The following is a 112,655-nucleotide window of genomic DNA, read 5'->3' as shown; positions in this document are numbered from 1 at the left end:
GGGGATGTTCCCGTGCTTCTTGGGCGGCAGCGTCTCCCGCTTGGTCCGCAGCAGTCGCAGGGCCCGGGTGATCTCGGCCCGGGTCTGCGACGGCTCGATGACGGCGTCGATGTAGCCACGCTCCGCCGCGATGTAGGGGTTGCACAGCTCGGCCTCGTAGGCGGCCATCAGCTCGGCCCGCTTCGCCTCGGGGTCGTCGGCGGCCGCGACGTCCTTGCGGTGCAGGATGTTGACGGCACCGGACGCACCCACGACGGCGATCTGCCCGGTGGGCCACGACAGGTTGATGTCGGCGCCCAGGTGCTTGGAGCCCATCACGTCGTAGGCCCCGCCGTAGGCCTTGCGGGTGATGACCGTGACCAGCGGGACGGTGGCCTCCGCGTAGGCGTAGATGAGCTTCGCGCCGCGACGGATGATGCCGTTCCACTCCTGCTCCGTGCCCGGCAGGAACCCGGGCACGTCGACGAAGGTCAGGACCGGGATGTTGAACGCGTCGCAGGTGCGGACGAACCGGGCCGCCTTCTCGGAGGCGTCGATGTCCAGGCAGCCGGCGAACTGCATCGGCTGGTTGCCGACGATGCCGACGCTGCGACCCTCGACCCGGCCGTAGCCGATGACGATGTTCGGCGCGAACATCGACTGCACCTCGAGGAAGTCGCCGTCGTCGAGCACGGTCTCCATGACGGTGCGGATGTCGTACGGCACGTTGTCGGAGTCGGGGATCAGCGTGTCGAGCGCGAGGTCGGCGTCGGTCGGGTCGAGGTCGGCGACCTCGTCGTACGGCTCCGGCTCCTCGAGGTTGTTCTGCGGCAGGAAGCTCAGCAGCGCCTTGGTGTACTCCAGCGCGTCGTCCTCGTCGGAGGCCATGTAGTGGGAGTTGCCGCTCTTGGTGTTGTGCGTGCGCGCACCGCCGAGCTCCTCCATCGTGACGTCCTCGCCGGTGACGGTCTTGATGACGTCGGGCCCGGTGATGAACATGCCCGACGTCTGGTCGACCATGATCGTGAAGTCGGTGACGGCCGGGGAGTAGACGTGGCCGCCGGCGCAGTTGCCGAGGATCAGGCTGATCTGCGGGATCACGCCCGAGGCGTGCACGTTGCGGGTGAAGATCTCGCCGTACAGGCCCAGCGACACGACACCCTCCTGGATGCGTGCGCCGGCCCCCTCGTTGATGCCGACGATGGGGCAGCCGGCCTTGATGGCCAGGTCCATGACCTTGACGATCTTCTCGCCGTACACCTCGCCGAGGCTGCCGCCGAAGACGCTGAAGTCCTGGCTGAACACGCACACCTGGCGTCCGTCGACGGTGCCGTACCCGGTGATGACGCCGTCGCCCAGCGGGCGCCGGTCCACCAGGGCGGGGGAGTGGCTGCGGTGGCGGGCGAGGGCGTCGAGCTCGACGAAGGACCCCTCGTCGAAGAGCAGCTCGATGCGTTCGCGGGCGCTCTTGCGGCCCTTCGCGTGCTGCTTCTCGGCAGCCTTCTCGGCGATCTCGACCGTGGCCTCGTGGTGGCGCTGCCGGAACTCGTCGAGCTTGCCGGCCGTGGTCGTGGCCGCCGTGGCGGCTTCGGTCGTCTCAATCTGCGGTTCGGTCACGCGGGCCAGCGTATCGACACCCCGGCGCGTCCGTGTGTGAGGCTTTGCCCATGACCTCCGAGCCGCCTCCGCCGCTGGACGTCGAGGCGCTCCGGACGGCGTTGACGCCGGAGCAGGGGTGGTACCGCCGCATCGACGTCCAGCCCGTCACCGGCAGCACCAACGCCGATGCCGCCGACGCGGCCCGGGCCGGCGCGCCGGAGGGCACGGTGGTCACCGCCGAGCACCAGACGCACGGCCGCGGACGCCTCGACCGGACGTTCTCGATCCCGGCCCGCAGCGGCATCGCGGTCTCGGTCGTGCTGCGCCCCGACGCGGTGCCGGCCGGACGCTGGGTCTGGCTGCCGTTGCTGGCCGGCCTCGCTCTCGACGACACCCTGAGGGACCTCGGGGTCGACGGGCGGTTGAAGTGGCCCAACGACGTGCTCGTCGACGGCCGCAAGATCTCGGGGATCCTGCTGGAGAGGGTCGAGACGCCGCAGGGTCCGGCCGCCGTGGTGGGCATCGGCCTCAACGTCCTGCTCACTCCGGACCAGCTGCCCGTGCCGACCGCGACCTCGCTCGCGATCGCCGGAGCCACCGACCTGGACCGCACCGCGATCACGATCTCGCTCCTGCGCCACCTGGCACGGCACTACCGCGCCTGGGTCGCGGCCGCCGGCGTCGCCGATCCGGGCCTGCGGGGCGACTACGTGGCGCGGTGCGACACGGTCGGCCGCCAGGTCGACGTGGCGATGCCCGACGGGTCGGTGCTCTCCGGGACCGTGGGCACGGTCGACGGCTCGGGCCGGCTGGTCGTCGACGGCACCGCCGTGAGCGCCGGGGATGTCACGCATGTGCGGCCGCGGCGCACCGAACCGTGACAAGATCGGCCCATGGCGCTGTCCCCGAAGATGCTCATGACGGGTGAGGAGAACCTCACCACGACCCGCACGCACGTCAAGGTCCTGTTCCTGCCGTTCGTCCTGCTGCTCGCGGTCGCCTTCCTGGGTGCCTTCGGCGCCGCGCAGGTGGGTGACTCCGGCGACGGGTACGTCCGCTGGGCGATCATCGGCGTGGCCGTGCTGGTGTTCCTGTGGTTCGTGTTCGTCCCGTTCCTGCGGTGGTACCTGTGGACCTACACGCTCACGACCCAGCGGATCGTGGAGCAGAAGGGCATCCTGACCCGCACCGGACGGGTCATCCCGCTGAGCCGGATCAACGACGTCTCGTTCGAGAAGAACCTCAACGACCGGATCCTGCGGTGCGGCACGCTGGTCATCCGCAGCGCCAGCGAGGAGCAGGGCCTGCTGCTGCGTGACATCCCTCGGGTGGAGGAGTTCCACCGGTCGGTGAGCGACCTGGTCGCCCGGGCCCACCGCACCTCCGATGAACCGATCTGAGCTGCGCGAGGAGCTGGTCGCCCTCCTGCTGCAGGACGAGCTGAGGTACACCACCGCCCAGGTGGCGGAGCGTGGAGGCGTCGGGCCCGAGCAGGCCCAGCGGTTGTGGCGCGCCCTCGGCTTCCCCGACCCGGGCGAGACGGTGGCCTTCGGTGACGCCGACGTCCGGGCGATCCGGTCGGTGCAGGCCGGGATCGAGCAGGGCGTGCTGGAGGACGACACGACCGTCCGGCTGACCCGGGCGCTGGGGCAGACCATGGCCAAGCTGGCCGACTGGGAGGTCTCGACCCTCATCGACCAGCTCGAGCGCGACGTCGGCGCGGGCCGGGCCGGCAGCCGGCTGGAGCGGGCGACCTGGCTCGCCCAGCACGCCGCACCGGTCTTCGAGGAGCTCATGCTGCACGTGTGGCGCCGTCACCTCGCCGCCGCCGCGGCGCGGTTGGAGGCGCTCGGGGCGGCCGACGAGGAGCTGCTGTCGATGCAGATGACCGTCGGCTTCGCCGACCTCAGCCGCTTCACCAGCCTCTCGAACTCCCTGGACGACAACGACCTGGCCGCGCTCGTCGAACGGTTCGAGGAGCGGTGCGCCGACCTGATCACGGCGCAGGGCGGCCGCGTCATCAAGACGCTGGGTGACGCGATCCTCTACGTCAGTCCCGACCCGTGCGGCGCGACCCGCACGGCGCTCGACCTGGTCGCCCAGGTGGGGTCGAGGGACGACCTGCCCGCCATCCGGGTCGGTCTGGCCACCGGCTCGGTCATCAGCCGCCTCGGCGACGTGTTCGGTCCGCCCGTGAACCTCGCGGCCCGGCTGTCGCACGTCGCCCGCAGCAACCGCGTCCTCGTCGACGACGACACCGCTGCCACCTTGGGCCAGGAGTTCGAGCAGCGGGCGCTCCCGCCGCGTCCCCTGCGCGGGTTCGGCAACGTCTCGCCGATCACCGTCAGCCAGCGTCGCGGCTTCCGGACCCGCTGAGGTGGTCGGCCCGCCGAGGCGGGTCGGCGGCTCACTAGGATGGCCGCATGCCCGACCCGACGTTCTACGTCACGACGCCGATCTACTACGTCAACGACGCTCCCCACATCGGCCACGGGTACACCACCACCATCGGTGACGTCCTGGCGCGCTGGCACCGTCAGCGCGGCGAGCAGGTCCACTACCTGACCGGGGTGGACGAGCACGGTCAGAAGGTGCTGCGCAAGGCGGCCGCGGCCGGGGTCTCGCCGCAGGACTGGGTCGACCGCCTCGTGGAGACCGAGTGGAAGCCGATGCTCGCCACGATCGACGCCTCCAACGACGACTTCATCCGCACCACCGAACCGCGGCACGCCCGAGGTGTGCAGGCGTTCTGGGAACGGCTGAACGAGGCCGGCGCGGTCTACCGCGGGGAGTTCTCGGGCTGGTACAGCGTGGGCAGCGAGGAGTTCGTCGGCGACGACGACGTGCGCGACGGCGAGGGCGACGACGCGGGACACCGGGTCTCGGTGCTCGACGGCAGCCGGGTGGAGCACGTCACCGAGGCGAACTACTTCTTCCGGCTCAGCGACTTCCAGCAGCGGCTGCTGGACTTCTACGACGCCCATCCCGACTTCGTGCAGCCGGCCTCGGCCCGCAACGAGGTCGTGTCGTTCGTGTCGCGGGGGCTGACCGACCTGTCCATCTCGCGGTCGACGTTCGACTGGGGCATCCCCGTGCCGTGGGACGACGACCACATCTTCTACGTGTGGATCGAGGCGCTGCTCAACTACGTCACGGCCGTCGGCTACGGCCAGGACGAGGCCCGGTTCGACCGGCTCTGGCCGGCCGACCTGCACATCGTGGGCAAGGACATCGTGCGGTTCCACGCGATCATCTGGCCCGCCATGCTGATGGCCGCGGGTCTGCCCGTGCCGCACCGGGTCTTCGCGCACGGCTGGATCCTGGTGGGCGGCCAGAAGATGTCCAAGAGCAAGGCCAACGGCATCCACCCCGACCAGATCGTCCAGACCTTCGGCTCCGACGCGTACCGGTACTACTTCACCCGGGCGCTGACGTTCGGCAACGACGGCTCGATCTCGTGGGAGGACATCGGGGCGCGGTACCACGCGGAGCTGGCGAACGGCTTCGGCAACCTGGCCTCGCGGGTGGCGGCGATGATCGGCAAGTACCACGGGGGCGTCCTGCCGCCGGCCGGTGCGGGCGGCGCGGCGGAGGCCACGATCGTCGACGGGGTGGTAGGCGCGGTGGCCGACGCCGAGGCGGCGATCGACGCGGTGGCACCGCACGACGCGGTCGCGGCGGTCTGGCGGGTCGTCGACGACCTGAACGGCTACGTCACCGACCAGGCACCGTGGACCGTGGCCAAGGCTGCCGCCGACGGCGACGAGGCGGCCGCCGAGCGCCTCGCGACGATCCTCGTGACGCTTGCCGAGGGTCTGCGGGCCCTCGCGGTGCTGCTGCACCCGGTCATGCCGAAGGCGACCGCGGTGCTGTGGGACTCGTTGGGAGCGGGGGACGCGATCGGTCCGCTGGCCGACCAGCGGGTCGCCGACGTCGCCCGCTGGGGCCAGCTGCCGGCCGGCACCCGGGTCGTCAAGAGTGACGCCCTGTTCCCCCGCATCGACCTCGACTGACCCCCTCCGGGGCGGTGGATTCGCGACCGAATGGCCCTGGCGGGTGCCCAGCGGACCGAAACGGCCCGGATACGGTCGCCTCGGCACCGACGAGAACATTCGGTCGCGAATCCACCGCCCCGCGTGGGTAGGCTCCTCGGGTGAGCGTGCACCTTCCGGATGCCTCGTGGCCGCCGGTCCCCGAGCCGTTGCCGCACCCCGTCGTCGACAACCACTGCCACCTGGACCACCGCATCCGCGGCGGACACCGGATCGACGTCGCCGACGCCCTCGACCTGGCCGCCTCGGTCGGCGTCGCCCGGATCGTGCAGGTCGGCTGCGACCTGCCCAGCTCGGCGTGGGCCGTGGCGACCGCCGAGGCGCACCCGGCGGTGGTCGCCGCCGTGGCCCTGCACCCCAACGAGACCCCTGCGCTGTCCGCCGCCGGTCAGCTGGACGACGCGCTGGCCGAGATCGACCGGCTCGCGGCGCACCCGCAGGTCCGCGCCGTGGGGGAGACCGGCCTGGACTACTTCCGCACCGGGGTCGAGGGTCGTGACGCCCAGCACCGCTCGTTCCGCGAGCACATCGCGATCGCCAAACGTCACGACCGCGCCTTGGTGATCCACGACCGCGACGCCCACGACGACGTGCTCGCCGTCCTCGACGACGAGGGCCTGCCCGAGCGGACCGTGCTGCACTGCTTCTCCGGTGACGCGGACTTCGCCCGCGCCTGTGTCGAGCGGGGCGCCTACCTGTCCTTCGCCGGCACCGTGACCTTCAAGAACGCCCCGGATCTGAGGGATGCGCTGAAGGGCACACCACTGGACCGGATCCTGGTCGAGACCGACGCGCCGTTCCTCACCCCGATGCCGCACCGCGGCCGCCCCAACGCGTCCTACCTCGTCCCGATAACCCTGCGATACATGGCCGAAACACGATCGGTCGACCTGGGGGACCTGTGCCGGGCCGTGGAGGAGAACACCGATCGTGCCTTCGGGGGTCCCTGGCCCCGCCACGGGGCGGATGCGGTGTGATTCCGGGCTTTACGGTTGGACGTGACCACGTCCCTCGCTAGGCTGCTGGGGCCGCACGGCGGCCGTCCGAGCGCTTCGCTGCGCGCACCAACAGACGAGGAACACAGTTTGAGTCAGCACCACCACGCCCACCAGGGCACCCCGAAGTCCCTGACCGCGACGATGCGCGCCCGGCTGCGCCGCGCGGTCCGTACCCCCGAGGGCGGGTTCGCCAAGACCCCGTGGGTCATCGCCCTCAACGTCTTCATCCTGACCGTCGTGGCCGGCGGAGCCGCCGCCTACGCGACCTTCTCGCACTCCGTCGAGCTCACGGTCGACGGCGAGACCGAGCAGATCCGCACCTTCGCGACCACGGTCGACGAGGTGCTGGAGTCCCGCGACATCGCCATCCGTGAGGACGACCGGATCAACGTGGCCGTCTCGGCGCCGCTCGACCAGACCGACGAGATCGTCGTCGAGTACGCCAAGCCCGTGACCATCACCGTCGACGGCTCGGCCACCGAGGAGATCGCCTACGAGCCCACGGTGGGCGACCTGCTCGACCGCCACGGCATCGAGCCGGCCGAGGACGACTACGTGTCGGAGGACCACGCCGACGAGATCCCCCGCGAGGGCCTTGACGTCGTCGTCAGCACCACCAAGAACCTGCAGGTCGTCGCCGACGGCGAGACCCGGTCCGTGCAGACGGCCGCCCCGTCGGTCGCGGAGGTCCTGGCCGAGGCGGGGGTGACCCTCGGCGAGTCCGACGAGGTCGATCCCGGCCTCGACACCCTCGTGGCACCGGACGCCGTCCTGACGGTCGTCCGCGTCCAGACCGAGACGCGCACCGAGGAGGTCGACGTCCCCTTCGAGGTGCAGACGATCGAGGACCCCGAGCTGCTGCGCGGCGACACCACCGTCGAGACCCCCGGCACCGTCGGCCGCGCCGTCGAGACCGTCGACGTCGTGATCGCCGACGGCGAGGTGCGGGAGCGCGTCGTGCTCGAGCGCGAGGTGCTCGTGGAGCCCACGCCGCAGGTGGAGCGGGTCGGTACCCGTGCCCCGGCCGCGGCCAACTTCGCGACCGGCGACTCCGTGTGGGACCGCCTCGCGCAGTGCGAGTCCGGCGGCAACTGGGCCACCAACACCGGCAACGGCTACTACGGCGGCGTCCAGTTCAGCCTGCCGACGTGGCGTTCGATGGGTGGCTCCGGCCTGCCCAGCGAGGCCAGCCGTGAGGAGCAGATCCAGCGCGCCAGCGCCCTGCAGGCGCGCTCGGGCTGGGGCCAGTGGCCCTCCTGCGCCCGGAAGCTGGGCCTGCTCTGACCGACGCACCCGTGCGCCTGCTCGGCGCCACCGACATCCGTCGCCTCGCCGAGCAGGTCGGGGTGCGGCCCACCAAGCAACGGGGCCAGAACTTCGTCATCGACGCCAACACGGTGCGCCGCATCGTGCGGGTGTCGGGGGTCGGACCGACCGACGTGGTCGTCGAGATCGGCCCCGGGCTGGGCTCGCTGACGCTGGCGCTCCTGGAGGTCGCGCGGCGGGTGGTCGCGGTCGAGATCGACCCGGCCCTCGCCGGCGGCCTGCCCGCCACCCTGGCCGACCGGGCCCCCGGTCGCGACGTCGAGGTCGTGCTCGCTGACGCGATGCGCGTCACCGAGCTGCCGGGACCCGCGCCGACGGCCCTCGTGGCGAACCTGCCGTACAACGTCTCCGTGCCGGTCCTGCTGACCTGGTTCGAGGCGTTCCCGTCGATCACCTCCGGGCTGGTGATGGTGCAGGCCGAGGTGGCGCACCGCCTGGCGGCCGCCCCGGGGTCGAAGATCTACGGCGTCCCCAGCGTCAAGGCCGCCTGGTACGCCCAGGTCGAGCTGGCCGGCACCGTGGGTCGCCAGGTGTTCTGGCCGGCGCCCAACGTCGACTCCGCCCTCGTCGCGTGGCGTCGGCGGCCACCCGGCACCGAGCTGGGGGACGAGCGGCTGCGACGCACGACCTTCGCGGTGGTCGACGCGGCCTTCGCCCAGCGCCGCAAGACGCTGCGCGCCGCGCTCGCCGGCCTGGCGGGATCGCCCGACGTCGCCGAGGCGGCCCTCCTGGCGGCCGGCATCGACCCGCGCACCCGAGGCGAGCAGCTCGACGTCCACGACTACGTGCGGCTCGCCGCGCATCTGCCCGGATCCGCCCGGGGTGGGGACGTCGGCCCTCCGTCCCACTAGGGTGGCTGACGATGTCGATCCCCACCGGTGCGCGACCTCTTCGCGGCGGCCGTCACGCCCGTGACCAGAGCGCCGTCGACGACGAGGCGACGGCCGGCGGCTTCGACCGACGGGTGTGGCGCGTCGTCGGCGACCCGCTCGTGCCTCCGACCGCCCGGGGACCGTTGGACGGCATGGCACTGGCCGTGAGCGACATGGTCGCCGTGGCGGGACAGCGTCGCGGACTCGGGCATCCGGTGCGGGTGGCCACCTCGGCTCCCGAGACCGACCACGCGCCCGTGGTGGCGTCGCTGCTGGCGGCCGGCGCCTCGGTGCGAGGCATCGCGCAGATCGACGAGCTCGGCAACGCGTTGACCGGGACCAACCCGCACGTGGGGGCCACGACCAACCCCCGGGCCCCCGACCGGCTCGCCGGTGGTGCCAACTGCGGCGCCGCGGCCGCTGTCGCCCTGGGTCACGCCCAGGTCGGGCTGGGCACCGACACGGTCGGGTGCCTCCGGGTCCCGGCCGCCTACCAGGGGTTGTGGTCCATGCGACCGACCCAGGGAGTGGTGGACGCGTCCGGTGCCACGAACCTCTCGCCCAGCTTCGACACCGTCGGGTGGGTGACGGCCGGGGTGGAGTCGCTGGCGCGCGTCGGGGCGACCCTCCTGCCGGCGGACGTCGCGACGGTGTCGGGTCTGGTGGTCGACCCGGCGATCCTCGCGGCCGCCGACGACCAGGTGCGAGAGGTGCTCGACCCCGCGATGGTCGGACTCGAGCACTGGGACTCCGGGTTGCTGGCGACCGACGCGGCGCTCCACGCCTTCCAGACCGTGGTGGCCGCCGAGGCGTGGCAGGTGCACGGCCGGTGGGTCGAGGAGCACGCCGACGCGATCGGTGCCGACGTCGGTGCCCGGTTCCGTCACGCGGCCTCGGTCGACCCCGTGTGGACGAGACGCTCGACCGAGCAGGTCGCGGAGTGGCGTCACCTCATCCGCACGGCCCTGGCCGAGCAGGTGCTGGTCGTCCCCACGGCTCCGACGGTCGCGCCCCTCGTGCGGGACGCCGACCACCTCCCGGCGCTGCGTCGCGCCACGATCCGCCTGACGTGCCTGGCCGGGCTCGGCGGACTGCCGACGGTCTCGGTCCCGTTGTCCACGACCGCCGGGGTCCCGGTCGGGCTGAGCCTGGTCGGCCCGGCGGGCAGCGACCTGGCCCTGCTCGACCTCGCCGCGGCCCTCGCCTGAGCAGGTCCTGGTTCGTGGCGTCCCCTAGGTTGGTCGAGTGACGTCGACCGTGCGGGTACCCGCCAAGATCAACCTGTCCCTGGCCGTCGGCCCGGCGCGGGACGACGGCTACCACTCGTTGGCCACGGTGTACCAGGCCGTCGACCTGCACGACGAGGTCCGGGCGACCTCGCGTGACGACGGTCGGATCACGGTCACCGTGCACAGCGAGGCGCCGTCGACCGGCGAGAGCGACGAGGTCCCGGTCGACGACCGCAACCTCGCGGTCCGCGCGGCCGACCTCCTGCGCGAGACGATGGGGGTCGAGGAGGGCGTCGACCTCGCCATCCGCAAGGCGATCCCGGTCGCCGGCGGCATGGCCGGAGGATCGGCTGACGCAGCGGCCGCCCTGGTGGCCTGCAACGCCGAGTGGGGCCTCGGGATGTCCCGCGACGAGCTGCAGGAGCTGGCGACCCGGCTCGGCAGCGACGTGCCGTTCCTGCTGCACGGGGGCAACGCGGTGGGCGGGGGCCGTGGTGAGCTGGTCAGTCCGGTGCTCGCCCGCTCCCGCGGCTCGTACCACTGGGTCGTCGCGATCGCCGCCGTCGGACTCTCCACGCCCGCCGTCTTCGGCGAGTTCGACCGGCTCCAGGACGGGGCGGACGTCGAGGAGCCGCGCGTTCCAGACGACCTCCTGAGCGCCCTGCGGGCCGGCGATCCGGCCGAGCTGGGCGCCGCCCTGTCCAACGACCTCCAGGCGGCAGCCCTGTCCCTGAGGCCCGAGCTGCAGGCGACGCTCGACCTCGGCAGGGACGCCGGGGCCCTCGGGGCGATCGTGTCCGGCTCGGGACCGACGACGGTCTTCCTCGCCGGCAGCGAGGCCGAGGGTCTCGACATCGCCTTCGCCCTCGCGGCCGCCCAGGTGTGCGCCGACGTCGTGCAGGCACGCGGACCGGTCGCCGGCGCCCGCCTGATCACGTGACGCCGCTCCTGGGCGGCGAGGCGCTGAGCCTGGCCTACCCGATGCGCACGATTCTCGACGGCGTCAGCATCGGGGTGGGCGAGGGCGACCGGATCGGCGTGGTCGGCCGCAACGGTGACGGCAAGACGACCCTGATGCGGGTACTGGCCCGCCGCACCACGCCCGACGACGGTCGGGTGACGTGGCGCCGGGACCTGCGGATCGGTTTCCTCGACCAGGGTGACCTGCTGGCGCCCGAGGCCGTGGTCCAGGACCTGGTCGTGGGGGACCGGGTCGAGCACGAGTGGGCCGGCGACCCGCGCATCCGCGACGTCATGGCGGGGCTGCTGGGCGACGTCGACACGTCGGCGACGGTCAGCACCCTCAGTGGTGGGCAGCGGCGGCGGGTCGCGCTGGCCGCGCAGCTGGTCGAGGACGTCGACGTCCTGTTCCTCGACGAACCGACCAACCACCTGGACCTGGAGGGGGTCGTGTGGCTGGCTGACCACCTCAAGCGTCGCTGGCCCCGCGGCACCGGTGCCCTGGTGGTCGTCACCCACGACCGGTGGTTCCTCGACGAGGTCTGCGGCACGACCTGGGAGGTGCACGACGGGATCGTGGAGCCGTTCGACGGCGGGTACGCGGCCTACGTGCTCCAGCGGGTCGAGCGCGACCGGCAGTCGGCGGCATCGGAGGCCCGACGTCAGAACGTGCTGCGCAAGGAGCTGGCGTGGCTGCGGCGCGGCGCGCCGGCCCGGACCACCAAACCCAAGTTCCGCATCGACGCCGCCAACGAGCTGATCGCCCGTGAACCGCCCGTGCGCGACGCGGTGCAGCTGATGCAGCTCGCGACGGCCCGCCTGGGCAAGGACGTCGTCGACCTGCTCGACGTGTCGGTCCGGTACGGCGACCGCACCGTGCTCGACCGCGTCGAGTGGCGGATCGCCCCGGGGGAGCGGGCCGGCATCCTCGGCGTCAACGGTGCGGGCAAGAGCACGCTGCTCGGCCTGGTCACCGGCGACGTCGAGGCGTCGTCGGGGCGGGTCAAGCGGGGCAAGACCGTCCGGGTCGCGGCGCTGAGCCAGTCCTTGGCCGAGCTGGACCCCTTCGCCGACGAGCGGGTCCGCGACGTCGTGGCGCGTCAGCGGGCGTCGTACGTCTCCGCGGGCAAGGAGCTCACCCCCAGCCAGCTCCTCGAACGACTGGGCTTCGGCACCGGAGAGCTCTCGACGCCGGTGCGCGACCTGTCGGGCGGACAACGTCGGCGGCTGCAGCTCCTGATGATCCTGCTGGACGAACCGAACGTGCTGATCCTGGACGAACCGACCAACGACATGGACACCGACATGCTGGTCGCCATCGAGGACCTGCTCGACTCGTGGCCGGGCACCCTGCTCGTCGTCTCGCACGACCGGTACCTGCTGGAACGCGTGACCGACCAGCAGTACGCCGTGCTCGACGGCCGGTTGCGGCACCTGCCCGGCGGAGTCGACGAGTACCTCCGGCTCCGCGAGACCCCTCCCGCTCCCGCTGGGCGTGACGTTCCGGCCCCGAAACCGGCTGATCCGGGGCCGAAACGTCACGCCCAGCGGGGAGGTGGGCCTGCGGGCAGCGGTCAGGAGCGGCAGGCGCGCAAGGACGCGGTGCGCCTGGAACGGCAGATCGGCAAGCTCACGGCTCGCGAGGCCGAGCTGGAGCGGCTGATGGTCGAGCACGCCACCGACGCCGCCCGGCTCGCCGACCTGGCGGCCGAGCACGAGCGGGTGGCTGCCGAGCGCGAACGAACCGAGCACGAGTGGCTCGAGGTGCTGGAGGTCCTGGGCTAGACGCCGCTCAGGACTCGAAGGGCACGGTGAGCGAGCGGAGCGCCGTGGCGAGGTGCTCGACGTCCCCTGCGCCGAGCGCCGACAACAGCTCGCGTTCGTGCCGCATCAGCTCGGCCAGGGCGGCATCGACCGCACCCCGCCCGTCGGCGGTGAGGCGGACCATCACGCCGCGCCGGTCGTCGGGGTCGGGCCGTCGCTCCACGAGTCCCCGCTGCACCAGCCGGTCGACCCGGTTGGTCATCGTGCCGCTGGTCACCAGGGTCTCGGCGAGCAGCTGGCCCGGCGACAGCTGGTACGGCTCGCCGGAGCGACGCAGGGCCGACAGGACGTCGAACTCCCACCCGACCAGGCCATGGGCGGAGAACGCCTGCTGCCGGGCCCGGTCGAGGTGGACGGCGAGGCGCGAGATGCGGCTGAGCACCGCCATCGGCGACACGTCGACGTCCGGGCGTTCGCGCTGCCAGGCCGCGATGAGGCGGTCGACCTCGTCGTGTCCCACCGGCGTCGCAGCGTTCATGGGTGCCATCGTAGGCGGGGGGCCGAGAATGCCTGCTCGTCGCGGGACGCGGCCGTAGCCTTCCCCCATGGACCTGCACGAGCTGGTGGCCGCCGGCCCCACCACCCAGACCGCCCGTCTCCGCGCCGGGGACGTGTCGGCCACCGAGCTGGCACGAGCCACCGTCGAACGCATCGACGCCGAGTCGTCGCGACTCAACGCCGTCGTCGAGCTGCTGGGCGAGGAGGCCACCGCGATGGCGGCCGCGGCGGATCGGCGCCGGTCGGCCGGCGAGGACGGCCCGCTGCTGGGCGTGCCGATCGCGGTGAAGAACGACCTCGACGTGGCGGGGCACGTGACCGGGCTCGGCAGCCGAGCCATGAACCGCAAGGCGACGACGGACGCGGACCTGGTGGCACGACTGCGCGAGCTCGGAGCCGTCGTGGTGGCGTCCACCGCGCTGCCCGAGCTGGCGGTCTACGGGTTCACCGAGTCGGCCGCGACCGGGGTGACGCGCAACCCGCACGACACCGGCCACACGCCGGGTGGTTCCTCGGGCGGGTCCGCCGCGCTCGTGGCCGCGGGCGCGGTGGGACTCGCCACGGCTTCGGACGGCGCCGGGTCCATCCGCATCCCGGCCGCCTGCTGCGGTCTGGTGGGGTTCAAGCCGACCCACGGCACGGTCCCGAGCTCCGGGGGGTGGATCGGCCTGTCGACGCAGGGCGGCCTGACCCGCACGGTCGCCGACAGTGCCCTGTACCTCGACGCCGTCGGCACGTTCGCGACCTCGTTGACGTCGGCCGCTGCAGGAGGCGGGCCCGAGCCGCTGCGGATCGGTCTCAGCACCAGTGCCTCCGCGGCGACCCGTGCCGAACCCCTCGACCCCGAGGTGACCGGGGCGATGCGGCGGGCGGCCGACGCGCTCGCCGCGGCCGGTCACGACGTCCGCGAGGTCGAGATCCCGTACGGGCTGGACGCCAAGGCCCTGACGGTCCGGTACCTCGCCGGCATCCGGGAGGTGGCCGGGACGGTCGACGACCCGGCGCTGCTCGAACGTCGCACCAGGTCGATCGCCCGGCTGGGTCGTCCGTTCGGGCGCGGCGCGATCGACGCGGCATGCCGGGCCGGCCACCGCTGGGGTGCCACGGTGCACGACACGGCCGGCGTGGACGTCTTCCTCACGCCCGTGATGAGCGGTCCGGCCCTGCCGGTCGGTCACTTCGACGGCAGAGGCGCCCTCCGCACCGTGCTGTCGATGAACGCCTTCTACCCGTACACCGCGCAGTGGAACCACGCGGGCACGCCCGCGGTCTCGCTGCCGGCCGGGACGAGTCGGTCGGGCCTGCCGCTGGCCGTGCAGCTGATCGCCCGGCGTGGCGACGACGCCGACCTGATGGCGCTGGCGGCCCAGCTGGAGGCGGGGCTCGGCACCGACGGCTGAGCGTCGGTCCGTCCGTGCCCGCCGGCCGAGCCGCGGGCGGTAGCCTGATCCCGATCCCCGGTTGGTCTGCCGGCAGGGCCCGCCTGACTTTGAATCAGGACAAGCGACGCAGGTTCGACTCCTGCCCGGGGAGCTACGGGGCCCCGTCCGTCGACCAAGGAGAACCGTGAGCGACCAGGTCACCGCCATCGTCCTCGCTGCCGGCGCGGGCACCCGGATGCGTTCGCGCACCGCGAAGGTGCTGCACCCCATCGGCGGACGCAGCATGATCGCGCACGCCCTGCTGGCGGTGCAGCAGACCGGTGCCGGCACGGTCGTCGCCGTCGTCGGGCACCAGCGCGACCAGGTGTCGGCCGAGATCAGCGCGATCGACCCGTCGGTGGTCCACGCCGTGCAGGAGGAGCAGCGGGGCACCGGCCACGCCGTCCAGGTCGCGCTCGACGCCCTCGGTGCGGTGCCGACCGGAACGGTCCTCATCACCTACGGGGACGTGCCGCTGCTGACCGGCGACACGCTCAGCACGCTCCTGCGCGAGCACCGCGACGCCGGTCGAGCCGTGTCGGTCCTGACCTACCGGCCGCTCGACCCGGCCGGCTACGGCCGGATCGTCAGGGCCGAGGACGGGTCGGTGCTGGCGATCCGCGAGCACCGCGATGCCAGCGCCGACGAGCTCGCCATCACCGAGGTCAACAGCGGGATCCTCGCCGTCGACGCGGGGTTCCTCGACCGCGCCGTGCGTTCCCTGGACGCCGGCAACACCCAGGGGGAGTACTACCTGACCGACATCGTCGGCCGCGCGGTGCAGGACGGGCTCCCGGTCGGCGCCCACGTGCTCGAGGACCTCTGGCAGACCGAGGGGGTCAACGACCGCCACCAGCTCGCGCGGCTGGGACGCGCCCTCAACGACCGCCTCACGCGGCACTGGATGGACGAGGGGGTGACCATCGTCGACCCGGCGACCACCTGGATCGACTCGGCCGTGCAGCTGGGTCAGGACGTCACCCTGCTGCCCGGGACCCAGCTGCTCGGCGCCACGGTGGTGGCGGACGGCGCCACGATCGGACCCGACACGACCCTGCGCGACGTCGAGGTGGGCCCCGACGCCGAGGTCGTCCGCACCCACGGGTCGAACGCCGTGATCGGCGCCGGGACCACCGTCGGACCGTTCGCCTACCTCCGTCCGGGCACGGTGACCGGTACCGGGGCCAAGATCGGCACGTTCGTCGAGACCAAGAACACCCGCCTCGGCGACGGCGCCAAGGCGCCGCACCTGTCGTACCTCGGTGACGCCGACATCGGCGAGGGGACCAACATCGGGGCGGGCACGATCACGGCCAACTACGACGGGGTCGCCAAGCACCGCACCAGCATCGGCCGGCACGCCCGCACCGGCTCCGACAACGTGTTCGTCGCGCCCGTCTCGATCGGTGACGGCGCCTACACGGCAGCCGGTACCACGGTGCGCGACGACGTCCCGCCGGGGGCGCTGGCCGTCGGAGGGGACCGGCAGAGGACCATGGAGGGGTGGGTCGAGGCCAGGCGGCCCGGCTCCGCATCCGCCGAGGCAGCACGTCGAGCACAGGAGTCCACCGGTGAGTAGGCCGTCGTCCAGCAACCGCACCCCCACCAAGAACCTGATGCTGTTCTCGGGGCGCGCGCACCCGGTCCTGGCCCAGGAGGTGGCCGAGCTGCTCGAGGTCGACCTCGTGCCCACCACGGCCTACGACTTCGCCAACGGCGAGATCTACGTGCGGTTCGACGAGTCGGTGCGCGGCTGCGACGCCTTCGTCATCCAGAGCCATGCCGCGCCGATCAACGACGCGATCATGGAGCAGCTCATCATGATCGACGCGCTGAAGCGCGCCTCGGCCAAGCGGATCACCGTCGTGCTGCCGTTCTACGGCTACGCCCGTCAGGACAAGAAGCACCTCGGGCGTGAGCCCATCTCGGCCCGGCTGATGGCCGACCTGTTCCTGTCCGCCGGGGCCGACCGGCTGATGACCGTCGACCTGCACACCGCCCAGATCCAGGGATTCTTCGACGGCCCCGTCGACCACCTGCTGGCGATGCCCATCCTCACGCGCCACGTGCGCAGCACCTACGGGGACCGGCCGCTCGCCGTCGTCTCGCCGGACGCGGGCCGCATCAAGGTCGCCGAGTCGTGGGCCAACGCCCTCGGCGGCGCGCCGTTGGCGTTCATCCACAAGACCCGCGACGTCAACCGGCCGAACGAGAGCAAGGCCAACCGGGTCGTGGGCGAGGTCAAGGACCGCACCTGCATCCTGGTCGACGACCTCATCGACACCGGCGGCACCATCGTGCAGGCCGCCGAGGCCCTGATGGCCGAGGGGGCGGCCGAGGTGGTCGTGGCGGCCACCCATGCGGTGTTCTCGGGCCCGGCGGTCGACCGGCTGAAGAACTCCGTCGCCACCGAGGTGATCATCACGAACACCCTGCCGTTGGCCGACGCCCAGCACTTCGACAACCTGACCGTCCTGTCGATCGCCCCGCTCTTCGCCCAGGCGATCGCGGCGGTGTTCGAGGACGGCTCGGTCACGAGCCTGTTCAAGGACTGACGCCGCCTCCGACCGATTTCTGTCGGCCGGACCTCCTGCGGTAGAGTCGCCGGGTTGCCTGGCGAGGGTGAGCGATCACCGTCATCGACAGGGTGCTCCACCGACGGGCCCCTGCGTGTCGTGTGTCGAGCACCGCCCGGGCTGTCCCACAGTCCTGCACACCGAACCACCGTTCGCACCATGCCGAGGAGAGCCCCCGTGGCCGAGATCAAGATCGCCGCCCAGACCCGCACCGAGTTCGGCAAGGGGGCCGCCCGCCGCATCCGTCGCGCCGACCAGGTGCCCGCCGTGCTGTACGGCCACGGCTCCGACCCCGTGCACGTGACCCTGCCGGGCCACGACCTGATGCTCGCGCTGAAGAACTCCAACGCGCTGCTGAGCATCGACCTCGACTCCGGCTCGCACCTGGTGATCCCCAAGCAGGTCCAGCGTGACCCGCTGAAGGGCTTCATCGAGCACGCCGACCTGCTGATCGTCAAGAAGGGCGAGAAGGTCACCGTCGACATCCCGCTGACCCTCGTCGGTCAGGCCGGCCCCGACACCCTGGTCGTCACGGAGAACTCCACCGTGTCGATCGAGGCCGAGGCCACGCACATCCCGAACGAGATCGAGGTCTCGATCGAGGGTCTGGCCGCCGGGGAGCAGATCCTGGCCAAGGACCTGGTGCTGCCGAAGGGCTCGACCATCGCCGGCGACGAGGACCAGCTGATGATCAACATCGTCAACGCTCCGTCCACCGCCGAGGTCGAGGCCGAGCTGGCCGAGGCCGAGGCCGAGGTCGGCATCGAGCACGACGCTCCCGAGTCCGAGGCCGGCGACTCCTCCGACGCCGCTGGCGACGAGGACGGGTCGGCCGAGTCGGAGTGACCTGGCTGATCGCCGGGCTCGGCAACCCGGGCCCGGCGTACGCCGCCACCCGGCACAACGTCGGGTACCTCGTCACCGACGTTCTCGCCGAGCGGGTCGGCGGCCGGTGGAAGTCGCACCGGGCCAGCCGCGCCGAGGTGGTCGAGGGCCGGCTCGCCGGGGAGCGGGTCGTCCTGGGCCGCAGCCGTTCCTACATGAACGAGAGCGGTGGACCGGTCAAGGCCATGGCGACGTTCTTCGACGTCGAGCCGGAGCACCTCGTGGTGGTGCACGACGAGCTCGACATCGACTTCGGGCAGCTGCGTCTGAAGCTCGGCGGTGGCGACAACGGTCACAACGGGCTGAAGTCGATCCGCGGATCGCTCGGCACCGGTGACTTCCACCGGGTCAGGGTCGGCATCGGCCGGCCCCCCGGTCAGCAGACCGTCCATGACTACGTGCTCAAGCCCTGGTCGGCCGCCGAGCGCAAGGAGCTCGACCTGAACGTGGTCGAGGCCGCCGACGCCGTCGAGTCCCTGCTGACCCGTGGCCTCGAGGCCACGCAGAGCGCCTTCAACCGCTAGGCCGACGATGACCTCCACCGCACCAGCCACCGCGAGCTCCCCGCCCGCGCTGCGTGACCTCGCGGCCCGCCTGACGGCCGAGCCGGCGATCGTGGCGGCCCTCGGTGACCGCGACGACGGCGTCCACGAGGTCGCCCTGCGGGGTCCGGCGGCGATGCGTCCGTTCGTGACGCAGGCCCTGGCGGGTGTCACGACCGTGCTCGCCGTGACGGCCACGGCGCGCGAGGCCGACGACCTCGCCCGCGTGCTGTCGGCGTCGTTGGGTCCCGATGCCGTGGTGTCCTTCCCCGCGTGGGAGACGCTGCCGCACGAGCGGCTCTCGCCGCGTTCGGACACCGTGGGGCGCCGGCTCGCGACGTTGCGCCGGCTCGTCCACCCGGTCGGCGCGCCCCCACGGGTGGTGGTCGCGCCGGTGCGGTCGGTCCTTCAGCCGCAGGTCAGGGGCCTGGCCGACCTGACGCCGGTCGAGATCCGTGTCGGGGACGACCACGAGCTCGACGCCCTCGTCCGTGACCTGGCGGCGGCCGCCTACACCCGGGTCGACCTCGTCGAGCGACGCGGCGAGTTCGCCGTGCGCGGCGGCATCGTCGACGTGTTCCCCCCGACGGAGGAGCACCCGCTCCGGCTCGAGTTCTGGGGCGACACGGTCGAGGAGATCCGCCGCTTCGCGGTGGCCGACCAGCGCACCCTCGAGCCGGTCGACCACGTGTGGGCCCCGCCGTGTCGCGAGCTGCTGCTCACCGACGCCGTCCGGGCCCGTGCCGCGCAGCTCGCGACCGATCACCCGGCCCTGGCCGAGCTGTTCGGCAAGATCGCCGAGGGGCACGCCGTGGAGGGCATGGAGTCCCTCGCGCCGGCGCTCGTCGACCAGATGGAGCTGTTCGTCGAGCTGCTGCCCGAGCGGTCGACGATCCTGGTCTGCGACCCCGAGCGGGTGCGGGCCCGTGCCCACGACCTGGTGGCCACCAGCGAGGAGTTCCTCCAGGCCTCGTGGGCGGCGGCGTCGGCGGGCGGCGAGGCGCCGATCGACCTGGGCGCCGCCGCCTTCCACACGCTCGACGACGTGCACGGGCAGACCCTGTCGCTGGGCCATGACTGGTGGTCGCTCTCGCCCTTCGGCAGCGACATCGACGGTAGTCGTGAGCTGGACGTCGAGGAGGCCCCGACCTACCGCGGCGACATGGACGCGGCCCTGGTCGACCTGAGGGGTTGGCTGGGAGCCGGCCTCGAGGTGGCGTTCGTGGTGCCCGGTCACGGCCAGGCCCAGCGCACCGCCGAGTGGCTGGCGGAGAACGACCTGCCGGCCGCGATCGTCGAACCGGGCGACGAGGTCGCGAGCGGTGTCGTGCGCATCTGCTGCGCCGAGCTGGAGCACGGTGTCGTCGCGCTGTCGCTGGGCCTGGCCGTGCTGACCTACGACGACCTGGTCGGTCAGCGGGCGGCCGACCGCTCCGAGCGCAAGATGCCCACCCGCCGTCGCAAGCAGGTCGACCCGCTGGAGCTGTCACCGGGCGACCACGTGGTGCACGAGCAGCACGGTGTCGGCCGCTACGTCGAGCTGGTGAACCGGGTCGTGCAGGGCGCGGCGCGCGAGTACCTGGTCATCGAGTACGGCTCCAGCAAGCGGGGCCAACCGGCCGACCGGCTCTTCCTGCCGATGGACCAGCTCGACCAGATCAGTCGCTACGTCGGGGGTGAGAGCCCCACGCTGGACCGGCTCGGCGGCTCGGACTGGACCAACCGCAAGAACAAGGCGCGCAAGGCGGTCCGGCAGATCGCCGGCGAGCTGATCAAGCTGTACGCGGCCCGGCAGTCGACCCAGGGGCACGCGTTCGGCCCCGACACCCCGTGGCAGGCCGAGCTGGAGGACGCCTTCGCCTACGTCGAGACGCCCGACCAGCTCAGCACCATCGAGGAGGTCAAGCGCGACATGGAGCGCGTGGTCCCGATGGACCGGCTGGTCTGCGGCGACGTCGGCTACGGCAAGACCGAGATCGCGGTCCGGGCGGCCTTCAAGGCGATCCAGGACGGCAAGCAGGTCATCCTGCTGGTGCCCACGACCCTGCTGGTGCAGCAGCACTACGCGACCTTCGCCGAGCGGTTCGGCCAGTTCCCGGTGTCGATCCGTCCCCTGTCGCGGTTCCAGACCGAGTCCGAGAGCAAGGCCACCCTGGAGGCGCTCGCCGAGGGTTCGGTCGACCTGGTCATCGGCACCCACCGGCTGCTCCAGCCGGGGGTGCGCATCAAGGACCTCGGGCTGGTCATCGTCGACGAGGAGCAGCGCTTCGGCGTCGAGCACAAGGAGGCGCTCAAGCACCTGCGGGCCGCCGTCGACGTGCTCAGCATGTCGGCCACGCCGATCCCGCGCACGCTCGAGATGGCGGTGACCGGCATCCGTGAGATGTCGACCATCGCCACGCCTCCGGAGGAGCGGCACCCGGTGCTGAGCTTCGTCGGGCCGTACGAGGACCGTCAGGTCGTGGCCGCCATCCGCCGCGAGCTGCTGCGCGAGGGTCAGGCGTTCTACATCCACAACCGGGTGCAGAGCATCGACAAGGCCGTCGCCCGTCTGCGGCAGCTGGTGCCGGAGGTGCGGGTCGCCGCCGCCCACGGCCAGATGAGCGAGGCCCAGCTGGAGCAGGTGATGCTGGACTTCTGGGAGAAGCGCTACGACGTGCTGGTCTGCACCACGATCGTGGAGTCTGGGCTGGACGTCTCGAACGCCAACACCATGATCATCGAGCGCTCCGACACGCTGGGGCTGTCGCAGCTGCACCAGCTGCGTGGACGGGTCGGCCGCGGCAGCGAGCGGGCCTACGCGTACTTCCTGTACCCCCCGGACAAGCCGCTCACCGAGACCGCGCACGACCGCCTGGCGACCATCGCCCAGCACTCCGAGCTCGGCGGCGGCATGGCCGTGGCCATGAAGGACCTGGAGATCCGCGGCGCGGGCAACCTGCTGGGCGGTGAGCAGTCCGGTCACATCGCCGACGTCGGTTTCGACCTGTACGTGCGGCTGGTCGGCGAGGCCGTCGCGGAGTTCCGCGGCGAGGCCGAGCCGGAGCGCGAGGTCAGGATCGAGCTGCCCATCGAGGCCCACCTCCCGCTCACCTACCTGCCGAGCGAGCGGCTGCGGCTGGAGATGTACAAGCGGCTCGCCGGTGTGCGCACCCCCGACGACGTCGTCGAGCTGCGGGCCGAGCTGGTCGACCGGTACGGGGAGCCGCCCGAGGTCGTCGAGACGTTGCTGCAGGTGGCGCTGCTGCGCATCAAGGTCCGCGACGCCGGGCTCACCGAGGTCACCGCGGCCGGCTCCAGCGTGCGGTTCGGGGAGATCGCCCTCCCGGACTCCGCGCAGATGCGCCTGCGCCGGGTGTACCCCAAGAGTCTGTACAAGGAGGCGGCGCGGATCGCGCTGGTGCCGCGTCCGCGGGAGTCCGGCATCGGCGGCAAGCCGCTCGTGGGGCGTGCGCTGATGGACTGGGTCGGTACGGTCGTCGACACCCTGGTGGCCTGACCGGCTGCTGGGTCGACCACGGAGCCGGGCTTGGTCCGGTGCCGGAGAATGGGGCCATGCGCCGCCTGCTCGTCGTCCCGGTGGCCGTCCTGGCCGTGGTGGCCGGCTGTGGGACGGTGACCGGGGGAGGACCGACGGAGCGGCCCCGCCCCGACGTCGATCTTCCGGAGCGGGCGGTCGCAGCTCCAGTGCTCGCCGGCGTGGTGGAGGCCGGGTGGCTGGGCCGCACGTCCGGGTCGACGGGCATCCCGCCGCGGGTCCTGCAGGCCTACGCAGCGGCCGAGTCGCGGCTCGCCGAGGAGGACCCCGCCTGCGGCATCGGCTGGAACGTGCTGGCGGGCATCGGGCAGATCGAGTCCATCCACGGCGCCGTGAACGGCTCGCGGATCGGAGCCGACGGGGTGGCCTCACCGCCGATCATCGGCATCGCCCTGGACGGCGACGGCGTGGCAGCGATCCCCGACACCGACGGCGGCCGGCTGGACGGCGACACCGAGTGGGACCGGGCGGTCGGTCCGATGCAGTTCATCCCGACCACGTGGGCCGAGTGGGGCGCCGACGGCGACGGTGACGGGCGCCGCGACCCCCAGGACGTCGACGACGCGGCCCTCGCGGCCGCCCGCTACCTGTGCGACGCGGGCGTGGTCCAGGAGAAGATCGGCTTCACCGACGCGGTGCTGACCTACAACCGCAGCGCGCGCTACGCCCGCGACGTCAGCAGCACCGCGACCGCCTACGCCCGCGACACCGCCTGACCCCCGCCCCGTCTCCCTCACCCTCCCGCTGGCAGTGACGTTTCGGCCCCTGAATTGCCTGATCCGGGGCCGAAACGTCACTGCCAGCGGGAAGGGGAGAGGTGGTCAGTCCTCGTCGAGGGTGCCGACCGGGTCGAACACGAAGGAGCCCAGGTGCTGCTGCACGCCTCGGAAGGCGTCCGCGATCTCCGGGTCCCGCAGCGCCCGCTCCAGCGACCGCAGGGCGTCCTCGGTCGCGGCGTCGGTGGTCTCCTCGACAGGCTCGTCCATGGCACCATCGTCGCGCCGACCATCGCGGTCCGCACGCTCACGGGTCCTGGTCCGAGGCGAGGGCAGTGGTGCGGGGATCACGGCGCCGACCGCCCAGTATCGTGTGACCGCAACCACAGAGAGGCTGTCATGATCCGTCACGTGCGCACGCTGGGACTGCTCGTCCCGGCTCTCCTGCTGGCCGGCTGCGGCGGGATCAGTCCCGGTGCCGCCGCCGTCGTCGAGGGCCAGCGCATCGCGATGTCCGACGTCGACGACGCTGCGGTCGCCGTGTGCCTGCTGAACGCCGGGCCGGACGGGGCGGTCGACGGTGCTGATGCTCGGCGGCAGGCGGTCAGCACCTACGTGCTGCTCGAGGTCGCGCGGAACCTGGCTGCCGAGCAGGACCTGCGCATCGCCGCGAACGACCGGCAGGTGACGGCCGAGCAGCGCCGCGAGCTGGCCGAGCTGGCGGGGGACGACGTCGAGGTCGAGGTCGTCGTCGAGGTGGTGGAGGCGAACCGCGAGATCCTGGCGATCGCCGATGCCCTCGGTGCCCGCGAGACGGGGCTGCGTCCCGGCGACACGACCGACCCGGAGCAGATCGACCAGATCCGCCAGGCCGGGAGCGCGGTCATCTCCGACGCCGTGGCCGCTGCCGACGTCGAGTTCGACCCCCGCTTCAACCTCGACACCGGCGGAGCGCTCGTCGGGCCCAGCGGTGGCCTGGCCGCGGCGTCCGGCGACCCGGTCGACCCGGCCGCGCTGCCGGCGACGCAGCGCTGTGCCTGACCCGGGGGCCGCGGGAACTGAGGTCCTGCGGCTGCTGGAGGTCACCGACCGACTGTTCCGCGAGTGCCCGTGGACCCGCGAACAGACCCACGACTCGCTCCGGCCGTACCTGCTGGAGGAGGCGCACGAGGTCCTCGAGGCTCTGGACACCGGCGACACCGACCACCTGCGTGAGGAGCTGGGCGACCTCCTGATGCAGATCGTGTTCCATGCCCGCCACGCCGAGGGGCAGGGCGGCTGGGACATCGACGACGTGGCGGCCGGCATCGCCGACAAGCTGGTCCGCCGGAGCCCGCACGTCTTCGCCGACGGGTCCGCGGCCAGTGCCGACGAGGTCGACGCGGCCTGGCAGACCATCAAGGCGGCGGAGAAGCGCCGCTCGGGTCCGACCGAGGGCATCGCCGCGACCCTGCCGGCGCTCGCGAGGGCGCAGAAGGTGCTGGGGCGCGTCCCCGACCTGTCCCTCGAGGGCGACGACCTCGGCTCACGGCTGCTGCGACTCGTGGCCGAGGCCGAGGCTGCCGGTCTCGACGCCGAGGGCGAGCTGCGTCGCGCCGTCGCGACCCGCCTGGCCTGAGCACCGCGACCGAGCTGGCGCGACCGGAGCCGGACTCACCGCCGAGGGGCCGGGGACACGAGGGGTCGACGCACTAGGCTGGTCGGCGAACGACACCGCCCGCACCACCGTCGCGAGGAGCAACAGCTGTGGCACAGATCGAAGCCGTCGGAGCACGCGAGATCCTGGACTCCCGGGGCAACCCGACCGTGGAGGTCGAGGTCGCCCTCGACGACGGCACGATCGGTCGGGCAGCCGTCCCGTCCGGGGCTTCCACCGGCGCCTTCGAGGCCGTCGAGCTGCGGGACGGCGGCGACCGCTACCTCGGCAAGGGTGTGTTGAAGGCCGTCGAGGGCGTCAACGGCCCGCTGCGTGAGGCTCTGGTCGGCTTCGACGCCGACGACCAGCGCAGCATCGACCAGGCCATGAACGACATCGACGGCACCCCGAACAAGGCCACCTACGGCGCCAACGCGATCCTGGGTGTCTCCCTCGCCACCGCGCACGCGGCTGCGGAGTCGGCCGGTCTGCCGCTGTTCCGGTACGTCGGCGGGCCCAACGCGCACGTGCTGCCCGTGCCGATGATGAACATCCTCAACGGCGGGTCGCACGCCGACTCCAACGTCGACATCCAGGAGTTCATGATCGCGCCGATCGGTGCGACGACGTTCGGCGAGGCGTTGCGCCAGGGCGCCGAGGTCTACCACGCACTGAAGAGCGTCCTGAACGAGCGCGGACTCTCCACCGGCCTGGGCGACGAGGGCGGGTTCGCCCCCAACCTGGACTCCAACCGCGCCGCGCTCGAGCTGATCTCGGTCGCGATCGAGTCCGCCGGGTTGCGGGTCGGCCACGACATCGCGCTCGCGCTCGACGTCGCCGCGTCGGAGTTCTTCGAGGACGGCTCGTACTCCTTCGAGGGCCAGCAGCGCTCGGCGGAGCAGATGTCGGCCTACTACGCCGAGCTCGCCGCGGACTTCCCGATCGTGTCGATCGAGGACCCGCTCGACGAGGACGACTGGGCCGGCTGGACCACGCTCACCGACACCATCGGGGACCGGGTGCAGATCGTGGGCGACGACCTGTTCGTCACCAACGTCGAGCGGCTGTCGCGCGGCATCAGCGAGGGTGCCGCCAACGCCCTGCTGGTCAAGGTCAACCAGATCGGCTCGCTCACCGAGACCCTCGACTCCGTCGAGCTGGCGCACCGCCACGGCTTCGCCTGCATGATGAGCCACCGTTCCGGCGAGACCGAGGACACCACGATCGCCGACCTGGCCGTGGCGACCAACTGCGGTCAGATCAAGACCGGGGCCCCGGCCCGCTCCGACCGAGTCGCCAAGTACAACCAGCTGCTGCGCATCGAGGAGCTGCTCGGTACCGCGGCCAGCTACGCCGGCGCTTCGGCCTTCCCGCGGTTGGCGCTCTAGACCGATGGGATCGCGGCCGGGCGGCAGCTCGCGCCCCGGGGGCCAGTCGGCCCGCGGGGGCAGCCGCAACCGTCCGGCCAACCCGTCCACGTCGCGAGGGCGCGCCAAGCCCGCGCCCACCGGTGGTGGCGGTTCGAGGTTCACGACCCGAGCCGTCGTGCTGCTGTCGATCATCGTGCTGCTCATCGCCTCGTACACGTCGTCGCTGCGGACGTTCTGGGACCAGCGGCAGGAGATCCGCGCCACCGAGGCCGAGATCGTCATGCGGCAGCAGGCGATCGCCGAGCTGGAGGACGACGCGGCCCGGTGGGACGACCCCGCCTACGTCAAGCAGCAGGCCCGCGAGCGCTTCGGCTGGGTGCTGCCCGGTGAGGTCGGCTACCGGGTGATCGGGGCCGACGGCGAGGTGGAGGGCAACGCGCCCCGCCTGGCCGAGCCGCCGTCGTCGGAGCCGCCGCCCTGGTACGACCGACTCTGGAGCAGCGTGCAGACCGCGGGGGAGGACCCGGTGGAGCGTGCGGTGGAGGAGTCGGTGCCCGACCAGGTGCTGGAGCCGGCCGAGTGACCGCCGGACCCGCAGCGGTCGACCCTGCCGACCTCGACGCCGTGGCCGCCCAGCTCGGGCGGCCGGCCCGCGGGGTGCTGGCGATCGCCTCGCGCTGCCCGTCCGGCCATCCGAACGTCGTCCGGACCGAGCCGCGCCTGGACGACGGCACGCCGTTCCCCACGTTGTACTACCTCACCTGCCCCCGGCTGGCGGGCGCCATCGGCACCCTGGAGGCCTCCGGCCTGATGGCCGACATGTCGGCCCGCCTGCAGGAGGACGCCGAGCTGGCAGCGCACTACGCCCGTGCCCACGAGATCTACCTCGCCGAGCGGGAGGCGATCGGCCACGTACCGGAGATCGCCGGCATCAGCGCGGGAGGCATGCCCACGCGGGTCAAGTGCCTGCACGTCCTGATCGGGCACAGCCTGGCCGCGGGACCGGGCGTCAATCCGCTCGGCGACGAGGGCATCGAGGCGTTGGCCGGCCTGTGGCCCACCCACGACTGCGCGGCGGTCCCGGCATGACCCGCGTGGCGGCCATCGACTGCGGCACCAACTCCATCCGCCTCCTCGTGGCCGACGTCGACGGCGAGGTCAAGACCGACCACCTCCGCGAGATGCGCATCGTGCGGCTCGGCGAGGGTGTGGACCGCACCGGACGGCTCGACCCGGCCGCCGTCGGACGTGCCGTCGAGGCCACCCGCGAGTTCGTCGGTCAGGCCGAGGTGCTGGGCGCGGAGGTCGTGCGGTTCTGCGCCACGTCCGCCGCCCGCGACGCCGCCAACGCCGACGAGTTCCTCGACGCGATCGAGTCGGTCGTCGGGGTACGGCCGGAGATCCTCTCCGGTGATGCCGAGGCGCGGGCGTCCTTCCTCGGCGCGACGCGCGACGTGGGTCAGGGCCCCACGGTCGTCGCCGACATCGGCGGAGGCTCCACCGAGCTGGTCGCCGGTGACGGTGAGCAGGTCGACCACGCCGAGTCCTTCGACATCGGTTCGGTGCGTCTGACCGAGCGGTTCCTCGCGTCGGACCCGCCGACGATCGCGGAGATCACCGAGCTGATCGACCACCTCGACGACGTCCTGGCGGCCAGCGTGGACGGTTGGTCACCGATCGAGCGGTTCGTCGGGGTCGCGGGCACCGTCACCACCGTGGCGGCGCACGCCCTCGGGCTGGACTCCTACGACTCCGCCCGCATCCACGGAGCCGTGCTGCCGGTCCCGACGGTCCGCGCCGCATGCGTGTCGTTGGTGCAGATGCCGGTGGCCGACCGGCGGGCGCTGCCGTTCATGCACCACGGCCGGGCCGACGTCATCGGTGCAGGCGCGTTGATCCTCGACCGCCTGCTGGAGGTGCTGCCCCTGGCCACCGGCGACGTGCTCGTCAGCGAGCGCGACATCCTCGACGGCATCGCCTGGGGCGCCGTCGAGGCCCCGGGCCGCTGATCCCTTGACTTGCCGCTGCGGAAAGTGATTGACTTTCCGGTATGGAACATCACGGGGACAGGGACGACGCCGACACGTCCGGGAACGTGGCACCGCTCGACATCGTCCAGCAGGCGCGGGCGGCCGCGGCCGACCGGCTGGTCACGCGGTGGTGGTACCACCCGACGCTGGGCCTGCTGTTCATGGGCTACACCGTCTCGCTCTCGTTGGGCACCCGACTGGTCCAGATCATCGGGTTCGTGGCGTTCTTCGCCGGCGTCGCGATCCTCGTGCAGGCCTACCAGCGGATCGCCGGCGTGTGGCCGTGGGGACACCAGGACGGACCCGCGACGCGCTGGGCTTACGCCATGGGCGCCGCCGGCGGCATCGGCTTCGGCACCGCCTTCCTCCTCGCCCGGCTCGGGGCGCACCCGGGATGGATCTGGGCGATCGGCGTGCTCCTCGCGGTCGCGGTCGTGGTCCTCGGGCACCTGTACGACCGCGCCCTGGCGGCCGACCTGCGTGCCGCCCGGTGACGGGCGGGTTCGACGAGGTCGTCCACGCCCCGCAACGGCTGCGGATCTGTGCCTTTCTCGACGCGGTCACCACGGCGGAGTTCTCCGCCGTGAGGGATCTGCTCGGAGCGGCCGACTCGGTGGTCAGCAAGCACCTGAAGGTGTTGGCCGACGCCGGCTACGTCGCGATCGACAAGCCGACCGGCCGGGGTCGCGTGCGGACCTGGGTGGGTCTCACCCCGGAGGGGCGTGCGGCGTACCGCGGCCACGTGGCGGCGTTGCGGGCGATCGTCGCGGAGTGAGCGACCGGGGGGACCGACCGGTGACTAGGCTGGGCGGGCTCCCGTGGCCCAACTGGCAGAGGCAGGCGGCTTAAACCCGCTGACGGTACGGGTTCGAATCCCGTCGGGAGCACCGCTCGTGCGGACGGCCGCGGTCAGGCCGGTCGCGGCGACGACGCGCAGGTGATGCAGGTCCGGGCGGCCGGGCGGGCCAGCAGACGCTCGCGCGCCACCGCCAGCCCGCAGCGCTCGCACCTGCCATAGGTGCCGGCCGCGATCCGGTCCAGCGCGGCGTCGACGTCGGCCAGGTGGCGGCGTGCGGCGGCCAGCAGCGCGCCGGCCTGCGAGCGCTCGAAGGCGATGGTGGCGCCCTCGGGATCGTGCTCGTCGTCGGTCGCGGTGTCGCGTGCGGCCTCCACGATCGATGCGACGTTGCCGGTCAGGCCCGCGATCCGGTCGCGGGTGCGCTCGCGATCGGCCCACAGCTGCTGCTGCAGTTCGGGAACGTCGTCGTGCAGCACCTGGGCGCACCCCCGGGGACGGTCGGGACCACGGCGGGACCGCCGATGCCGTCAGTGTGGCAGCGAGCGCCGACAGATCCGGTCAGCGTCGGACCGCCCGGAGGTCGGTGATGGGCCGGCCCGCCGCCACCCCCTTGGCCTCGAACCGGGTGAGCGCCCGGCCCGCGAACCGCTCGGCCGGTCCGCCGTCGAAATCGTCGGAGCCGGCGATGACCTCGGCCATCTGCTCGGCGTACTCGGCCCAGTCGGTGGCCAGGCGCCACACCCCACCCGGACGGAGCACCCGTGCGGCCAGACCTGCGAACGCCGGCGTCACGAGCCGGCGCTTGTGGTGGCGCGCCTTCGGCCACGGGTCGGGAAAGTTCACCCACAGCTCGTCGACCGACCCGGCGGGCAGCATCGTGGCGAGCGCCTCGGCCGCATCGACCATGGCGAGCCGGACCGAGGTCAGGCCGCGATGTCGCAGGGTCACCAGCGTCTGGGCGACTCCGGGCCGGTAGACCTCCAGGCCCAGCAGGTCGACCTCCGGCCGTTCCTCGGCCGCCCCGCAGATGACCTCTCCGCGTCCGCCGCCGATCTCGACGACCAGGGGCGCCCGGCGGCCGAACACGGCCTCGACGTCGAGCACGAAGCCGGGGTCCACCGAGGTGCTGGAGCCGGCTCGGGGCAGGTCCAGCACGAACTGCTCCCCGACGGCGTCCCACGCGGCCTGCTGGCGCTCGGTCAGCCGGCCGCCGCGGCGGGTGAAGGACACCGGGGTGGCTCGGTACCGGGACGGCGGGTCGGTCGAGGTCACCGGACGACGGTACAGAACCACCGTGGTGCGTCGACCGGCGCGTGGAAGGGCGTGGTCATCGGATCTGGTGACCGGATCTTGCTGATCGATGGCCGGGAACGGTCTGGTCCGGGCCGACGGGCCTTCCTAGGCTCGGCCCATGACGATCACCCCCGACACCAAGGACTGGACCTGGGTGCTGCGCGAGGCGTGCCCCGAGTGCGGGTTCACGGCGGCGGCCGCCCCGCCGCAGGACGTCGCCGACCGGATCCGACAGCATCCCGCCCGGTGGGCCCGGGTCCTCGGTCGGGCCGACGCCGCGGTGAGACCGTCGCGCGGTGTGTGGTCGCCGACCGAGTACGCCGCGCACGTGCGCGACATGTACCGGGTCTTCGACGAGCGACTCCGGCTCGTCCAGGAGGTCGACGACCCGGAGTTCGCCGACTGGGACCAGGACGAGGCGGCGATCGCCGGCGACTACGCGTCACTGGTCCCCGAGGACGTGGCGGACGACCTCGCCACTGCGATCGGACGCATCGCGGCGACGCTCGACGCCGTACCGGGGCAGGGCTGGGTGCGACCGTGCCGCAGGTCCAACGGCTCGGTCTTCACCGCCGGGTCGCTGGCGCAGTACATGCTGCACGACGACGTGCACCACCTGCACGACGTCGCGGGCTGAGCTCAGCCGACCGGTCGCGTGGGTTCGCCTCGCTGCGCTCTCGCCCTCGCAAGCTCGGGCTGGCGAACGCGGGTGGTGGTCGCCAGGGAGCGGAGCGACCGTGAGGGCGGAGCCCGAGGCGACGGCTGACGTGGGGTTCGCCTCGCTGCGCTCACGCCCTCGCAAGCTCGGGCTGGCGAACGCGGGGCCGGGCGCTCTCGGTGGTTGAGGTGCTGCGAGGAACGAGCAGCCTCGAAACCACCTCTCTCGGTCGCCAGGGAGGGGAGCGACCGTGAGGGCGGAGCCCGAGGCGACGGCTGACGTGGGGTTCGCCTCGCTGCGCTCACGCCCTCGCAAGCTCGGGCTGGCGAACGCGGTGCCGCTCACGGTCGCCAGGGAGCGGAGCGACCGTGAGGGCGAAGGCCGACGCGACGCTCGCGTGGGTTCGCCTCGCTGCGCTCACGCCCTCGCAAGCTCGGGCTGGCGAACGCGGGGCCGCGCGCTCTCGGTGGTTGAGGTGCTGCGAGGAACGAGCAGCCTCGAAACCACCGCTGTGGTCGCCAGGGAGCGGAGCGACCGTGAGGGCGGAGCCCGACCCGACGCTCGCGTGGGTTCGCCTCGCTGCGCTCACGCCCTCGCAAGCTCGGGCTGGCGAACGCACCACTCTGGTCGCCAGGGGTTCGCCTCACTGGTTGCAGGGCGAAACCGGGCCGCAGCGGGATACATTCCGGTGGTTCGTGCGTTGTATAGGGTGTAGTCACCGGCCCCACCAGCGGGGCACACTCCCACGGAGGAAGCAATGCAGAGCAATAACCCGGTCTTCGCCCGAAGTGACGGCTTCAACGGCCGAGGCGGAGCTCCCACCACGACCACCAGCAACGATCCGTCGCAGTGGCGGATCGACCTCGACGCCCAGCCCGGCGCGTCGCTGGGCGGCGGAACCTCGACGGGTCGCATGACCCTCGACACCGTCGTCGAGAAGACCGCCATCAGCCTCGGTCTGCTCGTCGCGACCGCCGCCGTCGCCTGGTTCCTCATCGGCGACCTGGCCACCGAGGGCGCCCTCGCCACGGCGTTCGCCTTCGCCATGGGCGGAGCCATCGTCGGCCTGGTGCTGTCGCTGGTCAACTCCTTCAAGAAGGTCGTCAGCCCCGCGCTGGTCCTGGCCTTCGCCGCGGTCGAGGGCGTGTTCGTCGGCGCCTTCTCGAAGATCATCTCCAGCTACGTCGGCGACCCGACGATCGTGTTCCAGGCCGTCCTGGCCACGATGGTCGCGTTCTTCGGCACGCTGGCCGCGTACAAGTTCTTCAACATCCAGGTGACCGACAAGTTCCGCAAGGTCATGACGATCGCGATCTTCAGCTTCGTCGGCGTCATGCTCGTGAACTTCGTGCTCAGCCTCACCGGCGTGCTGGAGTCCGGCGGCCTGCGCGGCTTCAACACCCTCGGCCTCGTCGTCTCGGCGATCGCCGTGGTGCTGGCCGTGTTCATGCTGATCATGGACTTCGACTTCGTCGAGAAGGGCATCGAGGCCGGCCTGCCGGAGCGCGAGTCCTGGCGTGCCGCGTTCGGCCTGACGGTCACCCTCGTGTGGCTGTACATCGAGCTGCTGCGCATCCTCGCGATCCTGCGCGGCGACTGATCCGCTCGTCCCTCACGGGACGACAGCACGAACGGCCGGACCCCTCGGGGTCCGGCCGTTCGTCGTCGTGCGGCGGTACGGCTCAGCGCCGGCGGCGCAGGACGCCGGCCCAGCGGCCGGCACCGCGCACCTCGGTGCCGTCGCGGTGCGTCGCGAGGTCCGCCGCCTCGTCGACCGGCATGACCTGGCTGGGGGCGTCGTCCTCGACCGGTTCGCTGCGACGTTCGTGCACGGCGTCGGCGACCGACGACAGCAGCGCCGTGACGAGGCTCGCGTAGCCCGACGCCGAGGGGTGGAACCGGTCGTCGCCGAACATCAGCTCGTGGTGCTGGATGAAGATGGGGCCCAGCAGACCACCGAGCGAGACGGTGCGCGCACCCGCCTGGACGGCCGCCACGGTCTGCTTGCGGGCCAGCCGGCGGCTGGAGAGGCGCGCGACCGACCGCAGCGGCTCCTTGATCGGGCGGACCGTGCCGAGGTCCGGGCAGGTGCCCACGACGACGGCGGTCCCGGCCTCCACGAGTCGGGTCACGGCCAGGGAGAGGTCGTACGCCGCGTCCCTCGCCGACTTCAGGTGGGTCACGTCGTTGGCCCCGATGACGATCACGGCGACGTCCGCGGCCAGCGGCAGGGCGCGGTCGACCTGCTCGGCGAGGTCCGAGCTCTCGGCACCCACGACGGCCACGCTGTGCATCTGCACCGGCGAGGCGAGGCGTTGCGCGAGCCCGTAGCCGAGCAGCGCCGGCGGGGTGGTGAGCGCGGTGAGCATGCCGTAGCCCACCGCCGCGGAGTCGCCGAGCACGACCGCCCGGATCGTCTCGCCCGGCTGGTCGTCCCCGTAGAGGCCGTCGGGGGAGGGTGGGCGGGCGTCGGTGACCCCGATGAGCCGGCGCGCGAGGACCGTCTCGCCGAACAGGAAGCCGGCCGTCGTACCGACGGTGGCGACGGTCCCGACAGCGGTCGCCGTCGCGATCTTGCGCCTCATCCCCATGGCACCAGCGTAGGTGGGTTGGGCGTGGCCCCTGAGGTCGGCCGTGCTGACGCCGCCCCCGGCCGCACCGAGCCGACGGTGGGAGCCTCCGCCTAGGATGGTGCCGTGCCCGACGTCGTCCCGAACCTGCGTGATCTCGGCGGCGTCCCGGCCGCCGACGGCCTGACGATCCGTCCGGCCCGTCTGCTGCGGAGCGCCGCCCCCTGGGCCGACGACGTGGCGCCGCCGGGGATCCTCTGGCCACCGACCACGGTCGTCGACCTCAGGTCGGCCATGGAGACCGAGCACGATCACCCGATCGCGGGCTCCGGTGTCTCGGTCGTCAACATTCCTCTCCTCGCCGCGCTGCGACCCGGTGCTCGCATCGCCGCGACGCTGTCGGAGATGTACGGCGTCGTGCTCGACACCGCCGCCGACCGGCTCGTCGACGTCGTGCGCGCCGTGGCGGACTCCGAGGGCCCGGCGCTGGTGCACTGCGCGGCCGGCAAGGACCGCACCGGTGTCGCGGTCGCGCTGATGCTGAGTCTCGTCGGCACCCCCCGCGAGGCCGTGGTGGCCGACTACCTGGCGACCGAGCTGCACCTCGACGCGATCCACGCCCGGCTGGAGGCCAGTCCCGGTGCCGAGCACCGGGTGCACCTGCCGGCGGAGTTCTTCACCGTTCCCGTCGCGGCGATCCTCGCGGTGCTGGACGTGTGGGACTCCCACCCGCACGGGGTGCACGGATGGTTCCGCGACGCGGGGGGCGGGAGCGACGACCTGCTGCGCCTCCGCACCCACCTGCTCGGTGACACCATGGAGGCATGACCCCCACCTCCTCCGGGCCCGTCACGCTGGACGCCCGCGACGTGCCGCTCGGCGGTGTCCGCGGGCTCACGGTCCACCGGACGCTGCCGTACCGCGACCTGCCCACCGTGGGCGCCTGGTGCTTCGTCGACCACTTCGGTCCCACCGACGCGCGCATGGAGGTGCTGCCGCACCCGCACACGGGACTGCAGACCGTCACCTGGCCGCTGGCCGGCCTGATCCGGCACCGCGACAGCCTCGGGAGCGACGTGGTGCTGCGCCCCGGGGAGCTCAACCTGATGACGTCCGGAGCCGGGGTCTCCCACTCGGAGTTCAGTGCCGACACGACCTCCATGCACGGGGTCCAGCTGTGGGTCGCGCTGCCGGAGCACCGGCGCCACGGGGCGCCCGACTTCGAGCACCTGCCGGACCTCCCCGCGGCGTCGGGCGCGGGGTGGGAGGCGATCGTGTTCGTGGGGTCGTTCGGTGGCGTGACCTCGCCGGCCACGGTGCACACCCCGATGGTCGGCGCACAGCTGGTCGTCGAGGAGGCGCAGCTCGACCTGGAGCCGACCTTCGAGCACGCGCTCCTGGCGGTCGACGGTCCGGTCGAGGTCGACGGCGTCACGGTGCAGCACCGGGACCTGCGGTACCTGCCGGTCGGCGCCGAGCAGGTCCGGGTCGCCGCCGGCGGCGGCCGGGTCCTGCTGATCGGCGGTGAGCCGTTCGACGAGGACCTGGTGATGTGGTGGAACTTCATCGGCCGCAGCCACGACGAGATCGAGGCGGCTCGCGCCGACTGGGAGTCCGCTCCCACGGCCGGACGCTTCGGCCACGTCGAGGGCCACGACGACCGCTTCATCCCGGCCCCGCCGCTACCGGGTGTGCGGCTGACCCCCCGGCGCCGGCGGTAGCCGGGCAGGGGTGAGCCACGCCACGGCGTGACCCCCTTCACACGACGTCGCCCCACGGCGTACGATCTCGTATCGAGATACCGTCGGTATCGGAATGGACGGGAGCCAGCATGGGTCACTTCACGAACAAGGTCGCCGTGGTCACGGGCGCCGGGTCGGGCATCGGCCGCGCCCTTGCGCTCGAGCTGGCCCGTCGCGGCGCCCGGGTCGCCATCAGCGACGTCGACGTCAGGGGTCTGGACGAGACCGAGGCGCTCGTGCGTGGGCTGGGCGGCGACGTCCGCAGCGACGTGCTCGACGTCAGCCAGCGCGAGTTGGTCATGACCTACGCCGACAGCGTGGTCGAGCACTTCGGGCGGGTGAACCTGGTCATCAACAACGCCGGCATCGCCTACTTCGGCAACACCGACGAGACGCCGTTCAAGGACATCGAGCGGGTCATGGACGTCGACTTCTGGGGCGTCGTCAACGGCACCAAGGCGTTCCTTCCGCACCTCGAGGCGTCCGGGGACGGCCACGTCGTCAACATCTCCAGCATCTTCGGACTGTTCGGCGTCCCGTCGCAGGGCGCGTACAACGCGGCCAAGTTCGCCGTCCGCGGCTTCACCGAGGCGCTCGCGATGGAGATGCGCATGTCGGGCAAGCCGGTCAAGGTCACCTGCGTGCACCCCGGTGGCATCAAGACCAACATCGTCCGCAACTCCACGGCCGTGCAGACCCGCTCGGAGGACCTGCAGCGCATGTCGAACCTCTTCGACAAGCACCTCACCCGCACCACCGCGGCGAAGGCGGCCGAGGTGATCCTCGACGGGGTCGAGAAGGGCAAGGTCCGCGTGCTGATCGGTCCCGACGCCAAGGTGCTCGACCTGATGGTGCGGGCCGCCGGACCGCGCTACCAGAGTCTGGTCCGCTTCTTCGCCGGTCGCACCGGGCTCTGAGGCCGGCGGGTCGGCGATGCGCAACGACTGGTCCGGACAGACCTTCCCGCACCCGCCGGGCCGCCTGCGGTTCGTCGGTGACGTCCGGAGCGTCGACCCGTCCCGGCCGTTGATGTCGATGCTGCAGCACGCCCGGACGTTGGGAGAGATCTTCGAGTTCCAGGTCTTCGACCAGAAGTTCGTGTTCGTCGCCGGCGCCCGACTCGGGGCCGAGCTGTGCGACGAGTCCCGGTTCGGCAAGGACCTGCCGCCGGCCCTGACCTCGCTGCGCGAGTTCGCGGGCGACGGCTTGTTCACGGCGTTCACCGAGGAGCGCAACTGGGGGCTGGCCCACGACCTGCTGCGTCCGGCGTTCACGCGTCCGGCGATGCAGTCCTACCACCCGATCATGGTGGAGACGCTCGACGAGCTGTTCGCCTACTGGGACCACCAGGAGGGTCCGGTCGACGTCTCTCGCGACATGACGAAGCTGACCATGGAGACGCTGTCACGGGCCGCGTTCAGCAAGGACTTCGGTTCGTTCACCAGCACCGAGGTGCACCCGTTCGTGCCGGCCATGATCTCCGCGCTCCGCACGGCCCAGCGGCTGGCCACCCTGGACACCGCCCCCGGGGGCGCGCTGATCAAGCGGCGTCTGCGTCGGCGCAACGCCCCTCACCAGGCGTACGTCGACGACCTCATCGACGGGGTCGTCGCCGAGCGCAGGGCGGGTCCGGCCTCCGACCACGATCTGCTCGGCATCATGCTGCAGACCCCGCATCCTGAGACCGGCGAGCGGCTCGACGACCTCAACATCCGCTTCCAGATCCTCACCTTCCTGGTGGCCGGCCACGAGACCACCTCGGGCGCCCTGTCGTTCGCGCTGTACTACCTCGCGCGGCATCCCGAGATCCTCGCGCGGGCCCAGGCCGAGACCGACGAGATCCTGGGGCCGGACCCCGACGCCGTGCCCGAGTTCGAGCAGGTGGCCAAGTTCCGGTACCTGCGCCGCGTGCTCGACGAGGCCCTGCGCCTGTGGCCGACGGCTCCGGCGTTCGGGCGTGGGCCGCGCGAGGAGGTGACGCTGTCCTCCGGGCACACCATGCGCCCCGGCGACTGGGCCATCGTGATGCTGCCGGCGATGCACCGTGACCCCGAGGTGTGGGGCGAGGACGCCGAGGAGTTCGACCCCGACCGGTTCCTGCCCGAACGGTCGCGGGCGCGCCCGGCGCACACGTACAAGCCGTTCGGCACGGGGGAGCGGGCCTGCATCGGCCGTCAGTTCGCGCTGCACGAGTCGATCCTCGTGCTGGCGCGGCTGCTGCACCGGTACGACCTGTCCGGTGACCCCGGCTACGTGCTGGACGTCAGTGAGCGGTTGACGATCATGCCCGAGGGGTTCGAGCTCACGCTGACGCCCCGGACCCCCGCTGCCCTCACCGGCGGCCCCGCCGAGGACGATCAGGAGCCCAGCGAGGTCCCGCCGTCGGAGTCGACGTGCCAGGCCGGGTTGAACGCGATCTCCCAGACGTGCCCGTCCGGGTCGGACACGTAGGCCGAGTAGCCACCCCAGGACGTGGGAGCCGCGGCCCGGGTGACGCGGCCGCCGGCGGCGACCACCTCGGCCACCACCGCGTCGACCGTGGCCGGATCGGGCTGGTTCTGGGCCAGGGTGATCCCCCCGCACGAGGTCCCGACCTCGTCGCGGGGCCTGACCGGGAGACCCGCGTCGGCAGCCTGCTCGTCGCGGCTCCACAGGGCGACGACGAAGCCGGGGAGCTGGTAGAAGGCGACCTCGTCCTCGACGTTGCCGCGGCGCCACCCCAGACCGCGTTCGTAGAAGGTGCGGGCGCGGTCGAGGTCGTCCACCCCGAGGGTCACGACGCTCATCCGTTGGTCCATGGCGTCCACGGTAGGTGACGGCTCGGACAGCTGGGTGACCCACGGCGAGGCCCGCCCTCCCGGTGGCGGGACGGGGCGGGCCTCGCCGCGGACCTCACTCGGTCGAGCCGGCTCCGTCGGCGACGGTGATGCGCGTCGGCTCGGTGCCGGCGTACACGCCGGCGACCCGGATGCTCAGCACGCCGCGGTCGTAGGCGGCGCTCACCGCATCGGGTCCCAGGTGCGACGGCAGACCGAAAGACCGCTTGAACGCCCCGTACCGGACCTCGCTGATGGTGCTGGTGGCGTCGCCGTCGGCCCGCTGGTCGACCCGCTCGCCACTGACCACGAGGCGGCCGGTCACGACCTCGACCGAGACCTCGCCGGGGTCGATGCCGGGCAGGTCCATCCGGAGCACGACGTCGTCGCCGTCACGGACGGACTCCGCAGCCGGGGTGAAGTCCAGCCGCTCACGGGCGGCGGGAGCGATCGTCGAGCGGACGAGCGCGTCGAACTCGGCGAACAGGGGGTCACGACGGGAACGGACGGACAGCGTGGACATGGTTCCTCCTGATGACTCGTCGCCGGCCACCGCGGCCGGCGAACCTCTCACACCTTGAGTCTGCCTGACTCAACTTATGTGATCAAGAAGAAATCAGGGTGTTCGCGATCGGCGAACGCTGACGCCGCAGGATCCGGAAGCCGAGCGTGGCCGCCACGAGGCAGGCGAGCGCCACCACGGCCACGAACGGGCCGAAGACGTCGGCGATGCCCCAGCGGGTGGCCGCCGCGCCCGCCAGGATCGTGGGCACGGCCATCGCCCCGTAGGCGCAGACGTAGAACGCCGACATGACCTCGCCGCGGTTCTCCCCGGGCACCACGTTCGTCAGGTGGCGCAGCGAGCAGCCGAAGGCCAGGCCGAAGAAGAAGCCGATGAGCACGGCCGACACGGCCACCGCCCACGGGTTGCCGATCGCCAGGGCCGGCACCGCCAGCAACAGCGACAGGCCGGTCCCCACGTCGCCGATGACCGCCATGGGAGCAGCGGTGCGTTGGCCCGCGACGATCTGGCTGAGGACCGCGGCCCCGCTGCTCGCAGCCACCACGGCGCCGCCGAAGACCAGGTTGCGCAGGCCGGTGGACTCGGCCGCGAGCGTCGGGAACAGCGACAGGAACACGCCGAGGACCGACCAGGACGCCATCGCGCCCAGGGCGGAGAAGGTGAAGTCGGTGGTGATCGCGGCAGGTATCCGCGGGCGCGCGACGCGCAGCGGCACGCTGCCCCGGCCGTGGTGGGTCTCCTCCATGCGCCACAGCGCGACACCCAGACCGGCGACCAGCACCGCGATGACGCCGTACGGCAGCACCAAGGGGGCCGGACCGTACTGGGCCAGCACCGCGGCCCCGAGGATCGCGAGGGTCACGCCGATGTTGAACACGATGCCGGTGAGGTGCCCGGTGCGGGCGCCCAGCTCGGGGCGCAGGTCGAGCAGCGCGGCCGAGATCGCCACGACGCTGGCGCCGACCGAGGCGCCGTGCAGCACCCTGGCCAGGACCAGGACGGGGACGCGCAGCTCGTCGGGGACGGCCGGTGCCGCGGCGAAGACGGCCAGACCCGCGAGCATCCCGACGACGGCCACGGAGATGACCGGCTTGCGACCGAACCGGTCGGTGATCGCTCCGGAGAACAGCACGGCGGCCAGCGCCGCGAAGGCGTAGGCCGCGAACACCACCGTCGTGGTCACGGGCGCGAGCCCCCACTCGCTCATGTAGACGCCGTACAGGGGTGCCGGCACCGTCGAGACCCCGAGCGCCGTGCCGAGCAGCAGCAGGAGCGTGGGGTAGGCCCACCGCTGGACGGGGCCGGTGGGTGCGGTGGCGACCCGCGGGACGTAGGTCTCAGCCATACGTGACGCCGGTGGCGTGCAAGGGGCAGTAGCCGAACGGGTTCTTGACCAGGTACTGCTGGTGGTACTCCTCGGCGTAGTAGTAGTCACCGAGGGGAGCGATCTGGGTGGTGATCTTGCCGTAGCCGGCGGCGGTCATCCGCTCCTGGTAGCGCTCCCGGGACTCCTCGGCCGCCGCCTGCTGCTCGTCGGTGGTGGTGAACAGGACCGACCGGTACTGCGACCCGCGGTCGTTGCCCTGCCGCATCCCCTGGGTCGGGTCGTGGTTCTCCCAGAAGGTCCTCAGCACCTCCGAGAACGGCAGGACGGCCGGGTCGAAGACGACCCGGACGACCTCGGCGTGCCCCGTCCGCCCCGAGCACACCTCCTCGTACGTCGGATGGGGGGTGAAGCCGCCGGCGTAGCCCACCGAGGTCGACCAGACCCCCGGCAGCTCCCAGAACGTCTTCTCCTCACCCCAGAAGCAGCCCAGGCCGACCACGACGACCTCGAAGCCGTCGGGAACGTCGGACTCGATCGGGTTGCCGGTCACCAGGTGCCGGTCGCCCACCCGGTGGGGGCGCTCCGCGCGGCCCTTGAGGGCGTCGTCGGCGGTGGGCAGGTCGGTCTTCTTGAACGGGAAGATCACGGCGGGTCCTTTCGGGGGGTGACCGCTGCGTCAACACCGGCGGGGACCGATCTGTTCCGCCGGTAGGGTCGGGCGCATGGGGACAGAGGCATGAACGGGCGGTACGAGGTTCCGGTCGGGATCGACGTCGCGACGCAGTGGGCGTGGCGGCTGCTGGTCCTCGCCGCGGCCGGTCTGGGACTGCTGTGGCTCCTGCAGTTCTTCTCCGAGATCACCGTGCCGATCGCCGTGGCCCTGCTCGGCACCGCGCTCACCGTCGGTGCGGTCGACTGGCTGGACCGGCTCGGGCTGCCTCGTCTGCTCGCGACCCTCGTGGTCACCGTCGTGATGATCACGGGCCTGGTGGGTCTGCTGGTCCTGATCGGGCAGCAGCTGTCGACGCAGTTCGACGAGCTGCGGGTCAGCGTCGTCGACGGGGTCGGTCAGATCGAGGACTGGGCCCGCACGGGACCGCTGGGCCTGTCCGACGACCAGATCTCCGACTACGTGACCCGCGTGCAGGACGCGATCGCCTCCACCGACACCGACACCGCGATCGGGCAGGCGACCTCCCTCGGGGTCACCCTCACCCACTTCGTGACCGGCTTCTTCATCGCGCTGTTCGCGGCCATCTTCTTCCTGTACGAGGGCGACCGCATCTGGGCGTGGCTGGTGACGCTGTTCCCGCGCAGCGCCCGCGGTCGGATCAACTCCTCGGGTCACCGGGCCTGGGAGTCACTGACCAGCTTCGTCCGGGCCACGATGGTGGTGGCGTTCATCGACGCGGTGGGCATCGCCCTGGTCGCCCTCCTGCTGGGCGTCCCGTTGGCGCTGGCGATCGGCGTGCTGGTGTTCCTCGGTGCCTTCGTGCCGATCGTGGGCGCCTTCCTGTCCGGCATGGTGGCGGTCCTGGTCGCCCTCGTCGCCCAGGGGCCGTGGACCGCGCTGTTCATGCTGCTCGGCGTCATCGCGGTCCAGCAGATCGAGTCGAACGTGCTGCAACCGTTCGTCATGGGCCGACTGGTCGCCGTGCACCCGCTGGCGATCATCCTGGCGATCGTCGCGGGCATCACGGTCGCGGGCATCGTCGGAGCGCTCGTCGCGGTGCCGATCGCGGCGATGCTCAACGGGGTGGTCAAGCACCTGGCCGAGGAGGCCGGCACCCCGCTGCAGCCCGACGGCCTTCCCGAGGCGCCGCCGGAGGACACGACCTGATGACCGACCTCGGCGACGTCCGGGCCGCCCGCGAGCTCCTCGAGGGGGTCGCGGAGGTGACCCCGGTCGCCCACTCGCGGTGGCTGAGCGAGCTGACCGGCACCGAGGTCGTGCTCAAGTGCGAGAACCTGCAGCGGACGGGGTCGTTCAAGCTCCGCGGCGCGTACACACGGATCGCCCGGCTGGGTGAGTCCGGTCGACGCGCCGGGGTCGTCGCGGCGTCGGCCGGCAACCATGCGCAGGGGGTCGCGCTGGCGGCGCGCATGCTCGGGACCCGGGCCACGATCTTCATGCCCACCGGGGCCGCGCTGCCCAAGGTCAGCGCCACGCGGGGCTACGGGGCCGACATCGAGATGGTCGGCATGGACGTGACCGAAGCCCTCGCCGCGGCCCAGGAGCACGCCGAGCGCACCGGCGCGGTGATGATCCATCCGTTCGACCATCCCGACGTGCTCGCCGGGCAGGGCACCATCGGCCTGGAGATCCTCGAGCAGGTGCCCGACGTGCGGACCGTCCTGGTGCCGATCGGTGGTGGCGGTCTGGCGGCGGGCATCGCCCTGCTGCGACGCGAGCGCCCGGACGTCCGGGTCGTCGGGGTGCAGGCCACCGGCGTCGACAGCTACGCGCCTTCGCTGGTGGCCGGGCACCCGGTGCGGGTGCAGATGCAGCCCACGATGGCCGACGGCATCGCGGTGGCCGAGCCCGGGGCCGTGCCGTTCGGCGTCATCGCCGACCTGCTGGACGACATCGTGACGGTCGACGAGAACGCCATGAGCCTGGCGCTCATCGGGTTGCTGGAGCGGGCCAAGCTGCTGGTCGAGCCGTCCGGGGCCGCCGGCGTCGCCGCTCTGCTGGACCGGCCGCACGCGTTCGCCGGACCGATCGTGCCGGTGCTGTCCGGCGGCAACATCGACGCCCTGGTGCTGCTGGAGGTGATCCGGCACGGTCTCACCGCCGCGGGCCGGTTCCTGAAGATCCGGGTGCGGATCTCCGACCGCCCGGGAGAGCTGATGCGGCTGCTGACCGACCTGGCGTCGCTGCAGGTCAACATCCTCAACATCAACCATGACCGGGCCAGCGAGACGCTCGGGGTCGGCCAGGTCGAGGTGGCGTTGCAGGTCGCGACCCGGGGGTCCGCGCACGCGGCCGACGTCATGGCCCGCGTCGGCGCCCTCGGCTACGACCTCCTCTGACCCGCTGATTCCCAGGATATCCCAGAAAACTGACACTGGACCCCTGTTGCAACAGGGGTCCAGTGTCGGTTTCCCAGGAAATCCTGGGAAACTGCGGTCGGGTCAGAAGGGGGTGGCCTCGACGACCTCGACGGTGATCGAGCGACCGTTGGGGGTCTCGTAGGTGGCGGTGTCGCCGGCCTTCTTGCCGAGGATCGCCGCGCCGAGGGGCGACGTGGGGGAGTAGACGTCCAGGTCGACCGACGAGTCCAGGCTCAGCAGCTCGCGCGAGCCGAGCAGGAACGACTCGGTGTCGTCGTCGCCGGCGAAGCGGATGGTGACCTTCATGCCGGCCTCGACCAGACCGTCGTCGGCCGGCTTGTCGCCGACCTCGGCCCGACGCAGCATGTCCTCGAGCTGACGGATGCGGGCCTCGGTCTTGCCCTGCTCCTCGCGGGCGGCGTGGTAGCCACCGTTCTCCTTCAGGTCACCCTCGTCGCGGGCGGCGGCGATCTTCGACGTGATGTCGGAGCGGACCTCACCGCGCAGGTGGTCCAGCTCGGACCGCAGGCGGTCGTAGGCCTCCTGGGTGACCCAGATGGTGTCGGTGTCCGTGGGGTGGTTCATGGCAGCCTCCTCGACGTGCGGCACCCCGGGCGATCAGCCCGGGGTGAACCCACGAGGCTACCACCTAGTCGGCGACGCGGCAGGACCTCAGCACCCCGGTGACGGCCCGTGCAGTGGTCTGCACCGTGATGTCCTCGCGCACGACCGCCACGTCGGCCGGGCCCACCATGACGGTGCGTTCGCCGACCACGGCATGGTCCGACCCCTGCGCGTAGACCGCGCACTCGACCGCGACGGGCTCGTCGCGGCGGATCTCGACGGTCAGCACGACCGAGTCGTCACCGACGACGTCGTAGCCGTACAGCACGGCCGACACCGGTCGCGGCTGGAAGGCCAGCCACGCAGCCCAGGCGACACCGGCGGTGATGCCGACGGCGGCGATCAGCGGCCAGAACCACCGTGGCCGCCGGCTCACGCCGTAGCGGTCGCGCAGGTCGGTGGCGGGGTCGGTCATGCCTCCAGTGTCTCAGGCCGGACCCACCCGGGCGACCTGCGCACCGGGGCGGTGGGAAACTGGGCGGGTGAACGAACAGCTGCGGCTCATGCACGTGCACGCCCACCCCGACGACGAGTCGAGCAAGGGCGCCGCGTCCACCGCCAAGTACGTGGCCGAGGGAGTCGACGTCCACGTCGTCACCTGCACCGGTGGTGAGCGGGGGTCGATCCTCAACCCGGGGTTCGAGCACCCCGGCATCGTCGACAACCCCGACCTGATCACCGAGATCCGCCGCGAGGAGATGGACCGGGCCCGCGAGATCCTGGGCGTCACCCAGGAGTGGCTCGGGTTCGTCGACTCCGGGTGGCCCGAGGGCGACCCGAAGCCGCCGCTGCCGGACGGGTGCTTCGGACTGGTCCCGGTCGAGGAGGCCGCGGAGCCGCTGGTGCGGCTCATCCGGTCGATCCGTCCGCACGTGCTCACCACGTACGACGAGAACGGCGGGTACCCGCACCCCGACCACATCCGCTGCCACGAGATCAGCGTGCTGGCCTACGAGGCCGCCGCCGACCCCGAGCGCTACCCCGACTGCGGTGAGCCCTGGCAGGTGTCCAAGCTGTACTACCACCTCAGCTGGAGCTACCCGCGGATGAAGGCGATCGACGACGCGATGAAGCGGCACGGGTTGGAGAACCCGTTCGCCGAGCGGGTCCGCGAATGGGTGCGCAAGCCCGAGGACGACGCCCGGCTGACCACGCGGGTCGAATGCGCCGAGTACTTCCCCGTGCGCGACGCCGCGCTGCTGGCCCACGCGACCCAGATCGACCCGAACGGCTTCTGGTTCAAGATCCCCCACGAGGTGCAGGCCGAGGCGTGGCCGACCGAGGACTACCAGCTGGTCGACTCCAAGGTCGACACCCGGGTGCCCGAGGACGACCTCTTCGCCGGACTGCGCTGACCGCGTGACCTCGACCGCCGAGATCGCCCTGGTGGCCGGCACCGCCGGGGCGGCCCTGAACGCCGGGGTGTTCCTCGGGTTCCAGGTCGCGGTGATGCCGGCGCTGCGGGGCGCGGCCGACCGGACCTTCGTCGAGGCGATGCGGCGGGTGAACGTGGCGATCGTCAACCCGGTCTTCCTGCTGGTGTTCGCGGATCCCGTCCCGGCGTTGGGCGTCGCGAGCGTCGCCACCGGCGGCGACCGGTGGGTGGTGGCAGCCCTGGTGCTGCACCTGGTCACGGTCGGCATCACGGCCGGGGTCAACGTGCCGCTCAACGACCGGCTGGCGGCTGCCGGTGCGGTCCACGACGCCGCCGAGCTGAGCCGGGTGCGGTCGGCGTTCGAGCCCCGGTGGGTGGCCGCACACCACGTGCGCACGGCCACGGCGGTGCTGGCAGCGGTCGCCGGGCTCGTGGGCCTCGCCACGGCCGGTTAGGCTGGGGGCATGTACGAGTTCGCCGCCTTCGCCCTGGAGACCACCACCGAGCGCGGCCTCGACCCCAACATCGTCAAGCCGGGCTGGACCGCGCTGATCATCTTCGGCCTGATGGTCGTGGCGGTGATCCTCCTGTGTCGGTCGTTCGTCAAGCAGGCCCGTCGCACCGAGCTCACGTGGCCCGAGGAGGAGCGGACCACCGACGTGTTCGGTGCCCCGATCGACAAGCCCCGCGACTGACGCACGCCGACGGCGCCGCTGGGGTCACCCCGGCCGGGGTCCGACGAACCGCGCGACGTGCTTGGCGATGGCCGGCGCCTGGTCCTCCTGCAGGAAGTGTTTGCCGGGCAGGGCGATGATCTCGTCGGTGCCGGCGGCACGGCGTAGCGACGCGCCGTGCTTCGCGATGGGCAGCGCCGGGTCCTGCTCGCCCCACAGCACCTGGACCGGGAACAGGCCGCTGCCGAGGACACCGACGTACTGGTCGCGCTTCGCCCGGGTGAGCTCGAAGCCGCGCATGATCGACAGGAACGCTGCACCACCGTCCCCGCGCTTGAGCAGGTCGACGTAGGCGTCCAGCTCCTGCCGGGGCACCGCGGACATGTCGGCGACGCCTTGCAGACGCATCAACATCCGGAAGAGGGGTTTGTTCAGGCTTCGGAGGTAGGCCTTCCCGACGCCTCGCACAGCGAAGGGCTGCATGCTCCACGGGCGCCGGAAGGTGTCGACCTCGACCAGCGTGTTCAGGACGGTGAGGGAGGCGATGCGCTGCGGGACCGCGGAGGCGAGCTCGAACCCGACCGGCCCGCCGATGTCGTGGACCACCAGGTGGAACCGGTCGAGCCCGAGAGCGTCGACGGCGGCGAGGGCGAACCGGCCGAGCCCGGTCCACGAGTAGTCGAAGTCCACCGGCCGCTCCGCGAGGCCGAGCCCGGGCAGGTCGAAGGCGATGCCCCGCAGTCCTCGTGAGGCGAGCTCGGGAAGCACCTTGCGGTAGAGGAACGACGACGTGGGCACCCCGTGGATGCACACGACCGGTTCTCCGGACCCCTCGTCGATGACGAAGCTGCCGACACCGCCGGCCGTGAAATGCCGACCGGACGCCTCGTGCCGGGTGATGACCTCGCGACTGTCCATGCTCGCTCCTGCTGACGGTGGCTCCACCCTCGTGGGCCGGTCGAGGTCAGGACTGTACCGGTGGACGACCGGGGCCGCCGGGAGAGCCGGTCACGGGGTCTGCGTGATGATGGAAGGCGTGAACCGTCTTGCCGCCGCCACGAGCCCGTACCTGCTGCAGCACGCCGACAACCCCGTCGACTGGTGGGAGTGGTGCGACGAGGCCCTGGCCGAGGCCCGGCGACGCGACGTGCCCGTGCTCCTCAGCGTCGGGTACGCCGCCTGTCACTGGTGCCATGTCATGGCGCACGAGTCGTTCGAGGACGCCACGACGGCCGCCTACATGAACGACCACTTCGTCAACGTCAAGGTCGACCGGGAGGAGCGCCCCGACGTCGACGCCGTGTACATGCGGGCCACCCAGGCGATGTCGGGCCACGGCGGCTGGCCCATGACGTGCGTCCTGACGCCCGACGGTGAGCCGTTCTTCGCCGGCACCTACTTCCCGCCCGAGCCGAGGGGCGGGCACCCCGCGTTCACCCAGGTCCTGCAGGCCTTGAGCGAGGCATGGGCCGAGCGTCGGGACGAGGTGCTCACGGTCGGCCGCGACGTGGTCGCCCACCTGCGCGAGACCACCGAGCCGGCCGGCGACCGGCTCGGCACCGCCGACCTGGATGCTGCGGCCACGGCGCTCGCCGGGCAGTTCGACGACGACGCCGCCGGTTTCGGGGCCAGTCCCAAGTTCCCGCCGTCGATGGTGCTGGAGTTCCTGCTGCGTCACGCCGACCGCACGGGGTCCGCGTCCTCGATCGCGATGGTCGAGCGGACCGCCGAGGCGATGGCTCGCGGTGGTCTGTACGACCAGCTCGCGGGTGGGTTCGCCCGCTACTCCGTCGACCGGTTCTGGCGGGTGCCGCACTTCGAGAAGATGCTCTACGACAACGCCCAGCTGGTCCGGGTGTACCTGCACCTGTGGCGGGCCACCGGGTCGCCGCTGGCGGAGCGCGTCGTGCGCGAGACCGCCGACTTCCTGCTGACCGAGCTGCGGACGGCCGAGGGCGGGTTCGCCTCGGCCCTCGACGCCGACTCCGACGGCCATGAGGGCACGTTCTACGTGTGGAACCCCGACCAGCTCCTGAAGACGCTGGGTGCCGCGGACGGCGCCTGGGCCACCGAGCTCCTGCAGGTGAGCGCGACGGGCACCTTCGAGCGGGGATTCTCCACCCTGCAGCTGCCGACCGACCCCGACGATCCCGAGCGGTGGGACCGGGTCCGGGCGCGGCTGCTCGCCGCCCGGTCGACCCGGACCCGCCCCGACCGCGACGACAAGGTCGTGGCGGCGTGGAACGGCCTGGCGGTGTCGGCCCTCGCCGAGGCAGGGGTGCTGCTCGACGTGCCGGAGTACGTCGACGCAGCGGTCGTCGCCGCTGAGCTGCTCGCCACGGTGCACACCGCCGGCGGATACCTCTTGCGCACCTCGCGGGACGGCGTCGCCGGTCCCCACGCGGGGGTGCTGGAGGACCACGGCGCCGTCGCCGAGGCCTACCTGGTCCTGCTCGGGGTCACGGGTGACCTCCGGTGGTGGCAGCGGGCCGAGCCGTTGCTCGACCGGGTCCTGACCGACTTCGCCGATCCGTCCGGCGGGTTCTTCGACACGGCCGAGGACGACCTCGTCGTCCGGCCCCGCGACACCTCGGACAACGCCTATCCCTCCGGTACGAGCGCGGCCGCGGCGGCCCTGCTGACGGCCGCCGCCGTGACGGGTGAGCAGCGTTGGCGCGAGGGAGCGGAGTCCGCCCTGACCGCCGCGGCGGAGGTCGCGCGGCACGCGCCGCGGTTCGCCGGGCAGACCCTGGCCGTCGCCGAGGCCGCCGTGGCAGGACCCCTCGAGGTCGCGGTGGTGGGCCCGGCGGGGGCCCGGGACGAGCTCCACCGGGCGGCCCGTCGCCTCACGTCGCCGGGCGCCGTCGTGGTGGCGGCCGACGCGGGGCTCGAGCTGCCCCTGTTCGCCGGACGTCCGGCGGCCGGCGGCACCCCCACCGCCTACGTGTGTCGCGACTTCGTCTGCTCGCTGCCGGTCACCGAGCCCGACGCCCTCACCACGGGCTCCTGACCGGACGGACGTCGTTCAGGCCCGGTCGTAGGCCAGCAGGCTGATGCCGATGTAGTGCACCACGAACGCGGCGATGGTCAGGGTGTGGAAGATCTCGTGGAACCCGAACCACTTGGGCCAGGGGTTCGGCCGCTTGAACCCGTAGACCAGGGCACCGACGGTGTACAGGCCGCCGCCGGTGACCAGCAGCACCAGGACGGCGGTGGGCGCCTCCTCGCGGAACTGGTCCCAGTACAGGACGGCGGCCCACCCGAGCAGGACGTACAGCGGGACGTACAGCCACCGGGGCGCCCCCACCCAGAAGATGCGGAACGCCACCCCGACGAGCGCCCCGCCCCACACCAGGCTCAGCATGATGAACGCCTCCCTGGACTCCAGCAGGAGCAGCGAGAAGGGGGTGTAGGACCCGGCGATCAGCAGGAAGATGTTGGCGTGGTCGATGCGCTTCCAGATCACGCGGGCCTCGTCGGACCACGTCCGCGTGTGGTACAGCGCGCTGCAGGTGAACAGCGCCAGTGCCGAGACCATGAACACGGCGGCCCCGGCCCTGACGACCACGTCGTCGGCGATGACCATCATGACGAGGAACGAGAAGAAGGCGAGGGGCGCGACCGCCGCGTGCAACCAGCCGCGCAGCTTCGGCTTGATCTCCTCCAGGTTGACCCCCAGCCGCGACACGACGTCCGAGCCGGTGTGGTCCGGCTCCGCGTGGTCGGGGTCGAGGGTCGGGCCGCCGGACGGGATCATGCGTTTACCCTAGCCGCATGGGACTCAGCCAGGTCGCGTACGGAGCGTACGAGAGGCGGCTCACGCGACGGCTCGACCCGCGGCGCCTGCCGCACCACGTGGGGGCGATCGTCGACGGGAACCGGCGGTGGGCCAAGGGCGCCGACCTCGACCTCGAGCGGGGGTACCGGGCCGGCGCGGCGAAGGTCGACGAGTTCCTCGGCTGGTGCGACGACCTCGGGGTGCAGATCGTCACGTTCTGGGTGTTGTCGACCGACAACCTGCAGCGCTCGCCCGAGGAGGTCCGCAGCATCCTGGGCGCGGTGGAGGACCTGGTCGACCGGCTGTCGGCCGACGGCCGCTGGCGGGTCGCCATCATGGGCAGCCTCGACCTCCTCCCGCCCGAGTCCGCCACGCGGCTGCAACGGGCGGCGGACTCCACCGCCGGGCACGAGGGCCTGCGCGTGAACGTGTGCGTCGGGTACGGCGGACGGCAGGAGCTCACCGACGCGATTCGGTCGTTGCTGCTGGAGCAGGCCGCGAAGGGGCGGGACCTCACCGAGGTCGCGGAGACGCTCGTGGTCGACGACATCGCCGAGCACCTCTACACCAAGGGACAGCCCGACCCCGACCTCGTCATCCGCACGTCCGGCGAGCAGCGGCTGTCGGGGTTCCTGCTCTGGCAGAGCGTGCACTCGGAGTTCTACTTCTGCGACGCCCTGTGGCCGGCCTTCCGCCGGGTGGACCTGCTGCGGGCCATGCGGTCCTACGCCGCCCGCCAGCGTCGCTTCGGCACCTGACCGAGCGAGCACCCCACGATGCGTGACGTTCGTGGTCGATTCCTCCACGCGAACGAACAACAACGTCACACATCGCGGGGAGATGCGCGTCGCGGTCGGTGGGCGATCTGTTCACATCGTCGTTACCGCGAGGTCGGGCGTGTCGCCCGTCGACGGAGCGCCGGCAGGCTTACGTTCGAGACGTGTTGATGCTCGCCCCTGAGCCCGACCGCCCCACTCGCACCTGACGACGAGGGCCGGCGCAGGGTGCGCGCAGGCTCGGTAGGAGACAGCCGTGGCTGATCTGACGAGTACACCGCGCACGTACGTCCTGGACACCAGCGTCCTGCTGGCCGACCCGGCCGCCATCTACCGGTTCCACGAGCACGAGGTCGTCGTGCCGGTCGTCGTCATCACCGAGCTGGAGGCCAAACGGCATCACCCCGAGCTGGGGTACTTCGCCCGGTCCGCCCTGCGCTACCTGGACGACCTGCGGGTCCTGCACGGCACCCTGGACGCTCCGCTGCCGATCGGCGACGAGGGCGGCAGCCTGCGCGTCGAGCTCAACCACATCGACTCGTCCTCGCTGCCCGCCGGGTTCCGTCTGGGCGACAACGACACCCGCATCCTGTCGGTCGCGAAGAACCTGTCCGACGAGGGGCATCACGTGACCCTCGTGTCCAAGGACCTGCCGATGCGGGTGAAGGCCTCGGCGGTCGGCCTGACCGCGGAGGAGTACCGGGCCGAGCTCGCGCTGGAGTCCGGGTGGACCGGCATGCGGGAGCTGGAGGTCGACAGCATGGACCTCGACGACCTCTACGAGCACGGGGTGCTCGACCTGGCGGAGGCCCGTGAGCTGCCGTGCCACACCGGCCTGGTGCTGGTGTCCGACAAGGGCAGCGGACTCGCCCGGGTCACCCCCGACAAGCAGGTGCAGCTCGTGCGCGGCGACCGCGACGCGTTCGGCATCCACGGCCGGTCGGCCGAGCAGCGCATCGCCCTGGACCTGCTGCTGGACCCCGAGGTCGGCATCGTGTCGCTCGGCGGTCGCGCGGGGACCGGCAAGTCGGCGATGGCCCTCTGCGCCGGCCTCGAGGCGACGATGGAGCGCGGCCTGCACAAGAAGGTCGTCATCTTCCGCCCGCTGTACGCCGTCGGCGGCCAGGAGCTCGGCTACCTGCCCGGCAGCGAGTCCGAGAAGATGGGCCCGTGGGGCCAGGCGGTCTACGACACCCTCGGCGCCGTCACCTCTCCGGCGGTCATCGACGAGATCCTCGACCGCGGGATGCTCGAGGTCCTCCCGCTCACCCACATCCGCGGCCGGTCGCTGCACGACTCGTTCGTCATCGTCGACGAGGCCCAGTCGCTGGAGCGCAACGTGCTGCTCACGGTGCTGTCGCGGATCGGGGCCAACTCCAAGGTGGTGCTGACCCACGACGTCGCCCAGCGGGACAACCTGCGGGTCGGGCGCCACGACGGCGTCGTCGCGGTGGTCGAGAAGCTCAAGGGACATCCGCTGTTCGCGCACGTCACCCTGACGCGCTCCGAGCGGTCCCCGGTCGCCGCCCTGGTCACCGAGATGCTGGAGGACGTCACCCTCTGAGCACCGCTCCCGGGCCGACCGTTGTTAGTGTTCTGGCGTACTTGAGTGCTCCGGGGGGAACCACCATGGCCGACCTGTTCATCGACGCCGACGTGATCGGCCGGACGAAGTCACGGCTGACGTCGGTCACGGACCTGCTCGACGGTCCGTGCCGAGCGATGCGCGACCTGCCGCGCGACGCCGTCGCTCAGGCCCGGCTGCGGGACAAGCTCGGAGAGTTCGGCGACGAGTGGGAGTGGGGCATCGGCAAGCTGGGCGAGTTCTCCGGCGCGGCCTCGGACGGCCTCGGGCAGATCCTCGAGGCCTTCTCCGAGGCCGAGGACGAGCTGAAGGCCGTCCTCGACGAGGCCGGGGAGCAGTCCCGATGAGCCGGCCCGCGTTCGAGGGTCTCGGGTTCGACCCGGCGCCCGGTGACCTGCGTCTCGTCGACTCCGCGACCCGTGACCTGCGGGACACCGTCCGTGCCCTCGAGGAGGTCGACCGCGTCCTGCGGTCGGACCGCGACGGCGAGTGGGTCGGGAAGGCGGCCGAGGCCTTCCGGGAGATGGTCGGCGAGGAGCTCGCCCCGCGGGTCACCCAGGCGCTGACCAGCTTCGACGGGGCGTCGAGGGCGATGCTCGACTGGGCGAGCCGCCTCGAGGACTTCCAGCGACGGGCCGACGTGCTGGAGGCACGTGCCCGGGAGGCCCGCGCAGCCGTCTCCTCCGCCCAGGCCGCGGTCGACCATGCACCGTCCCCCGACCCGGCGCCGCCCGGCGGGCCCCCGGCCGACGACCCGATGACGCCGCTGCGGACCCGGCTCAGCGGCGCCAACACCGAGCTCGAGGGCGTCCTGATCGACGCCCGCTCCCTGGCGGACGAGGTCGAGGAGGCGGCCGGCGGGACCGCCGACCGGCTGTCCACCTCGGCCGGCTCCGCCCCGGACGAGCCGGGCCTGTTCGAGCGCATCGGGGACGCGCTGAAGGACATGGCGACCTGGGTGCTCGACGAGTTCGAGTGGTTGATCGACTTCATCGAGACCGTCCTGCCGTACCTCGTGTTCGCGTTGGCGATCGTCGCCATGTTCGTGCCCGGCCTCAACATGCTGGTCCTGGGGCTGGCGCTCACGATGATCGCCGTCGACGTCATCCAGGCCATTGCCGGCGAGGGGAGCTGGGGAGACGTCCTGCTGGGCGTCGGCCTGCTCGCGCTGGGCGCCGGTCTCGGTCAGATCGCGTCCCGGGCCATGGCGGCGCAGGGCAATGCGTTCCGGATCGTCGTCAACTCACCCGGCCTGGTGAGCAACACCGGCCGGGTCATCCCGGGCACGGCCACCGCCGTCATCCGCTTCAGCCCCAACATCCACAACATGGCAGGGCTGGTCCAGTCCATCAGCAAGGTCTCCGAGGCCTACACCAGTGCTCCGCCGAACCTGCGACCCGTCTTGCCGACGTGGCCGCCGGGATCGCGCCGATGACGGCGGGCGTACCCGTCGGGACCCCGTCCGAACCCTGGGAGTTCCGCGCCCAGGTGCCACCCGGCTACATCGAGCTGGTGCACCACGAGACCGACGACGACATGCTCGCGTTGTTCGACGAGATGCTGCAGCCGCACGCCGACCAGCTCTCCGACGCCGACCTGGGCGCCACACGGACCCAGCTGGTCTCGGCGCGACGTCTCCTGTCGTCGTCGGGACTCCAGATCGGCGGCGTCCTCATGACGGCGTGGGAGGGGCGGGCCACGACGTGGCTCTACGGCGTCTGGTTGCTGCACGTCGAGAGCGACGTGGGACTGAACCCCGTCGGGCTCGTCGAGCGGGTCCTCGGAGGAGTGCTCGGTGGCGGCGGGTCGCCGGTCGCCTCGCTGCTGTCCGACGTCGTCCAGGAAGACTTCGAGCTGCTCGGCGGTCGGGTCGGGTCGAGCCTGTACGCCGTCGCCGACACGACCGCCCTGACCCCGCCCGCGGGCCTCGAGGGGGTGGACCTCCCCACCTCCGCCGGCCTGGTGCTCGCCGCGGTCCCCGTCCCCGAGCTGCCCGAGGTCGCTGCCCTCGTGGTGGGCGCCGCGCCCACGGTCGAGGAGCGCGGCGCGATGGCGGTGTTCGCCAGCGGCATCGCGCACACCGCCCACCTGATGCCCGACGACCCGCAGGTCGAGGCCCGTCCGGTCGAGATCTCGATCCTCGACGCCTTCGGGATCGCTCGATGACCGGGGCACCGCGGCCCGACCTCGCGCCTCCGCCGCGCGAGTGGAGCTCGCGCGGGGTCATGGTGCGCGAGCGGAAGGTCGCCCTCGCGGCCCTCGAGCGCGAGGCGTGGCTGGACCGGCGGCGGCCCGCCCGCGGAGCTGCCGCACTGGCGCTGCTGATGCTGGGGCAGGTGCTCGGCGGCGCCACCATCTCGGTGGCGAACTTCGACGACTCCGGCGAAGCGGCCCTCGTCGGCGTGATCCTGCTGGTGTGCGCGGCCGCCATCGCGGCCGGCCTGTGGCTCGGCCTCCGGGTGTGGCGGGAGGGGCGTCGGGTGGTCGATGCGCTGGTCGCCTGGGAGGAGGTCATCGACCTCGTCCCCGTGGACGGCAGCTTCGTCCCCGTCGAGGACCGGGAGATCCAGGACGCCGCCGACGACGACGAACGGCGGTCGATCCGCCGGCGCAACTGGGTCCGCTTCCGCGCCCGCACGTTCCAGTTCTCGCAGATGCCGCGGATCGCCCTCGCGGTCCTGATGGCCCTGCCCGGCATCGCGATCGTCGGAGGATTCGTCCGGGCCCTGGCCGCCGGACCGCCGGTCCCCTCCGAGGCCGTCGGCGCCCTGCTGCCGGGCCTCACCCTGCTCGTCTTCGCGGCCGTCGTGTTCGGGGGCATGCAGCGATTCAGTTCGGCGGTCTTCCGCCGTTGGCGCCGCATGCGACGCATGGATCGAGAGATCCACGACGAGCGCGGCCGGCGACGACCGCAGCAGGGCGGTCGAGAGTCGCCCTGACCGGCCCGGGGGGTCCGTCGTGCACCCTGAACCTGCCCGGCCGGTGTGGCACAGTGTCCCCGTGAGAGCGAGGGGAGCGGTCGCGAGGTTGTCGTGCGCGCTGGCACTGGTGTCGGTCGCCGCCTGCGCCGACGACCCCGCTCCTCGGGTGCCAGTGGTGCAGTGGGCGACTCCGCCCGACCGCGCAGACCTCACACCCCTGGCCGACGCCTGCACCGAGGCGGCCGGCGGGTCGTACCGCATCGAGATCGAGACCTTGCCCGACGACGTCGGGCTGCGACGCATCGAGATCCTCGACCGGCTGCGGGCCCGCGACGGCTCGATCGACCTGGTCGGGGTCGACACCTCCCTGACGACCGAGCTGGCGGAGGCCGACCTGCTCGCCCCGCTGCCCGAGGAGGTGCTGTCCAGCCTCGACGGGTCCACCCGGCCGGAGGCACTGGCCGCGTCGACGGTCGGCGACACCGTCGCCACCGCCCCGTGGTGGTACGAGCCGTACCTGCTCTGGTACCGCGGTTCGCTCGCCGAGCGGGCCGGCCTCGACGTCACCGCGCCCATCACGTGGGACGAGCTGATCACTGCCACCGCCCGGCTGGGCGGCACGCTGCAGATCGCCGACGCGGACGGTCTGGGCACGTCGGCCTGGCTGACGGGACTGGTGGCGTCGGCGGGCGGGGACGTCGTGACCGACCTCGACTCCGCTGCCGGTGAGCAGGCCGCGGCGGTCGTGCGCCTCTACGCCGATGCCCGGATCGGACCTGGACCCTCACCCGACTCGCTCGCGGCGTTCGCCGGTCCGACGGGCGCGTTCCTCGTGGCACCGGCGTCGGTCGAGGCCGACCCCGAGCTCGCGATCGTCTCGGCCGAGCTGTCGAGCACCGGCTACCCCGTGATCGACCCGAGCACCGCCGCTGCTCCCCTCACGGGTGTGGGGCTGGCCGTCCCACGGGGCGCCACCGATCCGGCCGCCGCCTTCGAGGCGATCACCTGCCTGACCAGCGCGGAGTCCGCCGAGCGGCTCGCCGACCTGACGGGGCACACCCCCGCCCAGCGCACCGGCGACGAGGTGGTGCTCGCGCCGGACGCCGACCCTGTCGACCTCCCCGACCCCCGCGCCGACGTGGTCGGCGACGCGCTCGCCGGCGGGGTGCCCGAACCGGCCGTGGCGCAGTTCGACGCCTTCCGTCGGTCCGTGGACGACCGGTGGTCGCCCGTCACGGCCGTCGTCGGCGCCACACCGGCGCGCACGGCCGCCGAGATCCGTTCGGCCCTCGCCGGGGACCTGCGATGAGGGCCCGCTTGCGCAGCCTCCGGGGACCCGGCCTGCTGGTCGTGCCCGCTGCCCTGCTCGTCGTCGTGCTCGTCGGCCTTCCGGTGGTCCGCCTGGTGTGGTCGGCTGCCGGACCGGGCGGATCCGCCGGTGTCGACGAGTTCGTGACGGTCCTCGGGTCCGGGGTGTGGTGGACCGCCGTGGGCGTCGGCGCTGCCGTGGCCGTCGCCGTGGCGCTCGTCCAGCTCACGCTCGCGCTCGCGTTCGCGGGTGCCCTGCGGCACGTGGAGTCGGTCTGGCCCGTCGCGCGGATCCTGCTCCTGCTGCCGCTGGGGTTCTTCGGCGTCGTCACGGCCTTCGCCTCGGGGGCGGCGGTCGACGGCGGATTCGTGGCGACGTGGTTCGAGCTCGACGACCCCGGCCCGACCACCCGGCTCGCGGCCGTTGCCGCGGGTGAGGCGTGGCGGACGCTCGGTGTCGTCACCGTGATCGTCTACCTGGGCCTGGCCCGCGTGCCCCGACGCGTCATGGACCAGGCGGTCGTCGACGGCATGACGCCGTGGCAGCGCTGGCGTCGGGTGGTGCTCCCGATCGCCGCCCCGGCCCTGGCCCTCGCTGCGGTGTACCGGGTGCTCGACTCGTGGCGCCTCGTGGACGGCCCGATCCTGGCCGACCGCACCGGCGACGTCACGCGCACCGCCCCACTCGTCGTGTGGGACACCGCGTTCGGGTCGTACGACACCGCGCTGGCCGCGGCCGCGGCGATCGTGCTGCTGGTGCTGAGCCTGGTCCTCGCGACCGCGGCTGCGTTCGCGCTGCGGGGGGTGGCCAGACGATGACGCCCACCGTGCGCTCCCGGCTCCTCGCCGCGGGCGTGGCGTTCCTCGCCGGCTTCGGCCTGGCGAACTACGCCATCTTCCGTGTCCCCCCGCCGGACCAGTGGTTGTGGGTCGGCTTCGCCGCGGTGCTCATCGCCACCAGTGCCTGGGCCGTCGTGATCTCCGACAGTCCGCGGCCGGTCTCGGTGTGGGCCGTCATCGGGCTGGAGTTCTTCACCCTGCTCACCCTGGTTCCGCTGCTCTGGGTCGTGACCCTCGCCGTGACCCCCGGGGATGCCGTCCCGACGGCCTTGGTGCCCGAAGGCTGGGACCTCTCGGCCTTCTCGGACCTGCGGCAGTCGGCCGACCTGCGCGGGGCGGCTCTCACCTCGGTGCTCGCGGCGGCCCTGGCCACCGCGGTGGCGATCCCCGTGGGGCTGGCCGCGGCCGTCGGGCTCTTCCGCTCCGGGTCGCGAGCGGCCCGGTGGTCCAGGGTCGCGGTGGCCGGCCTCCTGATGGCGCCCCTGGTGGTCCTGGCGGTCGCCGCGGAGGACCTCGCCGTCCGGGCCGAGCTGGTCGACCGGGTCTGGGTCGTGGGCGTCGCGCAGAGCGTCATCACCGTCCCGCTCGCCACGTGGATGTTCGTCCGTCTCCTGCGCTCGTCCCCGTGGAACCTGGTCGAGGCAGCACGGGCCGACGGCGCCCGGCGCCGGACGGTCCTCCTGCGGGTGTGGCTGCCGTCCGCCGGGCCGAGCGTGCTGGTCGTGGCCCTCACGGTGTTCGTCGTCGCCGCGCAGGACCTGGTCCTCGGCGCTGCACTCACCGCCTCTCCCGGATCGGCCACCCTGCCCAGCGCCCTGCTGTCCCTGCCCGTCGCCCCGGAGTCGGTGTCACTGGCCGCGGCCGCCGGCCTGGTGTGGCTCGTCCCGACGGCCCTGGCGCTCGTCGTGCTCTCCCGTCCCCTCACCCGACTTCTGGGAAGATCGTCCTGATGACTTCTGTGCACCTGCGCCACGTCTGCGTCCCGGGTTCCGGTGACGACCAGCTGCTCGCCGACGTCGACCTCGATGTCGAGGAGGGCACGACACTGGCGGTGGTCAGCCCCTCGGCCGCGACGCGAGCGGCGTTGCTGCGTGCCGTGGCCGGCCTGGAACGCACCGCCACCGGGGAGATCTCCTTCGGCGACGACGACGTGTCGGCCGAGGACCCGCGGGGGCGGGACGTCTCGGTGGTGTTCGCCGACCATGCCCTGTACCCGCACCGCGACGTGCTCGACAACCTCACGGCCAGCGCCACGGTGCGCAAGGGCACCGACACCGAAGCCCTGGCCGAGCAGGTCGAGCAGGTGGTGGAGCAGCTCGCGCTGTCCGAGCTGCTCGACCTGCGACCGGCCGACCTCACCGACGAGCAGCAGCAACGGGTGGCCCTCGGTCGGGCCCTGGTGCGGGAGGCCCGGCTCTACCTGTTCGAGGAGCCGTTCGCCGCTCAGGCCGAGCGGGTCCGGCCCCACGTGCGATCCGTCGTGCAGCAGTGGCAGGTCGAGCGGGGCCGCACCTCGCTGGTCGCCACGGCCTCGGTCAGCGAGGCCCTGGCGATGGCTGACCTGATCGCGGTGCTGCACCGCGGTCGGGTCCACCAGGTCGGTACCGCGCGGGAGGTCTACGCGCGCCCCTCCGACCTCTTCGTCGCCTCCTACCTCGGGATGCCGCCGATGAACCTGCTGCCGGGTCTGGTGCACGAGGGCCGCGTCGAGACGCCCGTCGGGACCGTCGCGCTGTCGCAGGCGCAGATCGACGGCGTCGGCGACCGTCGAACCGTGATCGTGGGAGTCCGGCCCGAGCACTGCCTGGACGCGACGCGCGGCGGTGTCGACGTCAGCGGAGGGTTCGACGGCACGACCCGGGTGGACGAGGTCGAGTGGCGCGGGGACACCCAGCTGGCGTTCCTCGGGTTCGAGGTCGAGCCGGAGGTGGACGAGGCGCTGGAGGCCATCGAGGAGTTCTACGGCTTCGACCTGTTCCAGCACTTCCTGGTCGTCCGGATCGACGCCGGGGGCGAGCTGGAGGCCGGCATGTCCATGCACGTGGTGGTGCCTCCCGAGCACGTGAGCCTGTTCGACGCCCAGACCGGTGCCAATCTCGCCGTCGTCGACTGAGGCCGTCGGGCGCCGCGGAGCGCTCCTCGTCACCTCGGTCGCGCTGCTGACCGGGGCGGCCCATGCGGTGCTCGCGGTGCGCCAGTTCGAGCGCTTCGAGCTGCGGTCGTGGGACAACGCGATCTTCGAGCAGGCGTTGCGGGGCTACGCCGGCTGGGGCGCGCCGATCGTCGACGTCAAGGGTCCGGGGTTCCACGTGCTGGGCGACCATTTCTCGCCGATCTACGCCGTGCTCGCACCGGTGTACCGGCTGGTCCCGGCGGCCCAGACGCTCCTGCTCGCCCAGGTGCTGCTGCTCACCGTCTCGACGCTGGTGATCGGCCGGCTGGCGCTGCGTCACCTGGGCCCGGTGGTCGCGGTGGGCACCACGGCTGCCTACGGACTGTCCTTCGGTCTGCAGTCGGCGGTGGTGGCGGAGTTCCACGAGGTCGCCTTCGGGGCACCCCTGCTCGCGCTGGCCGGGGCGGCCTGGGTGGACCGGCGACCCGACCGGGTCGTGCTGTGGTCGCTCCCGCTGCTGCTGGTCAAGGAGGACCTCGGACTGACCGTCGCCGTCATCGGGGCGGTGCTGTGGTGGGCGGGGGAGCGACGTCGCGGGCTGCTCCTCGTGGCGGCCGGGGTCGTGACCTTCGTGCTGGTGCTCACCGTGGTCCTGCCCGGCTTCAACGCCGAGGGGTCGTACGCGTACACCAGCACCCTCGGCGGCGAGCGCGGCATCGTCGCCACCGTGCTGACCGCCACCGACACCAAGCTGCTGACCCTGCTCCTCACCTTCGCGATCACCGGTCTGGCCGCCCTGTTCTCGCCGTGGGCGTGGCTGGTCGTCCCGACGTTCGCCTGGCGGTTCGCGGGCGACGTCCCGTTCTACTGGGGCACCGAGTGGCACTACTCGGTGCTGCTCATGCCGATCGTCTTCTGCGCGGCGATCGACGCAGCGGTGCAGCGACCGTCCGTGCGCCGGCTGCTGCCCGTGGGCGCGGTCGTGACGGTGGTGACCCTGGCCGGTTCACCCGTCCTGCGGGTGCTGGACGCCGACCTCTACCGCGACCCCCCGCGGGCTGAGGTCGCCCGTGAGGCCATCGAGGCCGTGCCCGTCGGGGCTCCTGTCGTCGCCGACATCGCCCTGCTGACCCACGTGGTGACCGACCACCGGGCCTACTGGCTGGGGACCGTGGGGGACGCCGAACCCCGCCACGTGCTGGTGGACACCACCGCCGGGATCGGTTCGCCGGCCGATCCCGTGGCCTGGGCCGAGGACCGCTTCGGCGGCCGGTGGCGCACCGTCGTCGAGGGTGAGGGCATCGTGCTCGCCTCCCGCACCGACTGACCCGCCCCCCTCAGGGCGGTGGATTCGCGACCGAACTGCCCAGGCGGTGCGGATGCGACCGAATGAGGCTCCAAAAGGTCGCGAATCCACCGCCCGGGTGGGGGCGGGACGGAGCGCGGATCAGGGGTGCGTCATCGACATGACGTCCAACGCGGCGTCGAGGTCGGTCTCGCTGATCTCACCGCGCTCCACGAAGCCCATCTCGATCACGACCTCGCGGATCGTGCGACGTTCGGCCACGGCCTGCTTGGCGACCCGGGCGGCGTTCTCGTAGCCGATGTGCCGGTTGAGCGGCGTCACCACCGACGGTGAGGACTCCGCCAGGAAGAGGCACCGTTCCTCGTCCGCCTCGATGCCGTCGACGCACCGGTCCGCCAGCAGCCGGGACGCGTTGCCGAGCAGCCGCATCGACTCCAGCAGGTTGCGACCGATGACCGGCAGCATCACGTTGAGCTCGAACGACCCCGAGGCGCCGGCGACGGCGATGGTGGCGTCGTTGCCGATGACCTGCGCCGCCACCATGAGGGTCGCCTCCGGCAGGACGGGATTGACCTTGCCCGGCATGATGCTGGACCCCGGCTGCAGGTCCGGCAGACGGATCTCACCCAGGCCCGTGCGGGGTCCCGACCCCATCCAGCGCAGGTCGTTGCAGATCTTGGTCAGGCTCACCGCGACCGCGCGGAGCTGGCCGGACATCTCGACCAGCCCGTCGCGGGCGCTCTGCGCCTCGAAGTGGTCCACCGCCTCGGTCACGGGGAGTCCGGTCGACTCGCGGAGCAGGTCGATCACCCGGGCGGAGAACCCGGCCGGGGTGTTGATGCCGGTGCCGACCGCGGTGCCGCCCAGGGGCACCTCGGCGGTGTGGGGCAGGGCCGACTCGACGCGGGCGATGCCGCGACGCACCTGCATCGCGAAGCCGCCGAACTCCTGGCCGAGGGTCACCGGGGTCGCGTCCATCAGGTGGGTGCGACCGGACTTGACCACGGTCGCGAACTCGGTCGACTTGGCCTCCAGCGCCGTGGCGAGCTGCTCCAGACCCGGGATGAGGTCGTGCGTGGCCGACGCGGTGGCCGCAAGGTGGATCGAGGTCGGGAACACGTCGTTGGACGACTGCGACGCGTTGACGTGGTCGTTGGGGTGCACCTCGCGGCCCAGGGCGCGGGTGGCCAGGGTGGCGATGACCTCGTTGGCGTTCATGTTGCTGGACGTGCCGGACCCGGTCTGGAACACGTCGATCGGGAACTGGCCGTCGTGGGCCCCGGTCGCGACCTCCTGCGCGGCGGCGACGATCGCGTCGGCGATGTCGCGGTCGATCACGCCCAGCTCGCCGTTGGCCTGCGCCGCAGCCCCCTTGATCTGGGCGAGGGCACGGATCTGCGCCGACTCGAGCGGGGTGCCCGAGATGGGGAAGTTCTCGACGGCTCGCTGCGTCTGGGCGCGCCAGAGTGCGTCGGCGGGCACGCGGACCTCGCCCATGGTGTCGTGCTCGGTGCGCCACTCGGTGGTGTTGTCGGTCATGCGGCCACGGTAGCCTCGGACCCCCCGGGTCCCGCTACTCGGCGCTGCGCACCCGGATGCCGCCGAGCGGCACGGTCACGGTGCCCCCCGGGTCCGTGAAGAAGTCGTTGCCCTCGCCGTCGACGACGATGAAGGCGGGGAAGTTCTCGACCTCGATCTTCCAGACGGCCTCCATGCCCAGCTCGGGGTACTCGATGACCTCCTGGCTGCGGATGCAGTCCTGGGCGAGCCGGGCGGCCGGTCCGCCGATCGATCCCAGGTAGAAGCCCCCGTGGGTCCGGCACGCGTCGGTCACGGCCTTGCTGCGGTTGCCCTTGGCCAGCATGACCATCGATCCGCCGGCGGCCTGGAACTGCTCCACGTAGGAGTCCATCCGGCCGGCGGTGGTGGGACCGAACGAGCCCGACGCCATCCCCTCGGGTGTCTTGGCCGGTCCGGCGTAGTACACCGGGTGGTCGCGCAGATACGCCGGCATCTCCTCGCCGGCGTCGAGCCGCTCCTTGATCTTGGCGTGGGCGATGTCGCGTGCCACGACCAGGGGACCGGTGAGCGACAGTCGTGTCTTGACCGGGTGCTGCGCCAGCTGGGCCAGGATCTGCTCCATCGGGCGGTTGAGGTCGACCTCGACGACCTCGCCGCCGGAGATGTCCTCGGCGACGCCCGCGTCGGGCATGTACTGGGCCGGATCGGTCTCGAGCTGCTCCAGGAACACGCCGTCGGCGGTGATCTTGCCGAGCGCCTGGCGGTCCGCCGAGCACGACACGGCGATGGCGACGGGGCAGGAGGCGCCGTGTCGGGGCAGGCGGACCACGCGGACGTCGTGGCAGAAGTACTTGCCGCCGAACTGCGCCCCGATGCCGAACGACTGGGTCAGCTCGAACACCTGCTGCTCCAGCTCGAGGTCGCGGAATCCGTGCGCGCTCATCGAGCCCTCGGTCGGCAGGTCGTCGAGGTAGTGGGCGCTGGCGTACTTGGCGGTCTTCAGGGCGAACTCGGCGCTCGTGCCGCCGATGACGACTGCCAGGTGGTACGGGGGGCAGGCCGCGGTGCCGAGACTGCGGATCTTCTCGTCGAGGTAGGCCAGCAGGCGCTCGGGGTGCAGGACCGCCTTGGTCTCCTGGAACAGGAAGGACTTGTTGGCCGAGCCGCCGCCCTTGGCCATGAAGAGGAACTTGTAGGCCGGTCCGCCGTCGGGCTCCGGCGCCGAGTACAGCTCGATCTGGGCCGGCAGGTTGGTACCGGTGTTCCTCTCCTCGAAGGTCGTCAACGGAGCCAGCTGGCTGTAGCGCAGGTTGAGCCGGGTGTAGGCGTCGTAGACGCCGCGGCTGATCCACTCGGCGTCGTCGGCCCCGGTCAGGACGCCCTCGGACTTCTTGCCCATGACGATGGCGGTGCCGGTGTCCTGACACATGGGCAGCACCCCGCCGGCCGAGATGTTGACGTTCTTGAGCAGGTCCAGCGCGACGAAGCGGTCGTTGCCCGACGACTCCGGGTCGTCGATGATGCGGCGGAGCTGGGCAAGGTGGGCCGGCCGGAGGTAGTGGCTGATGTCGTGCATCGCCTCGGCGGTCAGCTGCTGGATGACGGCCGGGTCGACCTGGAGGAAGGTCCGACCGTCGACCTCGACGGTGCGGACCCCCTCGGTGGTCACCAGGCGGTACGGCGTGGTGTCCGGTCCGGTGGGGAGGAGGTCGGAGTACAGGAAGTCAGCGTCGGGCACGCCCCGACGATACCGGCGTCAGGCCCGCCGTGGTCCGCGGGCGGCGAACACCCAGTAGGACTCCTGGCGCCCTTGGAGCCGCACCGGGTGCTCGGTCACGGCGACGTCGGCGAAGGCTGCGGAGAGGGTCGACCGCAGGGGCGGGGAGTCGGCCATCGACCACACGGCCAGGACGCCGTCGTCCCGCAGGCGGTCGGCGCAGGTCGTGACGAAGTCGGTCCCGTAGACGGCCGCGTTGGTCTCGTGCACCAGGAAGTCCGGACCGTTGTCGACGTCGAGGCAGATCGCGTCGAGATCGCGGGCCGGACGCGACGTGACCGCGCGGCGGACGTCGTCGACCTCCACGACGCAGCGCGGGTCGGCGAGCAGCTCGGCGCCGGGCACGGTGCCGTCCCGCATCCAGGCGACGAGGTCGGGCTCGAGCTCGACGACGGTCGCCCGGGTCAGGTCAGGGTCGGCGAGCAGCTCGGCGAGCGTGAAACCGAGCCCGAGTCCCCCCACGAGCACGTCGCGCGCTCCGGCGTCGAGCACCGCCCGGGCCAGCAGTCGTTCGGAGCCGGTCTCGACGTCGTCCATGACGAACACGCCGCCCACGCGCAGCTCCAGCGCTCCGTCGTCGCGCCGCCGCACCTGTGCACCCACCCCGACGGTCTACCACCGTGGTGACCGGGATCTCGAGCGGAGCCGCAGATGCGGAGATAGAGTTACCTTCATGCCGAATCTGAGGATCAGCGATGCAGCCGTCTTCCTGGGCGTCAGCGACGACTCGGTCCGGCGATGGATCGACGCCGGCGAGCTGGCGTCGTCCGTCGATGCCGCCGGGCGCAAGGTCGTCGACGGCCACGAGCTGGCGCTCTTCGCCCGCGACCGCACCCGGACCGTGGAGGACCCGACCGGGATCGGCAGTTCGGCGCGCAACCGGTTCGTCGGGCTCGTGACCGACATCCGGCTCGACGCCGTCATGGCCCAGGTGGAGCTGCAGTGCGGCCCCTTCCGCGTCGTCTCGCTGATGAGCAGCGAGGCGGTGACCGACCTCGGTCTCGAGCTCGGGTCGATCGCCACGGCGGTCGTCAAGTCCACCCACGTGATCGTGGAGACGCCCGGGGGACACTCATGAGGCGACTCCTCCTGACCGCAGCCGTGCTGTTCGCGACCACGTCCTGCGGGTCGGACCCGGGGGCTGCCGAGGAGGTCACCCTGACCGTGTTCGCCGCGGCGTCCCTGACCGCGACCTTCGAGGAGATCGCCGAGGAGTTCGAGTCCGCGAACGAGGGCGTGACGGTCCGGCTGAGCCTCGCGGGGTCGTCGGACCTCGTGGCGCAGCTCCAGCAGGGGGCGCCCGCCGACGTGTTCGCGTCGGCCGACGAGCGCACCATGGCGAAGGCGACCGACGACGACCTCATCGACCCGGCACCCCGGATCTTCGCCACCAACACCCTCGTGATCGCGACCCCGCCGGGCAATCCGGCCGGCATCGCGGGACTCGCGGACCTGGCCGACGAGGCGCTCAACGTCGTGGTCTGCGCCCCCGAGGTGCCGTGCGGCGCCGCCACCGAGCGCGTCGGGACGGCCGCCGGCGTGGAGATCTCCGCCGACAGCGAGGAGCAGTCCGTGACAGACGTGCTCGGCAAGGTCCGCAGCGGTGAGGCCGACGCGGGACTGGTGTACGTGACCGACGCCGCCGGCGCGGGCGACGACGTCGAGCGCCTCGCGTTCGCCGAGTCGGGTGCTGCCGTGAACCGCTACCCGATCGGTGTCGTCGCCGGCAGCCCGAACGCCGACCTCGCGGCAGCCTTCGCCGCTTTCGTGCGGGGTACCACGGGGCAGCGGATCCTCGGCGCGGCCGGATTCGGGTTGCCGTGACCGCCACGGTCGGGTCGGGTCTGCCGCGGTGGGTGTTCGTCCCGGCTGCGGTCGGAGCGCTGTTCGTGGTGCTCCCGCTGGTCGCCATGGCCTCCCGGGTCCAGTGGTCGGAGTTCGCCCAGCTGGTGACCTCGGAGTCGTCGAGGGCCGCACTCGGGCTGAGCCTGCGGACCTCCCTGAGCGCCACCGGACTGTGCGTGCTGCTGGGGGTCCCGATGGCGCTGGTGCTGGCGCGGACGAGCTTTCGCGGTCAGGCGGTCCTGCGGTCGCTCGTGCTGCTGCCGCTGGTGCTGCCGCCGGTCGTGGGCGGCATCGCCCTGCTCTACACCTTTGGCCGGCAGGGCCTGCTGGGGGAGACCCTGGACCTGTGGGGGCTGCAGATCGCCTTCTCGACCACCGCGGTCGTCATCGCGCAGACCTTCGTGGCCCTGCCGTTCCTGGTCGTGAGTCTCGAGGGCAGCCTGCGGACGGCCGGGCACCGCTACGAGCAGGTGGCAGCCACCTTGGGCGCCCGACCGACCACGGTCCTGCGCCGGGTGACGATCCCGCTGGTGCTGCCCGGTCTGGTCTCCGGGGCGGTGTTGTCGTTCGCCCGCGCCCTGGGCGAGTTCGGGGCGACGCTCACCTTCGCCGGCAGCCTGCAGGGGACCACCCGGACCCTGCCGCTGGAGGTCTACCTGCAGCGCGAGACCGATCCGGACGCGGCGGTGGCGCTCTCGCTGGTGCTGGTGGTGGTCGCGGTGCTCGTCGTCGGGCTGGCCTCCCGGTCCAGGAGCGCGGCATGACCCTGCACGCCGAGATCGTCCTGACCGCTCGCGACGTCTCCGTGGCGGTCGACGTCGGCGACGGCGAGACCGTCGCCCTGCTGGGACCCAACGGTGCGGGCAAGTCCAGTCTCCTGGGTGCGGTCGCCGGGCTCCTGCGGCCCGACGCCGGTGTGGTCGTGCTGGACGGGCGGGTCCTCGTCGACGACTCGACCTGGGTGCCGCCGCACGCGCGCGGGGTCGCGATGCTCGCGCAGGACCCGCTGCTGTTCCCCCACCTGACGGCGCTCCACAACGTCGCCTTCGGTCCGCGCAGCACCGGCCACGGTCGTGCGGAGGCGACCCGGAGGGCGCGGGAGTGGCTCGAGGCACTGGACGTGGGCCACCTGGCCGACCGTCGACCGGCCGAGCTGTCCGGGGGCCAGGCGCAGCGGGTCGCGCTCGGTCGGGCGCTGGCGGCCGAACCGCGGCTGCTGCTGCTGGACGAGCCGATGGCTGCCCTCGACGTCGCGGTGGCCCCGCAGCTGCGACAGGTGCTGCAGACGGTGCTGCATGACCGCACCACGGTCGTGGTGACCCACGACCCGCTCGACGCGCTCCTGCTCGCCGACCGGGTGGTCGTCATCGAGGCGGGTCGGGTCGTGGAGTCCGGGCCGACGCGTGAGGTGCTGGCGCGTCCTCGGAGTGCGTTCGCGGCTCGCATCGCGGGGCTCAACCTCGTGAGCGGGAGGGTGGTCACCGGCGGGGTGCGGACCCGGGAGGGGTCGGTGGTCGCGGGCGTCGCCGCTCCCGGTCTGGCCGCCGGGTCCGACGCGGTCGCCGTGTTCAGCCCCGCCGCCGTGGCGGTGCACCGGGATCCGCCGGGCGGCAGTCCGCGCAACGTGCTGCCGGTCCGCGTGACCGAGCTGGAGCCCCGCGGAGAGCTGGTGCGGGTGCGGGCCGGCGACCTGAGTGCCGACGTCACCCTGTCGGCGGCCGCCGACCTGGCACTCGTCCCGGGCACGCCGGTGCTGTTCGTGGTCAAGGCCCGGGAGGTCGCCCTGCACCCCGCGGGCCTCCGTGCCGACTGAGCACCTCACGGGACTCGGGCGGGAGCGCGTTCAGGCGCGGGCAGCGGTGTCGACGATCGCGTCGACGTAGGTGTCCCACAGGGCCGGCGGCAGGTCGTGCCCCATCTGCGGGACCTCGATGAGCTCGGCTCCCGGCACCGCCCTGGCCGTCGCAGCGCCACCGGAGCGGTGCACGAGCTTGTCGGCGAGGCCGTGGATCACGGTCGTCGGGACCGTCACGCGGGCGAGGTCCGCGGTGCGGTCGGGCTGGGTCAGCACGGCCAGCATGTGCCGCAGCACCCCGCTGGCGATCCAGCCCCGGTCGTAGGTGACCTCGGCGCGTCGGCGGGCGGCACCCGGATCCGGCGGGTAGCCGGGGGAGCCGATCAGCTCGCCGGACCGGATCGCCGCGGCGATGTAGTCGTCGCGGGTCGGGCCCGACCGTCCGAGCAGGTTGGGGACCAGGCTCGGCTGCTGCCACCCGACGGTGCGCCGGCCGGTCGTCGACATGATCGACACCAGGGACGCGACCCGTGCCGGGTGGGCGATGGCCATGGTCTGCGCGATCATGCCGCCCATCGACACGCCCGTGACGTGGGCCCGGTCGATGCCGAGGTGGTCGAGCAGCCCGATCGCGTCCTCGGCGAGGTCACCGATGGAGTAGGGCGCGGCCCCGCCCAGCTTCGGTACCAGAGCCCGCAGGAGGTCGGTGCGGCCGACCCGGTGCTGGCGCAGCTTGGTGGACCGCCCGGTGTCACGGTTGTCGTAGCGGACGACGAAGTGCCCCCGAGCCGCGATCATCCGGCAGAGCTCCTCGTCCCACCACCCCATGGGACCACCCAGTCCCATGACGAGCAGGACGGCGGGGTCGCCGGGGTCACCGAACGTCTGGTGGCACAGGTCGATCCCCGACGGCAGGCTCGCGAACTGCTCGTCGGACATCGCGACGGCCGCCGGTCCGGGCTCCTGACGGGGCACGTCAGTGCTCGTAGTCGATGCTGGAGTACGCCTGCAGCTTCGCCAGCCGGTGCTCGCTGGTGATCTTGCGGATCGTGCCGCTGCGGGACCGCATGACGATCGACTCGGTCGTGGCCCGGCCGGCGCCGTACCGCACGCCGTCGAGGAGGTCGCCGTCGGTGATGCCGGTCGCGACGAAGAAGCAGTCGTCGGCGGTCACGAGATCGTCGGTGAGCAGCACCTGGTCGAGCTCGAGGCCGGCGTCGACGGCGCGCTGCCGCTCGTCGTCGTCGGTGGGCCACAGCCGGCCCTGGATCACGCCACCGAGGCACTTCATGGCGACCGCGGTGATGATGCCCTCCGGTGTGCCACCGATGCCGACCAGCAGGTCGACGCCGGTGTCCGGGCGCGCTGCGGCGATCGCTCCGGCCACGTCACCGTCGGTGATGAAGGTGATGCGCGCGCCGGTGTCGCGGATCTGCTGCACGAGGTCGGCGTGGCGTGGGCGGTCCAGGACGCAGACGGTGACGTCGCTGTGCGAGACGCCCTTGGCCTTCGCGACCAGGGCGATGTTCTCGGCGACGGGCAGCCGGATGTCGACCACGTCGGCCGCCTCTGGTCCGGTGGCGAGCTTCTCCATGTAGAACACCGCCGAGGGGTCGTACATCGATCCGCGGGGCGCGACGGCCATGACGCTGATGGCGTTGGGCATGCCCTTGGCGGTCAGGGTGGTGCCGTCGATCGGGTCGACGGCGACGTCGCACTCCGGCCCGGTGCCGTCACCGACCTCCTCGCCGTTGAACAGCATGGGGGCGTCGTCCTTCTCGCCCTCGCCGATGACCACGACGCCACGCATCTGCACGGTGTTGATGAGCGCTCGCATGGCCGCGACGGCCACGCCGTCGGCGCCGAGCTTGTCGCCCCGGCCCACCCAGCGTCCGGCGGCCATGGCCCCGGCTTCGGTGACCCGGACGAGGTCGAGGGCGAGGTTGCGGTCGGGGGCCTGAGCGGCGGGCTGGAGTTCTTCCACCCCGAAACCATACCGTCGGGCGAGCGGCGCCCCCGCCACCTCCCGCGGGTCGTCGCGTGGGCGCCCGCTCGTCAGCCGGTGGAGATGCTGACGGCCGGACCGGTCGCGGTCGATGCGACCCAGCCGGCGTCGGACTCCCGTGCGCTCCAGGTGCGGCCCTCGAAGCTGACCGATCCGATCCGCAGGCGGGACGCGTTCGCCACGGCGTAGTGCGCGACCGACCAGCCCGCGGCCGAGATCAGCTCGGGGGACCCGGACGGGGTCACCGACACGACGTCGTCAGCGACCGTGGCAGCCAGCGGACCGAAGGCGGCATCGAGGTCGGCCGCCACGTCGGCGGCGTCCCCCGGACCGGTCGGGTCGATGCTGCAGGAGAACGCCGCCGGGCTGAAACCTCGCAGGGCCGATGCGAGCGCCCTGGACCGGTCCTCGTGCTGCGCGTAGGCGTCGGGGAAGCCCGACCGCTGGACGGCCTGCGCGGCCACGGTGATCTCGAGGTCCTCGTAGCCGGGAACCTGCACGAGCCCGTCGTAGAACTTCCCGATCGCGTAGACGGGGTCCAGGATCTGCTCCACCGACCCCCAGCCCTGGGACGGCCTCTGCTGGAAGAGCCCCACGGAGTCACGGTCGCCGTAGTCGATGTTGCGGACCTTCGACTCCTGGAACGCCGTCGCGATGGCGATGGTGGTGGCACGCGGCGGCAGTCCCCGTTCGACCGCCATCGCGGACATGAGCGAGGCCCACCGGGCCTGCTCCAGGTCGACGCGGGTGCGCGTCTCGCCCACCGTGGCGCTGCAGCTCTCCGCCCGCAGGGGCCCGCGGTCGCTCATCGTGAGGGCGACGAACGACGCCGCGGCGACCAGGGCGCCCACGACGATCCACCGGACGGGCACGACGGACGGTCAGTTCGCGTGGAGCTCGGCGTTGAGCTCGATGCCGGTGCGACCGTGCCGCGGCCGGGCCTCGACGGCGCCGGTCTCGGAGTTGGTGAGGAACAGCAGACCGTCCTGGCCCGACAGCTCGGCAGCCTTCACGACGCTGCCGTCCGGCAGCGTGACGCGGGTGCCCGCGGTGACGTAGCAGCCGGCCGCGACGACGCAGTCGTCACCGAGCGAGATCCCGATGCCGGAGTTCGCGCCGAGCAGACTGTTCTCGCCGATGCTGATGACCTGGCTGCCGCCGCCCGACAGCGTCCCCATGATCGAGGCCCCGCCCCCGACGTCGGAGCCGTTGCCGACGACCACACCGGCCGAGATGCGGCCCTCGACCATGGCGTGTCCGAGTGTCCCGGCGTTGAAGTTGACGAAGCCCTCGTGCATCACCGTGGTGCCCTCGGCGAGGTGGGCGCCGAGCCGGACCCGGTCGGCGTCGCCGATGCGGACGCCGGAGGGGACGACGTAGTCGGTCATCCGCGGGAACTTGTCGATGCTGGTCACGGCGACGTGCTGCCCGGCGGCGCGGGCCCTGGCGCGGGTGCGCTCGAAGCCGTCGACGGCGCAGGGACCGATCGACGTCCACACGACGTTGGTGAGCAGCCCGAACTGGCCGTCGAGGTTGAGGCCGTGCGGTCGGACCAGCCGGTGGGACAGCAGGTGGAGGCGCAGGTAGACGTCGTACGGGTCGGTCGGGGCGACGGCGAGGTCGTCGACGACGGCGTGCACCACCGCGCGTCGGACCTCTCGGACGGGGTCGACGCCCTCCAGGGCCGTGAGCATGTCGGGCTCGTGCTCGTGGCCGGCGGGCGCACCGAGCCGGGGCTCGGGGTACCAGACGTCGAGGACGTCGCCGTCCTCGGTCAGGGTGGCGAGGCCGAAGGCGTGGGCTCCGGGATGCTCGGTGGTCATGGGTCCACGGTATCGAGGCCGAACGAATGCTGACGCCACGCCTCGTAGACCGCGACCGACGCGCAGTTGGCCAGGTTCATGGACCGGCGGCCCGGGAGCATCGGCAGCCGGAGCCGGTCGGTGACCCGCGGATCGTCCATCACCTCGCCCGGCAGACCCGTCGGTTCCGGGCCGAACAGCAGCACGTCACCGGGCCGGTACCGGACGTCGGTGTAGACCCGCTCGGCCTGCGCCGTGAAGGCGAAGACCCGTGCCGGGAGCAGGTGGTCCCACGCTGCGTCGAGGTCGGCGTGCACCGTCACGACGGCGAGGTCGTGGTAGTCCAGTCCGGCCCGCCGCAGCTTGGTGTCCTCCAGGTCGAACAGCGGGTCGACCAGGTGCAGCTCGCTGCCGGTGGCCGCGGCGAGGCGGATCGCGCTGCCGGTGTTGCCGGCGATGCGTGGTTCGAAGAAGCAGATGCGGAACACGGCCCGAGCGTACGGTCCGACGATCCGAGCGGGGGCCACCCCCGCGTGCCGCTAGGGTGTGCGCCATGTCGAAGCTTGCCAAGGTCCACGTCACGCACCAGTTCACGTCCGACCCGGCCACCGTGTTCGCGGCGCTCTCCGAGCACGAGAACCTCGCCTCGATCTTCCCCGCCAGGATCACCCGGGTGCGCAACGGGCACGACTCCCGCAACGGCGCCGGCTCGGTCCGCCGGCTCAAGATCGGCCCTCTGCCCGCGTTCGAGGAGACGGTCATGACCGCCGAGGAGCCTGCGCTGATCGAGTACCGCATCACCAAGGGCAGCCCTCTGAAGTCCCACCGCGGCGTGCAGCGGCTCACCCCCACCGCCGACGGCGGCACCCAGCTGGACTACACGATCGAGTTCGCCGCTCCCGTGCCCGGCCTGGCGAAGGTCGTCGCGCTGGCGCTCACGCAGTCGATCACCTCGGGTCTGCCGAAGCTCGCGCCGTAGACCCACGGAGCACCAGCAGCGGTCGCGTGACCGGGTGCCGGTGACAGGACTTGAACCTGCACGTCCGAGGACACAGGATCCTAAATCCTGCGTGTCTACCAGTTCCACCACACCGGCCCGGCCCCCAGCCTAGCCAGACCCCGTCCGTCAGCCGTCGAGCCCGAGGTCGCGTCGCAGCTTCGCCACGTGTCCGGTCGCCTTGACGTTGTAGGCGGCGTGCGTGACGGTGCCGTCCGGGCCCACGACGATCGTCGAGCGGATGACGCCCTGGACGACCTTGCCGTAGAGCTTCTTCTCGCCGAAGGCTCCCCAGGCGGTCATGACCTCCTTGTCGGGGTCCGACAGCAGCGTGATCGTGAGGGAGTCGCGCTCGCGGAAGGCTGCGAGCTTCGCGGGGGGATCGGGCGAGATGCCCACGACGGTGTGGCCGGAGGCCTGCAGGTGGTCCAACGACTCGGTGAAGTCGCAGGCCTGCTTGGTGCACCCGGGGGTCATCGCGGCGGGATAGAAGTACACGATCACCGACCCGCCCCGCAGGTCCGAGAGCGTGACCTCCTGTCCGGAGTCGTCGGACAGGGTGAAGTCCGGAGCGGGGTCGCCTGCCTGCAAACGCGTCGTCATGGGTCCTATCCTTGCCCACGGGGGCCGTCCGGTCCCTGTGAGGTCGAGGGAACGAGGACATCGTGGGCAACGCCGAGACGAAGAACCTGGTCGAGGAGATCGACGATCTTCGTGATCATCTGGCCGACACCATCGACGAGCTCATCGACCGGACCAGCCCCAAGTCGATCGCCCGACGGGCCCTCGAGCGCGTCAAGGCGCGGTTCGTCGACGAGTCCGGGTCCCCGCGGCTCGAGACGATCGTGCCGGTCGTCGCCGCCGTCGCCGGCACCGTCGCCGCGGCCGTGGTCATCCGCCGTCTGACGAACTGACGAGGGGCGGGCGGTCCGTGGACCGCGGCGACGGTCGGGTGCGTCGACTGCGGCACCTGCGGAGCAGCGAGCCGTGGCCGGTCCGGCTCGCCACGCTGCGTCGCCGGTGGCGGCTGGTCACGCGGTTGAGCGTCTCGACCGCAGCGGCCTACGGCATCTCGACCCACCTGCTCGGCCACGAGCAGGCGTTCTTCGCGCCGATCGCGGCGATCATCACGATCATTGCCGGCGCCGGTCAGCGGTGGCGCACCCTGCTGGAGCTGGTCGCGGGCGTGGCGGTCGGGGTGCTCGTCGGTGAGCTGCTGATCCTCACGATCGGCCGCGGGGTGTGGCAGATCGCGCTCGTGGTCGCCCTGACGGTGGCGGTGAGCACGCTGGTCGGCATCAAGGGACTCGCCCTGACCCAGGCCGCCAACTCCGCGGTGCTGCTGGCCGCCGTGCTGCCCGTCGCCGGCGCGGGCGATCCCGCCGTCACCCGGTTCCTCGACGCCCTCGTGGGCGGAATCTGCGGCATCGCGATGGTGCTGCTGCTGCCGCGCAACCCCGTGCGCGACATCGATGCGCAGGTGCAGATGCTCCTGGCCCGCCTGGCCGACGTCCTCACCCGCACCGCCGAGGCGGTACGCAGCGGTGACGCCGGTCTGGCCGACGCGGCGCTCGCCGACGCCCGTGGTGCCCAGGGCCTCATGGACGACGTCGCCTCGACGGCGCACAACGTCGCCGAGATCGCCCGGATGTCGCCGGTGCGGTGGCGGCAACGCACCCAGCTCGTGCGGTACGTCGGGTCGGTCAGCGACCTGGACAACGCGCTGCGCGACTCGCGCGTGCTCGCGCGGCGGGTCGGCTCGATGCTGCGGCACGGCGAGCGGGCACCGGTCGGCACCGACGAGGCGATCGACGTCCTCGCCGCCGCCGTGGCGATCTACGCCGACGACCTGTCCGAGCGAGACGACTTCCTCGAGGCGCAGGAGAAGCTGGTCGCGGCGGCCCGGCTGGCCGTCACGAGCCTCACCGGGGTCATGACCCTGAACTCCGCCGCGGTCGCCGCGCAGGTGCGGTCGCTCGCGGCCGATCTGCTCTACGCCAGCGGCGTCACCCGCGACGAGATCGACCGGGCGCTGGACTTCGACTGAGCGGCTCCGCTACCGTGCTGGAGTCGCCCGACCGGGCGACACCCCGATCACCCAGGAGGTGGAACCCCATGACGACGATCTTGTTCGCCGGTCGCGACGTCGTCGCGACGTCCGTCGGTTCCGTCACCGGGGTGGTCCAGCTGCCGTAGGCCAGCACGCCCGCGCAGTTCACCTGCCGCTCCGGATCGACGATCCGGGGCGGTTTTTTCATGTCCCGACCCGTTCTCTCACCTGAAAGGAGGCGCGCTATGACCATCCATCCACTCACGACCACGCCACAGCCCGCAGACATCCCCCTCACGAATCCGGTTCCGACCCACGTCGGAGCTGTCCGGGGGGAGGTGAATGCCATGGCTGGACCCGTCCGCCGCCGGGCTCGCGTCACGCGCGCCTGGGACGAGCTGTCGGCGACCGATCGTCAGGTCCTGCTGCAGGCGGCGCGTGAGCGCCGCCGGCTGCAGGCCGAGCGCGACGCGCGCGAGACCGCGCTGTGGGCCGTGCGCCACCAGCGCTGAGCGGTCCTGACCGTTCCACGGTCCGGACCACCGGCCAGGGGCCCGTCGTCGTGCCGGGGAGTCCCGGGCACGACGACGGGCTGGCTCGCGTCCGTCCCGGGTGGGCCGGTCAGGCCCCGTCGGTGTCGTGCGCCCACCGCAGGAGCGCGCTCACGCCGTCGCTGTCGGCCGGCGTCCCCGGGACGAGGTGCACCCGGGCGTCGGTCGCGGTGGCGGCGGCGAGCAGCACCTGGTCGGCCGGCAGGGGGTCGACGGTCCGGCGTGCACCGTCAGGCAGCGCCAGACCGGGGAAGCGGGCCGGGTCGACCTGCATCGGGCGGACCGCGGCCAGGTCCAGCACGAGTCGGTCGACCTCGCCGCGCACGAGCGCGTCGAGGACGTCGTCGAGGCCGTGGGCAGCGCGGCCGTGGGCACCCGCCGTGCCGAGCTCGTCGAGCAGCGCCTCGTCGGACTCCTGCGCCAGACGGGTCAGCACGTCGTCGACCGCCGACCACAGCGCCTCCTCGGACGCGCCCTCCGTGCGTGCACCCGACTCGACCTGGTCGACGGGGACCTCGAGGTGCTCCAGCGCTCCGGCGATCTCGGTCCGGGCACGCACGTCACCGGCCAGGACGACCACGTCGGGCGCATGGCGCCGACACGCGGAGCGGATCTCGTCGGCGACCTCGCGAGCGTTGATCCGCCAGACGTTCTCCGAGCGACGCTGGTACTGGGGATGTGCCGGCCCACCGAGCTGCACCTGGTGCAGGTGCAGGTCGTCGCCGTGCACCTCGGTCCGGGCGTCGGCCGGCTGTCGGGTGTCGACGCGCAGCTCGAGGTCGGCGCCCTCGTGGTCGGCGAGCACCAGCAGCCACGGCACCTCCTCGGCGGCCTGGTCGAGCCACCCGGCCAGGTCAGGGAGCGGCCCGACGGTGGTGACCTCGGGCGCGTCCGTCGCCCCGACCCGGGTCTCGTCGAGCACGACCGCGCCGGACGCGGCCACGATCGTGCGACGGACCGGGCCGGGCCGGTCGTGCGGCGTCCTGATCCGCGACTCGATGTCGTCGACGAGATCGGCGCCCACGCCCGCGTGTTCGAGGTCGTGGCGCAGGTTGGTGCAGCGGGTGTCGAGCTGCTGCCGGCCGTCCTCCCCGGGCCGGCCGACCTCCAGGTGCACCGTGATGAAGGGTCCGTCGTGGGTGTACAGGTCGCGCAGGTTCGTCAGGTGCACGTCACAGCTCCTCTCCGGTCGTCGCGTGCCCCCGCGGCGGCTGCAGGGGGTCGTGCCCGAGTGACATGAGTCGGTGCCGCCACCGGTGGTCGCCGGCCTCGGGCTCCAGGTCGCCCGGTCGTTCGGTCCGGACGACCTCGACGACGTGCCGCATGACGTCGACGTCCTCGTCGGTGAGGTCGGTCCTGCGTTTGGCCAGGACGGACACGACCTGGCGGCCGACGGGGTCGCCGGCCCGGTCCGGCAGGTCCTCCGCGGACTCCCCGGCGGCGTCGGTGCGCAGCCACTCCGACAGCTCGCGGGACGTCATGTTGACGGCGGCGTGGAAGGAGTCCCACAGGTCGTCGTCGACGATGTGATGAGCCATGTTCGACCTCCGCGTTCGGCGGGGCGGTGCTCGCCCCTCGGACCGGGGTCGTACCCGGGCCCCGCCCGGTCATGCGACGGTGCGGGGTTCCGGTGCGGGGTCAGCGCGCCGCGATGGCCTCCGCGAACGCCAGGATGCGTCGGGCGTCGCGCACGTGGAGTTCCTCGATCATCTTGCCGTTGAACGTGGCGACCCCGCGGCCCTCGGCAGCCGCCTCGTCGAAGGCCGCGATCATGCCCTCGGCCCGCTCGATGTCGGCCTCCGACGGCGAGAAGGCCACGTTGGCCGGGTCGACCTGGGCGGGATGAATGAGGGTCTTGCCGTCGAATCCCATCTCGCGGCCCTGGCGCGCCTCGGCGTCGAAGCCCTCGAGGTCCTTCACGTCGTTGTAGACGCCGTCGATGACGACCTTGCCGGCGGCCCGCACCGCGAGCAGCGTCCACGCGAGCGAGGCCAGGACGACGGGGTTGCGGCCCGGGACGTGCAGGCCGTACGTCTCGTTGACGATGTCGTTGGTGCCCATGACCACGACGGTGAGGCGCTCGTGGGCCGCAGCGATCTCCTCGGCGTGCAGCAGGGCCCGCGGCGTCTCGATCATCGCCCACAGCTGGGTGGTCGCGGGTGCGCCTCCGGCCTCGATCGCGGCCACCAGCTGGCGGACCTGGTCGGCCGACTCGACCTTCGGGACGAGGATCGCGTCAGGGCCGGCGGCGGCCGCCGCGGCCACGTCGGCGTCGTGCCACTGGGTGCCGATGGAGTTGACCCGGATCGCGAGCTCCCGGTGTCCGTACTCGCCGGACCGCACGGCGGCCACGACGTTGGCCCGACCGGCCTCCTTGGCGTCGGGGGACACCGAGTCCTCCAGGTCGAGGATCAGGGCGTCGGCGTCGATGCTCTTGGCCTTCTCGAGCGCCCGTTCGTTGGCTCCGGGCATGTAGAGCACGGAGCGGCGGGGGCGCAGGGCGGTGTCGGGCGACTCGGTCATGGTGCTCCTCAGAGGTCGTAGGCGGCGGCGAGCTCGGGGTCGCGCTCGGCCAGGGCTTTCGCGAGGTCGAGCATGACGATGCACTGCTTGCAGGACGCGTCGTCCTCCATCTTGCCGTTGATCATCACCGCGCCGGAGCCGTCGCCCATGGCCTCGACGACCTCCTTGGCGTGCGCGACGTCGGCCGGATCGGGGGAGAAGACGCGCTTGGCGATGTCGATCTGCACGGGGTGCAGGCTCCAGGCGCCGACACATCCGAGGAGGAAGGCGTTGCGGAACTGGTCCTCGCACGCCACGACGTCCTTGATGTCCCCGAACGGACCGTAGAACGGCAGGATGTCGTTGCCCGCGCACGCGTCGACCATGCGGGCGATCGTGTAGTGCCACAGGTCCTGCTGGTACGTGGTGCGGCCGGTGGTCAGGTCGTCACCCGTCGGGTCCTGGCGGACGAGGTACCCGGGGTGGCCGCCACCGACCCGGGTGGTCTTCATGCGGCGGCTGGCGGCGAGGTCGGCCGGGCCCAGGCTGATGCCCTGCATGCGGGGGCTCGCGGCGGCGATCTCCTCGACGTTGGTGACACCCTCGGCGGTCTCGAGGATGGCGTGGACGAGGATCGGCCGGGTCAGGCCGGCGCGGGCCTCGAGCTGGGCGAGCAGCCGGTCGACGTAGTGGATGTCCTGGGCCCCTTCGACCTTCGGGACCATGACGACGTCGAGCTTCTCGCCGATCTCGGTGACCAGGGTGATGAGGTCGTCGAGCACCCAGGGGGAGTCGAGGCTGTTGACCCGCACCCACAGCTGGGTGTCGCCGAAGTCAGTGGCCCGGGCGACCTCCACGAGGCCGAGCCGGGCTGCCTCCTTGTTCTCCGTCTTGATCGCGTCCTCGAGGTTGCCGAGGATGATGTCGACCTTCGCCGCGATGTCCGGCACCTTCGACCGCATCTTCTCGTTGCTGGGGTCGAAGAAGTGGATCATCCGGCTGGGGCGGAACGGGACGTCCGCGACCGGCGCGGGGGCGCCGACGGCCAGGGGGCGGAGGAAAGCTCGGGGGTTGCGCACGCGGGACTCTTCCGTCGGGAGCGGGGACTGACCTCAGTATGGCGAGGTGACCTGCGCCACAGGCCCGGGGGCCGCCCTCACCCACGGCCGAGCAGTTTCACAGGTGATCCCCGGAATCTGTCACCGGTGACAGGAATCTGTCACCTGACCCCTGTTGCTACCGGGGTCAGGTGACGGTTTCCCAGGATCACCTGGGAAACCTCGGCGGGGTCAGGGGCGGCCGAGGCCGGTGACGTGCCAACCGGCGGCGCGCCAGGCCACCGGGTCGAGCACGTTGCGACCGTCGATCAGGACCGGCCGGTCGACGAGCGCCGCGGCGGCGACCGGGTCGAGGGCCCGGAACTCCGGCCACTCGGTGACCAGCAGGACGACCTCGGCCCCGGCCAGTGCCTTCTCGGCACTGTCGGCGTAGGTGAGCTGCGGATGCAGCCGGCGGGCGTTGGCCATCGCCTCGGGGTCGTACGAGACCACGTCGGCGCCCAGGCCGTGGAGCCGCACGGCCACGTCGAGAGCGGGGGAGTCGCGGATGTCGTCGCTGTGCGGCTTGAACGAGAGCCCGAGCACGGCCACCCGGCGGCCGTGGGGGCGCCCGTCGAAGGCGTCGACGGTGAGGTCGATGACCCGCTCGCGTCGACGCAGGTTGATCGCGTCGACCTCCTTCAGGAACGAGACCGACTCCCCGCGACCGAGCTCCTCGGCGCGCGCGGTGAAGGCACGGATGTCCTTGGGCAGGCAGCCGCCGCCGAACCCGATGCCGGCGTTGAGGAACTTGCGTCCGATCCGGGCGTCGTGGCCGATGGCGTCGGCCAGCAGGGTGATGTCGGCGCCGACGACCTCGGTGATCTCGGCCATCGCGTTGATGAACGAGATCTTGGTGGCCAGGAAGGCGTTGGCGGCGGTCTTGACCAGCTCGGCGGTGGCGTAGTCGGTCTCGACGACCGGGGTGCCGGCGGCGACGGCGACGGCATACACCTCGTCGAGGACCTGCCGGGCCCGCTCGCTGGCGACCCCGTAGACGAGGCGGTCGGGCTCGATCGTGTCCTTCACCGCGAATCCCTCGCGGAGGAACTCGGGGTTCCAGGCCAGCTCGGCCCCGGTCGCGGCGACGTCGACGGCGAGCCGGCCCGCGGTCCCCACCGGGACGGTGGACTTGCCCACGACGAGGTCGCCCGGGGCGAGGTGCGGCAGCAACGCCTCGACGGCGGCGTCGACGTAGGTCAGGTCGGCACCGTGGCCGTCCCGACGCTGCGGGGTGCCGACCGCGACGAAGTGCACGGTGCAGCCGGCCACGTCGGCGATGTCGGTGCTGAAGCGCAGCTGACCCGACGCCATCGACGCCGTGAGCAGCTCGGGCAGGCCGGGCTCGAAGAACGGCGCCTCACCGCGGGTGAGGGACGCGATCTTCTCGGGATCGACGTCGATGCCGACCACGTCGTGGCCCAGCGAGGTCATGGCGGCGGCGTGCACGGCACCGAGGTAGCCGCAGCCGATCACGGACATCTTCATGGAGCCTCCCGCGGTCCTGCACGACGGACGACGTGCGGCACCACTATGGCGCACGCAGGTGACCGGCGGTCCCGGGTGGCGGCACCATCGCCCGCACTCCGCCGGTGTCCGGGGCGACCGGCCGGTCGGAACAGGTCAGTCGAAGATCTCCATGAGCCAGTGCTCCTTCTTCTTGCGGCGGTACTGCGGGCGGTCGCGGTCGTCCCGGTAGGTCGGCCGCTCGGAGCGGAACGGGTCGCCGTGGACGGGCTGGGCGGCAGGTGCCGCCGGTGCCGGGGCCGCGTCGCGGGAGGCGCGTTCGACGATCTTGTCCAGCTCACCGCGGTCGAGCCAGACGCCCCGGCACTCGGGGCAGTAGTCGATCTCGATGCCGGATCGTTCACTCATGACCAGGGTCGCGTTGTCGGTGGGACACTTCATGGACACATCATGACCTGCCGGCACCAGCGCCGCTGCGCGACGGTGACGCCGGCGGGGGACGACACAGGCCCCCGAGGATCCTCGAGGGCCTGGCGCGATGGTGCGGCATCAGGGACTCGAACCCCGAACCCGCTGATTAAGAGTCAGCTGCTCTGCCAATTGAGCTAATGCCGCGCGACGAGGAACACTACCAGCCGCGGATCAGCCCACGAAATCCAGCACGGCGTGTGCTGCGTTGTGGCCGGCGATGCCGCTGACGGCACCGCCCCGGCGTGCTCCACTGCCGCACACCAGCACGCGGGGGCGCGAGGTGGCGACGCCCCAGCGTTCGGCGGGGGAGGCCGGACGCTCGCCCTCCTCGAGCCACGGCCAGGAGAGGTCACCGTGGAAGATGTGACCGCCGGGCATGCCGATGGCGGCCTCGATGTCGGCGGGCGACTTCGCCTCCAGCCCCAGGACCAGCGGCGCGAGCGGCTCGGCCAGATGCGCCTGGAAGGCCGACATGAACCGGTCGACCGCCTCCTGGGTCGATGCTGCGTCGGGGAGGTTCTCGGTGGGGGTGTGCAGTCCGAAGTAGGTGAGGGTGTGGGCGCCGTCGGCATCGAGCCGCGGGCCGAGGATCGACCGGTCGGTGAGCGTGTGGCAGTACAGCTCGCCGCTGGCCGGCAGCCGGCCGGCCAGCGCCTCCGCGTGGGCGGCCTCGAGGGCGCTGAAGGACTCGTCGACGTGGAACGTGCCGGCGAAGGCGACCTCGGGGTCGTCGCCCGAGGCGAGCCGGGGCAGGCGCGAGAGCAGCAGGTTGACCTTCAGCTGGGAGCCGGACGGCTTCGGCGGCAACGGGTCGCCCAGCAGGGCGGCCAGGGTGTGCGGCGCCACCCCCGACAGCAGCAGGTCCGCCGACCACGAACGACCGTCGCCGGAGGCGGTGACCCCGTCGTCGCCGGCCTCGACCTGGTCGACCCGCACACCGGTGACGATGGTGGCCCCGGCCTCCCTGGCCACCCGTTCGAGCTCACCGGTGACGACTCCCATACCGCCCACCGGGACCCTCCACGGCCCGCCGGCGACGTGGTAGAGGAAGCACCGGTTCTGGGTGAGGCCGGCGTCGTCGAGGGAGGCGAAGGTGCCGATGAGGGCATCGGTGCCGACGATGCCCCGCACGAGGTCGTCCCGGAACCGGCGGCGCAGCGCGGTGCCGAGCGGCTCCTCCACGAGGTCGGTCCAGATCGGCATCTCGACGCGGTCACGCACGTCGGCCACGTGCGGCAGGGGCGACAGCAGGGTCGGGGCGACGGCATCGGCCAGGGTCTGCACCTCGCGGTAGAACTGGCGCCACGCCGCGTGCTCGGTGTCGTCGCCGGTGAGGTCGCGGAAGGAGCGGGCCGTGGCCGGGCCCTCGTCGGTCTCGACGAGGAGCCCCCCGCCGGGGTGGGGGGTGTAGGACGCGACGGCGCGGTCCCGCAGCTCCAGGCGCAGTCCGAGGTCGTCGATCAGGGCCGGCGGCATGAGCGACACCAGGTAGGAGAACCGGGAGAGGTGGGCGTCGTGCTCGGGGAAGGCGCGGGCGCTGACGGCGGCCCCACCGACGTGGTCGAGCTGCTCCAGCACCACGACCTCGAGGCCGGCGCGGGCCAGGTAGGTCGCGGCGACGAGTGCGTTGTGTCCGCCGCCCACCACGACGACGGACCGGGGGACCGGCGAGACGGACGTCATCCCCGCAGGGTAGTCGCGCCCACCGGCGTCCTGGAGGAATGATCGACAACAATTGAACATTCAACTATACTCGAGCCACGACCGAAGGAGACCTCATGCCCGCCGTGACCGCACCCGACTGGACCGTGCTGCCCCGTGTCATCGCACGCCCGACCCAGACCGAGGACCGCTCCGTCCGCAGCCTCACCACGGCGCCCCGGGGGTTCGAGGGCGAGGGGTTCCCTGTCCACCGGGCCTTCGCCGGGGTCGACCCCGCCGCGCTGGATCCGTTCATCCACCTCGACCAGATGGGTGAGGTCGACTACGCGCCCGGGGAGCCCAAGGGCACGTCGTGGCATCCCCACCGCGGGTTCGAGACCGTGACCTACATGATCGACGGCGTCATGGACCACGCCGACACCCACGGCGGCGGCGGCACCATCACCGACGGCGACACCCAGTGGATGACCGCCGGCAGCGGACTGCTGCACATCGAGGCGCCGCCGGAGTGGCTGGTCTCCAAGGGTGGCCTGTTCCACGGACTCCAGCTGTGGGTCAACCTCCCGAAGGCGGACAAGTGGCTGCCTCCGCACTACCAGGACATCCGCGGCGCCCAGGTGGGCCTGGCCTCGACGCCGGACGCGGGAGCCCTGTTGCGGGTGATCGCCGGCGAGGTGGACGGTGTCGCCGGCCCCGGCAGCACCCGCACGCCGATGACCATGGTGCACGCGACCGTCCTGCCCGGGGCCGAGATGACGGTGCCGTGGCGGACCGACTTCAACGCCCTGGTCTACGTGCTCAGCGGTGACGGCCACGTGGGCCGGGACCGTCGCCCGATCGGGTCGGGCCAGCTCGCGGTGCTCGGCCACGGCGAGACGATCACCGTCGGGGCGGCCGCCCGCCAGGAGTCACGGCACCCGGCGCTCGAGGTCGTGCTGCTCGGTGGTCTGCCGATCCGCGAACCGATCGCCTGGGCCGGGCCGTTCGTGATGAACACCCGCGCCGAGGTGCTGCAGGCGTTCGAGGACTTCCAGAAGGGGCGCCTGGGCACCATCCCGACCGTCCCGCACGCGCAGGTGCACGGCGAGCTGGGTCAGGACTGACCCGGCGGTTCAGCCCTGGCAGAGCATCTGTCCGTAGGGGCCCTCGGTCGACCGCTGCTCGGTCACCTGCCCGTCGACGGTGATGGTGCAGGTCACCGGGGCGCCGGTGGGTCCGGCCTGCACGAAGATCTGGGCGTGGTCCGGCGGTCCGTACACGGTGGTGCTCAGGGCGAACGACGTCCCGACGTTCTCGTCGACGCCGAACGAGCGGTCGAGGCTGGTGGGGATGATGTAGCCGACCGTGCCGATCGGCACCGACGACGTGACCGTGAGGGTGATCGCCAAGCCCTGCAGGTTGCGGTTGCCGCCCTCGCCCCGCAGGCCGCCGAAGCCGCCCCCGGTGCCGAGCGAGGACACCCCCTGCTCGGTCAGCTCCTGCACCGACTGGTCGGAGGACAGCTGCTCGCGCTCGATCGACGGCAGCTCGATCTCACCGGGAGCCGCGTCGGTGGACTCCGGGGCCGGCAGGTCGTCGGACGGATAGGTGAGGACCGAGACCGCCACGACGACCACGAGGGCCAGCACTCCGGCGAGGACGGCGGAGGCCCGGGGGTGCAGGCGGATCAGGTTCATGACCCCCTCAACGATACAACCCGGTGATCGTCACCCCCCGGTCCTGCCGTCCCCGGGAGCGAGGTGGTCGTGACGTGGCCCACACCGACGACCTAGGGTGGCGGCCATGACGGATGCGGAGGCAGCGCGGGACGCCCCGCGGTACGTGGGCGCGATCGACCAGGGCACCACCAGCACCCGCTTCATGGTGTTCGACCACGACGGCGCCGAGGTGGGCCGCCACCAGCTGGAGCACGACCAGATCCTGCCGCGGGCGGGATGGGTCGAGCACGACGCCACCCAGATCTGGGACCGCACCCGCGAGGTCGTCGCCGGGGCCCTGGCGAGCACCGGGCTGACCCACGCCGACCTCGCGGCGGTCGGCGTGACCAACCAGCGGGAGACGACCGTGGTGTGGGACCGGCGCACCGGGCAGCCCTACCTCAACGCGATCGTGTGGCAGGACACCCGCACCGCCGACATCGCCGCGCAGGTCACCGCGGACGGTCACGCCGACCTGGTCTGCGACCGATCAGGTCTCCCGCCCGCGGCCTACTTCTCCGGGGGCAAGATCCGGTGGGTGCTCGAGAACGTCGAGGGGGTGCGCGAGGACGCCGAGGCGGGCCACGCCGTGTTCGGGACCACCGACACGTGGCTGCTGTGGTGGCTCACCGGTGGACCCGACGGCGGCATCCACGTCACGGACGTGACCAACGCCAGCCGCACCATGCTCATGGACCTGCGGACCCTGGACTGGGACGACGACCTGCTCGAGGTCTTCGGCGTGCCGCGCCTGATGCTGCCGGAGATCCGGTCCTCCTCGGAGGTGTACGGCCACACCCGCGCCGACGGTCCCTTCGGTGGTGAGGTGGCCCTGGCCGGCGACCTCGGCGACCAGCACGCGGCACTCGTGGGTCAGGTGTGCTTCGAGCCGGGACAGGTCAAGAACACCTACGGCACGGGCAACTTCCTGGTCCTCAACACCGGTACCGAGATCGTCCGCTCACAGCACGGGCTGCTCACGACCGTCGCGTACCGCTTCGGCGACGCACCGGCGGTGTACGCGCTCGAGGGGTCCATCGCCGTCACCGGATCGGCCGTCCAGTGGCTGCGCGACCAGCTGGGCGTCATCACCGACGCGGCCGAGACCGAGACCCTCGCGGCCTCGGTCGAGGACACCGGTGGCGTGTGCTTCGTGCCCGCGTTCTCCGGGCTCTTCGCCCCGCACTGGCGGCCCGACGCCCGCGGCGCGATCGTCGGGCTGTCGCGGTTCAACACCACGGCCCATCTGGCCCGGGCCGCGCTCGAGGCGATCTGCTACCAGAGCAAGGACGTCGTGGACGCGATGGTGGCCGATGCCTGCATCGATCTCCGTGTCCTGCGGGTCGACGGCGGCGTGACGGCCAACGACCTCTGCATGCAGATCCAGGCCGACGTGCTGGGTGCCCCGGTCAGCCGGCCGGTCGTGCCCGAGACCACGGCCCTGGGCGCGGCCTACGCGGCCGGACTCGCGGTGGGGTATTGGAACGACACCGACGAGCTGGTGTCGAACTGGCGCGAGTCCAAGCAGTGGACGCCGGAGTGGGACGACGCGCAGCGCGAGGCCGGCCACCGGCAGTGGACCAAGGCCGTCCAGCGGACCCTGGACTGGGTGGAGTAGACACCGGACCGGCAGGACGCGGACGTCGGTGCGGGGTGATTGACTGGGGTCCATGCGATCCGTGGCGCTGTCCCCGTCCAACCGCCAGAAGGCGCTCGACGCGATGGCCCGCGAGCAGCTCGACGTCCTGGTCATCGGCGGTGGGGTCGTCGGCGGCGGTGCGGCCCTCGACGCCGCGACCAGGGGCCTCTCGGTCGGGCTGGTCGAGGCCCGTGACTTCGCCTCCGGCACCTCCAGCCGGTCCAGCAAGCTGATCCACGGAGGACTCCGCTACCTCGAGATGCTCGACTTCCGCCTCGTGGCCGAGGCGCTCGGCGAGCGCAGCCTGCTCATCGACAAGCTGGCGCCGCACCTGGTGCAGCCCGTCCCGTTCCTCTACCCCCTCAAGCACCGGGTGTGGGAGCGGTTCTACGCCGGCTCCGGCGTCCTGCTGTACGACAGCATGGCCCGGCTGTCCGGTCGGTCCCGGGGTGTCCCGCACCACCGTCACCTCACCCGCCGGGGCGCTCGCAAGATCATGCCGGCGCTGCGCAAGGACGCGCTGGTCGGCGCGCTGCACTACTACGACGGTCAGGTCGACGACGCCCGCCACACCATGCTGCTGTCCCGCACCGCGGCGGCCTACGGGGCGCACGTGGCCACCCGTTCACGGGTCACGGCGCTGATCCGTGAGGGCGACCGGGTCGTGGGCGCCACCGTCGTCGACCTGGAGTCCGGGCGGGAGCTCGACGTGCGGGCGCGGCAGGTGGTCAACGCCACCGGCGTGTGGACCGACGAGACGCAGGGCATGGCGGGGGAGCGCGGCCAGTTCCACGTCCGCGCGTCGAAGGGCATCCACCTGGTGGTGCCGCGCGACCGCATCCGTGGCGACTCCGGCCTGATCCTGCGGACCGAGACCTCCGTGCTCTTCGTGATCCCGTGGGGCCGGCACTGGATGATCGGCACCACCGACACCGACTGGTCCCTGAGCAAGGACCACCCCGCCGCCAGCCGGCGTGACATCGACTACCTGCTCGACCACGTCAACGAGGTCCTCGTCGAGCCCCTCACCCACGACGACGTCGAAGGGGTCTTCGCCGGGCTGCGGCCCCTGCTCGCGGGCGAGTCCGACGCCACGAGCCAGCTCTCGCGCGAGCACGCGGTGTCGACCAGCACCAAGGGCCTCGTGGTCATCGCCGGGGGCAAGTACACGACGTACCGGATCATGGCCAAGGACGCCATCGACGCCGCCGTGCACGCGATGAGCAGCCACCTGGACCGTCGGGTGCCGCCGTCGTGCACCGAGGACGTGCCCCTCCTGGGCGCCGACGGGTACGAGGCGTTGTGGAACCAGCGGCACTCGCTGGCCGCCTCGAGCGGTCTGAGCGTCGGTCGGATCGAGCACCTGCTCCGCCGCCAGGGATCGTTGGTGGTGGAGGTCCTCGACCTGATCGCGAAGTACCCCGAGCTGGGGCGGCCCCTGGCCGGGGCCGACGACTACCTCGCGGCCGAGGTGGTCTACGGCACGACCCACGAGGGCGCGCGCCACCTCGACGACGTCATCGCGCGCCGCACCCACATCTCGATCGAGACCTTCGACCGTGGCACGGAGGTCGCCGAGGAGGTCGCGGCCCTGATGGGCAAGGCGCTGGGCTGGTCCAAGGCCCAGCGGGCCGCCGAGGTCGACCACTACCTCAAGCGGGTCGAGGCCGAGCGCGAGAGCCAGACCATGCCGGACGACGAGACCGCCGATGCCGCCCGCATGGGAGGCCGCGACGTGGTGCCCGTGCAGGTCACCACCGGCGCGGACAAGGCAGAGACCGCGTGACACGCCTCGACCGCTACGGCGAGCCCGGGCCCGCCGTGGTGGGGGAGTACGACGTCCGATCGCCGATGTCGCGCACCCTGCTGTCGGTCGGCATCGCCGTCGTGGTCCTGGCGGTGCTGGCGGGAGCGGTGGTCGCGTCGGGCCTGGTGACCCGCTCCGACCGCACCGCGGAGTCGACCCTCGCGGTCGACGACCTGGCCCTGGTCCGGCTGGTCACCGACGGGGCCGACGTCACCGTGGTGCGGTCGAGGGGCGCCGAGGTCGAGGTGTCGGCCACGATCACCGAGGGCTGGACCGGCACCGACTTCGACGCCCGTCGAGACGGCGACGACATCGTGCTCTCCGCGTCCTGCCTCGGCCTGGTCACGCCGGGCTGCGGTGTCGCCGTCACCGTCGGTGTCCCCGCCGGCTTCCCGATCGTCATCGCCGCTGCATCCGGGGACCTGCGGCTGGACGGCCTCGACGGTGTCGTCACCGCGCGGTCCGACACCGGTGACATCGAGGCGGCCGACCTGGCGGTCGTCGAGCTGGACCTGCGCACGGGGTCCGGCGACATCGACGTCGAGTTCGGGGTGCAGCCGTTCGGCTTCAAGGCACGCACGGCCTCGGGAGACGTCGAGGCGACCATGCCCGACGGGGACACCACCTACGTCGTCCAGGTCGGCAGCGAGTCCGGCGACGTGGAGTCGGACCTGCAGCACGACGGCGACGGGCAGGGGTTCGTCACCGTCGAGACCGACACCGGCGACATCGAGATCGACCGCAGCTGAGACTCCCCGCGCGGGAAAAGGAAACCCCCGCCGGAGCAGGGGATCCTTGGGGTGACTGACGGGGCTCGAACCCGCGACAACCGGCACCACAAGCCGGGACTCTACCAACTGAGCTACAGCCACCACGCGTGCCGAGCGATGCCCGACACGGCGTGGTCGAGCATAGCGCAGGCCATGACCACCGATCACAGGTGCCCGGACACCGAACCGTCCACGGCGGTCGCGACCGACCGCGCGTTCTCGGTGTCGATCCCCGGTGCCTCGCGGAAGACCGTGCCCCGGTAGTAGCGCAGCTCCTCGATGCTCTCGGCGATGTCGGTCAGTGCGCGGTGGTGGCCGGCCTTGGAGGGCGCGGCGAAGTACGCCCGCGGGAACCAGTGCCGCGACAGCTCCTTGATGCTGCTGACGTCGATGACCCGGTAGTGCAGCCAGTTCTCCAGCTCGGGCATGTCGCGGGCGAGGAAGGCCCGGTCGGTGCCCACGGAGTTGCCGGCCAGCGGAGCCTTGCCCGGTTCCTTGACGTACTCGCGGACGTGGTCGAGCACCTGGGCCTGGGCGTCCTGCAGCGTCAGTCCCGCGTCCAGCTCGGTGATGAGGCCCGAGGCCGTGTGCATCCGGGTGACGACCTCGTTCATCTGGTCCAGCGCCTCCTGGGGCGGCTTCACGACCAGGTCGATGCCGGGGCCCAGCACCTCGAGCTCGAAGTCGGTGACCAGGACGGCGATCTCGATCAGCGCGTCGTGGGTCAGCGACAACCCGGTCATCTCGCAGTCGATCCACACCAGCTTGTCATTCACGGTCAGCCACCCTACGCCGTGCGTGCCGGTCGATCCGCGGCCCGGGCCGGTAGGCTCGGCGGGAACCTTCCCGATCGCAGCATCGTTGGTTCTCCTGGTACGACCACCATCGGTAGGAGCGAGAAGTGACCAACGACCGTCAGAAGCGGGCCGAGCGGGCCGAGCAGATGCGCAAGCAGCGGGACAAGGAGTCCAAGCGCGAGCGCAACGTCATCACCCTCGGCATCATCGGCGTCGTCGTGGTGCTGGTGGGTCTGGCGGCCTTCGGCATCCAGCAGGTCAGCTCCGACAACGAGCGCGTCTCCGACGTCATCGCCCCCGAGAGCGCCACCGACGACTTCGGCATCACCTACACGCCCGAGGACGCCGGCGTCGCCCCGGCCGACCTGGAGGAGGAGCCGGTCGAGGTCGAGCTCTACGAGGACCTGCAGTGCCCCGCGTGTCAGCAGTTCGAGGCGTTGTCGGGCCAGTTCTTGAAGGACAAGGTCGCCTCGGGTGAGATCACCCTGACCTACCGCCCGTTCTCGTTCCTCGACGAGCGTGGCGGCAGCCCCAACGACTACTCCAAGCGGGCCAACAACGCTGCGGTCTGCCTGCTGGACGCCACCGACATCACCAGCTTCCTGGACTTCCAGTCCTTCCTCTACGCCAACCAGCCCACCGAGGGCCGGGCCGGGCCGGAGGACGAGGAGCTGATCGAGCTGGCCGAGCCGTTCGGCGCCAGTGGTGAGACCTTCGAGTCCTGCGTCACCTCGGGAAAGCACATCCCGTGGATCGTGGAGTCCAAGGAGGCCGGTGCCGAGCGCGGCGTCAGTGGTACCCCGACGGTGTTCATCGGCGGAGAGGTGTCCGAGGCCCGGACCCCCGAGGACCTGCAGGAAGCGATCGACGACGCCCGCGCCTGACTCTTCCCTCCCACAGGGAGGTGAGCCGGGATCGGCGCTGGGTGCGCCCGGCAGGAGTCCGTCGGGCGCGGGGCGCCCTCCTCCCCGAATCCTGGGCGCCGGGATCGGCGAGGGGATCCGGCGTTGCGAGGGTGCGCCCGGCAGGATTCGAACCTGCGACCTAGAGATTAGAAGGCTCTTGCTCTATCCAGCTGAGCTACGGGCGCGCGGGACCGCGAGGTCCCGCTCCACCGTATCGGCGTCGGCCCCGCGCGACCACGCGTGGCACCGACCTAGGATGCAGCGGTGACCGATCCACACGCGGTGGCTCCTCCACCGCCCGCGCCCGCGGGGCCCCCGCATCCCGCGCTCGGCACTCCCACCGCCGGTCCCGACCCCTTGCGACAACGCGGGAGGACGGCGCTGCTGGTGATGTTCACGGTCGTGGCGGTGTCCGGCGCCGTCGGCGTCGGGGTGCTGTCGTCCCAGGCGGGCGACGCGCGCGGCGCGGGGCTCGCGGTCGGCCTCGCCCTGATCCCGGTGCCGCTGGTGTGGTGGCTCTACTGGTGGCTCGACCGGTACGAGCCCGAACCCCGCCGGTACAAGTTCGCGGCCTTCGTGTGGGGCGGCGTCTTCGCGGTGGCGATATCGATCGGGCTGGAGGTGTGGGCCGCGACGGCCTGGGACCTCAGCGACGACGTGGTGGCCTCGTTCGTGGCCCCCGTGGTCGAGGAGTCCGCCAAGGGCCTGTTCTTCCTGCTCACCTTCCTGCGCGCACGGCGGGTGCTCGACGGCTTCGTCGACGGTCTGGTCTACGCCGGGCTCGTCGGCCTGGGCTTCGCCTTCGTCGAGAACATCGGCTACTACGCCATCAGCTACCTCGGTTCACCGGACCTCCTGGTCGACGGCGCGGACGGCGCCACCACGACCTTCGTCGTGCGAGGACTCTTCAGCCCGCTGGCCCACCCGCTCTTCACCTCCGCCATCGGCATCTCCTTCGGGCTCGCCGTGCTGTGCCGCTCCCGATGGGTGCGGGTCCTGGTGGTCACGGCCGGTTGGGCGGGCGCGGTCCTGATGCACGGACTGTGGAACGCCTCGGTCACCTTCGGGGGCGGCGTCGGGTTCGTGGTGGTCTACCTGGCCCTCAGCGTCCTGCTCGCCGGCCTCGCCGTCGTCACCGTGATCATCCGGTCCCGGCAGGTCCGCGTCCTCGAGCGCTCGCTGTCGTACATGGCGCAGCGAGGGTGGATCCACCCCGCCGAGCTGCCCTACCTCTCGCGGTTCGGCTACCGCCGCCAGGCACGCCGACACGCCCGCCGCGAGGCCGGCCGGGAGGCCGCCAGGGTCGTGCGGCGGTACCAGCGGCTGGGCACCGAGATGGCCTTCGTCCATGACGCGGTCATGACCGGGCGTCCCGTCCCGGCAGGCGTCGAGCGGACCCGGGCGCTGCTCGCCGCGATGGACGACCTGCGACCGGACCTGGTGCTGCCGCCCGCGATCCGGCCGCTGGCTGCACACCGGTCCTGATCACTGCGGGGGACCGGGCGGCCGACGGGCCTCCCGGTGGGCCGCCACCGGGCGACCGGTCGACTAGGGTGAACCCTGACCGATCCAGCACCCGGGAGACGAAAGGACGTGGTCGTGACCGGCCAACACGCACCGGCCGAGCTCCTGGGTGCCCTCAGCACCCTGCTCACGGTGGTCCGGTCGGTCCGGCTCGACCTCGCCACCGACGACGTCGACGACGTCCGGACCCAGCGTGACGCCGTGCGCAACCAGCTGGCCGACTACCTGGTGCCGCGGCTCGTGCAGATGGAGGCGCCGCTGCTGACCGTCGTCGGAGGATCGACCGGGGCGGGCAAGTCCACGCTGGTCAACTCGATCGTCGGGGAGACCGTGACCGAGTCCGGTGTCCTGCGACCGACCACCCGGTCGCCGGTGCTCGTGCACCACCCCGACGACGAGGCGTGGTTCCTCGCCGATCGCATCCTGCCCGGACTTCCCCGCACCGAGGACCTCGGCAACACCACCTACGCCCTGCGGCTGAAGGCCTCGACGCGCCTGCCGCGTGGCCTGGCGATCCTGGACGCGCCGGACGTGGACTCGATCGACCGCGGCAACCGGGAGGTCGCCGCCCACCTGCTGGCCGCGTCGGACCTGTGGCTGTTCGTCACCTCCGCCGCCCGCTACTCCGACCAGATCCCCTGGGACTACCTGCGGCAGGCCGCTGAACGGGGCACCTCCGTCGCGGTGGTGCTCGACCGCACGTCGCCCGCCGGCATCACCGAGGTGCGGGGCCACCTGGCCCGGATGATGACGTCGCGAGGACTGTCGGACTCGCCGCTGTTCACCGTCCCGGAGGCAGCGGTCGGACCCGAGGGACTCCTGCCCGACGAGGCGGTCGAGAGTCTGCGCGGCTGGCTCTACGACCTCGCGGGCGACGACCGGGCTCGCGAGCTGGTCATCATGCAGACGCTCGACGGCACGGTGCGGCAGAACGTGCAGGCCTCCTTCGCCGTGGCCGATGCGCTGGACACGCAGATCGCGGCCGCCGGACAGCTGATCGACATCGTCGAGGACGCCTTCGGCGCGGCGATCGCCCGCGCGATCGGCGAGTGCAAGGACGCCAGCCTGCTGAGCGGCGAGGTCGTCGCCCGGTGGCAGGAGTTCGTCGGCACCGGCGAGATCCTCCGGTCCGTCGAGGAGAAGGTGGGGCGCATCCGCACCCGCCTCGTCGACGGCGTCACCGGCAAGCGCACCAAGACCGAGGACGTCGCCCGCGCGATCGAGCAGGCGATGGCCATGATGCTGATCGACCACGCGGAGTCGGCGTCCGCGCGGGTGGCCGTGGGCTGGGCCGAGCACGGTCCGGGCCGATCGATCCTCGAGGTCGAGCGGGGACTCGACCGGGCGTCCCGCGACATGCGGGTGCGGGCCGAGCGGGTCGCGCGTGACTGGCAGCAGCAGGTGCTGGAGACCGTGCGGGTCCAGACCACCGACAAGCGGCTCACCGCGCGGTTCATGGCCCTCGGGGTGGGCGGACTGGGTACCGCGGTCATGGTCGCGGCCCTGGCCGCCAGCACCGCTGACGCCGAGGCCCGCACGGCCGACATCGCCCGGCGGCTCCTCGAGGACGTCTTCGGGGCCCAGGTCGCCGTCCAGCTGGTCGACGACGTCGTGGCCGACCTGGCCGGACGCATCGACGAGGCTCTCGTCCTCGAGGCCGCCCGCTACCTCGACCTGCTGCCGATGCCCGACGCACTCCGCGCATCCCAGGACGCCCTGCGCGCAGCGGCGCGGCGCTCGGAGTACGCCCGCCATGTCGGCTTCCTCGACGAGGAGACCCGCTGATGACCGAGCACGTGACCCCGTTCCGCGACCAGCCCAGCGAGGTCTCGCACCGTCTCGACGGACTGTCCGACGCCGTCGAGGCCGCTCGCGGACGCCTCGAGCCGTCGCTCGTGCAGCCGGCCGCCGACCTCGCGGGCCGCGGCACGGAGCGGCTCCGGCTCTCCGGCGAGCACACGATCGTGGCGCTGGCCGGTGCGACAGGGTCGGGCAAGTCCTCGCTCTTCAACGCGCTGACCGACCTGGAGCTGGCCGGTGTCGGCCTCCGGCGCCCGACCACGTCGTGGGCGTTGGCCTGCGCCTGGGGACCCGACGGGGCCGAGGGCCTGCTGCAGTGGATGGGCATCCCCGCGCGGCACCAGGTCTCGCGGATGAGCATGCTGGACGGGTCGTCTGACGACACCAAGCTCGACGGTCTGGTGCTGCTGGACCTGCCCGACCACGACTCCACCGAGGTCTCGCACCACCTCGAGATGGAGCGGCTGGTGGAGTACGCCGACGTCCTGGTCTGGGTGCTGGATCCGCAGAAGTACGCCGATGCCGCGATCCACGACCGCTACATCCGTCCGATGGCCGGGTACAGCGACGTGACGGTCGTCGTGCTCAACCAGATCGACCGGATCCCGCTCGAGCAGCGCGACCGTGCGCTGGCCGACGTCCGGCGCATCCTGGCCGAGGAGGGCCTGCCGGACGTGACGGTGGTCGGGGTCTCGGCCACCCGCGGCGACGGCATCGACGACCTGAAGCGCGAGCTGGCCCGCCGGATCCGTTCCAAGGCGTCGGCCCGACAACGACTCACCACCGACGTCCGTGCCCGGGCGTCGGAGATCAGCGAGGTGGGTGGGCGCAGCACGGTGCCGGGCGTCACCGACACCGATGTGGCCGAGCTCGACCGTGCCCTCGTCGACGGGGTCGGGGTCCCTCAGATCGTCACCGCCATCTCGTCGATCACCCGCCGGCGGGCCGTCCGGCGCACGGGTTGGCCCGTGACCCGGTGGCTGGGTCGGCTGCGCAAGGAACCCTGGCAGGAGCTGGGCCTCGGCGAGGACCTCTCGCCGGCCGCCCTGGCCAAGGCGGCCGTGCCGGACGAGGCCCGGGTCCAGCGCGCGAGCGCCGAGACCGCGGTGCGGGACTTCGCCGAGAAGGCTGCCGTGGGTCTCGAGCGTCCCTGGCGCGACGCGGTGCGGGCCGCGTCGACCGTCCAGGGCGCCGACATCGTCGCCGAGCTGGACCGGGCGGTCGCGGGCACCGACCTGAAGGCCGTCCGGCCGGCCGTCTGGTGGACCCTCGTCAACGTCCTGCAGTGGTTGCTGCTGGTGGCGGCCGTCGCCGGGCTCGGGTGGTGGGTCGCGGCCGATGTGGTCGACGTCGGCGACGTGTCAGCCCCGCCGGAGGTGATGGGCCGCTCCGCCGCCTTGGTGCTCGCAGTGGGGGCCGCCCTCGCCGGCATCGCGGTGGCGACGGCGGCGCGGGGGGCCGGCCGGGTCGGTGCAGGGCGCCGCGCGGCCCATGCCGACCGCGAGCTGAGGGCGACCATCGACGAGGTGGCCCGGGCCCGGGTCGTCGAGCCGGTGCGGGCCGAGCTGGAGCTCTACGACCGCTACCGACGAGGGATCGAGCAGGCGCTGTCCTGAGGCGCGGGCAGCCGTCGGCCGGGTCGGGCCGGGCGGGGTGTGCTCGCTAGGCTGGACGCACCATGGCTGACTACGTCCTCTCCCTCCGCAATGTCCGCAAGGCCCACGGCGACAAGGTGGTGCTCGACAACGTCTCCTTGTCCTTCCTCCACGGCGCCAAGATCGGCGTGGTGGGTCCCAACGGCATGGGCAAGAGCTCGCTGCTCAAGTTGATGGCGGGGCTGGACCATCCGAACAACGGCGATCTCGTGCGCGACCCCAACGCCTCGGTGGGCATGCTGCAGCAGGAGCCGCCCCTGACCGAGGGCGCGACGGTGCTCGAGAACGTCGAGGAGGCCGTGGCCGAGATCAAGGCGAAGATGGCGCGACTCGAGGCCGCCTACATGGAGATGGCCGAGCCCGATGCCGACTACGACGCCCTGGGCACCGAGACCGGTGAGCTGCAGAACTACCTCGACAGCGTCGGTGCATGGGACCTCGACAGCAAGCTGGACCAGGCGATGGACGCCCTGCGGTGCCCGCCGGCCGACGAGCTCGTCGACCACCTCTCCGGCGGCGAGCGTCGCCGGGTCGCGCTCTGCAAGCTGCTGCTGCAGCAGCCCGACCTGCTGCTGCTCGACGAGCCCACCAACCACCTGGACGCCGAGAGCGTGCAGTGGCTGGAGGGTCACCTCAAGACCTACCCCGGCGCCGTCCTCGCGGTGACGCACGACCGGTACTTCCTCGACAACGTCGCCGAATGGATCGCCGAGGTCGACCGCGGCCAGATCCACGGGTACGAGGGCAACTACTCCACGTACCTGGAGACCAAGAAGGACCGGTTGAAGATCGAGGGCCAGAAGGACGCCAAGCGCTCCAAGATGCTCGAGCGCGAGCTGGAGTGGGTGCGCTCCAACGCCAAGGGTCGCCAGACCAAGAGCAAGTCGCGACTCGCACGCTACGAGGAGCTGGCCGCCGAGGCCGAGAAGGCCCGCAAGATCGACACCTCCGACATCAACATCCCGGCCGGTCCGCGCCTGGGAGACGTGGTGCTGGACGCCAAGAACCTCACCAAGGCCTTCGACGAGCGCGGCGTGCTGTGGGACGACATCTCCTTCACCCTCCCGCGGGCCGGCATCGTCGGCATCGTGGGCCCCAACGGTGTCGGCAAGACGACGCTGTTCCGGATGATCACCGGCGGCGAGGAGCCGGACTCCGGATCGTTGACCGTCGGGCAGACCGTCAAGATCAGCTACGCCGACCAGAACCGGGGCGACATCGATCCCACCAAGAACGTCTGGGAGGTCGTGTCCGACGGGCTCGACTTCATCAAGGTCGCCAACTTCGAGATGAACAGCCGGGCCTACGTCGCCTCCTTCGGCTTCAAGGGTCCGGACCAGCAGAAGAAGGCCGGGGTGCTCTCCGGTGGTGAGCGCAACCGGTTGAACCTCGCGCTGACGCTCAAGCAGGGCGGCAACATGCTGCTGCTCGACGAGCCGACCAACGACCTGGACGTCGAGACGCTGTCGGCGCTCGAGGACGCCCTGCTGGACTTCCCGGGCTGTGCCGTGGTGACGTCGCACGACCGGTGGTTCCTCGACCGCATCGCGACCCACATCCTGGCCTGGGAGGGCACCGACGAGAACCCGGCCCAGTGGTTCTGGTTCGAGGGCAACTTCGCGTCCTACGAGGAGAACAAGGTCGAGCGGCTGGGTGCCGACGCGGCCCGTCCGCACCGGGTCACCCACCGGCGCCTCACCCGCGACTGACCCCGACCCAGAAGTGCTCCCGAACCAACCCTTTCCCCGTGAGATGGGGTTGGTTCGGGAGCACTTCTGGGCGATTCAGCAGGGCCAGCCGCGTTGGCGGAGAGCCTGGCGGACCCGCACGACGACGCCACGGACCTGCCGCAGGTCGGCGGCGGTGATGACCACGACTCGCCAGCCACAGGCCTCGAGTTGCTCGCGGCGCAGGTGGTCCCACTGGCGTTGGTCGGCGTCGCGCTCGTGCTGCCAGCCGTCGTACTCGACCAGCACCTTCCATCGCCGGTAGACCAGGTCGCCTCGAGCCAGCCAGCCGCCGTGATCATCGTGGATGTCGACGTTGATCTCTGGCTCCGGCAGGCCGCCACGATGGAGCGCCCATCGCACGTCGGACTCGGTGGGGGAGGCCACCCCGCTGCGGACGAGAGGTGCGACCCGGCGAGCGCGGCGGACGCCGTCGAGGTGGGACTCCAGGACGTAGCCCCGAAGGTCGAGCAGGTCCACCGCGCCCGTGCCGACCAGCCAGTCGCCGACCCCGCAGGAGGCGTCGGTCGTCGAGGCGCGTGGCGGCGTCGACGAACGTGCGCCGCGCTCCCAGCACGGGGAGGCCGGCGACGACGGTCGGTCTCAGCCGGCCACGTCGACGGTGGACGACCACGCCCTGGACGGTGCGATGGATCGGCGAGTTGGTCGAGAGGTGCACGGGGGTCTCCGCGCCGATGGAGAGCCCGCGGAGACGCAGGTTCGTCAGGTGGCTCACGGCGGCATCGGCGGGCAGCACTAGGAGGGCCGCTCGCAGGCGGAACAGCAGATCGACCTCGGTCGCCGCGGTCCGGTACACGCCGTGGTGCACCCGGACGAACCGCTGCCCCTGCAGCATCCGTGGGGTGACTCCGTGCTCAGCCGCCTCGCGGGTGGTGAACGGTCGGCCGGCCAGGGCGGGTGGGAGGTGGCGCACGGTGCCAGCGTCGCGCTGAGGGCGTCATCGCGTCCTGCCCGCCGCCGCCCCTGTGGACGAGGACCAGAGCTCTCCCGCGCTGTGGACCCACCCGACCCAGAAGTGCTCCCGATTCAACCCGAATCGTCGGGAAAGTGGTTGGTATGGGAGCGCATCTGGGCAGGGGGGTCAGAAGGGGCGGGCGTGCAGCTGGGCTGCGACGGCGGCCATGACCCGGCCGACGGCTGCGAAGTCCTCGGCCGAGGCCTGCGCCACGAGGTGGTCGTGCACGCCGCGCACGTGCGTGTGGGCGGCGGCCTCGAGCACCGCGAAGCCCGGATCGGTGAGCACGGCCGACACGCCGCGACCGTCGTCGGCGCACTGCCCGCGGACGACCCAGCCGGCCCGCTCGAGGCGGGCCACGGTGTGGGTGACGCGGCTGCGTGAGTAGCCGACCGCGTCCGCCAGCTCGGCCATCCGGATCGACCACCCGTCGGCCTCCGAGAGGCGCACGAGGATCTCGTACTCCGGCATCGACAGCCCGTGGCCGGTACGAAGGTCGCGGTCGAGCTGGTCGGTGAGCGCCGTGGTCCCGGCGATGAACGAGCGCCACACCTGTTGCTGGGCGGCGTCGAGCCACGGGGTGTCGTCGGGGAACCCGCACGGCGATGTCGCCTGCTCGGGCGTGGGCTGGGTCACGGGCACAGTCTAGGCCGCCTCGGTTGCGGGTCACCGGTCTCGTGGCCGATGGTTGATTGAAGGTTCATCTACATGCTACGCTCTCCGAGGTAGTTGAACAAGCAACCATTCAGACCCACCTCGTCCTCAGGAGATCCCATGAGCACCACCGCCACCGCTGTCACCGCCGGCACCTGGACCATCGACCCCACCCACACCGAGGTCGGCTTCACCGTCCGCCACCTGATGAGCAAGGTCCGCGGAACGTTCGAGACCGTCGAGGGCACCCTCGTCACGGCCGACGACGTCACCGCCTCGACCGTCTCGGTCACGGTCGACCTCAGCTCGATCAACACCGGCACCGCCGACCGCGACAACCACCTGCGGTCCGGTGACTTCTTCGACGTCGAGACCCACCCGAAGATGGTCTTCACCACCACGGGCGTGACCCAGAAGAGCGACACCGACTTCGTCGTCGCGGGCGACCTGACGATCAAGGACGTCACCAAGCCGCTGGAGCTCGCGGTCGAGTTCCTCGGTCAGGGCGGCGACCCGTGGGGCGGCACCCGCATCGGCGTGGAGGCCACCGGTCAGATCAGCCGCAAGGAGTTCGGCATCGACTTCAACATCCCGGTCGCCGGTGCGGACAAGGCCATGATCGGCGACAAGATCAGCATCTCGATCAACGCCCAGGCAGTCCTGCAGGCCTGATCACCGGCCGGACGGGCCAGCCGGCCTCGTCGGTCGCACCATGCGGACGGCGAGGTCGGCATGCAGGTCCGCCAGGTCTGCGGCGGTGCGGGTTCCCCCCGGCTCGAACCACCGCACGAGGTCGATGCTGAGGGACAGCACCGCGCGTGCCGCTCCCTTGACGTCACCGACCTCCAGCACGCCCTCGTCGACGCCGTCGGCGAGGGCGTTGCGCATGCAGCGCTCGATGCCACGTCGCAGCCGGGCGACGACGGCGCGGTGCTCAGGGGTCAGGGCGCCGAACTCGTACTGCACGACCCGCCCCACCCGACTGTGCTCGGCGTGCCAGTGGCTGAAGGCATGCACCATCCTGCGGACCCGGTCGACCGGATCGGTGCCGGCGGCGTCGGCCGCCTCGATCACCGTCAAGGCCTGCTCGTGGCCCTGCACCGACACCGCGAACAGCAGCTGCTCCTTCGTGGCGTGGTGCACGTACACCGCCGCGGGGCTCATGCCGGCGCGTGAGGCGATGTCGCGCGTCGTCGTGGCGCCGAATCCGTGCTCGGCGAAGGCCTCGACGGCTGCGGTGAGCAGCCGCTCGCGTGCCGGTGCAGTCGTCGTCATGGCGTGGCCTCCTCGGTGGACAGCATGACGCAGGGGTGGCATCCTAAGCAAGCGCTTAGTAGCTCGGGACGCCCCGGGCGCCCCACCTGCACCCGAGAGGCCGTCCATGGACCGCACCGCCTACACCGACGACCACGAGTCCTTCCGCGACACCTGTGCGGCCTTCCTGGCCAAGAAGGTGGCCCCGCACCTCGAGTCGTACATCGAGGACAAGTCGCTGCCGCGCGACTTCTGGCGCCAGGCCGGCGACCTGGGACTGCTGTCGCTGGAGGTCCCCGAGGAGTTCGGCGGGGCGGAGGCGGGTGACTTCCGGTTCAACGCCGTGCTCGCCGAGGAGCTGAGCAAGGTCAGTGCCGCGCTCGCCTCGTGCGTCGGCATCCACTCCGACATCACGGCGCCGTACCTGGTGGACCTGGGCACCGAGGAGCAGAAGAAGCGCTGGCTGCCCGGCGTCGCGACGGGTGAGATCCTGCTGGCGATCGGCATGACCGAGCCCGGGGGCGGATCGGACCTGGCGGCGCTCAAGACCACCGCCGTCCGCGACGGTGACCAGTGGGTGATCAACGGCTCGAAGACCTTCATCACCAACGGCTTCTCCGCCGACCTGATCGTGACGGCCGTGCGCACCTCGCCCGAGAAGGGCGCCAAGGGCATCACGCTGTTCGGCATCGAGGCGACCGACGAGGGCTTCAGCCGCGGTCGCAAGCTCGACAAGGTCGGGCAGACCGAGTCCGACACCGCCGAGCTGTTCTTCGAGAACGTCCGGCTCGGCGACGACCGGGTCCTCGGCGAGGTCGACCGCGGCTTCATCTACATGATGGAGCGGCTCCCGCAGGAGCGGCTCAGCTGCGCGATCTCCAACGTCGCGCACGCCAAGCAGATCCTCGCCGAGACCATCCAGTACACCAAGGACCGGCACGCCTTCGGTCAGCCGATCGGCGCCTTCCAGCACAACAAGTTCCTCCTGGCCGAGCTGGTCACCAAGATCGAGGCCGCCGAGGCCTACGTCGACGCCGCCGTGGTCGCCCACACCGCGGGTCGCCTCACCGCGATCGACGCCGCCAAGGTCAAGTGGTGGTCGTCGGACATCCAGAACGACGTGCTCGACCACTGCGTGCAGCTGCACGGCGGGTACGGGTTCATGAACGAGTACCGCGTCGCCCGCGCGTGGCGCGATGCCCGGGTCACGCGGATCTGGGCCGGCTCCAACGAGATCATGAAGGAACTCATCGGTCGCGACCTCGGATTCTGAGACCGCACCATCCACGAGAGGAACACCATGCCCGAAGCAGTCATCGTCTCCACCGCCCGTTCGCCGATCGGCCGGGCCTTCAAGGGATCGCTCAAGGACATGCGTCCTGACGACCTGGCCGTCCAGATGGTCCAGGCGGCCCTCGCCAAGGTGCCGGGCCTCGACCCCCGCGACATCACCGACCTGATGCTGGGCATCGGCCAGCCGGCCGGTGAGGGTGGCAACAACCTCGGCCGCATCGTTGCGGTGCAGGCCGGCATGGACCACCTGCCCGGCGTCACCGTCAACCGCTACTGCTCGTCGAGCCTGCAGACCACCCGGATGGCGTTCCACGCGATCAAGGCGGGCGAGGGCGATGCGTTCATCTCCGCCGGTGTCGAGACCGTGAGTCGCTTCGGCAACGGCATGGCCGACCTGCCCGACGCGCAGAACCCGCTGTTCGCCGACGCCGTCGCCAGGACCGCCGGCCGCGCCGAGGGCGGGGCCGAGCGGTGGCACGACCCGCGGGAGGACGACCAGCTCCCCGACGTCTACATCGCGATGGGTCAGACCGCCGAGAACGTGCAGCAGCACATCGGCATGAGCCGCGAGGAGCAGGACCACTTCGGTGTCCGCTCGCAGAACCTCGCCGAGGCCGCGATCGCCAACGGCTTCTGGGCGAAGGACATCACGCCGGTCACCCTGCCCGACGGCACCGTCGTCTCGACCGACGACGGCCCCCGCGCCGGGACCACCTACGAGGCCATCAGCCAGCTGAAGCCGGTCTTCCGCCCCGACGGCACGATCACGGCCGGCAACGCGTGCCCGCTCAACGACGGCGCTGCAGCGCTCGTCGTGATGAGCGACGTCAAGGCCAAGGAGCTCGGCCTGACGCCGCTCGCACGCATCGTGTCGACCGCCGTCACCGGCCTGTCGCCGGAGATCATGGGCCTCGGCCCGGTCGAGGCCATCCCGGCCGCGCTCAAGCACGCCGGGCTCGGCATCGGTGACATCGACCTGTTCGAGATCAACGAGGCGTTCGCGGTGCAGGCGCTCGGGTCGGCGCAGGCGCTGGGCATCGACGTCGACAAGCTGAACGTCAACGGCGGTGCGATCGCCATCGGCCACCCGTTCGGCATGACCGGCGCGCGCATCACGAGCACGCTGATCAACTCCCTGACCTGGCACGACAAGCAGTTCGGTGTCGAGTCGATGTGCGTCGGTGGCGGCCAGGGCATGGCCATGGTCATCGAGCGGCTGAGCTGAACGGGACGGGCTGATCACGATGGGACGTTTCGACGGCCGCACGGCGATCGTCACCGGAGCCAGTCGGGGCATCGGTCTCGCGGTGGCGCAGCGACTCGTGGACGACGGCGCCAACGTCGTCATCACGGCGCGCAAGCCGCCGGCGCTGACCGAGGCCGCTGCCTCGCTCGGTGACCCCGACCGGGTGGCCTGGGTGGCGGGGGCCGCCGACGACGGCGACCACCAGGACGAGGTCGTCGCGACGGCGCTCGACCGGTTCGGCGGTCTCGACTTCCTGGTCAACAACACCGGCGTCAACCCGACGTACGGTCCGATGATCGAGATGGACCTCGAGGCGGCGGCGAAGATCTTCGCCGTCAACGTCGTGGCGGCGGTCGCGTGGGCGCAGAAGGTCCATCGTGCCCGTCTGGCCGAGCACGGGGGAGCGATCGTCAACATCGCGTCGGTCGCGGGTCTTCGCCCGGCGCCGAACATCGGCATGTACGGCGCCTCGAAGGCGGCCCTGATCCACGTCACCGAGGAGCTCGCGGTCGAGCTCGGTCCGTCGATCCGGGTCAACGCCGTCGCCCCGGCCGTGGTCAAGACGAAGTTCGCGTCCGCTCTCTACGAGGGACGCGAGGAGGAGGTCTCGGCCCCGTACCCGCTCAAGCGGCTCGGCGAGCCCGAGGACATCGGCAGCGTCGTGGCCTTCCTGCTCTCCGAGGACGCCGCCTGGGTCACCGGACAGACGATCTCGGTGGACGGTGGTCTGTTGCTCGCCGGAGGCGTGTGACGCATCTATCGCCAAAAACATGAGGAGTTCCTCAGGTAAAACTTGAGGAACTCCTCATGTTCTGGGCATGATGGAAGAACACCGACCACGAGGGGTTCTTCTGTGACGACGATCGACGCGCCTGTCAGCTCCGCCCACCACCCGATCGACGGCCCTCCCGGGTCCGCCCGGACGGACGACCGGACCACCCTGGTCGACCGGATCCGTGCCGGGGCGCCGTACGCCGTGGTCCTGGGAGGACAGGGCGCCGACTGGCTCGAGCCCCTGGCCGACCTGGTGCGCGACCACGGCCTCGGGGGCGAGCTGCGGCGACTGGTCGACGAGGTCGACGCCCGACTCGCCCCGGTGGCCGCCGAGCTGGTCGGCGCCGGGGTCGACTTCGCCCCCCTGGCCTGGGTCGACGCGATCGCCGTGGGGGAGTCGGCCGAAGACGACGACGCGCCGGAGGTCCCGTCGGCCGAGCGGCTGGCCGCCCCGGGAGCCTCGGTCCCCGGGATCCTGCTGAGCCAGGTGGCGGCGGTGCGGGCGCTGGCCGGACTCGGCCTCGACCCCCTCGAGGTGCCCCCGGTCGCCGTGGCCGGGCACTCCCAGGGGCGGTTCGCGGAGGAGCTGCTGAGGGGCGGCGACCCGGTGTCCCTGCTGGCCGTGGCCCGTCTCACCGGTGTCGCGACGACCCTGGTCGCGCGCCGCCGCGGTCTGCTCGGACCGACCATGCTGGGCGTCGCCGGGGTGCGTGCCGACCGGATCGACGAGGTCCTCGACGGCCTCCCTGCCTCCACGCGCGTGGTCAACCACCTGCGCAACGGTCGTCGGCAGGTGGTCCTCTCGGGCCCGGTCGACGGTCTCGCCCACGTGCGGGCCCGCCTCGAGCAGGTCGCCGCCGACGAGAAGGACCAGCGCGACCGCAAGGTCACCGGCGGCGCGCCGTTCGCGCCGGTGTTCGACGAGATCGGCGTCCAGGCCGCCTTCCACCACCCCGAGCTGGCCGAGGTGGCCGAGCTGGTGGGGCAGTGGGCCGACCGGTGCGGGTTCACGCTCGACGCCCGGCGACTGGTCACCGAGGCGGTCGTCGCGCCGGTCGACTGGGTGGCGGACCTGACCCGGGTGCTGGACGCCGGGCCCCACTGGATCCTGGACCTGGGTCCCGGCCCGCTCGCGACCCAGCTCTGCGACCGCGAGGCCCGCACCCGCGGCACCGGCTGCGTCGCGGTCACCACCCGCGCCGGGGTCCGTGCCCTCACCGCTCCGGGCGCCGCTCCGTCGCGGCCGACGCCGTGGTCGGCGCACGCCCCGACGGTGGTCACCCTTCCCGACGGGTCGGTGCGCCTGGAGACCGCCTTCAGCCGGCTCACCGGACGCCCCCCGGTCCTGCTGGCCGGCATGACTCCCACGACCGTCGACGCCGCGATCGTCGCCGCGGCGGCCAACGCCGGCTTCTGGGCCGAGCTCGCCGGCGGCGGTCAGGTGACCGAGGAGGTCTTCGCCGACCGGGTGGCCGAGCTCGACCGGCTGATCGAGCCCGGCCGCTCCTACCAGTTCAACTCGCTCTTCCTCGACCCCTACCTGTGGAAGCTCCAGGTCGGGCAGAAGCGCCTCGTGCAGCGTGCGCGGGCGGCCGGCGCGCCGATCGACGGTCTCGTCGTCACCGCTGGCGTGCCGGAGCTCGACGAGGCCGTCGCCCTGGTCGCCGAGCTGCGTGACGCCGGCATCGAGCACGTGGTGTTCAAGCCCGGGACGGTACGACAGATCCGTCAGGTCCTCGACATCGCGGCAGCCGTGGCGCCCGTGCCGGTGATCGTGCAGATCGAGGGCGGCAAGGCCGGCGGACACCACTCGTGGGAGGACCTCGACGACCTGCTGATCACGACGTACGCCGACCTCCGGGCCCGGCGCAATGTCGTGGTCTGCGTCGGCGGTGGCATCGGGACCCCCCAGGTCGCCGCGTCGTACCTCACCGGGGAGTGGGCGCTCGCGCACGACCAGCCGGTCATGCCGGTCGACGGCGTGCTCGTCGGCACGGCCGCGATGGCCACGGCCGAGGCGACCACCTCGCCGGCGGTCAAGCAGCTGCTGGTCGACACCCCCGGGACCGGGGGATGGGTCGGGGCCGGCACCGCGTCGCGGGGCATGGCATCGGGTCGCAGCCAGCTCGGTGCCGACATCCACGAGATCGACAACGCGGCGTCGCGCACCGGTCGGCTGCTGGACGAGGTCGCCGGTGACGCCGATGCGGTGCGCGAGCGCCGTGACGAGATCGTCGCCGCCCTCGACCGCACGGCCAAGCCGTTCTTCGGGGACATCGAGCAGATGACCTACGCCGCCTGGCTCTCCCGCTTCGCCGACCTCACGACGGTCGTCGCTGCCGACGGTCGGCGCACCTGGATCGACGCCTCCTTCCGCTCCCGTTTCCTGCGGCTGGTCCACCGGGCCGAGGCACGCCTCGACCGCCTCGACCACGGGCCGGTCGCCACCGCCTTCGCCGGGCCCGAGGACGTCGACGACGTCGACGCGTCGATCGCCCGGCTGCTGGACGCGCGGCCCGAGGCCGCGGACGTCCGGCTGCACCCCGCCGAGGTGTCGTTCTTCGTCGACGTCTGCCGCATGCCCGGCAAGCCGGTGACCTTCGTGCCGGTCCTGGACGGCGACGTGCGGCGCTGGTGGCGCTCGGACTCGCTCTGGCAGGCGCACGACGCGCGCTACCCCGCCGACGCCGTCTGCGTCATCCCGGGGCCGGTCGCGGTCGCGGGCATCACCGTCGTCGACGAGCCGGTCGCCGACCTGCTGCGCCGGTTCGAGGACACGACGATCGACGGACTTCTCGCCGCCGGTCGGTCCCCGGCCGCCGTGGCCGGACTGCGCCGTGTCGGCGGCACCGGTGACGTGCTCGCCGTGACGCTGGCGGCGCACGACGTCGTGTGGGCCGGGCGCACGGTGGTGAGCCCCGTGCGACGACTGGGCGACGACTGGGTCGTGGTCGAGTCCGACCGGGCCGAGCATCCTGCCACCGGGTCGGTGCTGACGACCGGTCCCGGTGCCGCGAGGCTCTCCGTGCCGGTCGACGACCGTCGCACGGTCGAGATCGACCTCACCGTCCCGCCCTCGACCGCTGTCGGTGCCGCCCCGGTGGTGACCACCGACGCGGCGGTCCGCGCCATGCAGGTGCTGCTCGCCGGCGCCGCAGGAGGGGACCTGCCGGGCACCGAGGACGGGCGCGCGCACCTCGTCGCGACCTGGTCCGCCGACCTGGCGGCCGACCACGCGGGCGTCACGACCGGACGTGTTCCCGGCCCCGTCGCCCCCGATGCGCTCGTGGGACCGGTGTGGCCCGCCGTCTTCGCGGTCCTCGGCGATGCCCGCACGTCGGACGGACACCCGGTCATCGAGGGGATGCTCGATCTGGTGCACCTGGACCACACCATCTCGCTGACCGGAGATCTGCCGATGGGGTCCACCGACCTCGCCGTCGACGCGGCGCTGGTCGGCGTCGAGGACACCGAGGTCGGACGCGTCGTGAAGATCGAGGTGGCCGTGACCGACGGCACCCGTCCCGTCGCCACCCTCGTCGAGCGTTTCGCCCTGCGGGGCCGTACCGGCGCGGCGACCCTCGCCGATCCCGAGCGCGCGGGCGGCGTGCTCGGTGACGTCGTCGCGACCCCGCGGCGCACCCGCGCGGTGGAACAGGTCCGTGCACCGGTCGACCTGCGGGCGTTCGCCGCCGTGACCGGTGACCACAACCCGATCCACACCAGCGATGCGGCCGCCCGGCTGGCCGGGCTGGGCGATCCGATCGTGCACGGCATGTGGCTGTCGGCTGTGGCCCAGCAGGCGGTCGGTCGTCCGCTGCAGGGGTGGACCACCCGCTTCCTCGCGCCGTTGCGCCCGGGCGCGACGGTCGATCTGCGGGTCGACCGCGTGGGTCTGGACGCCGGGGCCGAGGTCGTCGAGGTCACAGCACGCAGCGACGGCGACCTCGTGATGTCGGCCAGCGGTCGGGTCACGCCGCCGCGCACGGCCTACGCCTTCCCCGGCCAGGGCATCCAGCACGCCGGGATGGGCATGGCCGGGTACCAGCGGTCGAAGGCCGCTCGCGAGGTCTGGGACCGCGCGGACGCCCACACGCGGACCGCTCTGGGCTTCTCCATCCTCACCGTGGTGCGCGACAACCCGACGACGATCGTGGCGCAGGGCACCACCCACCGCCACCCCGACGGCGTGCTGTTTCTGACCCAGTTCACGCAGGTCGCCATGGCCGTGCTCGGGTCGGCGCAGATGGCCGAGCTGCGCGAGGCGGGGGCCTTCGTCGAGGGTGCCGTCCTCGCCGGTCACTCGGTGGGCGAGTACAACGCGCTCGCGGCCGTGTCGGGGGTCATCCCGCTCGAGGCGGTCGTCGAGGTGGTGTTCCAGCGCGGCTCGGTCATGCACACGCTCGTCGAACGGGACGAGCAGGGACGCAGCGACTACCGCCTGGCGGCCATCCGCCCGTCCCAGATCGGGCTCGACGACGCCACCGTCACCGACTACGTCGACGGGATCGCCGCACGCACCGGAGAGTTCCTGCAGATCGTCAACCACAACCTGCGCGACTCCCAGTACGCCCTCGCCGGCTCGATCCGGGGGCTGAAGGCCCTCGAGGCCGATGTCGCCGAACGCCGGGAGCGGTTCGGTGGCAAGGGTGCGTTCATCTACGTGCCGGGCATCGACGTGCCGTTCCACTCACGGGTGCTGCACGGAGGGGTGGGCGACTTCCGCGAGCGGCTGCAGGAGCTGCTGCCCGCGACGATCGACCCGACCGTCCTGATCGGCCGGTACGTGCCGAACCTGGTGCCCCGCCCCTTCAGCCTGGAGCGGACCTTCGTGCAGGACGTCGTCGACCTGGTCGACTCGGCGCCCCTGCAGGAGGTACTGGCCGACTGGAGCGCGTGGGCGGATCGGCCCGGTGAGCTCTGTCGCACGGTGCTCATCGAGCTGCTGGCCTGGCAGTTCGCCAGCCCGGTGCGGTGGATCGAGACCCAGGACCAGCTGTTCACCACCGTCGCCGAAGGGGGTCTGGGGGTCGAGCGGTTCGTCGAGATCGGGGTCGGCCAGTCGCCGACCGTCGCGAACCTGGCCAGCTCGACCCTGAAGCTCCCGGGCCGCCGCGGTGGGCCGGTGCAGGTGCTCAACATCGAGCGGGACGCCCTCGTGGTGTTCGCGACCGACTCCGACCCCGAAGAGGACGACGACGTCACGGCGCCGGCCGGCCCGGCTGCTCCCGTGGACGCGGCGCCCGCCACGGCCGTCACCACGGCCGCTCCCGACGCCCCGCGCCCCGACGACCTCCCCTTCGGGGCGGCCGACGCGACCCGCGTGCTGATCGCGTGGTGGACCAAGATGCGCCCCGACCAGGTCGGGGCTGCGGACACCATCGAGTCGCTGTGCGACGGCGCGTCGTCGCGCCGCAACCAGCTGCTCGTCGACCTGGGCGGCGAGCTGGCGCTCGGCGCGATCGACGGTGCCGCAGAGGCCGACATGGCAGCGCTGGCCGACCAGGTCGGTTCGCTCGCGCGCGGCTATCGACCGTTCGGGCCCGTCCTCACCGCGGCGCTCGGCGACCACCTCAAGAAGGTGCTCGGCCCCACCGGCCGCAAGCAGCAGGCCGTCACCGAGCGGGTCGGGACCGTCTGGCAGCTCGGCCCCGGGTGGGCGAGCCACGTCCTGGCCGCACTCGCGCTGGGCACCCGCGAGGGCGCCAGCGTGCGAGGGGGCGACCTGGGGGGTGCCACGGTCGCCTCGGCCGCCGATGTCGACGCCGCCATCGACGCCGCGGTGACCGAGGTGGGTGCGGCTCACGGTGTCGCGGTGGCCCTGCCGTCCTCAGGGGGCGGAGAGGGCGGCACGGTCGACGTGGCGGCGCTCGAGGAGCTCACGGCCCACATCGCCGGTCCGGACGGGGCCCTGGCCTCGGCGGCCCGCGTGATCCTCGACAAGCTCGGACTGAACCCGGCCGTCGTGGAGCAGGTCGGGGACGACGAGCAGACCCGTCTGGTGGCGCTGGTCGAGGCAGAGCTGGGCAGTGACTGGGCCCAGCGGGTGCAGCCGGCCTTCGACGACCGGCGGGCCGTGCTGCTCGACGACCGGTGGGCCAGCGCCCGCGAGGACGTCGCGCGGGTGGCGCGCGGCGAGACGGTCGACGGATGCTTCACCGGCACCGGTGACGTCGTCGCCCGGCAGGCGGACCACTGGGCCGCCCTCGCGGCCGACGAGGCGACCGCCGGACACCTGCGGAGCATCGCCGCGGACGCCGCCGACGACCGTCCCGGACCGTTCGCCGCCGACGTGGCCGTGGTCACCGGCGCGAGTCCCGGTTCGATCGCGGCCGATCTCGTGGGCGGGCTGCTGGCCGGCGGCGCGACCGTCGTCGCGACGTCCTCGTCCCTCTCGGCCTCGCGGCTGAGGTTCTTCACCGAGCTGTACCGGGCGCGCGCGGCCGGTGGTGCCCGGCTGTGGCTGGTGCCGGCGAATCTCGCGTCGTTCGGCGACGTCGACGCGGTGACCGATTGGATCACCGCCGAGCAGGTCTCCACCGCGGGCGGGGTGTCGACGGTCGTCAAGGAGGCCTTGACCCCGACGCTGCTGTTCCCCTTCGCGGCGGGACGCGTCTCGGGCGACCTGACCGATGCGGGCAGCCGGTCCGAGACCGACCTGAGGCTGCTGGTGTGGTCCGTGGAGCGGATGATCGGACGGTTCGCCGTCTCGGGACGCGACCACGACCTCGCCGCACGCCTGCACGTGGTGCTCCCCGGCTCCCCGAACCGCGGCACCTTCGGTGGTGACGGTGCGTACGGCGAGGCCAAGGCAGCGCTCGACGCGGTGGTCGCGAAGTGGCGGGTCGAACCGCGCTGGGCCGACCGCGTCACCTTGGTGCACGCCCTCATCGGGTGGGTGCGTGGCACGGGTCTGATGGGGGGCAACGACCCGCTCGTGCAGGCGGTCGAGGCCGCCGGCATCCGGACCTGGTCGACCGACGAGATGGCCGGCGAGCTGCTCGCCGCCGTGACCGACGAGGTCCGCGCCGCGGCGGCTGACGCCCCGGTCACCGTCGACCTCACCGGGGGGCTGATGGGCGCCGACGTCGACCTCAAGGCCCTGGCGGCCGGCGTGGAGGCGCCGGTCGAGGACGACCGCGACGGCGAGGTGGCCACGATCGCCGCACTCGCGCCGTCGCCGGCCGCGCCGGTTCGTTCGGTGCCGGTCGACTGGGCGTCCATCGACGCACGACCCGAGGACCTGGTGGTCGTCATCGGTACCGGCGAGCTGGGACCCTACGGCTCCGCCCGCACCCGCTTCGAGGCCGAGGTCTCGGCCGAGCTGTCGGCGGCCGGCGTGCTGGAGCTGGCCTGGACGACCGGACTCGTCCGGTGGGAGAACGGCGGTTGGCTGGACACGGCGACCGACGAGACCGTGGCAGAGGAGGACCTGCACGAGCGGTTCCACGACCGGGTCGTCCAGTCCTGCGGGGTGCGGCCGTTCGGTGACGACGGCACGGTCCGCGACCACAGCATTCCGTTGCTGGCGAGCGTCTACCTCGAGAACGACCTGACCTTCACCGTGTCCGCACGGGCCGAGGCCGACGCCATGCGGTCGGCCGACCCCGAGCGGACGGTCATCGCCCCGCTCGACCCGGCCGACCCGGCCGGCGAGTGGCAGGTGACCCGTGCCGCCGGCACCGAGATCCGTGTGCCGCGCCGCACCCAGCTGACCCGCACGGTGGGTGGGCAGATCCCGACCGGGTTCGACCCCACCGTGTGGGGCGTCCCGGCCGAGATGGTCGAGTCCGTCGACCGGGTGGCGCTGTGGAACCTGGTGTGCACGGTCGACGCCTTCCTGTCGAGCGGGTTCACCCCTGCCGAGCTGATGCGGTGGGTCCACCCGGCGCTGGTCGCCAACAGCCAGGGCACGGGCATGGGCGGGATGAGCTCGATGCAGTCGCTGTACCTCGACACGTTGCTCGGGGAGGCCAAGGCCAACGACATCCTGCAGGAGGCCCTGCCGAACGTCATCGCCGCGCACGTGGTGCAGTCCTACGTGGGGTCCTACGGGGCGATGGTCCACCCGGTGGCGGCCTGCGCGACGACCGCCGTCTCGGTGGAGGAGGGGGTCGACAAGATCCGGCTCGGCAAGGCCGACGTCGTGGTCGCCGGCGGTTTCGACGACCTCAGTGCCGAGGGCATCGTGGGCTTCGCCGACATGTCGGCCACCGCCGACACCGAGGCCATGCGGGCCAAGGGCATCGACGACCGGCACCTCAGCCGCGCCAACGACCGCCGCCGGGGCGGGTTCGTCGAGAGCCAGGGCGGCGGCACGATCCTGCTGGCCCGGGGCGACGTCGCACTCCGCGCGGGCCTCCCGGTCCACGCCGTCGTGGCCTACGCGGGGTCGTTCGGCGACGGCGTCCACACCTCGATCCCTGCGCCGGGCATCGGTGCGCTGGCGGCCGGTCTCGGCGGCCACACGTCGCCGCTCGGCCGGGCGCTGGACCGTCTGGGCCTGACCCACGACGACATCGCCGTGGTGTCGAAGCACGACACCTCGACGGCCGCCAACGACCCGAACGAGTCCGAGCTCCACGAGCGGCTCGCGGCGGCGCTGGGACGGTCGCGGGGCAATCCGCTGTTCGTGGTCTCGCAGAAGTCGTTGACGGGACACGCGAAGGGTGGCGCGGCCGCCTTCCAGCTGATCGGGCTGTGCCAGGTCATGCGGACCGGACTGGTGCCGCCGAACCGGAGCCTGGACTGCGTCGACGACGTGCTCGCCGAGCACGAGCACCTCGTGTGGCTGCGCCGTCCGTTCGATCTGGGCGCGATCCGGGCGGGCATCGTGACCAGCCTGGGGTTCGGTCACGTGGCCGGCCTGATCGTCCTGGCGCACCCCGCGGCGTTCGTCGCGACGCTGCCGGCCGACGAGCGCGAGGGGTACCTCGAGCGCGCCGAGGCCCGCCTCGTCGACGGCCGGTTGCGTCTGGTGCGGTCGATGTACGGCGGTGACCCGATGTTCGAGCGGCCCGCCGACCGCCGACTCGGAGAGGGTCAGGCGCAGGTGCGGACGCGGGAGGCGGCCCTGCTGCTCGACCCGCAGGCCCGGCTGGGTGACGACGGCGTCTACGCGGGACCGGCCTGCCGGTGACGGTCGTCGGAGTCGGCGTCGACCTCGTCCACGTGCCGTCGTTTGCCGAGCAGCTGGCGGTGGCCGGCAGCCGGTTCGACCGCGCGTTCACCCCGGGGGAGCGGGGTGACGCGCGGGATCGCCCGTCGGGTCCGGAGCGTCATCTCGCGGCCCGGTGGGCGGCGAAGGAGGCCGTCATCAAGGCCTGGTCGGCATCGATCCACGGCCGACCCCCGGTCACGGACGAGTTCGTGCACCACCTCGTCGAGGTCGTCACCGACGCCTGGAACCGGCCGGCCATCCGGCTCCACGGGAAGGTGGCGACCCACCTGGCGGACCACACGGTGCACGTCTCGCTCTCCCACGACGCGGACTACGCGATCGCCCACGTCACCCTCACCGCCTGACCCCCCCGCGCGAAGTTACGGAGCCGGCACGGGAGATGGTCACTGGGCACGGCAGATCTGCCGTGCCCAGTGACAAGTCGCCGTGCCGTGCCTACGCGCCGGCGGCGAGGCGATGAGCCGTGATCCGGGCCGAGCGGTCCACGTCCGCCCGGATCCGCGCCGCAGTGGCTGCCGCTCGACCGGGAGCGAGGTCAGCCCAGGTCACGCGACTCACGCCGAACCCGAGGTCACGGATCTCGTCCTCGCGTCGCTTCTCGCCCACGAGCACCCTGCCGGGATCGCCGGGATCGGGGTTGAGGCGCCCGTACTTCACCATGCCATCGAACTCGCCCACGTGCCGTTGCCGGCGCCAGCCGAAGTCGCAGCGCGCGACGAAGCGACCGCCGGCGTCCAGAATCGTGAACTGCGGTTCGGGCGCCTCGATGGCGAACCGGTGGAACAGATGTCCGGTCCTGACCTCACCGACGGACTCGAAGCGTGCATCGGCCCGCGCCAGCCCGGACCGCGCGGCAATGCTGCCGGGCCAGTCGGCGTGGTGCGCGTCGAACACCTCCAGCAGCTCGCCGCGCCCGCCGCCGGTGCCCCGCAGGTATGACGAAGCAACCACCATCGCCGACTCCGTTCCGCTGATCAACGCGGACTCGATGACGGCGCGGTCCGGCCGGACGACCAGGCAGCCGTCGATCTCGATCAGCTCGGTCTCGTCGAGCCGGCCGCGGTGGTACTGCACACCGGCGTCGATGCGTCCGGTCCGACCGTCGAGGCGCGTCAGGTGCACCCGCTCCAGGTCGACGCCGAAGAGCTCGAAGCCGTGGAGCGCCGCGGCCGAGTGATGGCTCGCCACCACGTGCCGACCGAGCTTTCCGATCACCGCGCGCGTCAGGATCTGCAGGCGCTGGCCGGGCGACGAGTGATCCCACACCGTCGTCGCGGCGTA

The 112,655-nt window shown here is 72.1% G+C and carries 107 protein-coding genes and 6 tRNA genes (2 of these 113 cut by a window edge); 73 read left to right on the top strand and 40 right to left on the bottom strand.

The window, feature by feature from the left end; translation table 11 throughout:
- Positions 1-1,596 carry the 5' portion of an acyl-CoA carboxylase subunit beta gene (locus HMPREF0063_RS09560; protein ID WP_007078458.1) on the bottom strand. 6 nt of this gene lie to the left of the window's left edge, so the window shows 1,596 of its 1,602 coding nt (coding positions 1-1,596); it begins with the start codon at positions 1,594-1,596; its stop codon lies off the left edge, out of view.
- Between the two features lie 50 nt (positions 1,597-1,646).
- Between HMPREF0063_RS09560 and HMPREF0063_RS09555 the strand changes: the two genes are divergently transcribed.
- From HMPREF0063_RS09555 to HMPREF0063_RS09510, 10 genes are all read left to right on the top strand, one after another.
- Positions 1,647-2,459 (top strand): biotin--[acetyl-CoA-carboxylase] ligase, encoded by an 813-nt coding sequence (locus HMPREF0063_RS09555; RefSeq protein WP_007078457.1) that lies wholly within the window; start codon positions 1,647-1,649, stop codon positions 2,457-2,459.
- 12 nt (positions 2,460-2,471) lie between these two features.
- The gene (locus HMPREF0063_RS09550) at positions 2,472-2,978 is read left to right on the top strand and encodes a PH domain-containing protein (RefSeq protein ID WP_007078456.1); all 507 of its coding nucleotides are present in this window, start codon (positions 2,472-2,474) and stop codon (positions 2,976-2,978) included.
- Positions 2,965-3,954, top strand: a complete 990-nt coding sequence (locus HMPREF0063_RS09545; protein ID WP_007078455.1) for an adenylate/guanylate cyclase domain-containing protein — start codon at positions 2,965-2,967, stop codon at positions 3,952-3,954. Before HMPREF0063_RS09550 ends, HMPREF0063_RS09545 begins: the two co-directional genes overlap by 14 nt.
- 47 nt (positions 3,955-4,001) lie before the next feature.
- Entirely contained in the window at positions 4,002-5,591 is a 1,590-nt protein-coding gene (metG, locus tag HMPREF0063_RS09540) for a methionine--tRNA ligase (protein ID WP_007078454.1), read from the top strand.
- A 140-nt stretch (positions 5,592-5,731) separates the two neighbouring features.
- A complete protein-coding gene (locus HMPREF0063_RS09535) occupies positions 5,732-6,607 on the top strand; it encodes a TatD family hydrolase (RefSeq protein ID WP_007078453.1) in 876 nt (291 codons plus the stop codon).
- Positions 6,608-6,715: 108 nt separating this feature from the next.
- The gene (locus HMPREF0063_RS09530) at positions 6,716-7,912 is read left to right on the top strand and encodes a resuscitation-promoting factor (RefSeq protein ID WP_007078452.1); all 1,197 of its coding nucleotides are present in this window, start codon (positions 6,716-6,718) and stop codon (positions 7,910-7,912) included.
- Between the two features lie 11 nt (positions 7,913-7,923).
- Complete coding sequence (gene rsmA, locus HMPREF0063_RS09525; RefSeq protein ID WP_245527701.1) at positions 7,924-8,805, top strand: 16S rRNA (adenine(1518)-N(6)/adenine(1519)-N(6))-dimethyltransferase RsmA; 882 nt, start codon at positions 7,924-7,926, stop codon at positions 8,803-8,805.
- 11 nt (positions 8,806-8,816) lie between these two features.
- A complete protein-coding gene (locus HMPREF0063_RS09520; RefSeq protein ID WP_007078450.1) occupies positions 8,817-10,034 on the top strand; it encodes an amidase family protein in 1,218 nt (405 codons plus the stop codon).
- A gap of 37 nt (positions 10,035-10,071) precedes the next feature.
- Positions 10,072-10,995, top strand: a complete 924-nt coding sequence (locus HMPREF0063_RS09515; RefSeq protein ID WP_007078449.1) for a 4-(cytidine 5'-diphospho)-2-C-methyl-D-erythritol kinase — start codon at positions 10,072-10,074, stop codon at positions 10,993-10,995.
- Positions 10,992-12,800 (top strand): ABC-F family ATP-binding cassette domain-containing protein, encoded by a 1,809-nt coding sequence (locus tag HMPREF0063_RS09510; RefSeq protein ID WP_007078448.1) that lies wholly within the window; start codon positions 10,992-10,994, stop codon positions 12,798-12,800. The genes HMPREF0063_RS09515 and HMPREF0063_RS09510 overlap by 4 nt, the downstream gene beginning before the upstream one ends.
- A gap of 7 nt (positions 12,801-12,807) precedes the next feature.
- Here HMPREF0063_RS09510 and HMPREF0063_RS09505 read toward each other — a convergent pair whose 3' ends face one another.
- The gene (locus tag HMPREF0063_RS09505; RefSeq protein ID WP_007078447.1) at positions 12,808-13,317 is read right to left on the bottom strand and encodes a MarR family winged helix-turn-helix transcriptional regulator; all 510 of its coding nucleotides are present in this window, start codon (positions 13,315-13,317) and stop codon (positions 12,808-12,810) included.
- A gap of 67 nt (positions 13,318-13,384) precedes the next feature.
- On the opposite strand from HMPREF0063_RS09505, the gene HMPREF0063_RS09500 reads away from it, so the two are divergent.
- The 8 genes from HMPREF0063_RS09500 (at position 13,385) to HMPREF0063_RS17210 (ending at position 23,015) form a co-directional block, all read left to right on the top strand.
- The gene (locus HMPREF0063_RS09500; RefSeq protein ID WP_007078446.1) at positions 13,385-14,737 is read left to right on the top strand and encodes an amidase family protein; all 1,353 of its coding nucleotides are present in this window, start codon (positions 13,385-13,387) and stop codon (positions 14,735-14,737) included.
- A 54-nt stretch (positions 14,738-14,791) separates the two neighbouring features.
- A tRNA-Gln gene (locus tag HMPREF0063_RS09495) sits at positions 14,792-14,870 on the top strand.
- A gap of 33 nt (positions 14,871-14,903) precedes the next feature.
- Complete coding sequence (glmU, locus tag HMPREF0063_RS09490) at positions 14,904-16,337, top strand: bifunctional UDP-N-acetylglucosamine diphosphorylase/glucosamine-1-phosphate N-acetyltransferase GlmU (protein ID WP_007078445.1); 1,434 nt, start codon at positions 14,904-14,906, stop codon at positions 16,335-16,337.
- A 37-nt stretch (positions 16,338-16,374) separates the two neighbouring features.
- Positions 16,375-17,313 carry a ribose-phosphate diphosphokinase gene (locus HMPREF0063_RS09485; protein ID WP_050761019.1) on the top strand — a complete coding sequence of 313 codons (939 nt, stop codon included), beginning with the start codon at positions 16,375-16,377 and terminating at the stop codon, positions 17,311-17,313.
- A gap of 198 nt (positions 17,314-17,511) precedes the next feature.
- Entirely contained in the window at positions 17,512-18,180 is a 669-nt protein-coding gene (locus HMPREF0063_RS09480; RefSeq protein ID WP_156794083.1) for a 50S ribosomal protein L25/general stress protein Ctc, read from the top strand.
- Positions 18,177-18,743, top strand: a complete 567-nt coding sequence (gene pth, locus HMPREF0063_RS09475) for an aminoacyl-tRNA hydrolase (protein ID WP_007078441.1) — start codon at positions 18,177-18,179, stop codon at positions 18,741-18,743. Before HMPREF0063_RS09480 ends, pth begins: the two co-directional genes overlap by 4 nt.
- A gap of 7 nt (positions 18,744-18,750) precedes the next feature.
- On the top strand, positions 18,751-22,260 hold the full coding sequence (gene mfd / locus HMPREF0063_RS09470) for a transcription-repair coupling factor (protein ID WP_007078440.1): 3,510 nt from the start codon (positions 18,751-18,753) through the stop codon (positions 22,258-22,260).
- A 56-nt stretch (positions 22,261-22,316) separates the two neighbouring features.
- On the top strand, positions 22,317-23,015 hold the full coding sequence (locus tag HMPREF0063_RS17210; protein WP_007078439.1) for a lytic murein transglycosylase: 699 nt from the start codon (positions 22,317-22,319) through the stop codon (positions 23,013-23,015).
- A 105-nt stretch (positions 23,016-23,120) separates the two neighbouring features.
- Here the strand turns inward: HMPREF0063_RS17210 and HMPREF0063_RS16800 are convergent, their stop codons facing one another.
- Positions 23,121-23,285: a hypothetical protein gene (locus HMPREF0063_RS16800; protein WP_007078438.1), complete on the bottom strand. Its 165-nt coding sequence runs from the start codon at positions 23,283-23,285 to the stop codon at positions 23,121-23,123.
- Between the two features lie 129 nt (positions 23,286-23,414).
- Between HMPREF0063_RS16800 and HMPREF0063_RS17085 the strand changes: the two genes are divergently transcribed.
- The 9 genes from HMPREF0063_RS17085 to HMPREF0063_RS09420 all read left to right on the top strand — a co-directional run bounded on the left by HMPREF0063_RS17085 (position 23,415) and on the right by HMPREF0063_RS09420 (position 28,938).
- On the top strand, positions 23,415-24,056 hold the full coding sequence (locus HMPREF0063_RS17085; RefSeq protein ID WP_040320223.1) for a hypothetical protein: 642 nt from the start codon (positions 23,415-23,417) through the stop codon (positions 24,054-24,056).
- On the top strand, positions 24,049-24,633 hold the full coding sequence (locus HMPREF0063_RS09455) for a nucleoside triphosphate pyrophosphohydrolase (protein WP_007078437.1): 585 nt from the start codon (positions 24,049-24,051) through the stop codon (positions 24,631-24,633). Before HMPREF0063_RS17085 ends, HMPREF0063_RS09455 begins: the two co-directional genes overlap by 8 nt.
- Positions 24,634-24,761: 128 nt before the next feature.
- Positions 24,762-26,039 (top strand): phosphopyruvate hydratase, encoded by a 1,278-nt coding sequence (gene eno, locus HMPREF0063_RS09450; RefSeq protein ID WP_007078436.1) that lies wholly within the window; start codon positions 24,762-24,764, stop codon positions 26,037-26,039.
- A 4-nt stretch (positions 26,040-26,043) separates the two neighbouring features.
- Positions 26,044-26,604 carry an FtsB family cell division protein gene (locus tag HMPREF0063_RS09445; RefSeq protein ID WP_083788897.1) on the top strand — a complete coding sequence of 187 codons (561 nt, stop codon included), beginning with the start codon at positions 26,044-26,046 and terminating at the stop codon, positions 26,602-26,604.
- Positions 26,601-27,110 carry a DUF501 domain-containing protein gene (locus tag HMPREF0063_RS09440; protein WP_007078434.1) on the top strand — a complete coding sequence of 170 codons (510 nt, stop codon included), beginning with the start codon at positions 26,601-26,603 and terminating at the stop codon, positions 27,108-27,110. The genes HMPREF0063_RS09445 and HMPREF0063_RS09440 overlap by 4 nt, the downstream gene beginning before the upstream one ends.
- Positions 27,107-28,030: a Ppx/GppA phosphatase family protein gene (locus tag HMPREF0063_RS09435; RefSeq protein ID WP_007078433.1), complete on the top strand. Its 924-nt coding sequence runs from the start codon at positions 27,107-27,109 to the stop codon at positions 28,028-28,030. The genes HMPREF0063_RS09440 and HMPREF0063_RS09435 overlap by 4 nt, the downstream gene beginning before the upstream one ends.
- Before the next feature lie 41 nt (positions 28,031-28,071).
- A complete protein-coding gene (locus HMPREF0063_RS09430) occupies positions 28,072-28,545 on the top strand; it encodes a hypothetical protein (protein ID WP_007078432.1) in 474 nt (157 codons plus the stop codon).
- Entirely contained in the window at positions 28,542-28,826 is a 285-nt protein-coding gene (locus tag HMPREF0063_RS09425; protein ID WP_007078431.1) for a transcriptional regulator, read from the top strand. Before HMPREF0063_RS09430 ends, HMPREF0063_RS09425 begins: the two co-directional genes overlap by 4 nt.
- 37 nt (positions 28,827-28,863) lie before the next feature.
- Positions 28,864-28,938, top strand: a tRNA-Leu gene (locus HMPREF0063_RS09420).
- Between the two features lie 22 nt (positions 28,939-28,960).
- Here the strand turns inward: HMPREF0063_RS09420 and HMPREF0063_RS09415 are convergent.
- Positions 28,961-29,326, bottom strand: coding sequence for a TraR/DksA family transcriptional regulator (locus HMPREF0063_RS09415; protein WP_007078430.1), 366 nt, complete (start codon positions 29,324-29,326; stop codon positions 28,961-28,963).
- 82 nt (positions 29,327-29,408) lie between these two features.
- The gene (gene trmB, locus HMPREF0063_RS09410; RefSeq protein WP_245527700.1) at positions 29,409-30,122 is read right to left on the bottom strand and encodes a tRNA (guanosine(46)-N7)-methyltransferase TrmB; all 714 of its coding nucleotides are present in this window, start codon (positions 30,120-30,122) and stop codon (positions 29,409-29,411) included.
- Between the two features lie 139 nt (positions 30,123-30,261).
- On the opposite strand from trmB, the gene HMPREF0063_RS09405 reads away from it, so the two are divergent.
- Positions 30,262-30,780 (top strand): DinB family protein, encoded by a 519-nt coding sequence (locus HMPREF0063_RS09405; protein ID WP_007078428.1) that lies wholly within the window; start codon positions 30,262-30,264, stop codon positions 30,778-30,780.
- A 778-nt stretch (positions 30,781-31,558) separates the two neighbouring features.
- Positions 31,559-32,401 (top strand): Bax inhibitor-1/YccA family protein, encoded by an 843-nt coding sequence (locus tag HMPREF0063_RS09400; RefSeq protein ID WP_007078427.1) that lies wholly within the window; start codon positions 31,559-31,561, stop codon positions 32,399-32,401.
- An 82-nt stretch (positions 32,402-32,483) separates the two neighbouring features.
- On the opposite strand, the gene HMPREF0063_RS09395 is transcribed toward HMPREF0063_RS09400, so the two are convergent.
- A complete protein-coding gene (locus HMPREF0063_RS09395) occupies positions 32,484-33,392 on the bottom strand; it encodes an SGNH/GDSL hydrolase family protein (protein ID WP_007078426.1) in 909 nt (302 codons plus the stop codon).
- A gap of 105 nt (positions 33,393-33,497) precedes the next feature.
- Between HMPREF0063_RS09395 and HMPREF0063_RS09390 the strand changes: the two genes are divergently transcribed.
- From HMPREF0063_RS09390 to HMPREF0063_RS09375, 4 genes are all read left to right on the top strand, one after another.
- Entirely contained in the window at positions 33,498-34,199 is a 702-nt protein-coding gene (locus HMPREF0063_RS09390) for a tyrosine-protein phosphatase (RefSeq protein ID WP_007078425.1), read from the top strand.
- A complete protein-coding gene (locus tag HMPREF0063_RS09385; protein ID WP_007078424.1) occupies positions 34,196-35,092 on the top strand; it encodes a pirin family protein in 897 nt (298 codons plus the stop codon). Before HMPREF0063_RS09390 ends, HMPREF0063_RS09385 begins: the two co-directional genes overlap by 4 nt.
- 110 nt (positions 35,093-35,202) lie before the next feature.
- On the top strand, positions 35,203-36,030 hold the full coding sequence (locus tag HMPREF0063_RS09380; RefSeq protein WP_007078423.1) for an SDR family NAD(P)-dependent oxidoreductase: 828 nt from the start codon (positions 35,203-35,205) through the stop codon (positions 36,028-36,030).
- 16 nt (positions 36,031-36,046) lie between these two features.
- On the top strand, positions 36,047-37,564 hold the full coding sequence (locus HMPREF0063_RS09375) for a cytochrome P450 (RefSeq protein ID WP_007078422.1): 1,518 nt from the start codon (positions 36,047-36,049) through the stop codon (positions 37,562-37,564).
- Here the strand turns inward: HMPREF0063_RS09375 and HMPREF0063_RS09370 are convergent.
- The 4 genes from HMPREF0063_RS09370 to msrA all read right to left on the bottom strand — a co-directional run bounded on the left by HMPREF0063_RS09370 (position 37,471) and on the right by msrA (position 40,425).
- A complete protein-coding gene (locus tag HMPREF0063_RS09370) occupies positions 37,471-37,911 on the bottom strand; it encodes a VOC family protein (protein ID WP_007078421.1) in 441 nt (146 codons plus the stop codon). The genes HMPREF0063_RS09375 and HMPREF0063_RS09370 overlap by 94 nt on opposite strands.
- A gap of 94 nt (positions 37,912-38,005) precedes the next feature.
- Positions 38,006-38,452 carry an Hsp20/alpha crystallin family protein gene (locus tag HMPREF0063_RS09365; protein WP_007078420.1) on the bottom strand — a complete coding sequence of 149 codons (447 nt, stop codon included), beginning with the start codon at positions 38,450-38,452 and terminating at the stop codon, positions 38,006-38,008.
- A gap of 82 nt (positions 38,453-38,534) precedes the next feature.
- Positions 38,535-39,797 (bottom strand): MFS transporter, encoded by a 1,263-nt coding sequence (locus HMPREF0063_RS09360; protein WP_007078419.1) that lies wholly within the window; start codon positions 39,795-39,797, stop codon positions 38,535-38,537.
- The gene (msrA, locus tag HMPREF0063_RS09355) at positions 39,790-40,425 is read right to left on the bottom strand and encodes a peptide-methionine (S)-S-oxide reductase MsrA (protein ID WP_007078418.1); all 636 of its coding nucleotides are present in this window, start codon (positions 40,423-40,425) and stop codon (positions 39,790-39,792) included. The genes HMPREF0063_RS09360 and msrA overlap by 8 nt, the downstream gene beginning before the upstream one ends.
- Before the next feature lie 90 nt (positions 40,426-40,515).
- Between msrA and HMPREF0063_RS09350 the strand changes: the two genes are divergently transcribed.
- Positions 40,516-41,619 carry an AI-2E family transporter gene (locus tag HMPREF0063_RS09350; RefSeq protein WP_007078417.1) on the top strand — a complete coding sequence of 368 codons (1,104 nt, stop codon included), beginning with the start codon at positions 40,516-40,518 and terminating at the stop codon, positions 41,617-41,619.
- The gene (ilvA, locus tag HMPREF0063_RS09345; RefSeq protein WP_007078416.1) at positions 41,619-42,812 is read left to right on the top strand and encodes a threonine ammonia-lyase; all 1,194 of its coding nucleotides are present in this window, start codon (positions 41,619-41,621) and stop codon (positions 42,810-42,812) included. The genes HMPREF0063_RS09350 and ilvA overlap by 1 nt, the downstream gene beginning before the upstream one ends.
- A 102-nt stretch (positions 42,813-42,914) precedes the next feature.
- On the opposite strand, the gene greA is transcribed toward ilvA, so the two are convergent.
- Both greA and HMPREF0063_RS15790 read right to left on the bottom strand, forming a co-directional pair.
- The gene (gene greA / locus HMPREF0063_RS09340; protein WP_040320222.1) at positions 42,915-43,418 is read right to left on the bottom strand and encodes a transcription elongation factor GreA; all 504 of its coding nucleotides are present in this window, start codon (positions 43,416-43,418) and stop codon (positions 42,915-42,917) included.
- A gap of 64 nt (positions 43,419-43,482) precedes the next feature.
- A complete protein-coding gene (locus HMPREF0063_RS15790; RefSeq protein ID WP_007078414.1) occupies positions 43,483-43,872 on the bottom strand; it encodes a DUF4307 domain-containing protein in 390 nt (129 codons plus the stop codon).
- A 67-nt stretch (positions 43,873-43,939) separates the two neighbouring features.
- On the opposite strand from HMPREF0063_RS15790, the gene mca reads away from it, so the two are divergent.
- The 3 genes from mca to HMPREF0063_RS09320 are packed head-to-tail and all read left to right on the top strand — an operon-like array spanning position 43,940 to position 45,527.
- Positions 43,940-44,812 (top strand): mycothiol conjugate amidase Mca, encoded by an 873-nt coding sequence (gene mca, locus HMPREF0063_RS09330; protein ID WP_007078413.1) that lies wholly within the window; start codon positions 43,940-43,942, stop codon positions 44,810-44,812.
- A gap of 4 nt (positions 44,813-44,816) precedes the next feature.
- Positions 44,817-45,287: an anthrone oxygenase family protein gene (locus HMPREF0063_RS09325; RefSeq protein WP_007078412.1), complete on the top strand. Its 471-nt coding sequence runs from the start codon at positions 44,817-44,819 to the stop codon at positions 45,285-45,287.
- Positions 45,288-45,296: 9 nt separating this feature from the next.
- A complete protein-coding gene (locus HMPREF0063_RS09320) occupies positions 45,297-45,527 on the top strand; it encodes a hypothetical protein (RefSeq protein WP_007078411.1) in 231 nt (76 codons plus the stop codon).
- A 24-nt stretch (positions 45,528-45,551) separates the two neighbouring features.
- Here the strand turns inward: HMPREF0063_RS09320 and HMPREF0063_RS09315 are convergent, their stop codons facing one another.
- The gene (locus HMPREF0063_RS09315) at positions 45,552-46,424 is read right to left on the bottom strand and encodes an alpha/beta fold hydrolase (protein ID WP_007078410.1); all 873 of its coding nucleotides are present in this window, start codon (positions 46,422-46,424) and stop codon (positions 45,552-45,554) included.
- 109 nt (positions 46,425-46,533) lie between these two features.
- Here HMPREF0063_RS09315 and HMPREF0063_RS09310 point away from each other — a divergent pair, with 109 nt between their 5' ends.
- Entirely contained in the window at positions 46,534-48,516 is a 1,983-nt protein-coding gene (locus HMPREF0063_RS09310) for a thioredoxin domain-containing protein (protein WP_211208813.1), read from the top strand.
- Between the two features lie 15 nt (positions 48,517-48,531).
- On the opposite strand, the gene trhA is transcribed toward HMPREF0063_RS09310, so the two are convergent.
- Positions 48,532-49,263 carry a PAQR family membrane homeostasis protein TrhA gene (gene trhA, locus HMPREF0063_RS09305; protein WP_007078408.1) on the bottom strand — a complete coding sequence of 244 codons (732 nt, stop codon included), beginning with the start codon at positions 49,261-49,263 and terminating at the stop codon, positions 48,532-48,534.
- A 17-nt stretch (positions 49,264-49,280) separates the two neighbouring features.
- Between trhA and HMPREF0063_RS09300 the strand changes: the two genes are divergently transcribed.
- The 11 genes from HMPREF0063_RS09300 (at position 49,281) to HMPREF0063_RS09250 (ending at position 60,154) form a co-directional block, all read left to right on the top strand.
- On the top strand, positions 49,281-50,042 hold the full coding sequence (locus tag HMPREF0063_RS09300) for an isoprenyl transferase (protein WP_007078407.1): 762 nt from the start codon (positions 49,281-49,283) through the stop codon (positions 50,040-50,042).
- A gap of 274 nt (positions 50,043-50,316) precedes the next feature.
- Complete coding sequence (phoH2, locus tag HMPREF0063_RS09295; protein ID WP_007078406.1) at positions 50,317-51,624, top strand: RNA 5'-3' helicase PhoH2; 1,308 nt, start codon at positions 50,317-50,319, stop codon at positions 51,622-51,624.
- 65 nt (positions 51,625-51,689) lie between these two features.
- On the top strand, positions 51,690-51,992 hold the full coding sequence (locus HMPREF0063_RS09290; RefSeq protein ID WP_007078405.1) for a hypothetical protein: 303 nt from the start codon (positions 51,690-51,692) through the stop codon (positions 51,990-51,992).
- Entirely contained in the window at positions 51,989-53,080 is a 1,092-nt protein-coding gene (locus HMPREF0063_RS09285) for a putative T7SS-secreted protein (protein WP_007078404.1), read from the top strand. The genes HMPREF0063_RS09290 and HMPREF0063_RS09285 overlap by 4 nt, the downstream gene beginning before the upstream one ends.
- Positions 53,077-53,811 carry a hypothetical protein gene (locus HMPREF0063_RS09280; protein WP_169309974.1) on the top strand — a complete coding sequence of 245 codons (735 nt, stop codon included), beginning with the start codon at positions 53,077-53,079 and terminating at the stop codon, positions 53,809-53,811. Before HMPREF0063_RS09285 ends, HMPREF0063_RS09280 begins: the two co-directional genes overlap by 4 nt.
- Complete coding sequence (locus tag HMPREF0063_RS09275) at positions 53,808-54,584, top strand: hypothetical protein (protein WP_156794080.1); 777 nt, start codon at positions 53,808-53,810, stop codon at positions 54,582-54,584. The genes HMPREF0063_RS09280 and HMPREF0063_RS09275 overlap by 4 nt, the downstream gene beginning before the upstream one ends.
- A gap of 61 nt (positions 54,585-54,645) precedes the next feature.
- Positions 54,646-55,875, top strand: a complete 1,230-nt coding sequence (locus HMPREF0063_RS09270) for an extracellular solute-binding protein (protein ID WP_156794079.1) — start codon at positions 54,646-54,648, stop codon at positions 55,873-55,875.
- An 8-nt stretch (positions 55,876-55,883) separates the two neighbouring features.
- On the top strand, positions 55,884-56,693 hold the full coding sequence (locus HMPREF0063_RS09265) for an ABC transporter permease subunit (RefSeq protein ID WP_040320218.1): 810 nt from the start codon (positions 55,884-55,886) through the stop codon (positions 56,691-56,693).
- Positions 56,690-57,664 carry an ABC transporter permease subunit gene (locus HMPREF0063_RS09260; protein ID WP_007078401.1) on the top strand — a complete coding sequence of 325 codons (975 nt, stop codon included), beginning with the start codon at positions 56,690-56,692 and terminating at the stop codon, positions 57,662-57,664. The genes HMPREF0063_RS09265 and HMPREF0063_RS09260 overlap by 4 nt, the downstream gene beginning before the upstream one ends.
- Complete coding sequence (locus HMPREF0063_RS09255; protein WP_007078400.1) at positions 57,664-58,827, top strand: ABC transporter ATP-binding protein; 1,164 nt, start codon at positions 57,664-57,666, stop codon at positions 58,825-58,827. The genes HMPREF0063_RS09260 and HMPREF0063_RS09255 overlap by 1 nt, the downstream gene beginning before the upstream one ends.
- Positions 58,802-60,154, top strand: coding sequence for a DUF2079 domain-containing protein (locus HMPREF0063_RS09250; protein ID WP_007078399.1), 1,353 nt, complete (start codon positions 58,802-58,804; stop codon positions 60,152-60,154). Before HMPREF0063_RS09255 ends, HMPREF0063_RS09250 begins: the two co-directional genes overlap by 26 nt.
- A 120-nt stretch (positions 60,155-60,274) precedes the next feature.
- Here HMPREF0063_RS09250 and HMPREF0063_RS09245 read toward each other — a convergent pair whose 3' ends face one another.
- Genes HMPREF0063_RS09245 through HMPREF0063_RS09235 form a run of 3 tightly spaced genes read right to left on the bottom strand, consistent with a single transcriptional unit; the run spans position 60,275 to position 64,034 of the window.
- Positions 60,275-61,672 (bottom strand): class II fumarate hydratase, encoded by a 1,398-nt coding sequence (locus HMPREF0063_RS09245; protein ID WP_007078398.1) that lies wholly within the window; start codon positions 61,670-61,672, stop codon positions 60,275-60,277.
- A gap of 34 nt (positions 61,673-61,706) precedes the next feature.
- A complete protein-coding gene (locus tag HMPREF0063_RS09240; protein ID WP_007078397.1) occupies positions 61,707-63,392 on the bottom strand; it encodes a fumarate hydratase in 1,686 nt (561 codons plus the stop codon).
- Positions 63,393-63,410: 18 nt separating this feature from the next.
- Positions 63,411-64,034: a spermidine synthase gene (locus HMPREF0063_RS09235; RefSeq protein ID WP_007078396.1), complete on the bottom strand. Its 624-nt coding sequence runs from the start codon at positions 64,032-64,034 to the stop codon at positions 63,411-63,413.
- Between the two features lie 70 nt (positions 64,035-64,104).
- Here HMPREF0063_RS09235 and HMPREF0063_RS09230 point away from each other — a divergent pair, with 70 nt between their 5' ends.
- From HMPREF0063_RS09230 to HMPREF0063_RS09215, 4 genes are read left to right on the top strand one after another with little or no spacing between them, the layout of a single operon-like run.
- Positions 64,105-64,509, top strand: a complete 405-nt coding sequence (locus HMPREF0063_RS09230; RefSeq protein WP_007078395.1) for a TOBE domain-containing protein — start codon at positions 64,105-64,107, stop codon at positions 64,507-64,509.
- Positions 64,506-65,255 carry a molybdate ABC transporter substrate-binding protein gene (gene modA, locus HMPREF0063_RS09225; RefSeq protein ID WP_007078394.1) on the top strand — a complete coding sequence of 250 codons (750 nt, stop codon included), beginning with the start codon at positions 64,506-64,508 and terminating at the stop codon, positions 65,253-65,255. Before HMPREF0063_RS09230 ends, modA begins: the two co-directional genes overlap by 4 nt.
- Positions 65,252-66,040, top strand: a complete 789-nt coding sequence (locus HMPREF0063_RS09220) for an ABC transporter permease (RefSeq protein ID WP_007078393.1) — start codon at positions 65,252-65,254, stop codon at positions 66,038-66,040. The genes modA and HMPREF0063_RS09220 overlap by 4 nt, the downstream gene beginning before the upstream one ends.
- A complete protein-coding gene (locus HMPREF0063_RS09215; RefSeq protein ID WP_007078392.1) occupies positions 66,037-67,089 on the top strand; it encodes a sulfate/molybdate ABC transporter ATP-binding protein in 1,053 nt (350 codons plus the stop codon). The genes HMPREF0063_RS09220 and HMPREF0063_RS09215 overlap by 4 nt, the downstream gene beginning before the upstream one ends.
- Positions 67,090-67,119: 30 nt before the next feature.
- Here HMPREF0063_RS09215 and HMPREF0063_RS09210 read toward each other — a convergent pair whose 3' ends face one another.
- The 5 genes from HMPREF0063_RS09210 to HMPREF0063_RS09190 form a co-directional block, all read right to left on the bottom strand.
- The gene (locus tag HMPREF0063_RS09210; RefSeq protein ID WP_007078391.1) at positions 67,120-68,046 is read right to left on the bottom strand and encodes an alpha/beta fold hydrolase; all 927 of its coding nucleotides are present in this window, start codon (positions 68,044-68,046) and stop codon (positions 67,120-67,122) included.
- Position 68,047: 1 nt separating this feature from the next.
- Positions 68,048-69,055: a class II fructose-bisphosphatase gene (glpX, locus tag HMPREF0063_RS09205; protein ID WP_007078390.1), complete on the bottom strand. Its 1,008-nt coding sequence runs from the start codon at positions 69,053-69,055 to the stop codon at positions 68,048-68,050.
- Between the two features lie 71 nt (positions 69,056-69,126).
- Entirely contained in the window at positions 69,127-69,948 is an 822-nt protein-coding gene (locus HMPREF0063_RS09200; RefSeq protein WP_007078389.1) for a hypothetical protein, read from the bottom strand.
- 9 nt (positions 69,949-69,957) lie between these two features.
- The gene (dapD, locus tag HMPREF0063_RS09195) at positions 69,958-70,899 is read right to left on the bottom strand and encodes a 2,3,4,5-tetrahydropyridine-2,6-dicarboxylate N-succinyltransferase (RefSeq protein WP_007078388.1); all 942 of its coding nucleotides are present in this window, start codon (positions 70,897-70,899) and stop codon (positions 69,958-69,960) included.
- Positions 70,896-71,366: a tRNA (cytidine(34)-2'-O)-methyltransferase gene (locus tag HMPREF0063_RS09190; protein ID WP_007078387.1), complete on the bottom strand. Its 471-nt coding sequence runs from the start codon at positions 71,364-71,366 to the stop codon at positions 70,896-70,898. The genes dapD and HMPREF0063_RS09190 overlap by 4 nt, the downstream gene beginning before the upstream one ends.
- 65 nt (positions 71,367-71,431) lie before the next feature.
- On the opposite strand from HMPREF0063_RS09190, the gene HMPREF0063_RS09185 reads away from it, so the two are divergent.
- Positions 71,432-71,857 (top strand): SRPBCC family protein, encoded by a 426-nt coding sequence (locus tag HMPREF0063_RS09185; protein WP_007078386.1) that lies wholly within the window; start codon positions 71,432-71,434, stop codon positions 71,855-71,857.
- Positions 71,858-71,892: 35 nt separating this feature from the next.
- Here HMPREF0063_RS09185 and HMPREF0063_RS09180 read toward each other — a convergent pair.
- Positions 71,893-71,974: transfer RNA gene (locus HMPREF0063_RS09180), tRNA-Leu, on the bottom strand.
- A 30-nt stretch (positions 71,975-72,004) separates the two neighbouring features.
- Positions 72,005-72,478: a thioredoxin-dependent thiol peroxidase gene (gene bcp / locus HMPREF0063_RS09175; protein WP_007078385.1), complete on the bottom strand. Its 474-nt coding sequence runs from the start codon at positions 72,476-72,478 to the stop codon at positions 72,005-72,007.
- Positions 72,479-72,540: 62 nt separating this feature from the next.
- On the opposite strand from bcp, the gene HMPREF0063_RS09170 reads away from it, so the two are divergent.
- From HMPREF0063_RS09170 to HMPREF0063_RS16600, 3 genes are all read left to right on the top strand, one after another.
- Positions 72,541-72,789: a DUF3618 domain-containing protein gene (locus HMPREF0063_RS09170; RefSeq protein ID WP_007078384.1), complete on the top strand. Its 249-nt coding sequence runs from the start codon at positions 72,541-72,543 to the stop codon at positions 72,787-72,789.
- Positions 72,790-72,806: 17 nt separating this feature from the next.
- Positions 72,807-73,922: an FUSC family protein gene (locus HMPREF0063_RS09165; RefSeq protein WP_007078383.1), complete on the top strand. Its 1,116-nt coding sequence runs from the start codon at positions 72,807-72,809 to the stop codon at positions 73,920-73,922.
- Between the two features lie 350 nt (positions 73,923-74,272).
- Positions 74,273-74,437 carry a hypothetical protein gene (locus HMPREF0063_RS16600; RefSeq protein ID WP_007078381.1) on the top strand — a complete coding sequence of 55 codons (165 nt, stop codon included), beginning with the start codon at positions 74,273-74,275 and terminating at the stop codon, positions 74,435-74,437.
- 109 nt (positions 74,438-74,546) lie between these two features.
- Here HMPREF0063_RS16600 and HMPREF0063_RS09160 read toward each other — a convergent pair whose 3' ends face one another.
- The 8 genes from HMPREF0063_RS09160 to HMPREF0063_RS09125 all read right to left on the bottom strand — a co-directional run bounded on the left by HMPREF0063_RS09160 (position 74,547) and on the right by HMPREF0063_RS09125 (position 81,696).
- Positions 74,547-75,647 carry a baeRF2 domain-containing protein gene (locus tag HMPREF0063_RS09160; protein ID WP_040320214.1) on the bottom strand — a complete coding sequence of 367 codons (1,101 nt, stop codon included), beginning with the start codon at positions 75,645-75,647 and terminating at the stop codon, positions 74,547-74,549.
- 1 nt (position 75,648) lies between these two features.
- Complete coding sequence (locus tag HMPREF0063_RS09155) at positions 75,649-76,014, bottom strand: DUF3140 domain-containing protein (protein ID WP_007078380.1); 366 nt, start codon at positions 76,012-76,014, stop codon at positions 75,649-75,651.
- Positions 76,015-76,114: 100 nt separating this feature from the next.
- Positions 76,115-76,999, bottom strand: coding sequence for an HpcH/HpaI aldolase/citrate lyase family protein (locus HMPREF0063_RS09150; protein ID WP_007078379.1), 885 nt, complete (start codon positions 76,997-76,999; stop codon positions 76,115-76,117).
- An 8-nt stretch (positions 77,000-77,007) separates the two neighbouring features.
- On the bottom strand, positions 77,008-78,057 hold the full coding sequence (locus HMPREF0063_RS09145) for an HpcH/HpaI aldolase/citrate lyase family protein (RefSeq protein ID WP_007078378.1): 1,050 nt from the start codon (positions 78,055-78,057) through the stop codon (positions 77,008-77,010).
- A 210-nt stretch (positions 78,058-78,267) separates the two neighbouring features.
- Positions 78,268-79,563: a UDP-glucose dehydrogenase family protein gene (locus HMPREF0063_RS09140; RefSeq protein ID WP_007078377.1), complete on the bottom strand. Its 1,296-nt coding sequence runs from the start codon at positions 79,561-79,563 to the stop codon at positions 78,268-78,270.
- Positions 79,564-79,698: 135 nt separating this feature from the next.
- The gene (locus HMPREF0063_RS09135; RefSeq protein WP_007078376.1) at positions 79,699-79,983 is read right to left on the bottom strand and encodes a TFIIB-type zinc ribbon-containing protein; all 285 of its coding nucleotides are present in this window, start codon (positions 79,981-79,983) and stop codon (positions 79,699-79,701) included.
- Between the two features lie 98 nt (positions 79,984-80,081).
- Positions 80,082-80,157 (bottom strand) — tRNA-Lys (locus HMPREF0063_RS09130).
- A 27-nt stretch (positions 80,158-80,184) separates the two neighbouring features.
- A complete protein-coding gene (locus HMPREF0063_RS09125) occupies positions 80,185-81,696 on the bottom strand; it encodes a phytoene desaturase family protein (protein ID WP_007078375.1) in 1,512 nt (503 codons plus the stop codon).
- A gap of 95 nt (positions 81,697-81,791) precedes the next feature.
- Here HMPREF0063_RS09125 and HMPREF0063_RS09120 point away from each other — a divergent pair, with 95 nt between their 5' ends.
- Entirely contained in the window at positions 81,792-82,778 is a 987-nt protein-coding gene (locus tag HMPREF0063_RS09120) for a pirin family protein (RefSeq protein ID WP_007078374.1), read from the top strand.
- A gap of 9 nt (positions 82,779-82,787) precedes the next feature.
- On the opposite strand, the gene HMPREF0063_RS09115 is transcribed toward HMPREF0063_RS09120, so the two are convergent.
- Complete coding sequence (locus HMPREF0063_RS09115; RefSeq protein WP_007078373.1) at positions 82,788-83,351, bottom strand: hypothetical protein; 564 nt, start codon at positions 83,349-83,351, stop codon at positions 82,788-82,790.
- A 106-nt stretch (positions 83,352-83,457) separates the two neighbouring features.
- Here HMPREF0063_RS09115 and glpK point away from each other — a divergent pair, with 106 nt between their 5' ends.
- The 3 genes from glpK to HMPREF0063_RS09100 are packed head-to-tail and all read left to right on the top strand — an operon-like array spanning position 83,458 to position 87,567.
- Positions 83,458-84,990, top strand: coding sequence for a glycerol kinase GlpK (gene glpK / locus HMPREF0063_RS09110; protein ID WP_007078372.1), 1,533 nt, complete (start codon positions 83,458-83,460; stop codon positions 84,988-84,990).
- A 52-nt stretch (positions 84,991-85,042) separates the two neighbouring features.
- Positions 85,043-86,797, top strand: coding sequence for a glycerol-3-phosphate dehydrogenase/oxidase (locus HMPREF0063_RS09105; RefSeq protein ID WP_007078371.1), 1,755 nt, complete (start codon positions 85,043-85,045; stop codon positions 86,795-86,797).
- Positions 86,794-87,567 carry a DUF4097 family beta strand repeat-containing protein gene (locus HMPREF0063_RS09100; protein WP_040320213.1) on the top strand — a complete coding sequence of 258 codons (774 nt, stop codon included), beginning with the start codon at positions 86,794-86,796 and terminating at the stop codon, positions 87,565-87,567. The genes HMPREF0063_RS09105 and HMPREF0063_RS09100 overlap by 4 nt, the downstream gene beginning before the upstream one ends.
- Positions 87,568-87,614: 47 nt before the next feature.
- Here HMPREF0063_RS09100 and HMPREF0063_RS09095 read toward each other — a convergent pair.
- Positions 87,615-87,690: transfer RNA gene (locus tag HMPREF0063_RS09095), tRNA-His, on the bottom strand.
- 62 nt (positions 87,691-87,752) lie between these two features.
- Complete coding sequence (gene orn, locus HMPREF0063_RS09090; RefSeq protein WP_007078370.1) at positions 87,753-88,364, bottom strand: oligoribonuclease; 612 nt, start codon at positions 88,362-88,364, stop codon at positions 87,753-87,755.
- 125 nt (positions 88,365-88,489) lie between these two features.
- On the opposite strand from orn, the gene HMPREF0063_RS09085 reads away from it, so the two are divergent.
- A complete protein-coding gene (locus HMPREF0063_RS09085; protein WP_007078369.1) occupies positions 88,490-89,269 on the top strand; it encodes a DsbA family protein in 780 nt (259 codons plus the stop codon).
- Between the two features lie 132 nt (positions 89,270-89,401).
- Here HMPREF0063_RS09085 and HMPREF0063_RS09080 read toward each other — a convergent pair.
- Positions 89,402-89,475, bottom strand: a tRNA-Arg gene (locus HMPREF0063_RS09080).
- Between the two features lie 79 nt (positions 89,476-89,554).
- Here HMPREF0063_RS09080 and HMPREF0063_RS09075 point away from each other — a divergent pair.
- The 4 genes from HMPREF0063_RS09075 to ettA all read left to right on the top strand — a co-directional run bounded on the left by HMPREF0063_RS09075 (position 89,555) and on the right by ettA (position 95,978).
- Entirely contained in the window at positions 89,555-90,775 is a 1,221-nt protein-coding gene (locus HMPREF0063_RS09075) for a PrsW family intramembrane metalloprotease (RefSeq protein WP_156794077.1), read from the top strand.
- Between the two features lie 114 nt (positions 90,776-90,889).
- On the top strand, positions 90,890-92,599 hold the full coding sequence (locus HMPREF0063_RS09070; RefSeq protein ID WP_040320717.1) for a GTPase family protein: 1,710 nt from the start codon (positions 90,890-90,892) through the stop codon (positions 92,597-92,599).
- A complete protein-coding gene (locus HMPREF0063_RS09065) occupies positions 92,599-94,230 on the top strand; it encodes a GTPase (protein WP_007078366.1) in 1,632 nt (543 codons plus the stop codon). The genes HMPREF0063_RS09070 and HMPREF0063_RS09065 overlap by 1 nt, the downstream gene beginning before the upstream one ends.
- Positions 94,231-94,292: 62 nt before the next feature.
- Positions 94,293-95,978, top strand: coding sequence for an energy-dependent translational throttle protein EttA (gene ettA / locus HMPREF0063_RS09060; RefSeq protein WP_007078365.1), 1,686 nt, complete (start codon positions 94,293-94,295; stop codon positions 95,976-95,978).
- 75 nt (positions 95,979-96,053) lie between these two features.
- Here the strand turns inward: ettA and HMPREF0063_RS09055 are convergent, their stop codons facing one another.
- Both HMPREF0063_RS09055 and HMPREF0063_RS09045 read right to left on the bottom strand, forming a co-directional pair.
- Positions 96,054-96,476, bottom strand: a complete 423-nt coding sequence (locus tag HMPREF0063_RS09055; protein WP_007078364.1) for a DUF559 domain-containing protein — start codon at positions 96,474-96,476, stop codon at positions 96,054-96,056.
- 622 nt (positions 96,477-97,098) lie between these two features.
- The gene (locus HMPREF0063_RS09045; RefSeq protein ID WP_007078363.1) at positions 97,099-97,608 is read right to left on the bottom strand and encodes a MarR family winged helix-turn-helix transcriptional regulator; all 510 of its coding nucleotides are present in this window, start codon (positions 97,606-97,608) and stop codon (positions 97,099-97,101) included.
- A 138-nt stretch (positions 97,609-97,746) separates the two neighbouring features.
- Between HMPREF0063_RS09045 and HMPREF0063_RS09040 the strand changes: the two genes are divergently transcribed.
- Complete coding sequence (locus HMPREF0063_RS09040; protein WP_007078362.1) at positions 97,747-98,298, top strand: YceI family protein; 552 nt, start codon at positions 97,747-97,749, stop codon at positions 98,296-98,298.
- Here HMPREF0063_RS09040 and HMPREF0063_RS09035 read toward each other — a convergent pair whose 3' ends face one another.
- The gene (locus tag HMPREF0063_RS09035; protein WP_007078361.1) at positions 98,299-98,901 is read right to left on the bottom strand and encodes a TetR/AcrR family transcriptional regulator; all 603 of its coding nucleotides are present in this window, start codon (positions 98,899-98,901) and stop codon (positions 98,299-98,301) included. It lies immediately after the preceding gene.
- A 106-nt stretch (positions 98,902-99,007) separates the two neighbouring features.
- Between HMPREF0063_RS09035 and HMPREF0063_RS09030 the strand changes: the two genes are divergently transcribed.
- The 5 genes from HMPREF0063_RS09030 (at position 99,008) to acpS (ending at position 111,718) form a co-directional block, all read left to right on the top strand.
- Positions 99,008-100,153 carry an acyl-CoA dehydrogenase family protein gene (locus HMPREF0063_RS09030; protein WP_007078360.1) on the top strand — a complete coding sequence of 382 codons (1,146 nt, stop codon included), beginning with the start codon at positions 99,008-99,010 and terminating at the stop codon, positions 100,151-100,153.
- A gap of 27 nt (positions 100,154-100,180) precedes the next feature.
- Positions 100,181-101,398 carry an acetyl-CoA C-acetyltransferase gene (locus HMPREF0063_RS09025; protein ID WP_007078359.1) on the top strand — a complete coding sequence of 406 codons (1,218 nt, stop codon included), beginning with the start codon at positions 100,181-100,183 and terminating at the stop codon, positions 101,396-101,398.
- Between the two features lie 19 nt (positions 101,399-101,417).
- Positions 101,418-102,170 carry an SDR family oxidoreductase gene (locus tag HMPREF0063_RS09020; protein WP_007078358.1) on the top strand — a complete coding sequence of 251 codons (753 nt, stop codon included), beginning with the start codon at positions 101,418-101,420 and terminating at the stop codon, positions 102,168-102,170.
- A gap of 102 nt (positions 102,171-102,272) precedes the next feature.
- Positions 102,273-111,332, top strand: coding sequence for a type I polyketide synthase (locus HMPREF0063_RS09015; protein ID WP_007078357.1), 9,060 nt, complete (start codon positions 102,273-102,275; stop codon positions 111,330-111,332).
- Positions 111,329-111,718 (top strand): holo-ACP synthase AcpS, encoded by a 390-nt coding sequence (gene acpS, locus HMPREF0063_RS09010; RefSeq protein WP_007078356.1) that lies wholly within the window; start codon positions 111,329-111,331, stop codon positions 111,716-111,718. Before HMPREF0063_RS09015 ends, acpS begins: the two co-directional genes overlap by 4 nt.
- Before the next feature lie 91 nt (positions 111,719-111,809).
- Here the strand turns inward: acpS and HMPREF0063_RS09005 are convergent, their stop codons facing one another.
- Positions 111,810-112,655 carry the 3' portion of a hypothetical protein gene (locus tag HMPREF0063_RS09005; protein ID WP_007078355.1) on the bottom strand. 138 nt of this gene lie beyond the right edge of the window, so only the last 846 of its 984 coding nucleotides appear in the window; its start codon lies beyond the right edge, outside the window; its stop codon occupies positions 111,810-111,812.

It is taken from the genome of Aeromicrobium marinum DSM 15272 (assembly GCF_000160775.2).
GTDB classification, from domain to species: domain Bacteria; phylum Actinomycetota; class Actinomycetes; order Propionibacteriales; family Nocardioidaceae; genus Aeromicrobium; species Aeromicrobium marinum.
This window is presented reverse-complemented; position numbering and strand designations above follow the sequence as displayed.

Bases quoted from the DNA above. Each gene is read 5' to 3' on its own strand.
- HMPREF0063_RS09150 (WP_007078379.1), bottom strand. From the start codon at position 76,999: ATGACCGAGTCGCCCGACACCGCCCTGCGCCCCCGCCGCTCCGTGCTC.
- metG (WP_007078454.1), top strand. From the start codon at position 4,002: ATGCCCGACCCGACGTTCTACGTCACGACGCCGATCTACTACGTCAAC.
- HMPREF0063_RS09350 (WP_007078417.1), top strand. From the start codon at position 40,516: ATGAACGGGCGGTACGAGGTTCCGGTCGGGATCGACGTCGCGACGCAG.
- HMPREF0063_RS09445 (WP_083788897.1), top strand. From the start codon at position 26,044: ATGGGATCGCGGCCGGGCGGCAGCTCGCGCCCCGGGGGCCAGTCGGCC.
- HMPREF0063_RS09125 (WP_007078375.1), bottom strand. From the start codon at position 81,696: ATGACGTCCGTCTCGCCGGTCCCCCGGTCCGTCGTCGTGGTGGGCGGC.
- greA (WP_040320222.1), bottom strand. From the start codon at position 43,418: ATGAACCACCCCACGGACACCGACACCATCTGGGTCACCCAGGAGGCC.
- HMPREF0063_RS09500 (WP_007078446.1), top strand. From the start codon at position 13,385: ATGGACCTGCACGAGCTGGTGGCCGCCGGCCCCACCACCCAGACCGCC.
- HMPREF0063_RS09545 (WP_007078455.1), top strand. From the start codon at position 2,965: ATGAACCGATCTGAGCTGCGCGAGGAGCTGGTCGCCCTCCTGCTGCAG.
- HMPREF0063_RS09040 (WP_007078362.1), top strand. From the start codon at position 97,747: ATGAGCACCACCGCCACCGCTGTCACCGCCGGCACCTGGACCATCGAC.
- HMPREF0063_RS09105 (WP_007078371.1), top strand. From the start codon at position 85,043: ATGCGATCCGTGGCGCTGTCCCCGTCCAACCGCCAGAAGGCGCTCGAC.
- HMPREF0063_RS09315 (WP_007078410.1), bottom strand. From the start codon at position 46,424: ATGGACAGTCGCGAGGTCATCACCCGGCACGAGGCGTCCGGTCGGCAT.
- HMPREF0063_RS09155 (WP_007078380.1), bottom strand. From the start codon at position 76,014: ATGGCTCATCACATCGTCGACGACGACCTGTGGGACTCCTTCCACGCC.
- HMPREF0063_RS09550 (WP_007078456.1), top strand. From the start codon at position 2,472: ATGGCGCTGTCCCCGAAGATGCTCATGACGGGTGAGGAGAACCTCACC.
- HMPREF0063_RS09375 (WP_007078422.1), top strand. From the start codon at position 36,047: ATGCGCAACGACTGGTCCGGACAGACCTTCCCGCACCCGCCGGGCCGC.
- HMPREF0063_RS16800 (WP_007078438.1), bottom strand. From the start codon at position 23,285: ATGGACGAGCCTGTCGAGGAGACCACCGACGCCGCGACCGAGGACGCC.
- HMPREF0063_RS09030 (WP_007078360.1), top strand. From the start codon at position 99,008: ATGGACCGCACCGCCTACACCGACGACCACGAGTCCTTCCGCGACACC.
- HMPREF0063_RS09400 (WP_007078427.1), top strand. From the start codon at position 31,559: ATGCAGAGCAATAACCCGGTCTTCGCCCGAAGTGACGGCTTCAACGGC.
- HMPREF0063_RS17085 (WP_040320223.1), top strand. From the start codon at position 23,415: ATGATCCGTCACGTGCGCACGCTGGGACTGCTCGTCCCGGCTCTCCTG.
- HMPREF0063_RS09245 (WP_007078398.1), bottom strand. From the start codon at position 61,672: ATGACCGACAACACCACCGAGTGGCGCACCGAGCACGACACCATGGGC.
- HMPREF0063_RS09135 (WP_007078376.1), bottom strand. From the start codon at position 79,983: ATGAAGTGTCCCACCGACAACGCGACCCTGGTCATGAGTGAACGATCC.
- HMPREF0063_RS09035 (WP_007078361.1), bottom strand. From the start codon at position 98,901: ATGACGACGACTGCACCGGCACGCGAGCGGCTGCTCACCGCAGCCGTC.
- HMPREF0063_RS09215 (WP_007078392.1), top strand. From the start codon at position 66,037: ATGACCCTGCACGCCGAGATCGTCCTGACCGCTCGCGACGTCTCCGTG.
- HMPREF0063_RS16600 (WP_007078381.1), top strand. From the start codon at position 74,273: ATGGCTGGACCCGTCCGCCGCCGGGCTCGCGTCACGCGCGCCTGGGAC.
- HMPREF0063_RS09360 (WP_007078419.1), bottom strand. From the start codon at position 39,797: ATGGCTGAGACCTACGTCCCGCGGGTCGCCACCGCACCCACCGGCCCC.
- HMPREF0063_RS09275 (WP_156794080.1), top strand. From the start codon at position 53,808: ATGACCGGGGCACCGCGGCCCGACCTCGCGCCTCCGCCGCGCGAGTGG.
- trhA (WP_007078408.1), bottom strand. From the start codon at position 49,263: ATGATCCCGTCCGGCGGCCCGACCCTCGACCCCGACCACGCGGAGCCG.
- HMPREF0063_RS09430 (WP_007078432.1), top strand. From the start codon at position 28,072: ATGGAACATCACGGGGACAGGGACGACGCCGACACGTCCGGGAACGTG.
- HMPREF0063_RS09255 (WP_007078400.1), top strand. From the start codon at position 57,664: ATGACTTCTGTGCACCTGCGCCACGTCTGCGTCCCGGGTTCCGGTGAC.
- HMPREF0063_RS09020 (WP_007078358.1), top strand. From the start codon at position 101,418: ATGGGACGTTTCGACGGCCGCACGGCGATCGTCACCGGAGCCAGTCGG.
- HMPREF0063_RS09115 (WP_007078373.1), bottom strand. From the start codon at position 83,351: ATGAACCTGATCCGCCTGCACCCCCGGGCCTCCGCCGTCCTCGCCGGA.
- HMPREF0063_RS09435 (WP_007078433.1), top strand. From the start codon at position 27,107: ATGACCCGCGTGGCGGCCATCGACTGCGGCACCAACTCCATCCGCCTC.
- HMPREF0063_RS09505 (WP_007078447.1), bottom strand. From the start codon at position 13,317: ATGAACGCTGCGACGCCGGTGGGACACGACGAGGTCGACCGCCTCATC.
- HMPREF0063_RS09385 (WP_007078424.1), top strand. From the start codon at position 34,196: ATGACCCCCACCTCCTCCGGGCCCGTCACGCTGGACGCCCGCGACGTG.
- HMPREF0063_RS15790 (WP_007078414.1), bottom strand. From the start codon at position 43,872: ATGACCGACCCCGCCACCGACCTGCGCGACCGCTACGGCGTGAGCCGG.
- ilvA (WP_007078416.1), top strand. From the start codon at position 41,619: ATGACCGACCTCGGCGACGTCCGGGCCGCCCGCGAGCTCCTCGAGGGG.
- dapD (WP_007078388.1), bottom strand. From the start codon at position 70,899: ATGACCACCGAGCATCCCGGAGCCCACGCCTTCGGCCTCGCCACCCTG.
- mfd (WP_007078440.1), top strand. From the start codon at position 18,751: ATGACCTCCACCGCACCAGCCACCGCGAGCTCCCCGCCCGCGCTGCGT.
- HMPREF0063_RS09395 (WP_007078426.1), bottom strand. From the start codon at position 33,392: ATGGGGATGAGGCGCAAGATCGCGACGGCGACCGCTGTCGGGACCGTC.
- HMPREF0063_RS09365 (WP_007078420.1), bottom strand. From the start codon at position 38,452: ATGTCCACGCTGTCCGTCCGTTCCCGTCGTGACCCCCTGTTCGCCGAG.
- HMPREF0063_RS09300 (WP_007078407.1), top strand. From the start codon at position 49,281: ATGGGACTCAGCCAGGTCGCGTACGGAGCGTACGAGAGGCGGCTCACG.
- HMPREF0063_RS09380 (WP_007078423.1), top strand. From the start codon at position 35,203: ATGGGTCACTTCACGAACAAGGTCGCCGTGGTCACGGGCGCCGGGTCG.
- HMPREF0063_RS09370 (WP_007078421.1), bottom strand. From the start codon at position 37,911: ATGGACCAACGGATGAGCGTCGTGACCCTCGGGGTGGACGACCTCGAC.
- HMPREF0063_RS09310 (WP_211208813.1), top strand. From the start codon at position 46,534: ATGGAAGGCGTGAACCGTCTTGCCGCCGCCACGAGCCCGTACCTGCTG.
- HMPREF0063_RS09555 (WP_007078457.1), top strand. From the start codon at position 1,647: ATGACCTCCGAGCCGCCTCCGCCGCTGGACGTCGAGGCGCTCCGGACG.
- HMPREF0063_RS09025 (WP_007078359.1), top strand. From the start codon at position 100,181: ATGCCCGAAGCAGTCATCGTCTCCACCGCCCGTTCGCCGATCGGCCGG.
- modA (WP_007078394.1), top strand. From the start codon at position 64,506: ATGAGGCGACTCCTCCTGACCGCAGCCGTGCTGTTCGCGACCACGTCC.
- HMPREF0063_RS09230 (WP_007078395.1), top strand. From the start codon at position 64,105: ATGCCGAATCTGAGGATCAGCGATGCAGCCGTCTTCCTGGGCGTCAGC.
- HMPREF0063_RS09280 (WP_169309974.1), top strand. From the start codon at position 53,077: ATGACGGCGGGCGTACCCGTCGGGACCCCGTCCGAACCCTGGGAGTTC.
- bcp (WP_007078385.1), bottom strand. From the start codon at position 72,478: ATGACGACGCGTTTGCAGGCAGGCGACCCCGCTCCGGACTTCACCCTG.
- HMPREF0063_RS09120 (WP_007078374.1), top strand. From the start codon at position 81,792: ATGCCCGCCGTGACCGCACCCGACTGGACCGTGCTGCCCCGTGTCATC.
- HMPREF0063_RS09065 (WP_007078366.1), top strand. From the start codon at position 92,599: ATGACCGAGCACGTGACCCCGTTCCGCGACCAGCCCAGCGAGGTCTCG.
- HMPREF0063_RS09485 (WP_050761019.1), top strand. From the start codon at position 16,375: ATGCTGTTCTCGGGGCGCGCGCACCCGGTCCTGGCCCAGGAGGTGGCC.
- HMPREF0063_RS09140 (WP_007078377.1), bottom strand. From the start codon at position 79,563: ATGAAGATGTCCGTGATCGGCTGCGGCTACCTCGGTGCCGTGCACGCC.
- HMPREF0063_RS09285 (WP_007078404.1), top strand. From the start codon at position 51,989: ATGAGCCGGCCCGCGTTCGAGGGTCTCGGGTTCGACCCGGCGCCCGGT.
- ettA (WP_007078365.1), top strand. From the start codon at position 94,293: ATGGCTGACTACGTCCTCTCCCTCCGCAATGTCCGCAAGGCCCACGGC.
- HMPREF0063_RS09185 (WP_007078386.1), top strand. From the start codon at position 71,432: ATGTCGAAGCTTGCCAAGGTCCACGTCACGCACCAGTTCACGTCCGAC.
- HMPREF0063_RS09290 (WP_007078405.1), top strand. From the start codon at position 51,690: ATGGCCGACCTGTTCATCGACGCCGACGTGATCGGCCGGACGAAGTCA.
- glpK (WP_007078372.1), top strand. From the start codon at position 83,458: ATGACGGATGCGGAGGCAGCGCGGGACGCCCCGCGGTACGTGGGCGCG.
- HMPREF0063_RS09405 (WP_007078428.1), top strand. From the start codon at position 30,262: ATGACGATCACCCCCGACACCAAGGACTGGACCTGGGTGCTGCGCGAG.
- HMPREF0063_RS09520 (WP_007078450.1), top strand. From the start codon at position 8,817: ATGTCGATCCCCACCGGTGCGCGACCTCTTCGCGGCGGCCGTCACGCC.
- HMPREF0063_RS17210 (WP_007078439.1), top strand. From the start codon at position 22,317: ATGCGCCGCCTGCTCGTCGTCCCGGTGGCCGTCCTGGCCGTGGTGGCC.
- HMPREF0063_RS09260 (WP_007078401.1), top strand. From the start codon at position 56,690: ATGACGCCCACCGTGCGCTCCCGGCTCCTCGCCGCGGGCGTGGCGTTC.
- HMPREF0063_RS09320 (WP_007078411.1), top strand. From the start codon at position 45,297: ATGTACGAGTTCGCCGCCTTCGCCCTGGAGACCACCACCGAGCGCGGC.